This window comes from Bradyrhizobium sp. 186 (genome assembly GCF_023101685.1).
In the GTDB taxonomy this organism is placed as follows: Bacteria; Pseudomonadota; Alphaproteobacteria; order Rhizobiales; family Xanthobacteraceae; genus Bradyrhizobium.
The window spans coordinates 686,511-801,853 of record NZ_CP082164.1 but is presented as its reverse complement, the minus strand read 5'-3'; the positions used below and the strand labels follow the sequence as shown (position 1 = coordinate 801,853).

Here is a 115,343-nt window from a genome sequence, read left to right as displayed (position 1 = left end):
CGAAATTGGCCGAGACGAGCCCCTTGGCGCGGTCGATCGTGATGTGGATTACGAAATCGATCAGGGCCACAAACCAGAATCTCGGCGCGACGATCAGGATCAGTGGCAGCGCAACCGCAAGGTGAATCAGGCAATGCACCAGAAGCGGCAGCGCCCAGCCGTGCTTCTGGTCCTTGCCGTGCGCCATCCAGGCGGTCTGGAGCACGAAATCGGCGATGATGTGCTTGAAAGTGAGCAGCAACATCCAGCCAATGAGCGCTTCAACCGGAATCGCCGATGACAGGGGTGGAAACGACAAGCTGGCGCCCTCATTGACGTGACAACAAAAATTGGAGCGTTCAGCGCAACTTCTTCTTGGACCGGTCAAATCGCCGGGACCCGTGATTTATGACATCTCCCGCGGCGGAATGCAGCCGGGGGAACTGGAAAATCGCCGACTGTGGCTAAACGGTGATAGGATGACCAATCGCCGCGATATCTTGAGTAAGGTTACCTCCGGCTCGAAATTTGCATCGCCGTGCCGGCGCGTTATCATCCCCGGGTAGAGGATTATCGTTCTTTTTTCAGACGCTTACGAATTTTTCGAGCGCATCGAGCCGGCAATCCGGCGGCGCCGCGATCCTGGATTGAGGCCAGAGTGCTGCCATGAGTATTGAAGGCTCGACCTTGCCGACCGAGCAGCCGCCGCGCCGCCCAAAGGTCATCAAGACCAATCAACAGCAAGTCTTGCTGTACGTCGTGCTGACCCTGCTCCTGTCGCTTGCCACCGTCTGGGCCGGCCGCACGCTGGTGCACAGTTCAGAGACGCTGACCTTTGCCGTCGGGGCGCCCAACAGCGACGAGGCGCTGTTCGCGGCGAAGCTCGCCACCGTGCTGAAGAACAACGCCTCGCGCTTCCGGATCAAGGTCGTCAACAACCCCGACAACACCAAAGCACTCGCACAGTTCGACCGCAGGCAAGCCGACCTCGCCATCCTGCGCACCGACGCCAAGGTGCCGCCACGGGCGCGCACGGTTGCGATCCTGGAGCACGATCTCGTGCTCTTGCTCGTTCCCGGCAACAAGAAGATCAAGTCGCTTGCCGAGTTGAAGAAGAAGAAGGTCGCGGTCGTCGCCGAGAACGAATCCTCGCTCGCCTTTGTCCACAGCATTCTCGACGTTCCCGACGGATCAGAAGCCGCAGCAAGAATCCAGATGGCGCCGCAGGGCGCAACGCTCGACAAGCTGTTTGCGCCGGCCAGCGGCTTTGGCGCGGTGATCGCCGTCGTCCACGGCTCCAGAGCGGTGCGGGACAAGGCCTATGAGCAGGTCGCCAGGCGCGGCGGCTTCACGCTGAACGCGATCGACGAAGCCAAGGCGCTGGCGCGCAAATTCCCGGGCATTTCCGCCGAGACGCTGACGGCGGGCACGCTATCCGCGTCCCCCGAAATCCCCGACGACGATCTCGACACGATCGGGCTCGAATGGCTGCTGGTCACGCAATCCAGGATGTCCGTGAGCACGGCCGGAGACCTCGCGCGCATCGTCTACGAGAACAAGTCCGCGCTCGGGCTCGACGGCGGCTTCGCCACCAGGATCGAGCCGGCCTCCGTCGAGAAGGACGCCTACGTGATGGCGCATCAGGGGGCAGCCGACTACATCAACGACGACACCAAGTCATTCATGGATAAGTACAGCGACCTGATGTATCTGGGCGCCGCCGCGCTCAGCGTCATCGGCTCGATCTTCGCCGCGATCTACGCCAAGATCACCCGGATCGCGCCGGAGAAGGCCAGCGAGCTCTCCACTGCCATCCTCGACATCGGCGAACGCATCGAGCACGCCCATTCGCTGGATCAGCTCGAATGTCTTCAGGACGAGTTGGAAGGCATCTTGCGCGGCGCCGTCATCGGCCTCAGAGACGGAACGATCAGTACCGACGGGCTCGACACCTTCAAGCTCGGCTACGAATTCGTCCGCGACGATATCGGTATGCGTCGCGACTACCTCAAGCGTCATGCCGGAGAGGCCGAGAAGACCGTCCCTCCCCAGCACGACGACAGCAATGTCGTGGTGGTGAAGACTGCGCAGAGCGCCTGAGCCGCCTTTCATGGCGTCGGGAACCTGCGGCGAGGGTCCTCGGCCGGAGCCAGGGAACCGTCCTTCCCTGCAACCGTTGGTATTGTGGATACAACCGGAGAACGCGGCATGCGTACACTCCTCATCATCCTCCTTCTGGGAATGCTGGCAGCCGTTGGCTACTTCGCCTACTCCGCGATGGCGATCGAGGGGGAGCCGATCCCGACGGAAGGCTATGTGGCACTGGCGCTGGGGGCCGGTTTCTCAGTGGTTGTCGGCGTTGGCCTGATAATCCTGCTCTTCTTCAGCAGTCGCCGCGGCTACGACGAGCCACCACATTTCAAGTAGCGCTTCAGCCCGCCAGCACGTCCGTCGCCCCCGGCGTTCGCGCCCTGATCCGGGCAATGGCGCGCTTTAGCGCCGCCTGCCGGCGATCAGGCTCGGCTGCGGCGCGCGCCTCAGCCATCGCGCCGGCGAGATCGCCAAGCGGGAGCGCACCGTCGAAGGTCGGCTTCGCCAGACCGTCGATGATGGCGTGCCAGTCGGCCAGCCCATGGCGATAGTCGTCGCCATGGCCCGCGATCATGTTGGCGCTGTCGATGATCGCCGGCACCGCCGCGGGCTGTTTGACCAGCGCGCGCGAGATCATGTGCAGCCAGCGCTCGACCCAGGCGCGCTCCTCGGCGTAGCGGAGCGAGAACAGCCGCCAGCGCTTCAGTGCAGCCTCCAGCTTGAGGCGCCGGATCCCGATCCGGCTCGCGTTCGAGAAGCGGATCGAGACCCGCCGGTGGCGCCATCCGATCATATCGAGCGCATCGAGCATTGGCTCACCGGCAATCGCCGGCAGCGCCCCGATCAACTCGTCGAAGCGGAACTTCCTGACCTCGACCGATGGCGGCTTGCCGTCGGCAAGCTCCATCAGCTTCAACTGCGCGATCCGGATCGGATCCTCATAGGCCATCCGCGTTGCCATCAGATGCGCGATGTCGCAGAGCGCGCGGCCGTCGTCACCGAGGCGGCCGACGAAGCGGCAGACCCGGTCGACATAGAGCTGGGCATAGCTCGTGCCCTGATATTCGGTGAGGACGTGAATGCCGTCGCTGACGACGAGCGCCGCAGCCTTCGGCAACCCCTCAGGCAGGAACGGCGGCGTGTCGTCCTCCTCTCCGATGATGTCCTCGAAGAGGTAGCGAAGCGAAGCCAGGATGCCGTCGTCATTCGACACGCGATCAATTCCTCAGGCAACGCGAGGCGTCACGCCGGCTTCGGTGCCGTCGTCGCGATCGCCGCGGTCTGCTGCGCCAGCCGCTGCTCCAGCGTGTTGAGGTTCTGGAACAGGCGCGCACTGGCAAGCCGCAGGAAGTAGAAGCCGAAGGCCGGATTCTGCACGTAGAGCTCCTCGACCTTGTTGTAGCCGACGCTGAGGATGCTTCCGGGCTCGACGCATTCCAGCGTCTGGGTGCGGGTGTTCGACGGCGACAGCATGCCGAGCTCGCCGACGATGGCGCCGACCGGCAACTCGATGCCGGATTCGACCAGGCGAAAGCGGCCGCTGACGATATAGGCCATGTCCTCGGCCTTCTCGTCCTTGTAGAACAGCACCTCGCCGGCCTTGCATTTGCGCTCGATCATGAACGGCTTCAGCCAGTCCATCGAGAGGTCGGAGTTCACCGACTTGCGGACATCGCGCACGAGCTGCAGCATCTGGTGCAGGCGGTAGGCATTGAGGCCGAGCACCACGGTCTGCACGCCAATCACCAGATAATTGTGCGCGGGGATGGCGGTCGCGATCAGGACGAGGTTGGTGAGGATGCCGAACACGCGGAGCGGGATCATCGTCCGCATGGTGGTGGTGGCCACCACGAACACCGACGCGAACAGGGCGGCTGCCGTTCCTGCATGCTGTGCAATATGTGACGTATCCATCGGGCCAACCAATCTTGCAATGAATGGTACGGGCTCGCCGGGGCGAGAAGGCCCCAAGCAACGGCCGCGTAGGTCCCATATATGGGAAAATCGGATGGCTTGTCTGTGATTTAGCCCATTTGTTGCGCGGATTTCCGTCCCCTTAAGGCGGTCCGATAAAGCGGCCCGCGGCCGTCGTTGACGGCCTCCGCCCAGGCGGGCACTTTGGCGCCGAGGTCCCGGCCGGGACCTCTGAAACCTATTCCAAAGACCGGGCCACCTTCCCGCATGTCCAAGCCGTTGATCTCCGCTCTGGCCCAGTTCGTGGCCGCCACGGCCGGCCGCAACATGACCAAGGCGGCCTATGTGGCGGTGGCCATCGGCGTGTTCAGCATGGTGCTGCTGACGGTCAACCCGGCCTATGAGGCGGCGCACGGCTGGGTCGATGTCCTGCTCTGGGTCTGCCTCGCCTACTTCGTATTCGAATGGCTGGTACGGCTCCGCCATATGGCGCGGCAGGAGCGCCTCTCGCTCTACCTGTCCTCCTCCGCCGGGCTGGTCGATGCGGTCGGGGCGCTGGCTGTGCCGGTCGCACTGGTTCTCGGCGCCGAGCCCAGGACGGCCTGGCTGCTCAGCGTGCTCTGGGTCTTGAAGGTGGTGCCGGGCATTCCCGGCCTGCGGCAGCTCCGCCGCGTGCTGGTACTGGAATCGGGCCCGCTGCTCAGCGTGCTCGTGATCTTCCTGATGGTGGTCTTCCTCGCCTCCGTCGCCGAATATTTCCTGGAGCGGGACGTGCAGCCGCAAACGTTCGGCAGCGTGCCCGCCGCGCTATGGTGGGCGGTGGTGACCTTGACCACCACCGGCTATGGCGACGTCGTGCCCGTCACCCCTCTCGGACGCATGGTGGCGGCTCTGGTGATGATCTCCGGCCTCGGCGTGTTCGGGCTCTGGACCGGCATTCTGGCGACCGGCTTTGCCGCCGAGACCCGCCGCGACAATTTCCTGAAGACCTGGGAATCCGTCAGCAAGGTGCCGTTCTTCGCAGCGCTCGGCCCGGCTGCCATCGCCGACGTCACCCACATGCTGCGGACCATGGAGCTGCCGGCGCGCACCATGATCATCCGGAAGGGCGCGCAGGGCGACTGCATGTATTTCATCGCCGCCGGCGAGGTCGAGGTCGATCTGCCCGGCAAGAAGGTGCAGCTCGGCGATGGCGCCTTCTTCGGCGAGATGGCGCTGCTCGGCAACAACATGCGCGGCGCCAACGTCTCGACCACGAAGGTGTCGCGGCTTTTGGTGCTCGACCTCGTCGACTTCCGCGTGCTGATGGCGCGACACCCCGAGCTCGCCGAGACGATCGATGCCGAGGCGAAACGGCGCGCGCTCGAAAACAGGTAATGGAGACAAGAATGTCGGACATAGCCGACGCGGCCAGCAGCCCCGTGCTCGAAATCACCGGCGCACGCGCCACCATCCGCCTCAACCGTCCCAAGCATCTCAACCGGCTCCAGGCGGAAGACCTCGGCGACCTGATGAAGCTGTTCGACCGGGTCGAAGCCGACCCGGCGATCCGCGTGCTGGTGTTGACCGGCACGGGGCGCGCCTTCTCCGCGGGCTATGACCTCAACTCGGTGGCCGAGCGGGCGGTGAGCGCCGGCGAGCAGCAGAGCGCGGGCTCGGCGTTCGAGGTGGTCGTCAACCGGCTGGAGGATCTCGGCGTGCCGACGATCTGCCGGCTCAACGGCGGCGTCTATGGCGGCTCGACCGATCTCGCGCTCGCCTGCGATTTCCGCATCGGCGTCGATACTGCGGAGATGTTCATGCCCGCCGCGCGGCTTGGGCTGCATTACTACAGGAGCGGCATCAAACGCTACGTGACGCGGCTCGGCGTCGACAACGCGAAGAAACTGTTCCTGACCGCGCAGAAGATCACCGCGCCGGAAATGCTGCGGATCGGTTATCTCACCGCCATGGTGCCGGAGGAAGCTCTCGACGAGGAAGTCGACAAGCTCGCCAACATCCTCGCCGGCAACGCACCGAACGCGATGCGCGGCATGAAGCGCGCGATCAACGAATTCGCCCGCGGCGAGCTCGACGAGCAAGCCGCCGACCAGCGCCACCGCGACAGCATGCGCGGCGACGAGATCAAGGAAGGCATCAAGGCTTTTGCGGAAAAGCGGCCGCCAAAATTCTGATCACGCCCGCTTCGATCGCATCGCACGTACCTGCGTGAGCTTCGGGTCTCGCGCCAACGCCTGGTAGCGTTTGCTGTCGATGGCGTAGATCGCGATCCGGCCCTCGCTATCGGCATGAACGCCCCAGCCGAAGCGCTTGCCCAGGCTAGACGCCCTCATGCACGCTTGCCCCCGGGAGAAGAACGCTTCACGGGCCGCATGCTTCTCCGTTTTCGTCGCCTTCACATCGAGCTCGCGTCCCGGCGCAGACGTCGCGAAGATCACGTCGTCGGACGTGTATTTGTAGGGTGCCTTGGCGATCATCACGTATTGCAGGCACGCCACCGTCGGTTGTCCCGCGCGCGGTGGCGGCTCCTCGCCGGTACGCGCGGGACAGTCTTCGGCAACCCGGATGAAGGTGTTGAAGCAGTTGGTCGTGTGCATCGGTTTCGTCATCTGCAACCTTGGATCATTCAACCACCGACAGCCGCGGCATGCTGCGCCGCCATCTCGTCATCCGCCGCATTGATCCGCTGAAACGCAGGCCGCGAGGTCATGCGCTCGGAATAACGGACGAAGACGTCCTTTTTCGGCACGATGCCGAACATCATCGTCCAGCTGAACGCGACACCCCACAAGATATCCGCGGCCGTCATGCGCTCGCCGAGCAGATATGGCCCCTTCGACAGTTGCGTCTCGAGCGCGCCCAGCATGGTGTTATAATCGGCATAGGGCGACTGCGTAATCGGCGCGGGCTCGCGCTGCATGAATTTGTCGATCAGCGCCGGCTCGAACGACGAGCCGTAATAGGCAATCCAGCGCAGATAGGGGCCGCGCAGCGGATCGCCAAGCGCGGGCGTCAGGCCGGCCTGCGGAAACAGGTCGGCAAGATAGATGGTGATCGCGACCTGCTCAGTGACGAGGGCCTCGCCATGGCGGATCGCCGGCACCTTGCCGAGCGGATTGATGGCGAGGTAGGCGGCCTGGCGCTGCTCGCCCGCCTTCATGTTGAGGACATGGAGACCGTAGGGCGCCCCCAACTCCTCCAGCAGCACCCGCGTGCCGGTGGCACGGCTTTGCGGCGAATAATACAGCGTGATGCGGTTCGGATCGGTCATGGTAGGTCTCCCTTGGGCCGTCTGGCGGTGATGCTTCTAGCTGAACATACCTGACATCCTATGTCAGGTATGGTTTAAGAAGCGATGCGCGCGAGCCGGATGCTGTCGATCCTCACCACCCTCCAGGCGCGGGGGCAGGTCACCGCGCCTGAACTGGCCGAGGCCTGCGAGGTGTCGGTGCGCACGATATATCGCGACATCGACGCGCTCGCGGCGTCCGGCGTTCCCGTCTATGCCGATCGCGGCGCGGAGGGCGGCTATCGCCTGCTCGACGGCTACCGCGTGCGGCTGAACGGATTGTCGCAGAACGAGGCGGAGGCGCTGTTTCTCACCGGACTGCCCGGCCCGGCTGCGGCGCTTGGGTTTGATACGGCGATGATCGCGGCGCGGAACAAGCTGATGGCGGCGCTGCCCGCTCATTTGCGTCAGGATGCCGGCCGGATGCAGGAGCGTTTTCACCTGGACGCGCCCGGCTGGTTCGGCGAAGCCGAGGAGCCGAAACATCTGCGCGCCATTGCCGGCGCGGCTCTACGGGGAACGCTGATCAAAATCCGCTACCGGAGCTGGCGCGCGGAGAAGCAGCGCCGCGTCGCGCCGCTCGGCCTCGTGTTGAAGGGCGGAAGCTGGTATCTCGCCGGCCAGGTCGATGGCAGCGTGCGCACCTATCGCGTCGCGCGTGTGCTCGACTGCACGGCGCTCGACGATCGCTTCGATCGTCCCGCCGGTTTCGATCTCGCCGCCTATTGGCAGGCCGCAACGCTCCGCCTCGAGGCCGAGATGCATCCCAATGTCGCGATCGTGCGGCTGTCACCGTTCGGGGTAAAACTGCTCGACGCGCTGAGCCAGCCGTACGTCAAGGCACGCGCGCAGCTTGAAGAGACCGCCGACGCCGACGGCTGGCGTATTGCCAGAGTGCCGACCGGCAAGACGTCGTGGCACGCCGCAGCCGAATTGTTGCGGCTCGGGCCCGAGGCCGAAGTGCTGGAGCCCACCGATCTGCGCGAGAAGATGGCGGAGCTGACGCAGGCGATGGCCGCGCGCTATCGCGCATCGTCGCAGGCCGCGAAACCGGTGTCGCGGAAGGCCTGACGGCAGCACTTTGCCGCAGCCGACGAAACAATCCTGAAACACGATTCCCGCCTCGCGCCATGAACGCATTCGCGTCCCGGCTCGACGGAGATGCAGGGACGCAACAACGGCTTCGCGCCACACTGGAGAATGAAGATGTTTTCGTAAGCTTGCACTTGGTCTGATCGCTGCCGGTTCGCTCGGCGTTGCCGCTCTCGCGCCCGCCGCAGCCTCGGCCCACGGCTTCCACCACCACTGGGGTCCCGGCTGGGGCTTTGGCGGCCTCTACGTCAACACCGGTGTCAACAATTGCTACCAGGAGCGCGTCATCCAGACCCGCCGCGGCCTGCGCGTGCGCGTGGTGAATGTCTGCGCGTACGGGATCTACTGATATCGGGCATCCACGACAAAGCCCCGATCGCTCCACGATCGGGGCTTTGCGCACTGAACTCGCATTTGGCTAGCCCGGCAGCCGCTGCCGACGAAACCAGGCCCAGGTCTCGCGCGTCGTCGCGAGGTAACCGCGGCCACGATAGACGATCTCGCCGTCGACGATCTCGTTCAGCTTCGGCAGCGCGTGAAAAGGGATCGAGGGATAGGCGTGGTGCTCGACATGATAGGGCATGTTCCACGCGAACCATTTGACGATCGCCCCGGTGTAGGTCGTGCGGGTGTTTTCGAAGGCGCTGCGGGTCCGCTCGCAGCCGGTGTGCTCGGCATAGAGGTAGGGCCGCAGGAAGAATTGCCCGATGATCAGCGGAACGATCCAGACCCAGAGCAGCAGCGCCGAAGAGAACCACAGCGAGAGCCCAAGTAGCGCGACATAGAATCCGGCATAGACGCGCGCCTCGGTCACGATGACCGCACGCTTGTTTTCGGGGATCCAGGGCACGGTGACCTTGCCGGTGACGGCATGGCCGAGCATCAGCCAGAGACGGCCGGCGACTTGGAGCAGGCCGCTATAGGCGATCGCGAGCTGCGTGTCGGATTTCGGCTTCACGCCGACGATCAACTCCGGGTCCTTGTTCGGATCCTGGGTGTAGCGATGATGATCCCAGTGATACAGGCAGTAATATTCGTATGGCAATCCGATGATGAAGCCCGAGAGATAGCCGACCGCGAGATTGAGCGCGCGGCTCTTGAACGCGGTCTTGTGCGCGGTCTCGTGCACCGCCATGAACAGGAAGGCGACGAAATAGCCCTGTACCGCCACCAGCGGCAGCGCCCATAACACGCCGTAGCTTGAGGTGATCTTCCAGATCATCGCACCGACCAGCACGATCACGCCGAAATGGCAGAGGCTGCGCGCGGCGCCCTTGAGATTGGAACGGGCCGACAATTCACGCAGCATCGCCGGCGTCAGCGGCTTCAAGCGATGGCCGGACTCTGAAATCGTTGCGTCGCTCATGATCGAATGCCTGCCCTACTTGCCGAGGAGTTCTGCGATCTCGGCCTTGAGGAAGGCCTGATCGTGCGGATTGTTGACGGGATTGCCGGCGCGATGGCCGTGCACCGACGGGATCGGATGCAGCGCGGCGGACTTCGCGTTGACCAGCCGGCCGAGCTCGTCCTCGTTGTCGCGGACGTCGAAGTAACGGTCGGTCGCGCCCGGCATCAGCAACATATGCGCCTTGATCGCCGCAAGTGCGCGATCGAAATCGCCGCCGAATGCGGCACAGCGGCTGATGTCGCCGTTTTGCCAGATGCCGATCTGTGCCAGCAGATCGTTGGCGTCGCGCCGTGCAAAGGCGGCGTCCCACGCACGGACGAGATAGTCCTCGAGCGAGGTGAATCCGGCCTCGCGCCAGACCTCGTCGCGATAAAATCCGTGCGACATCGCCCAGCCGGCATAGACGCGCCCCATGGCGCGGATGCCTGCGACGGGCTTTTCGACGGAGCGGCCGTCGCGAAAGGCTGGATCAGCGGTCAGCGCGGCCTTCACACCTTCCAGGAAGACGTGGTTGTAAGGCGCGCAGCGCGCGCTGCCGCACACCACTGCGGCGCGCTCGACCATATCGGGGTAGCAGGCGGCCCAGTGATAGGCCTGCATGCCTCCCATCGACCAGCCATAGACCAGCGCGAGCTTTGAGATGCCCAAACGTTCGGTGAGCAGACGATGCTGGACGGCGATGGCGTCGTGATAAGTGACTTTCGGAAACGACCCGCTCGAATTGGATGGCGAGGACGACAGACCGTTGCCGAACAGGTTCGGGACGATGATAAAGTAGCGCGTGGGGTCGAGCACACCATCGGGCCGGATCAGCCATTCAGTGTCGTAATGCTGCGCGCTGAACGAGGTCGGATAGAGGATGACATTGTCCTTGGCCGGGCTCAGCGTGCCGTAGGTCTGGTAGGCGAGCTTCAGTGCGGGGAAGACGGCGCCGGACTGAAGCGTAACGTCGCCCGCCTCGAAACTCCCGTAATCGCGCTGCGCCGCCATGTGCCCAATTCTAACTCACGCGGCCCGCAAATCGCACCGCTGAAACGACGATGCAGGGATCATGCCGAACCAGCAGACGCACCGTTGCGTCGCGCTCTATAACTGTACAAATAGTACAATTATTTAATGAGGGCAAGCCAAACCTGAATCAGCTCACGCAATAGCCGTCAAATAGCGCGCAACAGACGCTGCGAACGCGGCCTTGGCACCCGCGGCGATGTTGCGGCCCCACCAGGCGCCATAGAGGCGGTCGAAGGCGAGGGGCGCGACCGCGTCAGCGATGCGCCGCACCGCGGCGGCATTGAGCGGCATGTAGTTCGGATAGGAGTACATGAAACTGACGAAGCGGCGGTCCATCGTCACCTGCGCGATGTCTCCGGTGAGCAGTGCGCCCTTGCCCTCTGCACCGCGCGTCCAGTGCAGCATGGCGGCGCCGGCGAAGTGACCGCCGGTGCGTAAGAGCAGCACATCGTCCGAAATACGGCAGGTGTCGCCAGTCCAGTGCACGATCGAGGAGTGCTGCCGCGTCACCCATGCGCGATCGTCGGCATGAAGATAGACCGGCACGTTGCCAAAGGCTTCGCTCCAGTCGGCGAGCGCGCCATAATAATGCGGATGCGAGATCGCGATCGCTTTCAATCCGCCGAGCGACCTGACATGCGCCACGGCCTCCGGCGTCGCCAGCGGCACGCAATCCCACATCACGCAGCCCTCCGCCTGGGGCACCAGCAACGCGCGTTGGCCGATGGCGAAGCTCGGCTCGAGCGCAACGCCGGTCAGGCCGAGATCGTCGCGCCACACCACGCGATGGCGCTGTGCCAGCGTCTCGGGCGTGAGAAAGGTTTGTCCCTTCCAGTTCACGAACTGCCGTTCGTCCTCGCAGATGGGACAGGACGCCGGCGGTTTCTCGCTTGCCGGAAATTGCGCGCCGCAGGTTTCGCAAGTCCAGAAAGGCATGGCTCTCCTCCATGACGAGACGATTTAATAAAGACTGAGCGGCAGGGACTGCAAGGGTCGCCAGGCCGCGAGACGCTGGAACCAACGCGATCGGCGCCGGTTACACTTTCATCCACGCCAGAACGATTGGCTGAAAGGATCACAATAGGCCCCGCCAATCCGATTGAGACCACGGTTGACGTATCGATGACATCGCGGTCCCCCTCCTCGCCCCGTCTCTGGCCTCTGTTTGGACTCAACTTCTTCATGGCCGATATGCAGTCGGGAATCGGGCCCTTCGTCGGCGTATTTCTTCAGGAGCGCGGCTGGGCGAGCGGGCTGATCGGCACGGCGATGACGATCGGAAATGTCGCTGGCATGCTTGTCACCACGCCGATCGGCGGCTTCATCGATGCGAGCCGCAACAAGCGCATGTGGGTCGTGATCCCCGGCGTCTGCGTGGTGCTCGCGTCCGCAATCATCCTGCTGTCGCAGAACTTCTGGGCGGTGACGTTCTCCCAGGTCGCGCAATCGCTGGCAAGCGCCGCGATCGTTCCGGCGGTGACCGGAATTACGCTCGGAATCGCCAGGCAGAAGGGTTTCAATGCGCTGAACGGCCGCAACCAGGCATTCAACCACGCCGGCAACATGGTCGGGGCGGCGCTGTCGGGCTATCTCGGCTTTAGATACGGCTACGTCGCCGTGTTCCTGCTGGCGGCAGCATTCGGCGGCATCGCGATCGCCTGCGTGCTGCTGATCCCGGCCAAGGCGATTGACGATCGCGCCGCGCGCGGCAGCAAGGAGGATGATCCCGACAGCCCGCCGGACGCGCTCACGATGCTGCTCAAGCACAAGCCGCTGCTCGTGCTGGCGCTGGCCCTTGCCCTCTTTCATCTCGGCAATGCCGCGATCGTTCCCCTCTATGGTCTCGCTGCCGTCACCGAAACCCAGGCCAACGGACCAAGCTTCGTCGCGACCACGGTGGTGATTGCACAGGGCGTGATGGTCGTGACCTCGCTGATCGCGATGCGGGTCGCGAGCAAGCGCAACTACTGGCCGGTGATCCTGGCCTCCTTCCTGTTCTTACCCGTCCGCGGCGTGCTCGCCTTTTTCCTGACGGGGTGGTGGGGCGTCGTGCCCGTGCAGGTGCTCGACGGCATCGGCACGGGACTTCAGACGGTCGCCGTGCCCGGCATGGTCGCCCGCTCACTGAACGGCACCGGGCGCATCAACCTCGGGCAAGGCGCTGTCATCACCGTGCAGGGCGTGGGCGCCTCGCTCAGCCCGGCGCTCGGCGGCTGGATCGCGGAATGGATCGGCTATGGCCCGACCTTCCTGCTGCTTGGCGGTTTCGGGCTAGCGTCAGCGGCGCTGTGGTTCGCATTTGGCGCGGCGGTGAAGAAGTATTGAGAGGCTCCACGCGTCACGTGCCAAAATTCTTCTGGATCGCCTTGTCGAGCGTCTCGCCGCCGACGAAGCGCTGGCGCAGCTCGCGCTTGAGCAGCTTGCCGCTCGGGTTCTTCGGCAGGCTGTCGACGAAGATCACGCGCTTGGGCACCTTGAAATGCGCCATCTGGCGGGCGCAGTGCTTGATGACGGAATCTTCGTCGAGCTTCTCGCCGGTCTTGACCACGACGATCGCAGTCACCGCCTCGATCCAGCGCGGATCGGGCAGGCCGACGACGGCAACCTCGGAGACCGCGGGGATGCGATAGACCATCTCCTCGACCTCGCGGCTCGCGACATTCTCGCCACCGGTCTTGATCATGTCCTTGACGCGGTCGACCACGGTGATGTGGCCTTCGGCATCGACGACGGCAAGGTCGCCGGAGTGAAACCAGCCGCCGGAGAACGCCGCCGCGGTCTTCACGGGGTCGTTGTAGTAGCCCGACAACAGATGCGGCGAGCGGTGCACGATCTCGCCGACCTCACCGACCTCGACGTCCTCCATCGACGTGTTGACCACGCGCGTCTCGACATTGAGCACGGGCTTGCCGGCCGAGCCGGCCTTGCGGAGCTGGTCCTCGGGGCGCAGCACGGTCGCGAGCGGCGCGATCTCGGTCTGGCCGTAGAAATTCCAGAGTTTGACGTTGGGCAGGCGGCGCTGGAGCTCGAGCAACACTTCCACCGGCATGATCGAGGCGCCGTAATAGCCTTTCTGAAGGGTCGACAAATCGGTCTTGTCGAAATTCGGCGAGCGCAACATCGCGATCCAGATCGTCGGCGGCGCGAAGAAGGACGTGATCTTGTGGGCCTGGATCAGTGCCAGGATGTTATCGGCGGTCGGCTTGCCCGTGATCACGCCGGAGGCGCCGAGATAGATTTGCGGCCCCAGGAACACATCGAGCTGGGCGCAGTGATAGAGCGGCAGCGCGTGCAGATACTTGTCCTCGACGCTCATGCCGCCGTCGATGATACAGCTGACATACTGCCACATCACGGCCTCATGGGTCAGCATCGCGCCCTTGGGCAGGGATTCCGTGCCGCTGGTGTAGACGATCTGCGCGAGATCGCGGCTGTCGACGGAGGCCTCGAGGAACGAGCCGTCGGCATGCAGGAGATCGTCGAAGGTGGTCAGGCCCGCGGGCGGCGTTGCGGGATCCTCGCCCGGCAGCCAGATCAGCTTTTCGACCGCGCTGTCCTTGGCGCTTGCGGCACGCGCAGACTCCACGAAATCAGGACCGGCCGCGAGCAGCTTTGCTCCGGAGCTCTTCAGGATGAAATTGATCTCGTCCGGATTGAGCATGAAGTTGATCGGCACCAGCACCGCGCCGATCCGCGCCACGGCGAACCGAAGCGCCGCGAAGGCGTGCGAGTTGCGCGAGAGCACCGCGAGACGGTCGCCCCTCTTGACGCCGAGGCCGAGCAGGCCGCGGCCAAGCCGGTTGCAGATCGCGTCCAGCTCGGCAAAGGTCCAGCTCACGCCGCCGCAGCTCACCGCGAGCTTGTCCGGCTCGCGGCCCGCCGAGCGGCGCAGCAGGTCGCCGATGGAATGCTCGCGGGCTTTCGAGATGGTGGCTGCGATGTCGCCGGTCATGTATCCTCCTTGATGTCTTTATTCGTTGAATTTGTTAGACGTTTTGGGACGCTATCTGCGCCGGGCTGCCTGCGCGTGCTCCATGTACATGTGCTCGACGGAGCGATCGAGCGAGGCGATCTTCTCGAACCCGCGCCGCCAGTCCTGCAAATGCCGACGCGTCCACAGCACGCCCGCCTCGCGGTCGCGGCGGCGGATCGCATCGATGAGATGGCGATGCGCGGCGACCAGGCGCGGCCCACCCTGGGCGACATTGGTGACGATCATCTCCGTGGTCGGATAGAACAGCTGCGCCGCCGGCTCGCGCGCCAGCTGGAGCACGCGATTCTGCGAGGCCTTGGCAACGAGGACGTGGAATTCGGCATCGCATTCAGCAAGCGCCGCGGGATCGCCGACCACCGCCGCACTGCGCGCAAGATTGTCGGTCAGCTCGGCTATGTTCTCGTCCGTCGCACGCTCCACCGCGCCCTCGATGCTCGCGACTTCCAGCGTCATCGAGGCCTCGTAGAGCTCGCGAAAGGTCACCTCGTGCAAAACCAGCGCACGGCTGAGGCGGCTCGCAAGCTTGGTGTAGCGCGGCAGGCAGGCGTGCAGGCGGCGTGAGGAATCGCGGCGGATCAACCCGCCCTCCTCCAGCACGCGAATGCCTTCGCGAATGGTCGAGCGGTTGACGCCGAACTGCCGCACCAATTCGTGCTCGGTGCCGATGGGATCGCCGGGCTTGATGCGGCCATTGACGATCTCGCGCTCGATGGCGTCGGCGACCTTCTGATAGGCTGGCGCCACATCGATCGGGCGGAACAACGGCGCGAGGGGCAAATTCGTCTCCGATGGCGTTTGTCGGACAAACTATAGAGCGCCTTGGGAATGCGTCAAACTGCATCATTCGTGCTGCAGTCGCAACAAATTGACTCCTGAGGAACCCGGCTCTAGCTTTGTCGGACAAAGGGACAGCATAGTCCCTCATAAGAGGAAACCTACCTATGAAACCTATCGCAGCACTCGTGTCTGCGGCCGGCCTGCTGTCGGCTGCCCTGATCACTCCCGCTTCCGCCCAGCAGGCGCCGCTCAAGATCGGCGTGCTGTCCGACTTCTCCTCCGTCTATTCCGACATCGGCGGCATGGGGAATGTGGAGGCCACCAAGATGGCTATCGAGGATTTTGGCGGGCAGATGTTCGGCAAGCCGATCGACATGGTCTCGGCCGACGTGCTCAACAAGCCCGACGTCGCCTCCACCATCGCGCGCAAATGGTGGGAGACCGAAGGCGTCGACATGATCATCGACCTGCCGACTTCGGCCACCGCGCTCGCGGTGATGGAGTTGTCGAAGCAGTACGAGAAGGTCATGATCGTGACGGACGCGGCAAGCTCCGACATTACCGGAAAGTCCTGCGCGCCCTACACCGCGCACTGGACCTACGACACCTATGCCAACGCCCACACCGTCGGCAGCGCCATCGTCAAGAACGGCGGCGACAGCTGGTTCTTCCTCACCGCCGACTATGTGTTCGGCCATTCGGTCGAGCGCGACACCGGTGATGTGGTGAAGGCGGCCGGCGGAAAAGTGCTCGGCAGCGTCAAGCATCCGCTCAACACGGCGGACTTCTCCTCCTTCCTGCTCCAGGCCCAGGCCTCCAAGGCCAAGATCATCGGGCTTGCGAACGGCGGCGGCGACACCATCAACGCCATCAAGCAGGCCGGCGAGTTCGGCATCGTCGCCGGCGGGCAGAATCTCGCGGCGATCGTGATGTTCATCTCCGACGTGCACAGCCTGGGGCTGAAGCTTGCGCAGGGGCTGATCATCACCGAGGCCTATTACTGGGATCTCAACGACAACACCCGCGCCTTCGGCAAGCGTTTCATGGAGCGCGTCAAGCGCATGCCGACGATGAACCAGGCCGCGACCTACAGCGCGACGCTGCACTATCTGAAGGCGGTGCAGGCCGCGGCTACCCGGGACACCAAGACGGTGATGGCGAAGATGCGCGAGCTGCCGGTGCGTGATGCCTTCACCGACAACGGCAGCTTGCGCGAAGACGGCCGCATGGTGCACAGCATGTACCTGTTCCAGGTCAAGAAGCCTGAGGAATCGAAGGGCCCCTGGGACTATTACAAGCTGCTCGCCGAGGTCCCGGCCGACCAGGCCTTCCGGCCGCTGAAGGACGGCGGCTGCCCGCTGGTGAAGTGAGGATTGCACCTGTCACGGACCTGCCTCCCGTCACGGGGCAGGTCCATGACATTGCATGCCGCGGAAAAAGCGAGCGAGCGCTCTCTCAGAAAATCTGCTCCGCCCCCTTTCCCGACAGCCACGCTCTGCGCTAGGAATGACGACAAGGGCGCAAAGCTCAGGACCAACAACAACGCCAAGAGGTCCGGGAAGAAATTTGGGGAGGCAGCGTGAATCTCGCGCGCCGACGAGCGTGGACGAATACGTTCTCGACAGAAGCGCTGTGCACGCGCATTCTGGAACGTCATCGCGCCTCCATCCGCGTGCAGAAGCAGCGCCTCGCCGTCGCAAATCTCGCACGCATCATCGACGCCACCCTCACGCTCTCCAACAAGCAGGGTTTTCACGCCACGACGCTACGCCAGCTTGCGGAGGCCTCCGGCCTCAGCATGGGCGGCCTCTATACGTATATCGACAGCAAGCCCAGGCTGCTGTCGATGATCCTCGGTGAGGTCGCGGCAACGGCGACCGAGGTGCTCACCGCGCCACCCGACGACGTCAAGCATGATGCCCACAGGCACCTCGACTGGATCATCGCGACCCACATCCGCATGAGCGAGGCGATGCAGCCCTGGTTCGTGTTCGCCTTCATGGAGGCGAAGTCCTTTCCGCCGACGGAACGTCAGCGTGCGATCGACATGGAGGCCATGACCGAGAAGATCATCGCTGACGTCCTCAAGCAGGGTGTCGCCAGCGGCGCCTTCACGATCGACTATGTCAGGCTCACGGCCTCATTGATCAAGCCGCTGCTGCAAGACTGGTACGTCAAGCGCGCCAAGTACCGCAAACGCGGCACGTCGATCGACGGATACATCGATGGCGTCGGAAACTTCGTCAGCGCCGCATTGTCGAGCGGCAGCCGGATCAACCGACGCGCGGCCGCCGAGGTCCGCTCGAAGCCAAAGCAGACGGCGCACCCATAGCCCGCGGGAAGGACCAAGCGATGAAGCGCTTCCGATTCAGCCAGCAGGAGATCGTCTTCGCCGTCTTCACGCTGCTGTTCCTTGTGTTTTCGATCTTCCTGCGCGGTTTTCTGACGCCGGACAACATGCTGACGCTGCTCCAGAACGTGGCGGTGCTCGGCATCCTCGGTCTTGCCATGGCGATCGTCGTGATCGGACGCGGCATCGACATCTCGCTGATCGCCGCGCTCGCGGTGCCCCCGGGACTCGCGCTCCAGATGGTGCAGAACGGTCATTCACTGCCGACCTCGCTCCTGACCGCCGTGCTGCTCACGATTGCCTTTGGCCTCGTCAATGGCTGGCTGATCGCCTATGCCGAAGTCCCTTCGCTGTTTGCGACGCTGGCAACAGGCCTGTTGCTGGCCGGGCTCGGGCAGACCGCACTGTTCCAGCTCGACGTCGTGCAGTGGAGCCCGGGCATGAACGGCTTCGAGCGGCTCGGACAGGGCACTATTCTCGGCATTCCGACGTCGATCGTGATGTTCGCCATCGCTTGCGTGGTGGTGGCCTTTCTGCTGCGCTGGACGCGGTGGGGTGCCTATATCTACGCCATCGGCGACAATCCTTACGCCGCCCGTGTCACCGGCATCCCTTCGCGCCCCATCATCGTCCTGCAATATGTCGTGGCCGCACTGATTGGCTGCTTCGCGGGCCTCGTGATGGCCGCATCCGTCAATTCGATGCCGACCCGCGTCTTCAACTCGACGCTCATCTACGATGTCATCCTGGTCGTCGTGTTGGGCGGCATTGGCCTGTCCGGCGGGCGCGGCGGCGTGTTGAACGTCGTCATCGGCACGCTCCTGATCGGCACGATGCTCAACGGCATGACCATCATGGATATCTCCTACGCCGGCCAAAATCTCATCAAGGGCGTGGTCCTGCTGCTCGCCGTCATCACCGACTCCTTCCTGAATCCGCGCAACGAAGAAACGGCACAGCAGGGCGACATCTGAACGACCCAAAAGAACGACAACCACAACCAAGGAGGATGCAATGAAACATTTTGGCAGTTCGACAAGAGCGACCGTGGCCGCACTGGCTCTCGCGGCAATGATCGCGCCGGCCATCGCCCAGCAGGGCCTGGACGAGCCGTTCCAGAAACCGTTCAAAGAGGCGCTGGCCGGCAAGACCGTGGCCTATGTGCCGGTGGCGATGAACTTCGACCTCACCGAAGGCTGGTACGCCGGCCTGAAGAAGGAGCTCGAGCCGTTCGGCGTCAAGTTCGTGATCCGCGATGCCAACTGGAACACCAATGCCGGCGCGCAAGCGGTCACCTCGCTGATCTCAGAGAAACCGGCGGTGATGGTGGTTCACAATCCGGACGTGCAGACCTACGCCAAGCTGCTGCAGCGAGCCGAGAACGAAGGCATCTACGTCATCCAAATCAACATGGGCTCTGCCTATCGCAGCTCCGCCTTCGTCGGCGCCAACTGGGTCGAGATCGGCGAACGCCAGACCGAAGCGGTGGTCAAGGCTTGCGAGGGCAAGTCGAATAAGATCGCGATCGTGCAAGGCGCGCTCTCCGCCGCCGCCAGCGCCTATACGCTGAAGGGCGTCGAGAACGTCCTCGCCAAGCATCCCGAGATCAAGGTGGTGTCGAGCCAGGCCGCCGATTGGGACGCGGCCAAGGCCAAGGCGATCACGCAAACGGTGCTGAAGCAGAATCCCGATCTCTGTGGCATCGTCGGCTTCTGGGACGGCATGGATATCGGCACGGCTGCAGCGGTCAAGGAAGCGGGCCTCACCGGCAAGGTGTTCGTCGCAACCTCGGGCGGCGGCGAGCGCAAGGGCGCCTGCGAACTGGTGAAGTCCGGCGCGTTCGACCTCAACATGAGCTACGACGTACCGACCCAGGCGGCGCAGATGGCGGGCACGATCAAATGGCTGCTGTCGTCGAGCGTCAAGCCCGGCTCGATCAAGGGCTCGGAATACACGACGCTGATTCCGATCACCAAGGAGAACGCCGACAGCCAGATGTCCTGCTGGAATCTCAGCGACCTGAAGAAATAGTTGTCGCGACGCAAGACTCAAGCGTCCCGGACGATCTCACGTCCGGGACGTGGTCCCGAAACTTGCAAGGTCCTGGAATGCCGATGCGCGACACCCTGACAAGCCTGCGTTACCGCTACTGGCCCGATCATCTGCTCGGCGAAATTCTGTCCAAGCGATGGACCGAGACCGCAATTCCGGTCATCCTTCTTCTCATCATTGGCCTCGCGCTCAGCCGATCGATCGATAACTTCCTGTCGCCGGCGAGCCTCGCCGATACCGCGCGCCAGGCCGGAGAGATTGGCTTCATCGCGCTCGGGCTGGCGTTGGTCGTCATCGTCGGCGGCATCGATCTGTCGGTCGGCTCGATGTTTGCGTTGACGGATTTCTGCGCGCTTTATCTTCTCGACGTGCTGGGCTGGCCGGTGCCGGCGGTGGTGGCCGCCACGCTGCTTTGCGGCGCGCTGCTCGGAGCCGTCAATGGCATCCTGGTCGGGTATCTGCAGCTACGCGCCTTCATCACCACGCTGATCACGCTGATCGTCTACCGCTCGGCATACGATCTCCTGATCCAGCGCCACTCCAACTCGATCGCGGCGGCCTTTCCCGACATCCCATCCTGGGATTTCATCGGCGGCGGCAGTGTCTTCGGCATTCCGAGCGTGGCGCTGGTGTATATCGTCATCGCCATCTTCGGCCATATTTTCATGACGCGGCTGCGCCCGGGCTGGCACATCACCGCAATCGGCGGCTCACGCCGCTCGGCCTACAATTCCGGCATTCCCGTCCGTCGCACGATTGCACTCTGCTACGTCGCTAGCGGCGTTCTCACCAGTATCGGCGCACTGTTCTTCGCCGCCCGTCTCGGGACCGTCGGTGGCGACATCGGTGTCGGCCTGGAGGTGATCGTGCTGACCGCGACCGTGTTGGGCGGCATCACGCTCGGCGGCGGCAAAGGCTCGGTCGCCAAATCGTTGGTCGGAGTGCTGATCGTGCTCCTGATCACCAACGGCCTGACAACCCTCAACGCGCGCGGCGGCGTCAACCGCATGGCGCTCGCCGGCATCCTGCTCATCGCTGCGATGGTCGATATCCGCTGGCAGAAGAACCGCACCCGCATCATCAGCAAGGTCTACGTTGCGCCGACCTATCACGCGTTGCCGCCACCGCCGTCCACCGAGATCGGGCAAGGCGGCCCGTTCGAACAGAACGACAAGCTCCGTGATGTCGAGCTGATCGGCCTCGGCCGCATCGAGGCGCCGGAGGACGTCATCCTCGATCGCCATGACAATCTCTACGCGGGCTCGCGTCACGGCGACATCATCCGCTTTCTCGCACCCGACTATCGGAAGATGGAAGTGTTCGCCCATATCGGCGGCCAGCCGCTCGGCATGGCCTTCGACCGCCAGGACAATCTCTACATCTGCATCGGCGGCATGGGGCTCTATCGCATCAAGCCGGACGGCACGGTGGAAAAGGCCACCGACGAGACCAACCGCAGCATGCGTTCGGTCAACGACGACAGCCGGCTGAGGCTCGCCGACGACCTCGACATCACCGACGACGGCCTCATCTTCTTCTCCGAAGCCACCGTGCGCTACGAGATGGACGAGTGGCCGATCGATGGACTGGAGGCGCGCGGCAACGGCCGCATCATCTCTTACGACATCAAGACCGGCGCGACGCGTACGGAATTGCGCGGCCTCAAATTCCCCAACGGCATCTGCGTCGCCAGCGACGGCCAGTCGATCCTGTTCGCCGAAACTTTCGGTTGCTCGATCAAGCGCTATTGGTTCGCGGGACCGAAGAAAGGCGCGGTCGAAGTCGTGATGGACAATTTGCCGGGCTATCCCGACAACATCAACCTCGCCTCCGACGGCAATTACTGGCTGGCGCTGGTCGGCATGCGCAGCCCCTCGCTCGACCTCGCCTGGAAGATGCCCGGCTTCCGACGCCGCATGGCCAAGCGCGTGCCGGTCGACGAATGGCTATTCCCGAACATCAACACGGGCTGCGTGGTCAAGTTCAACGAGCAGGGCAAGATCGTCGAATCGTTCTGGGATCTGCACGGTGAAAATCATCCGATGATTACCTCGATGCGCGAGCATCGCGGCTATCTCTATCTGGGCGGCATCCTCAACAACCGGATCGGCCGTTACAAGCTGGAAAACGCCGATCCGAACTTCGTCCAATACGACAAGAGGTGGGGGAAGCTGTCGTGATCGCAGCCGTCAGGGAGTTCGCCAACCGCTTTCTCGGGCGCGGCGACGCCACCATCACCGTGCCGTCCTTTGACGGCGCGCTGAAGCCCAACCAGAAGCTGGAATCCGTCGAGACCTTGTTGACGTGCGAGGCGCCGGAAGACCTCGCCACTGACGGTCGCAACCTCTTCATCGCGGACGGGCAGCGGCTGATGTGTCTGAAAGGCGACTCCGCATCGGTGGTGCGCACCTTCGAGCGACCGATCTCGGCTTTATGCGCCCTTCCCGGCGGCGGTCTCGCCGTCGCGCTCGGGGGACGCGAGGTGCGTCTCTACACAAGTCCCTCGGTCGACGTGCCAGGCGTGACCTTCGCTGACGCGAGGTTCAATGCGATCAACGCGCTCGCGCTGGCGGATGACAACACCCTGATCGCCACAGACGGCTCAGTGACGTGTGGCGTCGACGACTGGGCGCGCGACCTGATGGAGCTCAACCGCACCGGCCGCGTGTTCAGACTGGATCCCGGCAGCAAGACGGCGACGCTGCTGGCCCAAGGGCTCGGCCACGCCTTCGGTGCCTGCGCGCATGGCAACGGCATGCTGGTCAGCGAGAGCTGGCGTCACCGCCTCGCCTTTGTTGCGCCGGGTGCCCCGCCGCGGATCGTTCTTGGTCATCTTCCCGTCTATCCGTCGCGGCTATCGAAGGCGGCGGACGGCGGCTACTGGCTCACCGCCTTCACGGCGCGCACCCAGCTCATCGAGTTCGTATTGCGCGAGCCCGCTTATCGGCGTCGCATGATGGCCGAGATCGATCCGGAGTACTGGGTCGCGCCGCGCCTGCGCTCCGGCATCTCATTCAAGGAGCCGATGCAGGGCGCGCACATCAAGACCATGGGCGTCATCAAGCCGTGGGCCCCGCCGCGCTCCTACGGCCTCGTCATCCGCCTCGATGCGGATGGCAAGCCGCTCTATTCGCTGCACAGCCGGGTCGACGGCGCCAATCACGGCATCGTTGCGGCGATCGAGATGGGCAACGACCTCGTCCTGATCGCCAAGGGGCCAGGCCGCGTCCTGAAACTGCCGCTGACCGGACTTGCCGAGGAGTTTCGCCCATGAGCGACGTCATGCTCTCGCTGCGCAAAGCCACCAAGCTCTACGCCGGCGTACCTGCGATCGACGGGGTCGACTTCGACCTCCGCCGCGGCGAAATCCACGCGCTGGTCGGCGAGAACGGCGCCGGCAAGTCGACCCTGACCAAGGTGATGGCAGGCGTGGTGACGTTGACCTCGGGCGCCATGACGGTCGACGGCGCGGACGTCGCGCCGAAGACGCCGCTGGAGGCGCGCAATCTCGGCATCGCCATGGTGTTCCAGGAGAACAGCCTCGTGCCGACCATGACGGTGGCGCAGAATCTGTTTCTCGGGCAGGAGAAGTTTTATAACCGCCTGCGCGGCATCTACATCGCTGCGCAGCAGTTCCTGCAATCGCTCAATTTCGACGTCACGCCGACCGCCACCGTCAGCGGCCTCGGCGCCGCCAAGAAGCAGATGGTGGAGATCGCGCGCGCGGTTCTGCACCGCGCCAAGGTGATCATCTTCGACGAACCGACGGCGTCGTTGACGCCGGAAGAGAAGAAATACTTCTTCGACCTGGTCCGCGATCTCAAGAGGCGCGGCGTCTCCATCGTCTTCATCTCGCACGCCCTGGAGGAAGCCTTGCTACTCGCCGACCGCATCACGGTCCTGCGCGACGGCAAGCATGTCGTGACCGACGATGCCGCTAAATTCGATCGCGCGGCGATCGTGCAGGCCATGGTCGGGCGCGACCTCTCCAACACGCTCTACGGCGCGCGGAAGAGCAGCGTGCGGCCGGCCGGCGCGCGCGTGCTCACAGTGCAGAACTTGAAGATGGCGCCGATGGTGAAGAATAATTCCCTGTCGGTATTCGCGGGACAGATCACCGGCGTATTCGGCCTCGTCGGGGCCGGCCGCACCGAAACGTTCAAGATCGTCTCCGGCGTGCTCAAGCGCGACTTCTTCCATGGCGGCGAGATCCTGCTGCACGACAAGCCGGTGCGCTACCGGGTGCCGGCGCCGGCGGTGAAGGCCGGCATCGCCTATGTGACCGAAGACCGCAAGGTCGAGGGCTTCTTCGAGACGTCCTCGATCGCACGCAACATCTATCTCGGCTTGCTCTCGAAATTTCCCAAGGGCCGCTTGATGATGTCACGGCGAGAAACCGAGGCGATCGGCAAGACCTGGATCGAACGGCTCAAGGTTCGCGCGATCGGCAACGACGGCAAGGTGGTCGAGCTTTCCGGCGGCAATCAGCAGAAGGTCGTGATCGCCAAATCGCTGGTGCAGGAACCCGACTTGATCATCTTCGACGAACCCACTCGCGGCGTCGACGTCGGCGCCATCGTCGAGATCCACGAGTTGATCAACCAGCTCGCCGACGAGGGCAAGGCGGTCGTGGTCATCTCATCCTACCTGCCCGAGATCATGGCGCTCTCCGACCGCATCCTGGTCTCGCGCCAGGGCAAGGTCGTGGAGGAATTCTCCGCATTGGAGGCGACGGAGGAGAGGATCATGTACGCCGCTATTCACTGAAGGCGGAAGTCTACAGCTTGTGTCCCTTCTGGCGCAGCGCCTCGATCAGGCGCTGCTTCAGCTCGTCGGCAGCCTTCTGGCTGACGTCCTGGCCGATCTGCGCGCTCGCTCGCGCCAGCGCGTCGGACTTCTCCAGAAACTTCCGCCCGGCCGGCTGGGCATAGAACCCCTCGATCTGGCGCAGCTCGTCCACGGTGAAGCTCGCAGCATAGACGGTGGCGATCTGATCGATCATCGCGGCGACGAACGGAGCATAGATCTCGGATCCGGGCGCCGTCATCGCATCATAGTCGCGCTCGATCTCCGACCTGTCCTGGGCGACGACCGGCCTGAGCTGGAGGAGGAGCTGCGGCAGCAGCGCGCGATATTGATCCGTGATCTTCAGCGTGACCACGAGCTTGCGCGCCGCATTCATCGCCTCGGGCGATGGCGTTTGCGCCGACGCCCCGCAGACGAGGAACAGGAGAGCGCCGGCGATCGTCAACAAACGTCTGGACATGGACCTCTCCGTGAGAAGGCGGGCTGCACGGCGACTTCAAGGGCTCGCAGGCGCCGCCGCGGCAGTTGCCGCCGGAGCGCTCTCCACCGCGGCTTCGGTGTCCTCGGCCTCCGTCACCTTCACGAACAGGTTCGGCACCCGCTTGGCACGATCGAGCAGCCACGCGGCCCCGACCATGATGACGATGCCGACGACGGAGACGGCGAGCTGCTCCCACATGCCCTTGGTGTACTGGGTCAGGATCCAGTGCGCCGAGAACGACAGGAAGACGCCGAGGCAGAAGATCGGCAGCGAATGCTGGCCGCAGAGGATCACGGGGCGCAGCCAGGCCGTATGCAACGCCCGCCATTTGCGCGAGATGAAATGGGTCACCCATAGTGCCAGCGCCAGGAAGTGCGTGAAGCGCAGCATGTCGAGATCGGTCTTGTCGATCGGGTAGATCGCCTTGATCATCCATTTCGGGATCAGCGCCTCGAGCGCGGGGACGTGCCAGGTCATCACGATCAGAAGCGCGAAGGCGAGCCAGGCTGCGGCCAGTCCCATCGTCGCCTTCGACCAGGCCCATTTAGCGACCTTGTCGATCTGGCCGATGCCGCACCAAGCCGCGAACACGAACATCAGCTGCCAGCAGAACGGGTTGAAATACCAGGTCGTGCCGGGCGGATAGGAGGCGATGTTCCAGTTGAACCAGCGCGACAGCAGATAGAGCACCACGGACGCGGCGAGCGTCAGGTTCGGCCGGCGCACCAGGCACCACACGATGAAGGGCGAGGCGAACACCAGCGTGATGTAGAGCGGCAGCACGTCGAGATTGACCGGCTTGTATTTCAGCAAGATCGCCTGCCCGATCAGCTCGTCCGGATGCGACAGGAAATTGAACACGTTGAATTCGTGCTCGTACATCGGATTGTCGAAACGGCGCGCGGTGCGGGCGATCTGCGCCGTGAACAATAGGAACAGCATGATGTGGGCGACATACATCTCGGCGGCGCGCCGCCACAGCCGCTTGAGCGCCGCGAGAAACCAGCCGCCCGCGACGATCGGCCCGTAGATCCAGCCGACGAGATATCCGGAGATGAAGACGAAGAACTCGGCGGCGTCGCTGAAACCGTAATTGCGCAAGGTGAGCCAGGCCACGACGTCGTGCGGGATGTGATCGAGGAAGATCATCCACAGCCCGATGCCGCGGAACAGATCGAGCCGCAGGTCGCGTTCGACCGGAGACGACAGAGCTTGCTGGTCCCGTGTGATCATGGCCCCGCCTCTTCCGGTGGGCGTCGCGCCGTCGCGGCGCCGATGAAATCGGATGCTAAAAAATGTGAATCAAAAGGTCATCTAACCCTGCGGCTAGCTGCCCAACGGTAGCCGACCTTGGCGGCCGCGCAAGGGACTTTGTCATCGCAGTAGAGGCCAGCTCTTCGCGCCGCACAAACGGCGCACCTCAAAGGTCAGGTGAGCTCGTCGCCCCGGGCGAGCATCTCGTTCAGCATCGCCTCGGCCTTTTGCCTGAGCGGCAGCGCGCCGCTCTCGGATGCGATCGCGATCGTTCCGCGCAGGGCGGCAAGGATAGCCGCCTTGTTCTCCTCGCTAGAGGCCGGCGTCACGACGGCTTCGCCGAACAGGGCCTCGGCCTCGAGGCCGGAAAATCCCTGCTGGCGCGCGGTGTTGCGCGCCTCGCGCAGCATGTTCTGCGCGGCCTGGACATCGCCGAGCCGGCTGGTGGCAAGCGCAAGGTAGATCGAGCTGCGCAGCACCGCCGAGGTATAGCCGACCGCCTTCGCCTCCTCGCGCGCCTCGCCCAGCATGCCGCGCGCCCGGTCGAACAGCCCCTGCTCCAGGTAGGCCATGCCGAGATGGCAGCCGAGTACCGGCACGAACAGCCGGATGCCGTGCTTCTGCGCCAGCACGAAACCTTCCTCGAGGATGGCGGCGGCGGCCGCCGGGTCGTTCCGGCCCAGCATCAGCCAGCCCCCGCTATAGGCGGCGGCGACGCGGTCATAGGGCCGGTTGGTTTCCTCCGCGATCGCGACGGCTTGCTGCTGGAGCTGTTCGGCGGCATCGAGCTCGCCCATGACGGTGTGGGTGAAGCTCTTCATCATGCAGCAGAGGAGGAGGGTGTATTTTGGGGGAGTGCCGATTGGGGCGCTAGCATCCGGACCCTGCAGTTGCGAATGGACTCGACCAAACGCCTGCTCGGCCTGCCGGTAGCGCCCGGCAAGAAAATACGCCTGACCGAGACCGTATTCGGCAGCATTTAGCCAACCCAGATTGCCCCACTCCTCCGCGAGACGAACAACCTCCTTGCCGATAGCTACGGCCTCAATCGGCGTACCGTAAAAATTCTGCGCCGCTGCCGAGACAGTCATGGCGGCAACCTTGCGCTCAATGTCGTCAATCGCACTCGCGCGCCGCTCAGCCTCCTTTCCATGATCCAACCAGTCGGAGACTTGACCAGACGCCATAAATGCCAAGCGCGCTTCCAGCCGCAGATCGATCGCATTCGCCTCGCGGGAGCGAGTAAGGCCCGCCTTGTCCAGTGAGTTCATCGCAACTACGAAATAGCTGGCAGCATCGGCAAAAGCCGAGCGTGTCATAGATTTTCGCGCGGCCCCCCTGCCGTAAGTGTAGGCTTTATCCCAGTCCTTTGCTCTTGTAGCGTGATAGCAGAGCTTGTCTGGCTCCTCGAACGCACTTCCGTCGCTTTCCATACTCGCGAGGATGCGCGCGTGAACATTGTCTCGCACTTTTTCGACCATCGAGTCATAGGTAACCTGGCGAACCATCTCGTGCGGAAACTCGAACGATCGATCCAATTCACTGTCGACGTTGACAAGCAACTCGGCCCTGTCGAGAGCTGAGAGGCAATCCTGCAGAACGTCCTCCGACAGCGCTGCGGCCTTGCGCAACATTGCCTCACTCGACCGCTGTCCAAGTGCGGCCGCGATCTGCAAGACCAAGCGTTCCTGTCGTGATACGCGATCCAGCCGCGCTGCAATCACCCCTTGGATGCTAGAGGGAATGCCGAGCTCCTCGACGGGCCGCATAAGGGCAAGGTCGCCCCATTGACCGCGAAGCATCCCACTGTCTTTCAAACTGCGGCAGACCTCCTCGATGAACAGCGGTACGTTGGCTGTATGAGAGATAATCCGGTCTTTCAGATCTGCGTTCGTGTCGGACGGGCCGAGCATATCGGCGAGCATGGCTCGTCCGGAATCGTCGTCGAGAGGCCGCATCGCGACAATTTCCGCGTGACAGCGCGCTATCCACACCGGCATTCCGTTAGGCCGGGTCGTGAAGAGCACCAACAGATTTGGCGTCTGGAGTCCCGCGAGGGCGGCCACGATAGTGTCGCTTGCCCGATCGATCCAGTGCAAATCCTCGATGAGAAGAACAGTGCGCTGATCTCGAGCCACCCTTTCCACGATCGCGCAGCTCGCGTCGCAAATCGCGCGGCCGCGCGCGTGGGGCTCCAACTCGTCCCATTGCGGGTCCGCAATCGGCAGATCCAAGACCGCATCGACGGCACGCTGCTGCACCACTGGCAGTTCAGTTCTGAGATCTCCTGCTTGGCCTGGATCCTTCGCAGCCGCGCCCAGGATCGAAAGCAGCAGGCGCTTAAGGGTGCTGAACGGTGCACCCTGGAGATTTGGACTGCACTCGGCGTCCACAAGCCGCCAACCGCCGGCCCTGAGACCCTGGGCAAACTCGTGCGCGAGCCGCGACTTTCCAATACCAGCGTCACCCAACAGCAGGACGGTCTGCCGGCTTGCACCAGCCCGTTCCGCGGCGCGCCCCAACAACGCACGTTCGATGGTGCGATCGACGAACCGCGACATGCTGCGCGCTCGTCGCACCCGCCAACTCGATAGGTCGCTCGCACCCAAGAGCCGATAGACCGGCAGTGGTTCGCTGAAGCCGCGCAGCGCCTTGCGCCCTAGAGATTCAAATCGGACGTGCCCCTCCGCCAGGTTCTGACAGGCTTCGGACACATAGATCTGGTTCGCCTCGGCCGCCGACTCCAGCCGGGCTGCTAGATGCTGGGCGACGCCGCCGATCTCGTAGACTTTGGAAAATTCGCTGGCGACCATGTAAGCGATGACGTGGCCGGAGTGGAGACCGACCCGGACCTGAAGTCCGGGATCGCCCAGGCTCCCAACGCGCCGGACGAGTTCGATGGCCGCATGGCAGGCCAGCGGTGCATGATTGTCGTCCGCAATCGGGGCACCGAACACTGCTGCCAGCCCGTCGCCCAGCTCCTTGCTGACGATGCCTCCAAACTGGCGCACCGCGCCTCTCATGGCCGCCAGTGCCGGCTCCAGGCGGGAGACGGCCTCCTCCGGCTCCAGTTCGGCAACGAGCCCGGTGGAGTCTATGACATCGGCACGGAGAATTGTGACGAATCGGCGCTCGCTTTCAGGATCCTCCCTCCGGAGCACCGCAGCACCGCATTTCGTACACCGACTTTCGCCTATATCGATCGTCGACTGACACGCAAAACAGTGCATCCCAGCGCTTTCAATGTCTCGGGACAATGGCAGGCCATCCCCAGCGGGCGATTAGACCCTAAGATTACCAGCCGAAGGCTTCTTGGCAATCGGCCTTGAGGCATTCTGAATCTGCTGCCTCGCTGGACGAAGCACAGCCCTCGGTGGTACTTTGTTAGAGTCGATCAGTACTGGAGTATGAGTTCTCGCTGCGCCAGAGTCACCGTTGGGGCAGCAAATTGTTGTTGCAGAGTTACGCAATTTCGCGGGGCGGCCTAGTCATAACAGGAATGGGGCGATGGGCACTAGAACCTACACGGGCAATTCATTCAGAGATTTGATGAACGACAATTATTTCCCTCTGGAGAACATGCAGAGGAGCGTGGACATCCTCAAGGCGTCTCCGGACATTCACCTGCCGACCCTGGAGTACGGCCAGTACCACCTGATCCTGACGCCGACAGACAAGTGGCCGGACGGTAGCGCAGCGTACTGGCACAAGGAAAAGGGCCGGGCTCGCGTCGATCTCACCACCCAGCCGAACACGATCCCGCTGTCCAACGACGAGCCGGGTGTTATCCCGCTGACGCGGTGCGCGCTGCTCGATGCCTGCGTCCGGAAATGCTTCAATTCCGAGCCGCCGATCCCGATGAAGACGAACATCATCACCCACGAGCCCAGTGACGCCTATGCCCACCGGCACGAGATCCGGCTGAAGTGGGAATATGCCAACGGCGAGGAGAAGGCTCCGACGCTGCTCTATTTGACGATGGTCTGCCCGCACAGGTCGTAATCGCAAGCGGGATCAAACGCGGAAGCTTTCGCATCGATCGAAGATGGTCCGTCGTCGCCACAGCAGACGCTGCACGACGGACCGATCCTGCCCTCGCCAATCGGATTGTGGGCTCCTCAACCACCGACCATTTGCATCGCCTCGCGAGAGGCTGGCCGTCAATTTCGCGCAAGGCCCAAGTTTGGAGCAGGGCCCGCACTAACTCGCGTTCTCTCCGCCCCCCCGTCATGGGCCTGTCGCACGAAGATGATCCGCTCCCTCCATTTGTACGCGCGAGTCGCCTCTTTGACGCGATCGCCGTGCCCGTTTGACAGGAGCGGCCGATGCCCGTTGGACTGCTGGAGGTCGAAGGCACGATCGATGTCAGCCAGTTCTGGCCGGAAGGGCGGTCGGACGCTGACACCACCAAGGTCGTGGTGAACGTCGCGCCTGATGCGATCCGCTTCCGCAAGAACGACTCTTCGCCATTCCAGCCGACCCGTGTCTTCGACAACGCCAAGGTCAAAGGGCGAACCAACGCGGCGCCGATCAAGAACGGCAAGCTCACCGTTCGCCTCCAAGGCATCGACGCGCCGGAGTTGCACTATCGGCCGTCGCCGCTCTCGACCGCCGAGAAGAAGGGGCTGACAGACGCCAAGCGCGCGGCCTATCACGAGGTCACGCATCCCTATCGGCAATTCCTCGGTGCGACGTCGAGCAAGGCGCTGCGTGATTTCCTCGCCGGCGCCGGCGAGGCGACGCTCGCCTGCCGGGTGTTCACCCATGTCGATGCACCGAACGAGGTGTTCGACACTTATGGGAGGCTGGTCGGCGACATCGAGGTGACGGTGGCGGGCAAGACGGTCGACATCAACCACTGGCTTGTCGAGCAGGGCCTTGCCTACCCGACGTTCTACTCCTCGATGAACGACGACGAGATCAAGGCCTTCCTCGCGCTCGCCAAGACCGCGCGAACGAAGAAGCTGCTGGTCTGGAAGCATCTCGCCAAAACTATTGCGGCCTTCGACTTCGACCTGCGCGAGCCCAAAAAGAACGAGACCGACGTGCTCGCGACCGACAAGGGCCCAGTGATCCTGCCAAAGCTCTACCGCCGCACCACCAACTGGTCGGCGCGCAAGAAGGCGAAGGTGACGAGCCAGAATTTTCGGAACTTTTTGGCGCAAGGATCCGGCGGCAAGCCCGACACGTGTTACGCGATCGACGACTTCCTGACCAACGGCGTGTACTCGGCCACACCGCGCAATTTTGCCGACTTCGTCGAGGGCGGGAAGACGATCAAGTTTCAGCCGGACGGGCTGGTCTTCGGCGAGGCGCCCTCGAGCCTGGTCGGAGCGGACGGGAAGACGATTACGAAGTTCTGAGAGGCGCTCATCTCACCAAACAAAAATGGCCCGCTTGATGCGGGCTATTTTCTCATTGGGACCGGTAAAGTCCGAACTTGGTTGCGGGGAGGCGCAACCACCGACACTCGCTAAAGCGCGATTAGATGAGGGTGAATCATCATCGCGCTTTAGGTTGTTGTTTGACCATGATCTTTTCGGAAAACCGCCTCGCACTTTTCGGGATCATGCTCTAATGATTCAGATCTAGCCGAGTTACGCGCCGCTAACCGATCGAAAAAGCTCCGCTCTTGGTTCGATCCATCAGGGGCCGACGAAGATTTCGGGCTTGTCCTCTATGTCGCTATCCCGGTTCCGCCGGCCTCTCTCATCGAAGAACGTCTTCGGCGAACGCATGTGACGGATGACGTGCGTCGCCACGCCGGTTTTGTGGGCGTACGTACATGATGACGGCTTCCGGAAACTCTGCCTTCACCTTCAGCGCGGCGGCGAGCGCGTCCTGCGCGTCCAAGACGACATGGTCTGCTTTTTCTTTTAACTTCAGCCCAACGGTAAATTGCATCCACAAACCTCCACGCCTTACGCCGTCCCCCGCGAACTTCTTCCGGTCGGCACCGTCCCCGAGTCGACTAAAGCGCGATGAGATGATGATGAATCATCATCGCGCTTCAGGTTGTTGTTTGAGCATGATCTTTTCGGAAAACCGCTTCGCACTTTTTCGGATCATGCTCTAGCCCAGCGAGTTGATGATTTCCCGATAGGCGGCTTCGGGAAACGCCTTCAACGTGCGCGTCCGGACGTTTCCCTGCATCCCCAGTTGCAGGCTAAAGCGCGCCGCAACAGCGTCGTCCGGAGCTTCGAAGATCACGACCATGTCAAAGTCACCCAAGGTCAGGTAGAAGGATTTGATCTCGCCGCTCATATCCGTGAGAGCTTTCTTCGCAGCGTCCAGACGGCGTGGCGAGTCCTTCGCCTTCAGGATGCCTTGCTCGGTCCAATTTGCAAGCATGACGTAGGTGGTCATAACCGTCCTCCTCCTGGTACGAAGCAATGGTAACTACGCCGTCGGGGCAAAAAACATGACCCGGAGCAGATGCGTGTAGTCGGCTTCGAACACCATGATCGCCACGAATACCAACACCAGGACCGGCGGCAGCAGGATCGCGTAGGCCAAAGCCAGCCGCTCCCAGGCCATGTGCATGAAGACCGCAACGATCAGGCCAGCCTTCAACACCATGAACAGCAGGATCAGCGACCATCGGAGATGGCCATGGAGGCCAAAATAGTCGACGAGATAGGAGCAGGTGCTGAGAACGAACAACCATCCCCAGACCACGAGATAAAGCTTGATCGGATGCTGCTGGCCCTTTGTGTGTGTGGTTCCTGATGCGAGTGCGTCATGCACGTGGGCTTGCAGCGAGTGTTGCTGCGCTTCCAGATGTACCGCGACGTTTGTCATGCTGCGACCTCACCAGAGATAAAAAAGCGCAAAGATGAACACCCACACGAGATCGACGAAGTGCCAGTACAGGCCGGTGATCTCGACGATCTCGTAATGCCCTTTCCGACTTGTGAAAAAACCGCGCCTCTCGACATCGAAGTCTCCCCGCCAGACCTTTCGCGCAATGGCGATCAGGAAAATCACGCCGATCGTCACGTGAGTGCCGTGGAAGCCGGTGATCATGAAAAAGCTTGAACCAAACTGCGCCGCACCCCAGGGGTTGCCCCAGGGCCGGACGCCTTCCATGATCAGCTTGGTCCATTCGAATGCTTGCATTCCGACGAACGTTGCGCCGAATGCCGCAGTGGCCAACATCAGGGCTGCAGTCTTCACGCGATCGCGGCGATAACCGAAGTTGACGGCCATCGCCATCGTGCCGCTGCTGCTGATCAAGATGAAGGTCATGATAGCGATCAGGATGAGCGGGATTTTCTTGTCCCCGATCGTAAGGGCGAAGACCTCGCTGGGATTGGGCCACGGCACGGTCGTGGACATTCGCGCCGTCATGTACGCCAGCAGAAAACAACTGAAGATGAAGGTGTCGCTGAGAAGGAAGATCCACATCATGGCCTTCCCCCAGGAAACGTTCTTGAAGGCGCGCTGATCCGAGGACCAATCGGCGGCGATGCCTCGCCAACCTGCAGGCCGCGCCGGCGGCTCTACGTTGTTTATCAGCGTCGTTTCTGCCATCTGGTCCTTGCCTTCCCTAGCTCAGCAACTGGCGACAGATGTCGACGAAATTGTCTGTCCAGCCCGTCAGCAGGCCGAGCAGGACCAGCCAGACCAACAGCAGGAAGTGCCAGTAGATGGCGCAGAGTTCCACGCTCAGGCGAATTTGGCTCGCCTCGGCGCCATGCAATACCTTGGCCGTCGTTCTGCCCAAGGCCACCAGGCCGCCCATCAGATGTAGCCCGTGCACCGCGGTGATCAGGTAGAAGAACGAATTGGCTGGATTGGACGCCAGGAAGTACCCGGCACCACTCAGCTGGCGCCACGCCAGCAGTTGCCCGACAAGGAATATAATGGCGGATGCTCCACCGGCGCACAGGCCGACGCTTATGCCGTCGATGTCGTCGCGGCGCGCGGCCATATACGCCCATTGCAGTGCCACACTGCTCAAGACCAGGACGCCGGTGTTGAACCACAACAGCGCTGGCACCGGCAGCGTCCGCCAGTCCACCAGGTTCATGCGCATGGAGTAAGCGCTGATGAAGAGTGCGAACAACGAACCGACGACCGCAAGAAACACGCCCAACCCGATTTTCGCCGGCGGCAGGGACGACGTACTCTGTTCGCGAAGATCAACGATCAGCCCTTCCTCCAGCCAGGGCTTGGCTGTCAGCCGCTGCTGTGAGAGCCACCAGCCCGCAATTGCGGCTATTCCGGCCATGAACAGAATGATGGCGCTCATGGGTGCGACCCGCGCGCCGACAATCCAGCCGGCGGTTCATTTTGCGGCACGAAATCCGTGGCGGCGCCGGGGACGCTGTAATCGTAGGCCCAGCGATAGACGATCGGAAGATCCTTGCCCCAATTGCCATGCCCCGGCGGGGTCTCTGGCGTTTGCCATTCCAGCGACGCGGCTCCCCAGGGATTGCCACCGGCCTCTTTTCCTTTGAACAGGCTCCAGATCAGATTGAACAGGAACACGAGCTGGGCGAAGCCGACGATCAGGGCCGCCACGCTCATGAACGCATTGAGGTCATGGGCGGATGCCGGAACGAAGGCCGTTTCGCCGATGTCATGATAGCGGCGGGGCATCCCCAACAGACCCAGATAGTGCATGGGGAAGAAAATCGCGTAGGCTCCGAGGAACGAGACCCAGAAGTGGAATCGTCCAAGCGCCTCATTGAGCATTCGTCCGGTGACTTTCGGGTACCAATGATAGAGTCCGCCGAACACGGCCATGATCGGCGCAATACCCATCACCATGTGAAAATGGGCGACAACGAACATCGTGTCCGACAACGGAACGTCTACGACCACGTTGCCGAGAAACAGACCGGTCAGGCCGCCGTTTACGAAGGTGATGATGAACGCCAACGCGAACAGCATCGGGATGGTGAGATGAATGTCGCCTCGCCAAAGGGTCAGCACCCAGTTGTAAACCTTGATCGCGGTCGGGATGGCGATGATGAGCGTCGTGGTGGCGAAGAAGAACCCGAAATACGGGTGCATGCCGCTCACATACATGTGGTGCGCCCATACGACGAAGCTGAGGGCGCCGATTGCCACGATCGCCCAGACCATCATGCGATAGCCGAAGATGTTCTTCCGCGCGTGGACGCTGATCAGATCGGAAATGATGCCGAAGGCCGGCAACGCCACGATGTAGACTTCTGGATGTCCGAAGAACCAGAACAGGTGCTGGAACAGGATCGGGCTGCCGCCGCCATATTTCGTCAACGTGCCCATCTCGACCAGCGTGGGCATGAAGAAGCTGGTTCCCAGCAGGCGGTCGAGCAGCAACATCACCGAGGCGACGAGCAGCGCCGGGAAGGCCAGCAGCGCCATGACGGTGGCCGTGAAGATGCCCCACACCGTCAAGGGCAAACGCATCAACGTCATGCCGCGTGTGCGCGCCTGCAGCACCGTCACCACGTAATTCAGCCCGCCCATGGTGAAGCCGATTATGAACAGGATCAGGGAGGCCAGCATGAGCACGATGCCCCAATCCTGCCCGGGAGTACCGGAGAGAATCGCTTGCGGCGGGTACAGCGTCCAGCCGGCGCCGGTGGGCCCGCCGGGCACGAAAAAGGTCGAGGCCAGCACCACGACCGCGAGCAGGTAGACCCAGTAGCTCAGCATGTTCACATAGGGGAACACCATGTCCCGGGCGCCGACCATCAGCGGGATAAGGTAGTTGCCGAAGCCGCCTAGAAACAGCGCGGTGAGAAGATAGATCACCATGATCATGCCGTGCATGGTGATGAACTGGAGATACTGGTTCGGATCGATGAACGAAAACGTGCCGGGAAATCCGAGTTGCAGCCGCATCAGCCATGACAGCACCAGCGCAACCATTCCAATGGACATCGCCGTGATCGAGTACTGGATGGCGATGACCTTGGCGTCCTGCGAAAAGACGTACCTCGTCCACCAGCTTCTCGGATGATAAAGCTCGACCTCGCCCACTTCGGCGGGCGGGACGCCTGCGACGGTGTCAAACGGGACATCGACCATCGGAATTCCTCCTTGGTCTCTCTCTCTTCAGCGAAGAGTTCGCCGTCTGCTATGCAGCGCTCCTCGCCGATATTTTCATTCGCTTCCTGACTTGTACGCCGCTTTCGCGACGTTGCGCTGCTGTGACAACTCGGCGAACGTCCGCTGCTTCTCCAGCCACGCGTGATAGTCTTTCTCTTCGTCTACGATGACCTTGCTCCGCATCTGCGCGTGCGCGGCACCGCAGAGTTCCGCGCAGAGAACTTCGAATGTTCCGGTGCGCGTGGGCGTGAACCAGTAATATGTGACCGAGCCCGGTATCATATCCATCTTCGCCCGAAACTCCGGCACATAGAAATCATGCAGGACGTCAATCGAGCGGAGCAATAGCTTCACCGGTTTCCCAAGCGGCAGGTGCAAATCGTCATTTTGAATGACGACATCGTCTTGTCCGGCGGGATCGTCGGGACTCAACCCCATGGGATTGTCGGAACCGACATTGCGGGCATCGGAAGTCCCGAGCCGGCCATCCTTTCCGGGGAGCCGATAGCTCCATTGCCACTGCTGTCCCATGACCTCGACCTCGGTCGCATCGGCCGGAACAGTGACGAACTGGTGCCAGACAACCAGGCCGGGTGCCAGCATGGCTGCGACGCCGATTGCAGTCCCCACGCTGAGCCACCATTCGAGCTTCTTGTTTTCGGGATTGTAGTCTGCCCGCCTTCCCTCCGTGTGTCGAAAGCGGAAGACGCAATAGGCCATGAATGCGACGACCGCGAAGAAAACCGCCCCGGTGATCCAGAATGTCAGGGTGATCGTGTCGTCGATGTAGCGCCAGTTTGAGGCGAGCGGGGTCCACCACCACGGGCTGAAAATGTGAAACAGCACCGAGGCGATCGCTACCAAAAGCAGTATGATCGCTACAGTCATCCTTTATGCATCCTTGCCACCAAAGGCTGCGGATACGAGTTAAAGGGCGGAGCTCACGTCTGTCGCGATGGCGAATTTCATCTTCGCCATCATCGTGCCGCTTGCCTCGCCCATTCGACCGGTCGCGACGTAAAGGGTTGACACGAACTGCACGCCACGACCGCTCATTTCACGGGAGCTTGGGACGTTCAGAACTTTAAGATGGCCCCCGCTGAGCCTACCGTCAATAGCTCAATAAACGGCCATGTCACGCCCTGGTTTCGCGAGTCTGACGCGCAATCCGATGAGCATCCATTGGCACCGGGCGTTTGGTGATGCAGCGCAATAATCGATGTGTGCAGATGCACAAATCACCCAACCGCGAGCGCTATATCTTGCTTCTATCGTGTATCGGACTAATTTCACTGTACCGGTCGCGACAAGTGTCGTCCGGCAAAGCTTCTTCTTGTTGAACCTGATTTGCCGGGGTCGATCGCGATTTTCGCGGATGAGGCGGATGCGTGCGTTTTGGGTGCGCTCCGTTCCCCTGCGGTCACAAGCAAGGAGACCGGAGCCATGGCCACAGTATTCGCAAGACCCAAACTAGACGTATTTGGCGTCTCTACCGCCTTTGTCGTTCGCAAGATCAGCCTTTCCGACCTGGGCAACGCGTTGCGCCTGGGCTGGGAAGACTTCAAGGCCATCCCAACTCACGCCGTCGTCCTGTGCGTGATTTATCCCGTCCTCGGACTTGTCCTGTTCAGACTTGTGATCGGCTATTCGGTGCTGCCGCTGCTCTTTCCGCTCGCCGCCGGCTTTACCTTGATCGGTCCTTTCGCCGCGCTCGGCCTCTACGAACTCAGCCGGCGCCGCGAGCGCGGAGAGGAAGCAGCAGCATGGGATGCCATGCACGTGTTGCGCGCACCGTCCTTCGGCGCCATGCTCGAACTCGGCATCCTCTTGCTGGTTCTGTTCGGGGTCTGGATCGCCGCCGCGGACGCGATCTACATTGCAACTTTCGGCCACGCCCCTGCTGCAAGCATCCCTGACTTCGCAACGCGTGTTTTGACGACGCCGGAAGGATGGTCGCTCATCATCGTCGGCTGCGGCGTTGGCTTCCTGTTCGCCGTCGCGGCCCTGTGCGTCAGTGTAGTGTCGTTTCCGCTGATGCTCGACCGGCACGCGACTGCGATCGACGCAATCCGGACGTCGCTGCGGGCCGTGAGGGAGAATCCAGTTCCGATGGCGGTATGGGGTCTGGTTGTTGCGGCACTGCTGGCGATCGGTTCGCTACCGTTCTTCGTCGGTCTTGCCGTCGTGCTGCCGGTGCTCGGTCATGCCACCTGGCATCTTTATCGGAAGGTGGTCGAGCCTGACCCGAATCCACCGGAAGAACAGCCCCGCCCACCGATAGGTCACCGCTATGCGGCGGATTTCCCGGCCTCACTCTTCCCATGGAGCCGCGAACGCTAGCCAAAGCAGCAACGAGCGGTCGCACCATCACCGTGTTCGGCGGAACGGGCTTTCTCGGCAACCGCATCGTTCGCCATCTGCGCCATCGCGAATTTTCCGTCCGGATCGCATCAAGGCATCCGGACGGGGGATACAGCCAGTCTTGTCCCGAGAATCCGCAACTTCAATCCGTAGAGGCCAACATTCACGACGAGCGATCGGTCGCGGATGCGCTGGTTGGCGCCTACGGCGTCATAAACGCGGTCAGCCTTTATCGCGAGCGCGGACTGGAGACTTTTCACTCCGTTCACGTCGAGTCGGCTCAACGGGTAGCAGCCCAGGCCCACCGGGCTGGAGTCGAACGGCTTGTTCACGTTTCGGGGATCGGTGCCGACGCCGCCTCGCCATCCTGCTACATCCGAAAGCGCGGCGAAGGTGAACAGGCAGTCCGCGCGGAATTCGCCGATGCATTTGTCGTCCGCCCGGCTGTGATGTTCGGACCGGACGACGCGTTTCTCAACACCATCCTCAAGCTCCTTCGGCTTCCGATCTATCCGATGTTCGGCCGCGGCCGGACCAGATTGCAACCGGCCTATGTCGAAGACGTTGCGGAGGCGGTTGCCCGAATCATGGAGCGAGCCGAGACTTACCCGACGGTCTTTGAATTCGGCGGCCCGACCCCCTACTCTTACGAGCAACTGCTCAGAGCGATCGCGCATCAAGCTGGCCTCGCGCCTCTCCTGATTCCAATGCCGTTTGCCATCTGGCACGCGCTGGCATCGGCCTCCGAAATACTCCCTCGTTCACCCCTTACTCGTAATCAGGTGGAGCTGATGCGGATCGACTCCGTGCCATCACCGGAGATGCCAGGATTTGCCGAGCTAGGCATTTCGCCACATTCGATCGAGGAAATCCTCCAGAGGATGTTATCGAATCGAGGATGAAAGAAGCGTCCCGGCTAATCCGCTTTAACGGCCGCCGGTTGCGGGGAGGCGCAACCACCGATACCGACATTCGTTGATGGTGACCTTTGAAGCGTCATCTGGTCCTCGTTCACCGGTCTTTGAGAAGGCTAGAGTATTTCCTGCTGATCTGAGCCCAGGCCTGCAATCAGCGGCCTTGGTCTGAACGAAATAGCAGGCACCCTCTCGCCCTCCAACCAGCCCTGAGAAACTCTGGGGCACGCCCGTTTGCTGCGCGGGCAGAATGTCTCGCTCAAGCCGCGCGGTGATCGATATACCCGGCCCCCGCAAACCCGCAGCCCAGCGCTTCAAATGCATCCGTTAGAATAGATATCCTAGATATCATTTATTGACAATATTACATCATTAGTTAGGATACAAAAATCATGTTTGATATTGGCCGGGATCCCGACGGTGACGCAGATTTCGATGATCACGGCAGCTCAATTGCGGGCTGCCAGGCTGCTTCTCGGCATCGATCAGCGCCGGCTAGCAGCACTCTCCAAACTCTCCGTGCCTACAATCCAGCGAATGGAGGCAAGCCATACGATAGTCCGAGGCAATGTCGATTCGCTGGTCAAGTTAATTGCCGCATTCGACGCCGCCGGGATCGAGATGATCGACGAAGGAGCCGTCAGCAATTCGCAGGGACGAGGCGTGCGACTGAAGATGAATTCGGGTTCAGCTAAAGCCGATTTGGACAATCAGCCAGAACACAAAGCATCGAATCGAACGAGGGGCGGCGCTTGATGGCTCCCGTCGTTTTGCAGATGTCATGTGCCGCGGGATTGTTGGGGATCGCCGGGCTTGCGATCGTTCTGAGCCGCGCAAAGAGTTCCACGGCAATCGTTTACAGCGTCACTATGGCTGTTTCCCTGGTCGCATTGTTCGGGTCGATTCGCTATCTGGTCGGTGACGTTCTGAATGTCTCCGACCTGATCCTGCCGATCGGGCTGCCGTGGCTTGGCGCCCATTTCCGCCTGGATGCGCTGGCGGCGTTCTTCCTTGTCGTCGTCAATCTGGGAGGCGCATCGGCCAGCCTTTACGGTCTTGGCTATGGCCACCACGATCCGGCGCCGCACCGCGTCCTTCCCTTCTTCCCTGCCTTTCTGGCCGGGATGAATCTTGTGGTCCTGGCGGATGACGCGTTTTCCTATCTGCTTTGCTGGGAATTCATGTCGCTCGCCTCCTGGGCGCTGGTCATATCGCACCATCGTGAACCGGGCAACGCGAAGGCGGGTTATGTTTACCTGGTGATGGCAAGCTTCGGCACGCTCGCATTGCTGCTGGCTTTCGGCCTGCTGGCGGGACCGACGGGTGACTACGGATTCGCGGCCATCCGCGCCGCCCAACACACACCGTACGCCGCGGCATTGGTATTGATCCTGATGGTGCTCGGAGCCGGTTCAAAGGCCGGCCTTGTGCCGTTGCATGTGTGGCTGCCGCTCGCACATCCCGCCGCGCCAAGCCACGTTTCAGCGCTGATGAGCGGCGTCATGACCAAAGTCGCGATCTACGGCTTTATTCGCGTCATCTTCGACCTGCTGGGACAACCGATCTGGTGGGCAAGTGTGATCGTGCTGATCCTCGGTGGCATCACCGCCGTCATGGGAATCCTCTACGCCATGATGGAAAAGGATCTGAAGCGCCTGCTCGCGTATAGTACGATTGAAAACGTTGGGGTCATCTTTGCCAGCCTCGGCCTCGCCCTGGCTTTCCAGGCCAACGGGCTGAAGCTCGAGGCGGCGTTGGCCTTCACGGCGGCGCTGTTTCACGTTCTCAATCATTCCTTTTTCAAGAGCCTGCTGTTTTTCGGAGCCGGCGCGGTCCTGACCTCGACGGGCGAGCGGGACATGGACAGGCTGGGTGGTCTCATTCATCGCATGCCGCTCACCAGCTTCGTCGTTCTCGTTGGCTGCGTCGCGATCTCGGCATTGCCGCCCTTCAACGGCTTCGTTTCGGAATGGCTCATGTTCCAGGCCGTGCTGCAAAGTCCGGAGTTGCCGCAATGGGCGCTGAAGATCACGGTACCCGCTGTCGGCGCGCTATTGGCGCTGGCGGCTGCGTTGGCCGCGGCATGCTTCGTCAAGATGTTTGGCGTGACGTTTCTCGGGCGACCGCGCAGCACGGCCGCGCAAACCGCCCACGAGGTCGACCGTTACTCGCTCACTGCCATGTTCGTCCTCGCCGCCATCTGCTTACTGGCCGGAATCCTGCCGGGACTGGTGATCGATGCGCTTTCGCGGATCATGATCGAGATCCTCGGTGGCCGCATGCCGATCCAGGCCAATGAACCCTGGCTTTCAATCGTGCCGATTGCGGAGAGCCGCAGTTCGTACAACGGATTGCTGGTGATGCTATTCATCACGATATCGGCTTCCTTGGCCGTCTTCGTTATCCATCGCTTCGCCTCGCATGCGCTGCGGCGGGGACCCGCCTGGGGCTGCGGTTTCTCCGACCCGACGCCTGCGGCCCAATATTCGGCCGGAAGCTTCGCACAGCCGATCCGCCGTGTTTTCGGCACACTCGTGTTCCACGCCCGCGACCATGTCGACATGCCGGCACCCGGAGAAACCAGGCCGGCGCGGCTGCGGATCGAACTGCATGATCTGGTCTGGGAGGGAATGTATCAACCAATCGCGGGCGCGGTCAGCGTTTCAGCCGATCGGCTCAACCGCGTCCAGTTCCTGACCATCCGGCGATATCTCAGTCTCGTGTTTGCCACCCTCGTCACCTTGCTCCTGGTGCTCGCGATATGGTCGTGATCTCGGACATCGTGGTGCAGGGTGTGCAGATGCTGCTGGTGCTCGTGCTCGCGCCGCTGCTGACCGGCTTCGTGCGCAAGATCAAGGCGCGGTTGGTGCTGCGGCAGGGCGCGTCGGTCTTTCAGCCGTATCGCGACCTCCTGCGCTTGCTCCGCAAGGAGGTGGTGCTGGCCGACAACGCCTCGTGGCTGTTCCGCGTGACACCCTATGTGACCTTTGCCGCGATCTGGGTTGCCGCCGCCCTGGTGCCGACCTTTGCGACAGGGCTGCTGTTCAACTGGACCGCCGATCTGATCGCCATCGTTGCTCTGCTCGGAAGCGCGCGCTTCTTTCTGGCGCTCGCGGGAATGGACGTCGGCACCAGTTTTGGCGGCATCGGCTCCAGCCGCGAAGTCATGATCGCGGCACTGGCGGAGCCTGCGATGCTGCTGATTTTCTTTTGCATGGCGCTTGTTGCCGGCTCAACCCAGCTTTCAACGGTGGCCAATTTCATGGCGTCGTCCTATGTCGGACTACGGGTGTCACTGGGAATGGCGGTCATCGCACTGATCATGGTGGCGCTCGCCGAGAACGCGCGTATCCCGGTCGACAACCCGGCCACGCATCTGGAACTCACGATGGTGCATGAGGCGATGGTTCTCGAATATTCCGGCCGCCATCTCGCGATGATCGAATTCGGCGCGTTTCTCAAGCTCCTGCTCTACATCTCGCTGATCGCCTGCGTGTTCTTGCCCTGGAAGATCGCCCTGTTTGGCACCGGTTCATTGGCATACGCCGTTGGCGCCGGCGCCTATCTCGTCAAACTCGCTGCCGCCGGCTTCCTGCTCGCACTGTTCGAGACCGCCTCCGCCAAAATGAGAATTTTCCGCATTCCGCAATTCCTCGGGGCCGCCCTCATGCTGGGCTTGCTCGGAACCCTCCTCCTATTCGTATCGAGGAGTTTCTGATGCAGATGCACAGCCTCGCCTTCGATATCTCGCATACGCTCGCGGGCGGTCTCGTTCTGATCAGCTTCATGATGCTGTACCAGGACCGGCTTTATTCGCTGCTCAACGTCTTTGCCCTCCACGCCGTCGTGCTTGCGCTTTCCGTCGCCTGGCAAGCCTTTGTTCAGCACGCGCCTCATCTCTACATCACGGCGGCCATAGCCCTTGTGTTCAAAGCGATCGTCATTCCGGTGGCACTGCATCGCATCGTCAAGCAGCTCGGCATTCATCGCGACATCGAGTCAGCCGTGGGTATTGGCCCGACCATGCTGGCCGGGATGGCGTTGGTCGCGCTCTCCATGGTCCTGATGCTGCGCGTGACCGCCGAGGCCGATCCGCTGGCGCGCGAAGATCTCGCCTTCGCCCTGTCGGTCGTACTGCTCGGACTTCTGGTCATGGTGACGCGCCGCAACGCCGTCAGTCAGGTCGTGGGATTCATGTCGCTCGAGAACGGACTGGTGTTGGCGGCGACCGGTGCCAAAGGTATGCCGCTCGTCGTCGAGATCAGCGTGGCGTTCTCGATCCTGATCGCTTTCATCGTCATCGGCATCTTCCTGTTCCGAATCCGCGAACGCTTCGATTCTGTCGACGTTTCCACCCTGGATGACTACCGGGGCGAGCGCCGATGAACTTGCCCTCCTTCGATCCTGTGACGGCGGTGCTGCTGACTCCGATCGGCTCGGCGGCACTGCTGGCGATCCTGCCCGGCTACCGGCTGACGGCGCGGCTGAACGTCATTGCAAGCCTCGCGACCTTTCTATCGGCGCTTTCCCTCTTCGTCATCAACCGACCGCAGCCTGGGCCATACGTGCTGATCGACGATCTCAATATCGTTTTCATCGTGCTCAACACCTTCGTCGGATCGACGACCAGCATCTTCAGCGCGAGCTATATCGCGCACGAACTTGAGACAGGCCGGTTGACGCCGGTGTACCTGCGTTTCTATCATGCCATGTTCCAGACCATGATGTTCGGCATGAATCTGGCTTTCGTGTCGAACAATATCGGCCTGATGTGGGTCGCGGTCGAAATCGCGACGCTAACTACGGTGCTGATGGTCGGTATCTATCGCACGCACGCCGCCCTAGAAGCGGCGTGGAAATATTTTATCCTGGGCAGCGTCGGAATTGCGTTCGCCCTGTTCGGCACGATCCTCGTCTATATGGCGGCACGGCCGATCGTCGGCGAAGGTCAGGACGGCATGGTCTGGACGCTGTTGATGCAGCACGCTGCCGACTTCGATCCCGCCCTCCTCAATGTCGCTTTCATATTCCTGTTTCTTGGCTACGGAACCAAGGTTGGTGTTGCGCCGCTGCACGCCTGGCTGCCCGATGCCCACGCCGAAGGTCCGACCCCGATATCGGCCGTGCTATCGGGCCTGCTCCTGAACGTCGCGCTCTACGCGCTGCTACGCTTCAAGATCATGCTCGCCGCCAATCCCAACGCGATCGCCCCGGGGCCGCTGATGGTGACGATGGGACTCGTCTCGCTGGTTTTCGCGGCGTTCATGCTCTACCGCCGTCGCGACATCAAACGGCTGTTTGCCTACTCCTCGATCGAACACATGGGCATCATCGTGTTTGCGTTCGGAATGGGCGGCCCGCTCGCTAATTTCGCCGGACTCTTGCACATGGTGATGCACAGCCTGACCAAGTCGGCGATCTTCTACGCCGTCGGCCATATCTCGCAGATCAAGGGCACGCAGCGGATCAACAGGATCCGCGGTTTGACGGTCACCCACCCGGCGCTTGGCTGGGGTTTCGTAGTGGGCGTGGTCGCGATCGCCGGGCTGCCGCCGCTAGGCATCTTCATGAGCGAATTTCTCGTCGTGAGTTCGACCTTCGCGCGGCAGCCGCTGCTGGCGATCGTGCTGGTGTTCGGGCTTCTGCTGGCGTTTGGCGCATTGACGTTGCGCCTGACCAGCGTCGCCTTCGGCGCGCCTCGCGGCAGCACGGCGTCGGCGGAAGCTTCCTACCTGCCGATGTTTGCGCATCTTTCACTGGTTCTGGGCGCGGGAATCTATCTGCCGGCGCCGCTCGTCGTCTGGTTCCAGAACGTGGCTCGTCTCCTTGGATAGCGAAGGAATAACGCGACATGCCATCGCTGATTGACCTGATGCTGGAAGGCCGCAAGATCCAGCAGCATCATCCATGGCCGCGCGTCGTGGTCGATGCTGCCGTCTGGCAATTTGCAGCGAGCGAACTGGCACAGGGGCGCTGGACCCTCATTGGCCTCTGGGGTGAACCCTCGACCGTACACATGGCGATCATGGACCGGGATACGACTGATATCGCGGTCGTCAGCCTGGATTGCCCCAATCTCGTTTACCCTTCCGTCGGCAAATACCATCCGCCGGCGCTTCGGCTGGAGCGCACGGTCAGCGATCTGTTCGGATTGTCGGCGCAAGGCTTGCCCGACACCCGCCCCTGGCTCGATCACAACCGCTGGGGCGTGCGCTCCCCGCTGGGAAATCGAATCGACGGGCTGGCGACGACTTCGCCCTACCGCTTCCTGCCGGCGGAAGGCGATGGCCTGCACCAGATTGCGGTCGGTCCGGTGCACGCCGGCATTATCGAACCCGGACATTTCCGGTTCACCGCCAGCGGCGAAACCGTGGTCCGGCTGGAACAGCGGCTGGGATACACCCACAAGGGTATCGAAGGGCTGATGCGAGGTGCCAGCATCGAGCGCGCCGCGCAACTCGCCGGACGTGTATCGGGCGATAGCACCGTCGCCTATGCCTATGCGTTTTCGAAAGCCGCCGAGGCCGCCCTGCAATTGGAGGTGCCAGATCGCGCGGTCTGGCTGCGGGTGCTGCTGGCCGAACTTGAGCGGCTTGCAAATCACCTCGGCGACATCGGCGCGATCTGCAACGACGCGTCGTTCGGCTTGATGCAGGCCCACTGCAACGTGCTGCGCGAGGACATTCTCCGCGCAGCCAACACAGCCTTCGGTCACCGCCTGATGCGGGACGTCATCGTTCCCGGAGGGGTGGTTCGCGATCTCGACGAAAAGGGGCAGGCAAGCATCCGTGCGGCGCTCGATAATGTCCATGTTCGCTTTCCCGTCTTGGTCGAACTCTACGACAACACCGCTTCGCTCCAGGATCGTACCGTCGACACCGGCATCGTCACGGCGGTGCTGGCAAAACAATACGGTGCGGGAGGCTATGTGGGTCGCGCGTCCGGGAGGACGTTCGATGCCCGTCGCGCTCCCGGCTATCCGCCGTATGGCGAGCTGCGTTTCGAGGTGCCGGTGCTCGACGAGGGTGACGTCAATGCCCGCATCTGGATCCGGATTCGGGAAGTCGAGCAGAGTCTTTCCTTGGTAAATCAGGTTCTGGAGCGGCTTCCCGGCGGCCCGCTGAGCGTACCGATCGCCTCCGTGGCGGGGCCACGCGAGGGCATGGCGCTGGTCGAAGGTTTCAGGGGCGACATCCTGGTCTGGCTCCGGATCGACGGTGGCCGGACCGACCGCTGCCATCTTCGCGATCCATCCTGGTTTCAATGGCCGCTGCTCGAAGCGGCCATCGAAAACAACATCGTCGCCGACTTCCCGCTCTGCAACAAATCGTTCAACTGTTCCTATTCCGGGCAGGACCAGTAGGAGAGACGATGCGCAAACTTCTCTTTCAAAGTTTGTTCCGGGGCCCGCTCACGGAGCAGGCTCCCGCGCTCGACGAGGCCGCCGTCGAAGAACTCGCCACGGCCTTGCAGCGTGCCGCACGGCGACGGCTCGGTAGAAGCCTCTCGATTCGCGAAATCGATGCCGGGTCATGCAATGGTTGCGAGCTGGAGATCCATGCGCTGAGCAATGCCTATTACGATGTCGAACGTTTTGGTATCCGCTTCGTCGCCTCGCCACGCCACGCCGACGTTCTCTTGGTCACGGGGCCCGTGACCAAAAACATGCGCGATGCACTGGAGCGAACCTATCATGCGACCCCGGACCCGAAATGGGTCATTGCCCTCGGAGACTGCGCACGAGATGGCGGGTGTTTTGCCGGCAGCTACGCGGTGGTCGGAGGGGTCTCGCAAATCGTTCCCGTCGATCTTCATATTCCGGGCTGTCCGCCACCGCCCGTTACGATTTTGCAGGGACTTCTTTCCCTGCTCGATCGAACGGCAAAAAGCGCCACTTCCGCTTGAGGGCTCTGCAGACGACTTCGGCTATTCCAAGCCGGCTTGATCGCGGGGTGCGTTCATGCCGCAATAGTCCTTATGATCACTCCGTTGGTGGCCCTTTTCGTACAATATCGGGATAATGATTCCAGCGTATCCGGTCGCACCCCGGTGGTCTCATTGATCTCGTTGCTGCCATTGATCTACGTGGTGTTCGCCGCAGGGGAGCCTGACAAAGCACCGCTATGTTACATTGACGACTACGCGAATCCGCCACGCTTCGCACCCGATGTCGTCTTCCGAGCCGGATCGTTCAGCCGGCATGCTCGCCATCTGTCTCTTTCTTGCATCTCTCGGATGCGCGTCGTTTGCCCTGTAGCTGCCTCCCGACATCCTTGTGGCGCTGAACGGGCATCTCGGCCCCTGCGCTGCCGCGCCCATATTGTGGTCGGCGCTGATGAGCGTCTGCGTGGCCAGTTTCGAAGCAAACGCACATGCCGCGACCGGCGCCGCGTATTGATTTTGATTATGCAGTCTGAGCGTCTTAGGGCGCCAAAGTCCGCTTGCGAGAATATTTTCTTTGAGCGCTTTTCATCGTCTTCGATCCGGAAATCCGTTGTTCGAGAACCACGTTATTTATCGAGTCCGCTCCAAAGTCCGCCGCGGCGAGGGCTTGGACTGCTTCACGTTCTTCATCTTTGGCTTTGTAACGTGTTCCCTGAGGCGAACGCCGCGGCCACCGGCTGAGCTCGTAACGCCCGGATTGATCAATTCGATCCCCGCATTCTCCAGCGCGGAAACCAGCTTCATCAGAGAATCGACGTTCCCGCGGATAACGCCGTCGCTCGCTTCCATGCGCTGGATGGTAGGGACTGAAAGATCTGCAAGATCGGCAGTTTGCCGCTGATCTATATTCAGGAGCGCACGGGCCGCCCTGAGTTGGTTGGCCGTAATCATGAAATGGCCGCCTCCAGTGGGATTTGCATTCGATACATCTATGCTATCCAAATTATTGTTTCAAGCATCAGTTTAGATGCAAAATATATCAACTGAAAATTTGATTCATTAGAACGAACCGAGGGTGTCGAGCCCGTGCACCCGATTTTCTCTCAAGGATACGGAAACATTATGTGCAATTCCCGAAACAATTGGCGTACCGCGCATCACATGATAATAGATGTTTGGTGCATGTATTATAATGCTCAACTCTTACCGTGGTTGTCTGCCGTGAAATTGCTGGGACGTTATCAAGGCAGGAACGGGCAGATCGAAATCGTTGAGTGTTCCTGGGACGGAACACGCGTGTACTTCGAGGAAGGCGTCAGGCAAAGCCAGGCAACGCCCGATGGCGAAAGCGTATTCACCTACGTCAAGCTCATGGATGAACTACTGTCGTGCTCCGAACAAATCCTCGTTTTGGGCTGCGGCGGAGGAAATCTTGCGACAAGACTGTCGCGTCTTGGGAAGAGGTTGACCATCGTCGACAACAACCCGATCAGCTTCGTACTTGCACACAAGTTTTTCGACCTGCCGGACGAATTGCCCTGCATTGTCTCCGACTTTCGGAAATTCGTGCTCGATGATCGCACCTACTACGACGGCATTGCGGTCGACGTCGGTGGACCGGGATTTCGGTTTACGGATGAGTTCGATGCCGAGACCTGCGACGCAATCCGCTCGCGCTTGGCACCGGGCGGCCGGATAGTGATGAACGTGATGGTGTCAAACGACATTGATCCGACGCCTGACCGGATCGCCGCTCGGCTTGCCGGTGAGGAACTGCGGACATGGATCGTTGATGAGCAAGGCATCGAGGACCGGAATGCTGTCATCGCCTGCATGCCCGGGAAAACGCTGGGTTCGCGGGCGGCGCTCGATCGTGTCATGCGCTATAGTCATGAACGGTGGGCTATCCGCCGAGGAAGATTGCGGAACCGCGATCTCTCCTTTGGATCGTGCTAATGTTGTAGCATCCGGCAGACCGACGCGACGAAGGTAAGTGCGCCGTGGATGATGATCCGTCTGGCGGCGTCGGCCGGCCCCGTGTGAGCGAAGCGGTCCCCGGATACAACGGCAAGTCGCGGCGTATGCCTTGCGGTGCCGAACCAACCGGAGGCACACCCACATCCGGACACGTCGCCTGCCGACTGCGCTTGGTTGCGGGTGATTTGAACCTGTGAGCCAAGTGATTGATGTCATTGCGATTGGACACTGGGCCAAAAGACAAACCCGGCAATCTATTGAGATTGCCGGGTTTCTTTTACCAACTTGGTTGCGGGGATAGGATTTGAACCTATGACCTTCAGGTTATGAGCCTGACGAGCTACCGGGCTGCTCCACCCCGCGTTAAACCGTTGCGCGCCTTCGCCAAAATGCCGGGGACGATGGATGAGGGCCGGCGCTGCTCGCGTGGCTTGCTCTCGCGTCCCAAAGGCTTCCTTGGAAGGCAACCCCGGGGCAAAGCCCGTCGGGTGCGGGCGGTATGTACCAACCCGGGCTGCCTTTGGAAAGGGCTGCGGGGACGTTTTTTTCGACTTTATGACAGGCAGATGGGCCGAATTTCGGCCCGTTCGGCGCGCTCTTGCCAGAAGTTCCACAAAGGGCCAGCCTGCGGCAGCAAAACAGCGGAAAAACATCATTTTAGGGAGCAACGCCTTGGAGCCATCCTTGGACCGATCCCTGACCAGCGCCCCGCTGCGGGCGCTCGAGGACGCCTTCCATGCCATGGTCGCGCGGTCGCGGGCCGAACCGGCCGCGACGATGGCCGAGCGGCTCGACCGGCTGGCGCGGCTGCGCGCGGTGGTCGCCGATAACGAGGAACGCTTCCGGCAGGCGATCTCGGCCGATTTCGGCCACCGCTCGGCTGTGGAGACGACCATCGCCGAGACGATGCTGGTATTCTCCGAAATCCGGGATGCGACCAAACATTTGAAAACCTGGATGGCGCCGCGGCGGGTGGCGACCGCGCTGCAATTCCTGCCCGCGCGCAACCGGCTGATCCCGCAGCCGCTCGGCGTGGTTGGCATCATCGCGCCCTGGAATTATCCGCTCCAGCTCACGCTCGCGCCCGCGATCGGCGCGCTCGCCGCCGGCAACCTCGTCATCATCAAGCCGAGCGAGCTGGTCCCTCACTTCTCGGCGCTGCTGAAGGAGATGGTCGCCCAGAGGTTCGATGCCACGGAGATACTCGTCACTGGTGTCGAGGACGAGATCGCAAAGGCCGTTGCGAGCCTGCCGTTCGATCATTTGGTGTTCACCGGATCGACCCGGGTCGGGCGGCTGGTCGCGGAGGCCGCGGGGCGCAATCTCACGCCGGTGACGCTCGAGCTTGGCGGCAAGTCGCCGGCAATCATCGATGCGTCCGCCGATCTCGACGAGGCGGCCGAGCGCATCGCCTACGGCAAGCTGCTCAATGCCGGGCAGACCTGCATCGCGCCGGATTATTTGCTGGTGCCGGAGCGCTCGTTGCAGGCCATCGCCGAGAAGGTGCGCGCGCAGATGCGGCGCATGTTCGGCACCGATCCCGCCAACAAGGATTACACCTCGATCATCTCCGACCGGCATTATGCCCGGCTCGAAGGCCTCGTCGCGGACGCGGCACAGCGCGGCGCCAAGATCCTGCAACCGGCAAAGCCCGACGATCCCAACTGGAAGGCGCATCGCAAATTCCCGCCGACGCTGATCGTCGGCGCGACCGAAGCGATGGCGGTGATGCAGGAGGAGATCTTTGGGCCCGTGCTGCCGGTGCTGGGCTATCGTGAGCCGGCTGAGGCGATCGCCTTCGTCAACCGGCGCGACCGGCCGCTGGCGCTGTACTGGTTCGGCAAGGACCGCACCGCGCGCGACGAGGTGCTGTCGCGCACCGTCTCCGGCGGCGTCACGGTCAACGACTGCCTGTTCCACTTCACGCAAATCAACCAGCCGATGGGCGGCGTCGGCGCCTCCGGCACCGGCGCCTATCACGGCGAGTGGGGTTTTCGCACGTTCAGCAAGCTGAAGCCGGTGTTCTACCGCTCGAAATTCAACCGCCTCGCCGACCTCTATCCGCCCTATGGCGGCAAGATCGCGCGGTTGGAGAAGCTGATGCGGTTCATGTCGTAGCCACCCGTCATTCCGGGGCGCGCGCCAGCGCGAACCCGGAATCCATCTCGCCACCAATCATGCGGATGGATGGATTCCGGGTTCGCGCTGCGCGCGCCCCGGAATGACGAGAAGAGGAAAATTGCAGGGGGAAACATAAGTGACCAATACATTCGATTTCGTCGTCGTGGGCGCGGGCTCGGGCGGCTGTGCTGTGGCGGGACGTCTGTCGGAGGACGTGGGAACATCGGTGGCGCTGCTCGATGCCGGCGGTGCTTGCGACAACTGGGTCGTGACCACGCCGGGCGCGCTGGTGCTGATGGTGGCGGGCACCGTCAACAACTGGGCCTTCAACACCGTGCCGCAGAAGGGGCTGAACGGCCGCATTGGCTACCAGCCGCGCGGAAAAGGGCTCGGCGGCTCCTCGGCGATCAACGCCATGGTCTATATTCGCGGCCACCGCTCCGACTACGACCACTGGGCTTCGCTCGGCAACACCGGCTGGGCCTATACGGACGTGCTGCCGTATTTCAAGCGCGCCGAGAATAATTCCGATTTCGACGGCGCATATCACGGCAAGGACGGCCCCCTCGCCGTCAACAAGCTGCGCTCCGGCAATTCGGTGCAGCAGATCTTCCTGCAGGCAGCGCAAGAAGGACAGTTCCGCCTCCGCGAGGATTTCAACGGCGACGACCATGAAGGCCTCGGCATCTACCAGGTGACGCAGAAGAACGGCGAGCGCTGGAGCGCGGCGCGCGCCTATGTCCATCCGCACATCGGCAAGCGCGCCAATTTGCGCGTCGAGACGCAGGCGCATGCCACGCGCATCCTGTTCGAGGGCAGGCGCGCGGTCGGCGTCGAGTACCGGCAGGGCAAGGAATTGAAACAGCTTCGCGCGCGACGCGAGGTGATCTTGGCCGCCGGCGCGTTCCAGTCGCCGCAGCTGCTGATGCTGTCAGGCGCCGGCGATGCGGCCACGCTCGGTGAACACGGCATTGAGAGCTTGCATCATCTGCCAGGCGTCGGACAGAATTTGCAGGATCATCCCGACTTCATCTTCGGCTACATGTCCGACAATCCCAATTTCGCGGGCATCTCGCTCAAGGGCATGCCGCGGCTGATCCGCGCCATCCTGCAATACCGCAGGGAACGGCGCGGCCCCCTCACCTCCAACTTCGCCGAATGCGGCGGCTTCCTGAAGACGCAGCGCAACCTCGCCATTCCCGATATCTAGTTGCATTTCGGCATGGCCATGGTCGACGACCACGGCCGCAAGCGCCATGGCGGCACCGGCTTCTCCTGTCACGTCTGCCTGCTCAGGCCGAAGAGCCGCGGCAACGTTTCGCTTGCAAGCCGCGATGCGATGCAAGCGCCGCTGATTGACCCGAATTTCCTTGGCGAAGCGGATGATCTGGAGACCATGGTCGCGGGCTTCAAGACCACGCGCCGCCTGATGGAGACGCCTTCGCTACGCGCGCTCCAGACCAAGGACATGTTCACCGCCAACGTGCGTACCGACGACGACATCCGCGCACTGCTGCGCGAGCGCGTCGACACCGTCTATCACCCCGTCGGCAGCTGCAAGATGGGCACCGACGCGATGGCCGTGGTCGATCCGGCGTTGAAGGTGCACGGCGTCGAAGGCTTACGCGTTGTGGACGCTTCGATCATGCCGACGCTGATCGGCGGCAACACCAATGCGCCGACCATCATGATCGGCGAGAAGGCGGCGGATATGATCCGGGCGGAGATGCGGTAGTTCTTCTCCCTCTCCCCGTTCTTACGGGGAGAGGGTTGGGGTGAGGGGCCTCTATCCGCGAAAACGGTGAGAGGCGGACTCGCGGAGAGTCCCCCTCACCCGCATCGCATCTTCGATGCGATGCGATCTCTCCCCGCAAGCGGGGCGAGGTGAAGAAAGAGTTCAATTCAACAAGAACCCGCCATCCACCGTCACCACACTCCCCGTCATGTACCGCGATGCCTTCGACGCCAGCAGCAGGATGGCGCCGTCGAGATCGGACTCGGCGCCGACGCGGCGCTGCGGGATGCGCTTGGTCAGACGCTCGCCGGGCGGTGTCGACCAGAACGCGTGGTTCATCTCGGTGTCGATATAGCCGGGCGCGAGTGCGTTGATGCGGATGTTTTGCCCTGCAAGCTCCAGTGCCATTGCCTTGGTCGCCTGGAGGATGCCGGCCTTGGAGATCGCGTAGGGTGAGACCGCCTTCAGGACGCCGGTGCCGAGCACGGAGGCGATGTTGACGATGTTGCCTTCCTGCTGGCGCGCGATCATGCGCCGCGCGACTTCGGTCGCGAGGAAATAGGCGCCCTTGAGATTGGCGCCGATCACCGCGTCCCAATCAGCTTCGGTCTGCTCGGTCGCAAGCTTCTCGATGGCGATGCCGGCATTGTTGATCAGAACCGTGACGGGGCCGAGCGCGGCTTCCGTTGCATCAACCGCCCTGGCGATCGAGGCGGTGTCGGTGACATCGAGCGCGACCGCCGCCGCACGGCCGCCCTTGCCGCGGATCTCCTCTTCGAGACTCTTCAGCTTGTCCGTTTGCCGCGCCGCGAGCGCGACGGCTGCGCCATGTGCCGCCAAAACCCGGGCAAACTGCCGCCCCAGCCCCTGGCTCGCGCCGGTCACGAGGACGGTTTCTTGACTGACGTCGAATAAGTCTGACATTGGCGCAACCCTTGAGCTTTTGGAGCCCATCAATACAGACGATTTTAGCGATCTGAAACCGGAATGATCGGTTCGGCGTTCATTCGTTCCATGGCAGGCTCCCGCTCATGAACAGCTTCGATCTCGCGGTCTATGCGGCGCTCGCGATCGCGGTCGGTTTCGGTTTCAGGACCGGCCTGCTCCGCAGCGCCATGACCATCCTCGCCTATCTCCTCGCCGCGCCCATCGCGGTTGCGCTGATGCCGCTCATTGCACCGCAGATTACCAGCAATCCGAACTCGCCGCTGCTGCAGAACTGGATATGGTTCTTCGGCATCTTCGTGGTGGTCGGCATGCTGTTCGGGCATATCGGCCGCATCGCGCTGAACGACACCATCGGCGAGGCCGGTATCGGCGACCGCCTCGGCGGCGCCGCGCTCGGTGCCATCAGGGTCGGCCTTGTCGCGACCACGCTGGTGCTGGTGTTCGACCGGATCGTGCCGGCCAACCACCAGCCGCCCTTCCTCGCCGGCTCGCATCTGCGGCCGCTGTTCTCGACGGTCGGCCAGATGGGCTTCAAGTCGCTGCCGCCGGAGGCTGCGGCCACGATCGACCGCCTCAAGCAGGAACGGCGCATCTGATCAGGCGCATTTGCATCGCCGCGCAAGCGCGCATGCATTTTGATGCGAGCCCGTCCCTTATCAGCGGCGCCAAGGTTCGATAGAGTGGCGGCATCGAAAACCTGCCTGACATTACGGGAGTGAAACAGTGGATCTTGGGATCAAAGGTCGCCGCGCCATCGTCTGCGCATCCAGCAAGGGCTTGGGGCGCGCCTGCGCCATCTCGCTTGCCGAAGCGGGCGTTCATGTCACGCTGACTGCGCGCGGCGCCGAGGCCTTGAAGAAGACGGCCGACGACATCCGCAAAGCCTATCCGGACGTGACAGTCACCGAGATCGTCGGCGACATCACGACGCCGGCGGGCCGCGAGGCCGTGCTGAAGGCCTGCCCCGAGCCGGACATCCTGATCAACAACGCCGGCGGGCCGCCGCCCGGCGACTTCCGCAACTGGACCCGCGACGACTGGATCAAGGCGATCGACGCCAACATGCTGACGCCGATCGAGCTGATCAAGGCGACCGTGGACGGCATGATGGCGCGCAAGTTCGGCCGCATCGTCAACATCACCTCGGCCGCGGTGAAAGCGCCGATCGACATCCTCGGCCTCTCCAACGGCGCACGCGCCGGCCTCACCGGCTTCATCGCTGGCCTCTCGCGCAAAACGGTGATCAACAACGTGACCATCAACGGCCTGCTGCCGGGCCCGTTCGAGACCGATCGTCTGCGCGGCACCGCAAAGGCCGAAGCCGAGAAGCGCGGCATCACGCCGGATCAGATCCTGGCCGAGCGCGCCAAGCTCAACCCCGCGGGCCGCTTCGGCGATCCCGACGAGTTCGGCTATGCCTGCGCCTTCCTGTGCGGCTCCCGGGCCGGCTTCATCACGGGCCAGAACATTTTGCTCGATGGCGGCGCCTTCCCCGGGACGCTGTAACCGCGATTGCAGGTGCTCTCCCTCGCCCCTGCAAGCGGGGCGAGGTGAACAATGACGATCACCGCTGTTTCGTCAGCTCATCCTCGTCCCGTTCGCTGGGACCGGAGGAATCAGCGGTGGTCCGCTCGTCGGTCCAGTCGATGCCGAGTTCGTCGAGCCCGTCGGCCAGCAGATCGCCCAGCATCGGCTCGCCCAGCAGATATTGCACCGCTTCGCGACGAGGAGCCTTGTATTCGGCGCGCGCCTCGAGCGCGCGGGCGCGCAAATCGTCCCACTCATCGACGGAGCCATCGCCGCGGCCAAGCCACATCAGCGTAATGAGGTCGAGCTGCTCGTCCTCGTTCATCGCGCTGATGAAGCCGGCCAACTCGCGTGCGACCGGATCCGAATTGGTGTCCTCGAGAACGTCGATCTCATCATCGTCGGGGGGATTCGAGCCCGAGTCCGGATCGGACGCCGCTTCCTTGACGTCGAATTCGCGGGCCTTTTCGATGATGAAGGCGACCTTTTCGGCGGAAATCGCAAGCTCTGGCATCGTCTCGCTCCTGGGTTCCCGCGACAACGCGGCACGCCGTCAGATGATCCATTGCGATCAGGCGCGGAAAACCGCATCTTTCGGCGCCAAAGCAAGAACATGGGGATACGCCGCATGCAGTGGAAGGTCGGCAGGGTCAAAATCACCAGGGTGGTGGAATTGGAGACGGTCGGCTCGACCCGCTTCATCCTGCCGTTGGCGAGCAACGAAGAAATCCAGAAGCTGCCTGGCTGATTCCGGATTTCGCCACCGAAGAGGGCCGGCTGAAAATGTCGATCCACTCGCTGGTGGTGGAAACCCCTCACCGGCGCATCGTGGTCGATACCGGCCTCGGCAACGACAAGCAGGGCCGCAATGTCCCGACCTGGAATAACCGCACCACGCCGTTCCTGGAGACGATGATGGCGGCAGGCTTTGCTCCCGACAGCATCGACACCGTGCTGTGCACGCATCTTCACGTCGACCATGTCGGCTGGAACACGAAGCTCGTCGACGGCAAATGGGTGCCGACCTTCCCGAAGGCGCGCTACGTCTTCGGCAGGACCGAATACGAGCATTGGCGCGACCATTCGACCGAGCCGGACAAGCAGGCCGTGTTCAACGATTCCGTGAAACCGATCGTTGCTGCCGATCGGGCCGAGCTGATCCCGGGCGACCATCGGCTCTGCGAGGAGATCCGCATGATCCCAACGCCGGGTCACAGCCCGGGCCACATGAGCATCCTGATCCAATCGGACGGCGAGCAGGGGCTGCTCACCGGCGACGTCGCACACCACCCCTGCCAGATGGCGCATCTCGGCTGGTCCTCGACCGCGGATTCCGACCAGACACAATCGGCCGTGACGCGGCGCGAATTGTTCGGTCGGTTTGCCGACACGCCGACGCTGGTGATCGGCGGGCATTTTTCCGCCGGGCACATCAGGCGGGACGGGGACGCGTTCAGGTTTGTGGCGCTGCAATCGTAGGGTGGGCAAAACGAAGCGTGCCTACCATCCCCAGACGACCAAGAGAATTGGTGGGCACGTCGCTTCGCTCCTTTGCCCACCCTACAAAGGAGGGGCTGCAATGCGGCACGCTTTGAGCGGTTGAATTTCCCGCCGCCCTGTTCCATGAAGCTATTCAACCGATCGGTCCATCCCAGGGAGAAACGAGAATGAAGCTTGTTCGTTACGGCGAAAAGGGTGCGGAAAAGCCCGGCCTGATCGACAAATCCGGCCAGGTGCGCGACCTGTCGGCGCATGTGAAGGACCTGACCGGCGAGGCCTATTCGCCTGATACCCTGAAGAAGCTGGCCGCCATCGACCCGGCCTCGCTGCCCGCCGTCTCCGGCAAGCCGCGGTTCGGCGCGCCCGTCACCGGTATCTCGAAATTCGTCGCGATCGGCCTCAACTACAGCGACCACGCCAAGGAAACCGGCGCTGCGATCCCGACCGAGCCGATCATCTTCATGAAGGCGAACACGTCCCTCTCTGGCCCGAACGACGCGGTCGAGAAGCCGCGCGGCTCGACCAAGCTCGACTGGGAAGTCGAGATCGCCGCGATCATCGGCACCCGCGCCAAATATGTCTCGGAAGCTGACGCGCTGAATTACGTCGCCGGCTATTGCGTCTGCAACGACGTGTCCGAGCGCAACTTCCAGACCGAACGCCTGGGTCAGTGGACCAAGGGCAAGTCGCACGACACGTTCGGCCCGGTTGGACCGTGGCTCGCCACCAAGGACGAGATTAAGGACGTGCAGAACCTGTCGATGTGGCTCGACGTCAACGGCCAGCGCCGCCAGACCGGCTCGACCAAGACCATGATCTTCTCGATGGCCAAGTGCATCTCCTACGTCTCGCAGTTCATGACGCTGCTGCCCGGCGACATCATCACCACGGGCACCCCGCCCGGTGTCGGTCTCGGCATGAAGCCGCCGACCTTCCTCAATGTCGGCGACATCGTGACGCTCGGCATCGAGGGCCTCGGCGAGCAGCGCCAGGAGATCGTTGCGGCGTAGGCGATCACCACCACCGCCACACCGTCATTGCGAGCGAAGCGAAGCAATCCAGAATCCCTCCGCGGCGACAGCCTGGATTGCTCACATGGGGAATGTGTGTGTCAAGGATGAGCAGTCACCTTTTTGTTCGACTGCAGCCACCTCTTCGTCCCGACCGCGGGTTCTGCAGGATGGCGCGCGCAGATCAAGTCAAGGCCGGCCTGTTAGGGCCGCCGCGAAGCGGCTTGGCCTTGAGTTGAGCGAGCACGCCATCATGCTTGGTGCGTTGGGCCGATAGGAGCTCCTCGCGTTGGCGGTTCTGTCAGGGCATCTGCCATCCTCGCATTTGCGATCCAAGGGTCGAGCCGGTTCGACGATCTGGGTTGCTTGCCAGATCAAACTCACATTCGGTCGTCGCACAAGGCGACTGCACCACGATTCCGCTTGCGGCGGGCAGGCTCGAGAGGACGAGGCCATTCTTCGTTGCGGCGTTTGAAGCCATGCAATCCATCGGTTCGTCCACCCGGATCTTCCGAGACTGATCGGGCCTCGGCAGATGGGTTATGGTTCTTTCGTTGCGCGCGGGCGGCGAAGCACGCCGCTTGGTGCGGTCCGGATCAGGCGGCGGGCTTCATCACGGCCCCCTCGATGGTCTCGCCCGCGGTGACATACTTCCACAAGGTCACGAGAAGCTTGCGCGCCAGCGCCACGATCGCGCGCTTGCGGCCTTGCGGGCTTCGCTCCTTGAACCAGCGCGTCAGGGCCGACTGCGGCTGGTGACGTATCCACAGCCAGGCGAGCTGGATCATTGTGGTCCGCAGCCTGGGATTGCCGGCCTTCGACACGCCCTGCTCGTGCCGGATGCCTCCGCTTTGCCACGGCGTCGCCGCAAGCCCCGCATAGGCGGCGACCTGGCGGCGGTTGGAGAACTGCCGGTAGAACGCCTCCGACCAGAGCACGGCCGCAAAGTTGGCGCCGAGCCCTTTCAAGGCCAGCAGCATCGCCACCGGATCCGGCGCGACCTTGTCTGCAGCGTTCTTGTCTGCAGGCTTCCGGGCTGCGGCCAGCAGAGCATCTCGCGCGGCCTCGACCGCCTTGATCTGTTCCAGAAGCAGTTCGACCCGATCGAGCTCGCGGCCGATCTGCGCCTTCAAATGCGAAGGCAGCTCCCGCCCGTCGCCCGTGCGCAAGGCCTCAAGCCGCGCCCGCCGATTGCGCCGCAGCGGCACGTAGTCGGATATCCCCTGCGCGAACAGAAGACCCTTGATCCGGTTCACATGCGTGATGCGCTCGGCGATCAGCGTCGCTCGTTCGCGACACAGCCTGCGCCGGTCCTCCTCTTCAGGCGAGGGCGCAACCACCATCGCACAGACCCGCGGCTCGCCGCGCTTGTAGGCCAGAAGCGCCCGCAACAGCGCCTCGCCATCGAGCCTGTCAGTCTTGGCCCGCCGCCGCCGTCGCGACGTCGCAATCGAGGCGGGATCGACCACGTGGCTCTCAATGCCGTTCTGTTGCAGAACACGGTGCAGCCAGAACCCGTCCAGCCCAGCTTCCTGGATCGTGATGATCGGATAGCTCTCGCGGGTCCTGGCCTCCGCCTTGCGCCTGAGTTCCGCAAACAGCTTCATCAGCTCAGCCGTATCGCCGGCCGTGACGCTGTGCCTGGACATCTTCTCGCCCGTACCAGGCGAAAGTGACGTAATCACCCACGTCGAACGGCTCAGTTCCAAAGACACAAAAATTGCGCCAAACTGCGTCCGGATAGCGGTCGGTCCGTCGGAAGGATGATCGAGCAACATCGTCGTCTCCAGGTTGAGGGGGTCAGCAACCTCAGTCTGGCCTCAGACCTGGTCGCTATCCACTCCCCATGGAATCTTCGTCGCTTTGCTCCTCGCAATGACGAGACAAATCGGTTCATTGACGGATACTTGAAATGAAACTCACCTTCTCCGCCGCCTCACCCTTCGCGCGCAAGGTGCGCATCGCTGCGATCGAGCTCGGGCTGATCGACAAGATCGAATTCACGCCCGCGACCGTTGCACCGGGGCAGGCCAACGAGGACTATTCGCGCATCACGCCGTTGAAGAAGCTGCCGGTGCTGATCACCAATGACGGTGACGTGATCCTCGATTCCTACGTCATCGTCGAATATCTCAACGAGATGGTCGGCGGCAGCCTGATCCCGGATTACGGTCCGCGGCGCTGGAAGGCCAAGACCAACCACTCCCTGATCAACGGCATGCTCGATTCCATGCTGCTCTGCCGCTACGAGAAGATGGTGCGGCCGCAAGGCCTGCAATGGCAGGCGTGGTCGGACGACCACTGGAACCGGGCCTGGACCGGAATGGCGCGCTTCGAGAGCATGCCTGATGTCCTCAACGGGCCGTTCGACATCTCGCAAATCGGCCTCGTCTGCGTGCTCGGCTATGCCGATTTCCGCTTCGCCGACTGCGGCTGGCGCAAGGCCTATCCGAAGCTCGACGCCTTCCACCAGAAGATGCTGGAGCGGCCCTCCGTGAAAATCTCGGTGCCGCCGGCTGCGTAAATCGCGGGAGTTCTCATGAGCCTCAAATTCTCGGTCGGCGATCTTACCATTCATCGCGTCATCGAGCAGGAGACAACCTTCCTGCCGGCGCTGGAGATGTTGCCCGGGCTGACACCGGAGGTGCTGGCCGAGAACCGCGCATGGATGCGTAAGGCGAAAGCGCTGGACGAGCAGGATACGCTGATCCTCTGCTTCCAATCCTATGTGATCAAGACGCCGCACCACACCATCCTGGTCGACAGCTGCATCGGCAACGACAAGCCGCGGCCGCAGCGGCCGAAATGGAACATGAAGACGGACGACACCTATCTGCGCGGGCTCGCCGGCGCCGGCTTTTCCGTTGACGACATCGACTTCGTGATGTGCACGCATCTCCACGTCGATCACGTCGGCTGGAACACGCGGCTCGAGAACGGCCGCTGGGTGCCGACCTTCCCGAAGGCGCGCTACGTCTTCGCCAAGCAGGAGTTTGACCATTGGTCGGCTCAGAACGCGAAGGCGGAAGTGCCGCCTTTCGTGGACAGCGTGCTGCCGGTGGTCGAAGCCAAGCGGCACGAGATCGTCGGCAACGATCATCAGATCGGCGATCACGTCCGCATCCTGCCGACACCGGGCCACACGCCCGGCCACGTCGCCTTCACCTTCGGCCGCGGCAAGGATGACGCTGTCTTCAGTGGCGATCTCATGCATTCGCCGATCCAGACGCTCTATCCGGAGATGTCAGTGAAGTTCGACGTCGACCAGGCGCGGGCGGCGACCACGCGCCGCAGCTTCCTGGAGCGCTATTGCGACACCGACACACTGTGCTGCACCGCGCATTTCCCGTCACCGTCGGTGGGGAAGATCAAGCGCAAGGGCAACGGGTTTGTCTGCGCTGCGGCGTAGCGCCGGGATTTCCTGTTTCTTCACGTCATGGCCGGGCTTGTCCCGGCCATCCACGTTCTTACAATCCGACGGCAACGAAGAACATGGATGGCCGGAACTTTGTGAAGACGCGCTTCGCGCTTTTGTCCGGCCACGACGAGGAAACATTATGTCCGATCTCCCCGACATCCCCCTGCCCGCCGGTATTCGCTCGCGCTACGTCGATGGCATCAATGGCTTGTGCATGCATGTGCTGGAGGCCGGCTTCGAGACCAAGGGCCGCCCTTGCGTCCTGCTGTTGCATGGTTTTCCGGAGCTCGCTTTCTCCTGGCGCAAGGTGATGCCGGCACTGGCCGCCGCCGGCTATCACGTGATCGCGCCGGACCAGCGCGGCTATGGCCGCACCACCGGATGGGACGCCGATTACGACGGTGATCTTGCGCCGTTCCGCCTCTTCAACCTGGTCCGCGATGCGCTCGGGCTGGTGTCGGCGTTCGGCTACAAGCAGGTCGACGTGGTCGGGCATGATTTCGGAAGCCCGGTCGCGGCGTGGTGCGCGCTGATGCGGCCCGACGTGTTCCGTTCGGTGGTGATGATGAGCGCGCCGTTCGGCGGATCGCCGCCGCTGCCGTTCGATACCGCCGACGCGATAGCGAAGCCGCAGGCCGTGGATCCCGTGCATCGCGAGCTCGCCGCGCTGCCGCGGCCGCGCAAGCATTACCAATGGTACTATTCGACGTTCGACGCCAACGCCGACATGCATCGTGCGCCGCAGGGGCTGCACGCTTTCCTGCGCGCCTACTACCATCACAAGAGCGCGGACTGGGCTGACAACAAGCCCTATCCGCTCAAGTCATGGTCGGCGGGAGAGCTGGCAAAGCTGCCGACCTATTATGTGATGGACCTCCACGAGACCATGGCGGAGACAGTCGCGAAGGAGATGCCCTCGCCGGCCGATATCGCCGCCAATGGCTGGCTGCCGGACAGCGAGCTCGCGTACTACAGCGCCGAATATAGCCGCACCGGATTCCAGGGCGGGCTGCAATGGTATCGATGCGGCACTTCAGGCGATTTCAACAACGAGCTTCAGCTGTTCAGCGGCCGGACCATCGACGTGCCCTCCTGCTTCATCGCCGGCCGGCAAGACTGGGGCATCTATCAACGCCCTGGCGTGATCGAGGCGATGCAGGCCAGCGCCTCCACCAACATGCTCGGCTGCCATCTCGTCGACCGTGCCGGCCATTGGGTGCAGCAGGAGCAGCCGGCCGAGGTGAGCCGGTTGCTGCTCGACTTTCTGGCCAAGGCCCGCACCGCGTGATTTGACCTGGGAACAAGGGCGCCTTATATAGTTTAGAATTATTCTAAACTAGTGGGACAGGTCCATCCGTGAAGAACTTTGCCGATTTGACCGAGCGCGAGGTGCTTGCGGTCGCGATTTCCTCCGAGGAGCAGGACAGCCGCATCTACATGACCTTCGCCGAAGATTTGAGGGAACGCTACCCGGACACGGCAAAGATCTTCGAAGAGATGGCCGAGGAAGAGCGCGGTCACCGGCATCGCCTGCTAAAACTCTACGAAGAACGCTTCGGCCCGCATCTGCCGCCGATCCGCCGCGATGACGTCAAAGGCTTTTTGCGGCGGCGCCCGATCTGGCTGACCAAGAACCTGCCGCTCGACACGATCCGGAAAGAAGTCGAGACCATGGAGCTCGAGGCCGAGCGCTTTTACGTGAAGGCCGCCGAGCGGGCAGAGGATGTCGGCGTACGCCGCCTGCTCGGCGATCTCGCCGAGGAAGAGAAACACCACGAGAATCGCGCCGTCGCGCTCACCGACGAGTTCCTGAAGCCCGACGTGCGCGCCGAAGAAGACCGCACGCGTCGGCGGATGTTCGTGCTGCAATATGTCCAGCCGGGTCTCGCCGGCCTGATGGACGGCTCGGTCTCGACGCTGGCGCCGCTGTTCGCCGCCGCCTTCGCCACCCACCAGAACTGGCAGACGTTTCTGGTCGGCCTCGCCGCCTCGATCGGCGCCGGCATCAGCATGGGGTTTGCGGAAGCACTGTCTGATGACGGCTCGCTGACCGGCCGCGGCTCGCCCTGGCTTCGCGGCATCACCTGCGGGGCGATGACAACGCTCGGCGGGCTCGGCCACACCCTGCCTTATCTCGTGCCGGACAGCTGGCCGAACGCATTCTGGATCGCGACGGGAATCGCCGGCGTCGTCGTGTTCTTCGAATTGTGGGCGATCGCCTTCATCCGCGCGCGCTACATGGACACGCCATTCCTCCAGGCGGTGTTCCAGATCGTGCTCGGCGGCGCCATCGTGCTGGCGGTGGGGATATTGATCGGGGCGGCGTAAGCCTCCACATCGGTTCGCATGGCAATCGCGATCAAACGGCGGTTGCGGCGTTTGGCCAAACTGCGCATCATCTCGTCAATGAAGCGCAGGAGCACGTCGTGGCCAACTCGGAATGGAGTTTCAAGAGCGCGGTCGAGCTGTCGGCCGCGTTGATCGCGAAGAAGGTCTCCGCGGTCGAGCTCACGCAGGACGCGATCGATCGCATCGAACGTCACGACGGCAAGGTCAACGCAATCTGCGTCCGCGATTTCGACCGCGCGCTCGGCGCGGCTCGCGAAGCAGATGCGGCGCTGGCGCGTGGCGAGCGGAAGCCGCTGCTCGGCCTCCCCATCACCGTGAAGGAATCCTTCAATCTCGCAGGCCTGCCGACGACTTGGGGCTGGACGCCGCAGAAGGACTTCATGCCGGCGGAGGACGCGCTCTCGATCGCCCGGGTGAAGAACGCAGGCGGCGTTATCCTCGGCAAGACCAACGTTCCCGTTGGGTTGGCGGACTGGCAGAGCTACAACGACATCTACGGCACGACGAACAACCCGTTCGATCTCGGCCGCACGCCCGGCGGCTCATCGGGCGGCTCGTCTGCGGCGCTCGCGGCAGGTTACGGACCACTCTCGCTCGGGTCCGACATCGGCGGCTCGTTGCGTGTGCCCGCCTTCCATTGCGGCGTCTATGCTCACAAGCCGACCTACAATCTTTGTCCAACGCGTGGCCATACGCCGCCGCCATTTCCAGCGATCCCGATGGAGCGCGATATGGCGGTGATCGGTCCGATGGCACGGAGTGCGGCCGATCTGACCCTGCTCCTGGACGTGATGGCGGGCCCCGATCCGTTGGACCAGGGCATCGGATACAAACTCGCGCTGCCGGATGCGCGACACCGCAAGCTGGGGGATTTTCGCCTGCTGGTGATCGACAGCCACCCGTTGCTGCCTGCGAATGCCGATGTTCGTGGCGCGATCGAGACGCTCGCGGGACAAGTGTCGAGCGCAGGCGCGAGCATAGCGCGCGAAAGCCCGCTGTTTCCCGACTTTACGGAAGCCTCTCGCCTCTACATGCGCATGCTGATGAGCTTTCTCGGCGCCTTCCTTCCGCCGGACATTCTCGCCAGCGCGCGTGCCGGCGCGGCGCAGCTCTCACCTGACGACAAGAGCCTTTCTGCCGAGCGGCTGCGCGGCATGACCAGCACACACCAGGCCTGGGTATTCGACGAGGGGGCGCGTGCCGGGCTGCGCGCGCAATGGCGGCAATTGTTCAAGACATTCGATGCGGTGATTTGCCCGATCATGCCGACCCCGGCCTATCCCCATGATCATTCACCGCAGCAGGAGATGCGCCGGATCAATATCGATGGCAAGGACCATGTCTATCCGGATCAGCTTGCCTGGCCCGGCATCGCCACGCTGACGGGCCTGCCGGCAACCGCCGTTCCGCTCGGTCTATCGAAGGAAGGCCTGCCGGTCGGCGTCCAGATCATCGGCCCATTCCTCGAGGACCGCACGCCGTTGAAGCTCGCCGAACTGATGGAGCGCGAGTTCGGCGGGTTCGTGCCGCCGAAGATGTTTGATGATTGATGTCATGCCCCGCGAAGGCGGGGCATCCAGTACTCCGCGGCAGTAGTTGGTTCACACAACAGCCGCCGCGGCGTACTGGATCGCCCGGTCAAGCCGGGCGATGACACCTAGGTTGGTTCAACTATCAAACATGATCACGCTGCGCAGCGTCTTGCCGGCTTTCATGTTGGCAAAGCCTTCGTTGATCTCGGACAGCTTCAGCTTGGCCGAGATCCAGTCCTCCAGATGCAGTCGGCCACGCAGGTAGAAATCAATCAGGCGCGGCATGTCGACGCGAAAATGGTTCGAGCCCATCGAGGAGCCCTGGATCCTGCGTTCGCGCAGGAAGTCGAAGCCGTGCAGCTCGATCTTCTGGCCGAACGGGATCATGCCGACGATGGTGGCGGTGCCGCCCGCGGCGAGCATGGCGAAGGCCTGCTCCGCGGTTTCCTTGCGGCCAAGCACCTCGAAGGAATGCTGCACGCCGCCATTGGTGAGATCGCGCACCTGCTTGACGATGTCGCCGTCGGCGGGATTGATGATGTCGGTGGCACCCAGCTTGGTCGCGAGCTGGAGTTTTGCGAGATTGGTGTCGATGGCGATGATGCGGCCGGCGCCGGCGATCTGCGCGCCGTTGATCGCGGCCATGCCGACGCCGCCGCAGCCGATCACGGCCACGGTTTCGCCAGCCGTCACCTTCGCGGTGTTCACCACCGCGCCGTAGCCGGTGATGACACCGCAGCCGATCAGCGCGGCAAGATCGAGCGGCATGTCCTTGCGGATCTTCACGATAGCGTTCTCGTGCACCAGCATCTGCTCGGCGAAGGACGAGAGGTTGAGGAACTGGTGCAGCTTCTCGGAGCGAGACCATTGCATCCGGTCGGAAGCGCCCGGCAGCATCTTCACCGTGGTGTCGGTGCAGAGCACGGTGCGGCCCGTGGCGCAGTTGTCGCAAGTGCCGCAGAACACCGAGAGACAAGTGACGACGTGATCGCCCGGCTTTACATAGGTGACGTCGGAGCCGACCTGCTCGACCACACCGGCGGACTCATGGCCGAGCACCGCGGGCAGCGGATGCGGATAGAGGCCTTCCATGAAATGCAGATCGGAATGGCAGAGGCCCGCGACCGCCGTGCGGATCAGGACCTCGCGCGGGCCGGGCTTCGGCAGGCTGACATCCTCGATGACCAGCGGCTGGTTGACTTCATAGAGGACGGCGGCCTTCATCGAGCACTCCCTATCGCTTTTTTTGCTTTGAACGCGAGCGCAGCCTACGCCGCCAGAACCAGTTCGCCAACCTCGCTCATGCCGGCCGCGCGATCGCCGAGCAGTAGGGCGGCGATCTTCTGCTGCGCGGCATTTTCCGTGAGCCGGAACGGGTCGCTCGGCGACACGCCATGATCGATCACCAGCCGCGACAGCAGCAGCCTGCGCGCATCGCCACGCATGTCGTGGATGCGGTGCGCTTCCCAGGCGAGCGCGACCGCGCTCGCGACGTGATAGAGCAAGCTCGTGGCGCGCCGCGCATCGGCCTCGTTGTCGGCCTTGCCCGCGACCTCGCGTGCGAACCCGATCGCGCGATCGGTTAGCCCGCCGAGATGATCGCGCCAAGCCTGCGGCACGGAGGCGCTGTCGTCGAGTCGGGCATGCAGATCGGCGGCGAGCGCGGATTCGGCGCCGTGGCGGCCGACCGCGCGCTTGAGTGCATCGATCGCGACGATGTTGCCGGTGCCTTCCCAGATCGAGCCGAGATGGGCATCGCGCAGCAGGCGGGCCGTTGCAAACTCCTCGATATAGCCGATGCCACCGCGCATCTCGAGCGCATCGCCGCAGACCTTTCGCGCATCGCGCGTGGCCCGGAATTTCAGCGCCGGCGTGAGGATACGCAGCAGCGCTGCGGCATCCTGACTGCCGGCCTCGGCGCGGTCGAGCGCGTCGGCAGTGAGAAAACTCATCGACAGCGCCTGCTCGACCGGCAGCATGATCTTCAGCATCTGCCGCCGGCCCAGTGGCAGGTCGATGATACGGTTGCCGAACACCACGCGGTTCTTCGCCACCGTCATCGCATCATGATAGGCGCGGCGCATCAGCGCCGTCGACTTGACGCCGTTGGAGAGCCGGGACGAATTCACCATCTCGGCCATCTGCACGAAGCCGCGGTCGAGTTTGCCGACGGCATAGGCGATCGCGCCCTCCAGCTTGATCTCGCCCGACGCCATCGAGCGCGTGCCGAGCTTGTCCTTCAGCCGCACGATCCGGTAGTGGTTCTGCGAGCCGTCGTCGAGGAAGCGCGGCATCAGGAACAGGCCGACGCCGCGCGTGCCGGGGCCGGCGCCTTCGGGCCGCGCGAGCAGCATCACAACCTTGGCGTCCGCATTCGAGCAGAACCATTTTTCGCCGGTGAGACGCCAATGCTCGCCCTCCGGCACGGCCGTGGTGGTCAGCGTGCCGACGTCGGAGCCACCCTCCTTCTCGGTCATGAACTGGCCGCCCTGCGTCAGCTTGCTCATGTCGGTCTGGGTCAGGCCGTCAAGATATTTCGTCTTGAGCGCTTCGCTGCCGAAATTCGCCAGCAGCTTGGCGCAGCCGTCTGTGACGTTGATCGGGCACCCCATGCCGAACTCGGTCTGGTTGAACAGGAAGGTGAAGGCGTGTTTTGCCACGACCGGATATTTGTCCGGCCAGCCCATGATGCCCTTGCGGATCGAGAGCGCATGAATGCCGAACTCGCCGAACGCGGCCTTCTCCAATTCGCGATAGGCCGGATGATATTCGATATATTGCGTATCGCGGCCAAACTTGTCGCGCTGGTGCAGCACCGGCGTGTGCCGGTCGGCAAGCCGCGCGTAGTCATCGAGGATGCCGCCGGCGAGCTCGCCGAGTCGGTCGAGATGCGGCTCGATATGGCGGAACAGAACCTCCGGCAGGTGGATGCGCAGCAAATCCGTCAACGCCGGATCGGCGCGGTAGAAATTCATGCCGGTGGTATCGGGCGCAAGCAGGCCGGCCTGGCTTGCCGCGACATTTTTCTGCTGCGCTGTGCCCGACTTGTGCATGATCGTCCTCTTCCGTTTCCGCCCGGCGGTCATTCTGCGCTGCTTTAGCGCTTGCCGCTTTGGATGATGTCGATCATGCTCCAGCCGACAGATTGGATAAAGCCGCAAATTGTCAGGGCGGCATGATCGCCGTGTAGGAGCAATTCGCTCTGCGGAATTGTGATCAACTGGGCCGCTACTCCGACTGGTCGTTCGCGCGGCCCGTGCATAGATCAGCGGCTCCTTATCTCTTGGGAATCACGCCATGGAACACCCGAAATACAAGATCGCGCTCATCGTCGGCGCCGGCGAAGGCTTGAGCGCCTCGCTGGCGCGGCTGCTCTCCGCGCAGGGCATTCGCGTGGCGCTCGCCGCACGAAAGATCGAAAAACTCGGCGCGCTCTGTACCGAGACCGGTGCCAAAGCCTATGCCTGCAGCGCCACCGAGCCGGAGGAAGTCGAGCGCCTGTTTGGCCTCGTCGAGCGCGAGATCGGCACGCCCGACCTCGTCGTCTACAACGCCAGCGGCCGCGCGCGCGGTCCGTTCGTTGATCTCGTGCCCGCCGACGTCGCACAGGCGATCGCGGTCAGCGCCTATGGCGGCTTCCTGGTGGCGCAGCAGGCGGCGAAGCGCATGATGCCGAACAAGCACGGCGCGATCCTGTTCACCGGTGCCTCCGCCAGCGTCAAGGGCTATGCGCAATCCGCGCCGTTCGCGATGGGCAAGTTCGCGCTGCGCGGGCTGGCGCAGAGCATGGCACGCGAACTCTCGCCGCAGGGCATCCATGTCGCGCATTTCGTCATCGACGGCGGCATCCGCAGCGCCGCGCGTACCGAGCCCGCGGACAAGCCGGATTCGATGCTCGATCCCGATGCGATCGCAGAGAGCTATTGGAACGTGTTGCAGCAGCCGCGCAGCGCCTGGAGCTGGGAGCTGGAGCTGCGGCCCTGGGTGGAGAAGTTTTGAGGCAATGTTTTGAGGCGATAACGTAACCGCAATCGTCATTGCGAGCGAAGCGAAGCAATCCAGTGGCGGAGAAATTTCTGGGTTGCTTCGCTTCGCTCGCAATGACGAAAGAGAGGAAGCCCAATGACCACGGAAACCACCATCGACACCGGCACGAATGAACTCCTCTGCGTCATCCGCGATCGCGTCGCGGTGATCACGCTGAACCGGCCGGAGGCACGCAACTCGCTGTCCGACACGCTGACGCCGGCGTTGCGCACGATAATCCGGACCTGCGGCGAGGACGCAGGTGTCGGCGCGCTGCTCATCACCGGCACCGGCGAAGCCTTTTGCGCCGGCGGCAACGTCAAGGGCATGGGCGCGCATCGCGAGCAGAAGAAGCTCGAAATGTCCTTCGACGACAGGGTCGCCGATCTCCAGGAGCGGCAGCGGCTGCTCACCGGCGCGCTCGTGTCGGTCCGCAAGCCAACGATCGCCGCACTGCCGGGACCTGCGGTCGGCGCGGGGCTTGCGATCGCCATGGCCTGCGATATCCGCATTGCCGCGCAATCGGCCTTCATCGCCACCGGCTATGCCCGCATCGCGCTGAGCGGCGACTACGGCATCGCCTGGCTATTGACCCGGCTGGTCGGCACGGCGCGGGCGCGCGAATTGATGTTCACCGGTGACAAAGTCGATGCGGCGAGGTGCGAGGCGATCGGCCTCGTCAACCGAGTCGTGCCCGACGACAGACTGCAAGCCGAAGCCTTTGCGCTGGCAAAGTCGCTCGCCGAAGGCCCGCGCCTCGCGTTGCGCTACATGAAGGACAATCTCGACGAGGCCCTGCTGTTCGAGTTCGAGACCGCCCGCGACCACGAAGCCGAACGGCTGATCCGCCTGACCACGACCGCCGATCACAAGGAAGCCGTGCAGGCATTCATCGACAAGCGCAAGGCAGTGTTCACGGGGAAGTAACCGCCGCCGTTGATGCGAGAGCTGTTAGTAGCCCGGATGGAGCGAAGCGAAATCCGGGACACCTGCCAACGTGGCGAGACTCCCGGATTGCGCTTCGCTCCATCCAGGCTACGGAGCAGCCGCGCGAAGTTGGTCGGGCAAAAAAAGCCCGGCTCTGGATCACCAGGGCCGGGCTTGGAGTGGTGTCAGACCGAGGCTGAGGGGCTGTCGGCCTGACGGGAAAGGGCGGCGAGACGCCAGCTGGCGCACGGAATATCCTTCGGCGCGACCGCGATTTCCTTGTCGAAGCGCACCAGCTTCCAGTCGTCCGGATGGTTGGTGAAGGCGAAGCCGGATTTGCGTGCGAGCGAGATCATGGTGTCGTTGGCGCGCAGCGTATCACCAAAGATGTGTTCCGCGCCGAGCGCGGCGGCGCGGCATTCGAGATTCCCAAGCAGCGCGGTGGCAATGCCGTGGCCCTGCCAGCGGTCGCCGACCGACAGCCCGAATTCGAGCGTCGCGCTCTCCTCGTGAAGGGCGTAGCGCGCTTCGGCGACGATTGTCTCGAAGCCGTCAACCGTCATCGTGGCAATGATTGTGAAGCGCTCGCGCTCGCCGACCTGGAGGAAATCGTGCAGCAGGCCCTTTGGCAATTCGCTGATCGCGCCGAAGAAGCGGTTGTAGCGGGAGCGGGTCGAGAGCGAACGGAAATAGTGCTGCAGCTCGTCGGTGTCGCGCGGCTCGACGAAGCGGACGTTGATCGCCTCACCCTGCCGGGTGCGCAGCGTATCCGAATATTGCTTCAGATCTTCCGGGCGAAGAGTGCTCATCACACGAGCCTTAAGAAATTTGCCTTGCGAAAAAGAGACCGCCGGCGCCCCTGTGATCAGGCGGCGCCGGCCTGGCGGCCAATCAGGCCCGCCAGAAGGGTTTGTCGGCCTCAAAGGCGATGTCGCTCCAGGACAGTCCGACATCCTGGAGATCGCGGGCGGTCCAATTGGTGAGCTCGCGCCGGGTCCGGTAGCGCTCATGCCAGATGTGGAGGGTTTCTCCGACCTGGTAGAGCAGGCTTGGCGCATGATGATTTGTCATTGAATTCTGGGTCAAAGTAGACATTTCCAGCTCCTGGAGCTAAGTTCGAAGCTAATATCAGCCTAGCTATGCACTTCGACAAACGACAATTTGTACCCCTTCGCATGAAATAATATCATGTATCCTGCTGCCAAATGACTGCCAGATTGCCGTCCCTGAACGGATTGCGGGCGTTCGAGGCGGCCGCGCGCCACCTCAGCTTCACGCTGGCCGGAGCCGAGCTGAACGTGACGCAGACCGCGATCAGCCATCAGATTCGGAGGCTCGAGGAGGAGCTCGGCATCCGCCTGTTCATCCGGCGGAACCGCGCGCTGGCGCTGACGCCGGAGGCGCGCGACTACCTGCCGGGCGTCCGCGCCGCCTTCAACGACCTCAGGCTTGCGACCGACCGGCTGCTGCGCAGGGACGACGACAAGGTGCTGACGGTCTCGACGCTGGCCTCTCTCGCCGCAAAATGGCTGCTGCCGCGGCTGACCGATTTCCAGGAAGCCCATCCCGGCATCGACGTCCGCATCACCACCTCGACCAGCCTGGTCGACTTCCAGCGCGACAATGTCGATGCCGCGATCCGCTATGGCAGAGGCCAATGGCCGGGTCTCCGCTCCGACTGGCTGATGGCGGACGAGTTGTTTCCGGTGTGCAGCCCCTCGCTGTTGCGCGGCGACAAGCCGCTGCGCCGGCCCGAGGATCTGAGAAGCCATCCGCTGCTGCACACATCCAACGCCAACAGCGACGATTGGCGGCTGTGGTTGACCGCGGCCGGCCTGCCGGCCGACATCGCCAAGCAGCCCGGCATCACCTTCGACATGATCTTCATGACCATCCAGGCCGCGATCGACGGCATTGGCGTGGCGATGGGCCGGACCTCCTACGTCCAGGACGACATCGCCAAGGGGCGCCTCGTGGTCCCCTTCAAGATCGCGCTGCCGGCCGACGCCGGCTTTTACGTTGTCTCTCCCGATGGCCACCGGGAAGCGCCGAAGCTGGCCGCGTTCCGCCAATGGGTGGTCGCTGCAGCGCAAAATAAAGCCTGAAAAATCATCAGCTTCCGCGGCAAAATCGGTTGACTCGCAACGCCCCGCACGAGAAGGGGGTATGACAGATTGTCGCAGCTACAATCTGCCGCCTTGCCGTGAATTGAGTTCCGGTCCGGGCACGTCTTCAAGGGGAGCAACGTCAATGGCTGGACCGTCAGCATCAACCAATCCGCCCGAGATCAAGTCGCGCGTCGGCGCGATCCTGCGCGCCACATCCGGCAACTTCCTCGAACAGTTCGACTTCTTCCTGTTTGGCTTCTATGCCGCGGCCATCGGCAAGGCGTTCTTCCCATCGACCAACGAGACCGCGTCGCTGCTCAACACCTTCGGCGTGTTCTGGCTCGGCGCGCTGATGCGGCCCGTGGGCGCGATCGTGCTCGGCGCGTATATCGACCGCATCGGCCGCCGCCAGGGCCTGATCGTTACGCTCGCGATCATGGCCATCGGCACCGTGGTGATCGCGTTCTGCCCGACCTACGCGACCATCGGCATCGCCGCGCCGATAATCGTGCTGCTCGGCCGCCTGCTGCAGGGCTTCTCGGCCGGCGTCGAGCTCGGCGGCGTCTCGGTCTACCTGTCGGAGATTTCGACGCCGGGTAACCGCGGCTTCTACACCTCGTTCCAGTCATCGAGCCAGCAGGTCGCGATCTTCGTCGCATCGATCCTCGGCTTCATCCTCTCCGAGGTGATGCCGGCCGACACCGTCGCCGCCTGGGGCTGGCGCATTCCGTTCTTCGTCGGCTGCCTGATCATCCCGCTGATCTTCTTCCTGCGGCGGACGCTCGAGGAAACGCCGGCCTTCCTCGCCATGAAGAAGCATCCGACGGCAAACGAAGTGTTCGCCTCCGCACTCGCGAACTGGCGCATCGTCATCCTCGGCATGATGATTGCGGTCCTGACCACGACGACGTTTTACTTCGTCACCGTGTACACGCCGACCTTCGGCAAGAACGTGCTGAAGCTGTCGACGCAGGACGCGCTGCTCGTCACGCTGCTCGTGGCCGTGACCAATTTCTTCTGGAATCCGGTCGGCGGCGCATTGTCCGACCGCATCGGCCGCAAGCCAGTGCTGCTGACCATCGCCGGCCTGGCGCTCGTCACCGCCTATCCGGCGCTGCACTGGCTCGTCGCGGCGCCGACCTTCGGCAAGCTGCTCGCGGTCGAGATGATGTTCTCGTTCTATTTCGGCGTCTACAGCGGCACCATGCTCGGCGCGCTGGTCGAGATCGTGCCGGCGCACGTCCGCACCACCTGCTTCTCGCTCGCCTTCGCGCTCGCAGCCGCGCTGTTCGGCACCTTCACGCCGTTCGCCTCGACCCTGTTGATCGAGCACACCGGCGACAAGGCCTCGCCCGGCTATTGGCTGATGTTGGCAGCCTTTCTCGGCATCATCGCGGCCTCTGTCGTTTATCGCGGCGGCGGCAAGGCGGTGCCGACGTATGATCCGGTCGCGGAGCCGATCGGCGGTCACTCTACACAACAGGCGTAAGCGGCCGGGCCGAGCACGATGTCGGCCTGGTCGGCATTGAAGCTGCGTCGGTGATGATGGCCGGCGCCACACCTCGTGCAATAAAAAACACCCGGCGGTTTCCCGCCGGGTGTTCGTTCACGTGTTTCGACAGATCTTACCAGTTGCGCTGAGCACGGAGGATCAGAGCGAGCGTGTCCTGGTCCTTCAGCTCGTAGACCGCGGTCGGCTTGGCGGTCACACCGGAGGGGGTAACGCCAACCGTACCAGAGTACTTCTGGTCCAGATGGGTCCACGTGAGGTCAGCCGAGAACGTCAGGTTCTTGACCGGAGTCCAGCGGGTGACGATACCCGCCTGGCCGATGGCGAAGTCAGGATTACAACCCGTCACACCCGCCAGGCCTCCGAACACGCCGCCGGTGCCGGCGGCGCCGCAGAGAGTGGTCTTGGCCAGCGTGCCGAACTGCGCCTGAGCGTAAGCGCCGTAGATCGCCGTGTTCCAGTAGGGATCCCAGTTGTGGGTGTAAGCGCCACGGAAGCCCCAGGTCTTGACGGTTTCCTGCGAGCTGCCGGTCACGAACACGGTGTCCGGAGCATTGGCGAAGCCGATGCTCTGGTAGGCCGTACCCGAGCTGCCGAACAGCGAGTAGCTGCTGCCCGACAAGTTCTGGAAGTTATAGCGGGTCGCACCGTCCGTGTAGACGCCCTGGATGTTGATCGTGTCACCCGCGCCGGTCGGGATGTTCTTGATCGACAGAGCGAGCTGAACCGCCCAGCCCCACTTGTCGTCGGGGTGGCCAGTCGGCTCGGTCGCGCCGTAGTAGGCAACGTGGTTGTCATGCGCAGCCACCGACGCCTGGAAGAGACCCCAAGCCTGGTCGACACGCACCTGACCGACGAGGTTCGGAGAACGCGAACCGCCGATGGCGTTGGTGCCGTACGCGCCGCCGATCATGCCACCCGCGGTCGCGCCGGTCATGTTCAGGTTACCAGCCTGATAGTACTGGGTCGCATCCTCCGCCGAGAACGCCGCCGTCACGCCCTGGCCGAAGTCGGCCGTGTAGGTGAACTGGGTGACGCCGGTAACGGTGCCGCTGCCGCCGACGAGGTTGTCGGTGATGTTGCCGGGATAGTTGGTCCAGGGCGCGTCGAACTGCGACACAGCCTTACCCATCGTGAAGCCGGCGAACTGAATGAAGGCGTAGTACACGCCCAGCGAACCGGCAGAAGTGTTGCCGTCCGTGCCGTTGATCGAAGAACCAACGAGCGCCGGGGTCGCACCAGAGGTGTTGAGACCCAGCGTGCCGCTGTAGACCGTCCCGCCGGTGGCGCTGCCGCTACCGGAATAGTTGCCGGTCGTCCACGTAAAGACGCCATCGAAGAACGTGCGGACCACGCCGTACTCGGTCGCGGTGCGGGTGTCGATGTTGAGGTCTTCACGAGCGCGGAAGGTGTAGTAGTTCATCAGACGGTTGCGGGCACCGGCAACGCCGCTCTGATTCGGGCTGAAGTCCGAGTTGGCGCCCAGCACAGCGTCGGCACGCAGGTAACCACCCAGCTTGATGCAGGTGTCGGTGCCCGGGATGTAGTAGAATCCGGCGCCGTACAGCGAGCAGATCTTCACGTATTCGACCGCTTTGGCCTTCACGGGGAGATCGGCTGCGAACGCCCCGGAGACAGCCATCAGGCCGGCAGCCGAGCCGAGAAAGAGCGTCTTCGTCAACTTCATTAGTACCTCCAAGTCGGTTCAGGGAGCTCGGCTCCTCGGTGGAGGCGGCTTTGCCCTCGTCAATTTCCGTTCAACTCAGGTCCGCACTGAAGGTCCGGACCGAAACGACAGTGAGGTGCCCCCCCTCCGTCGTGGCTTCACATATAGTTTATAAAAACAATCGCCTCAATTTATTGATTTAGTGAATCGTAAGTTCCGCGACGGATGTTGCTTGAGAGCAACAGGGAGGCCTGAGCGTCAAGTAAGCCCGCAGATTTAAAACGAAAAAGCCCTCAGGGGGCATCCCGAGGGCTTTCTTGGAGGTCTCACATCGCTGTCCAGCGACAAGGTCAAGAGCAGCAAGATTGAGTGCGATAAGACATAATTTAATTAATTGTTTTTTGCAAGCATTAAACAACGGGACAGTTTCCGCCATGCGGCGTCCGCCACTATCGTCAGTGCGCGATATCCGAGACGCCTCCCAAATATCCCATTAAAAGACTGATCTAAGCCAAACGGGGGAAGCCACATGATCGAGAAGAAACTCGACAGGGCGATTACGGACTTCATCTGGAATGTCGTCGAAATCCACTCTCAGCTGGAGGACATCCACACCAGTTGGGCCGAACTGCTGGGCATTACCGAGCCGCAGTGGCTGATCTTGATGGCAATCACTGAACTGGACGAGGGGCGGGGCGTCGCTGGAATCGACATTGCCAACAAGTTGCGGGTCCACCCAGCCTTCGTGACCAACCAGACCAAGAGCCTCGAAAAGGGCGGCCTTCTAACGCGGCGACCGGGAGCAGACGACGCGCGCTATGTCCTGATGTCGCTTACGGCAAAGGCGACAACGGAAATCGAAAAACTGTCCAAGAGAAGGCTCGCCTTGAATTCGACCATGTTCAACGAGCTCGACGAGAAGACCTTGGCTGATCTGAATACCGCGCTCGCAATGATCGCAAAGAACGCCCGGTTGGCTGCACGATTGCTGGCGATCGACGTTTCGTGATCCGCCAATCCCCGGCTCAGAATGAGCGCCCGAGCCGGACGCGATTGTCGCCATACCGCGCCAGGATCGGCCTGCTCCCTGTCGCGGTTAGAGGTAGACTATGGGATCGAGCTGACGGGCGGCTCCAAGCTTGCTGTCGAACCATTCGAAGACGAAATCGTCCGCAGCGATGAAATTCTCGACCTCGCCCCGAGGGTGCGGGATGCGGTTCGGCACGACGATCGAGCAATCGGCTCCGGCCTGCCGATAGCCGGCTTGGAGCTCGAGTGCTTCCTGTTCCCGGACCATCGATCGATTCCCGACGACGATGAGAAGCGGACAAGGAATTCGACGGGACGGCGGCAACGAACCCGTCGAGGTTCCGTCATGGACGGCCTGCTCAACGCCGGTCATCCAGCGAACTGATGCTCGACGTATGGCCGACGTCAAAAGGCCACCGTCGCACACGGCGGCAGTTATCCTGCGATCAGAGACCGCAAGGCGGGACGCAAGACTGGCGCCAGCCCCTTCGCCATAGATCGCGATCCGCCGCGGGTCGACATCCGGGCGAGCCTCTAGATAGTCCAACCAGCATTGAAGCATGTGCTCCGGCTTGAAGGGGCGACGAGCAGATAAATTGCAAGCGTCGATGAGCAGGAGTGACGTGTTCCGGCGGAGCGAGGCTGGCAACAGCCGGCTCATCATCGAGCCCAGCGTGATGTCCTCGTCGGCGATGCAGATGACCGCGGGTGCGGAAGGCCCATGACGGAACGCCGGCAGAAAGAAGCCAGTCAACGACCTTTGATCGAAGCAATCGATCTTCACGCGCTCGATCGCTGGACCAGTGTCGTCCTCGAAGCCCCTCAGGCCGATACTGACTTTGTCTGCGAGGTCGGTACTCGCGAAATCTCCTGGACAAGACAAACTTCTCGCGACTTCGAGGGACGTCAGCGAGCACAGCCCCGCTTCGCGCGCAATCTGAACGGAACTATCTTCGCGCGCGGATTCGGCGAATATCCGGTAGTCGTCTGCGACCCTCAACCAGTCCGAAACCCAAAAATGCCTGTGCGCCTCACGCACGAGTTCTGCGACGGACAGGTTTTCGAAAAAATCGGATGCGCGGTTGCGCAGGCGTGTCAGGCTTCCACCGGCGCCGCCGCAGGAGCCGTGAGGCCAATGATCACCTTCCATCTATGTCTCTGAACGCGCTGTCAGTGGTTGCCCGGACTTGCCGGCTTCGCTTTCAGCGCAACGCCCTACATGCCTGCTCGATGCGATCGCAGGCGTGCTTCGCTTCGCGTGGCGAAGGCACTGGGCGAAACGGTCTGCAGTCCAAACGAGCCGGCTTCGATACAAAATCCACGCCGGCTCAACTCAATCGTCACGTCTCAGCTCCGTTGCTGATCACAGTTATGCGCCCACTCTGCCACTTTTGTGGGTCCTGGCTTTGTAGTTTTTTGTTGCGGCGACGATTAAAATATAGATCTCATTTGATGACAGAAGAGGCATGACGAAGTCGGCCCTCATCGTAAATTCTTATGGCCAGGGGGACACGCAAAACGCGAACCATGACGGTGGGCTACAGCTCGACCACCACGTAGTCGCTCTCGACCCGCACTGGGATCGTCTCGGCGACGTACGGTCCCTTCACCACGCTCGTCCCTGGCTCGACATGGGCCGGATATGCCTTCACGCGGAAGCGGCGAGGATCGCAGTAGGACTGGCCGGTGCGGACGTCGAACTCCCAGCCGTGCCAGGGGCAACGGATGATTTCACCTAACTTGGTGTATTCGATCTCACCGGGATCGCTGGATTGCGCGAGCCCGATCAGCGGGCCCTCGCACAGCGCCGCGCCCTGATGCGGGCAGCGGTTCATCAGGCCGAAATATTCGCCCTTGATGTTGAAGACCGCGATCGGCCGTCCCTCGATCTCCAGGAATTTTCGCGTACCCGGCGGCAGCTCGTCGACCGGCGCAATCACGTGCCGCGCCATGCTTATATCCGTCGCATGATCTGACCGGAAAACCGCTCTACACTTTTCCGGATCATGCGATGATCCCGTACAGTGCGCGCGCATTGCCGAGGTAAAACGCGTCGCGATTGGCCTCGCTCACGCCTGCCGGCAGCACGCGCGACGGCTCGTCATAGTCCCAATGCGGATAGTCGGTCGCGAACAAGAGCCGGTCCCAGCCGATCCATTTGATGACGTCGAGCAGATCCTCGCGCCGCTCCGGGTCTTCCATCGGCTGCGTCGTCCACCACACCTGCTCGCGGATATATTCCGACGGCGGCCGTTTGACATGCGGCACTTCGCTCCTGAGCCGTTGCCAGACCTTATCCAGCCGCCAGGCGAGCGACGGCGCCCAGCCGAAACCTGCCTCGATCATCACCATCTTCAATTTCGGGAAACGCTCGAACACGCCTTCGAGCACGAGGCTCGCGAGCGCCGATTGCTGGCACTGCGAATGCCCAACCATCTCCTCGATGTAGTAGCTCGGCCAGCCCGATGGCGTGATCGGATTGCCGCCGAAGCCGAAGGCGTGGACGCCGATGGGCAGACCCGCTTCTTCCGCGGCCTGGTAGATCGGCCAGTAGCGGCGCTGTCCGAGCGGCTCGACATTGCGGCTAAGCAAAAGCACCTGAACAAAATTCTTGTCGCCGGCGCGCTCGCGGATTTCGGCGGCGGCCGACAGCGCGTCCTCATTGCTGACGACAATGGACGCTTTCAGGCGCTTGTCCTTGCTGGTCCATTTGTCGATCTGCCAGTCATTGATCGCCGAGCACAGCGCCGCCGAGAGCTCGTGATTGCGAATGCCCTGCCCGGTGTTGAGCGGATTGAGCACCCCCAGCTGTACGTTGTTTGGATCGAGCAGCTGCTCCTGCATGAAGGACAGCGAGGAGCCCTGCGGACCGCCCTCCGGCGGATAGGCATCGCGGCGCGAGGCGTTGGGCTGAGCCTTCGGATAGGGCGGGCCTTCCATCATGCCCTGATAGGCATGGATGCCGTAGACTTCGAGATGATGCTGCCAGCGTTTGGCGAGATAAGGATAGAGCTCGGTGCGGGTGGCGCGTGCCGGATGAATGTCGCAGTCCGCGATCGCGGTTTTGACGGTCAGGGGGGAAGCGGCTTCGGTGCTCTCGCGGAATTGGACATTCATCGCCTTGCCTCCTTTGGCAACGGGCTAAGTCAGGCGGGGATAGGTGGCATGCGGATTATCGATCATGATCTTGCGCACGAGATCGGGGGTGAGCCCTTCGGGCAGCGCGTCCTGGCCGTCGAACTGCCAGTGCGGATAGTCCGTGGAGAATAGGACCAATTCGTCCGACTGCATATGATCAAACAGGCGAATTAATGTCGCTTCGTCCGGCGGCGCATCAAAGGGCTGTAACGAGAAACGGATGTTGCTGCGCACAATTTCCAGCGGCGCGCGATCGACCCAGGGCGTCTCCATCCGCACCCCGCGCCAGAATTTGTGCAGGCGCCAGAGATAGGGCGACAGCCAGGAGATGCCGGATTCCAGCATAACCATCTTCAGCCGCGGATGGCGGGTGAACACGCCCTCGACAATCAGGCTGGTGAGCTGAGCCTGGAACGCCTGGGCCTGACCGACATAATCCTCGATGTGGTAGGAACCCCAGCCCACTGCGGTCGGCGGATTGTGATATGCGGAACCGGCGTGGATGCCGACCGGCAGTTCCAGGCGTTCTGCCGCTTCATAGATCGGCCACAGCGCGCGCTTGCCGAGCGGCGTGTCGCCCATCACCAGCATCAGCACCTGCACGAAGCGCCGGTCCTGCGCGCAGCGCTCGATCTCGGCGACGGCTTTCTCGACGCTTTGCGTGGGTATCACGATCGAGCCGCGCAGCCGCGGATCGCGATCCAGCCATTCCTTCGCCAGCCACTCGTTCAGCGCGCGGCAGAACGCGGCTTGCAGGTCCTCGGAAAACACCATCTGCACGCCATAGATTGGATTGCAGATGGCGTGGCTGACCTGGAAGGGATCGAGCACATGGCGCTGCATGTCCTCCAGGCTCTCGCCCGGCTTGCCGATTTCGGGCCGCCAGTCCGGCCGCGCCGTGATCGGTGAGTTCTGCGGATAGGATTGCGAGATGAGATCGACCATGCCGCGCGTCGTCACCTGATCGCGCCAATAGTCGTTCAGGTACGGCAGCAGGCTGGTCAGATGCGGCACGGCCGGATGCACGTCGCAATCCACCCCGCCGGCGATCAGGGACGCCATCACGTCTCCCTTCTCACGTTTCCATTTGTCGTTTCTCAGCGCAGCGCTTCGCCGCGCCGTCTTGCGCCTGCCATTCAAGCAGGCCTGCCCGTCGTCCGCAACTCGGCCAACGGCGCTGTCATATGCTAGGAAGGCACAGCTCGGTTGCGAGGATCAGAGGTGCAGGACATGAAAGAACTCGTAGGCATTGCGGAACAGGTCGCGACCAAGCTGATCGCGCGCAAACAAACCATCGCGGTCGCGGAATCCTCGACCGGCGGCCTGATCTCGGCCAGCCTGCTCGCGGTGCCCGGCGCCTCGGCCTACTTCCTCGGCGGCGCAGTGGTCTACACCCGTGACGCGCGGCGCGTGCTGATGGATATTTCGGATGACGGCATGAAAGGCTTTCGCTCGTCATCGGAGCCTTATGCGAAACTGCTGGCCGAGCAGATGCGCGGCCGCTTCGGCTGCGACTGGGGCCTGTCCGAGACCGGCGCCGCCGGCCCCACCGGCAACCGCTACGGCGATGCGGCCGGCCATAGCTGCATGGCGGTCGCGGGGCCCGCGGCGGAGGTGATGACACTGGAGACGGGGAGCAACGACCGTTTTGCGAACATGCAGGTGTTTGCGGCAACGGCGCTGAAGTTGTTGCTGAAGAAGTTGGAGGGGTGATCTGCTTCCGCCGGCAGCGATCACGCCTTCAGTACCGTCATCCTGATGTGCGAGACAGGTGGCGCACCGGCGCCACGTGGGGAGCCTCGAAGGATGAACGGCCGAGATGCCGCCGGGCCGTCGCCCTTCGAGGCTCGTCCTGCGTCGCAGGACGAGCCTCGAAGGGCGACGGCGATAGATTTGTGCCCGCGGCGACGATCGACGTCACCGCCTCAAATGCCTCATGAAAATCCGCACCACATAGCCCTTGAACCGCGGCGCCTCGTCGTAGATGTCCGACGCAATCTGCTCGACGGTCTCGCGCAACGACAAGAACTGCGCCTGCCGCGCGCTGCTTTCGGTACCCTGCATGCCCGCGAGTTCGTCCAACGCGGCATCGCTGATCTGGCAATCCACGACGTCGCCGTCGCTCAGCATGGTAAAGCGGAAAGCCAGCCGTTCAAGGTCATGGCCGATGATCCTGTCGCGCGTCAGCGGCATCCAAAGCAGTCCGGTCGGCCCCGCGCCGACAATGCTGAAAATCTCCGCCCCTGTCAGCAGCAAAGAGACGAGAGCTCCACTCTACTGAAACGCGACTTCGGCGAAACTGCGGAGTTTGCGCGAATGCAACCGCTCCGACTCCTGCTGCTTGAGCCGCTCCAGTGCCTTCAGGCCGATCTCAAGGTGCTGGCCGACGCGGCGGCGGTAGAACTCGCTGGCCATGCCCGCGAGCTTGATCTCGCCGTGCAGCGGCTTGTCGGAGACGCATAGCAGCGTGCCATAGGGGACGCGGAAGCGGTAGCCGTTGGCGGCGATCGCTGCCGATTCCATATCGAGCGCGACGGCGCGCGATTGCGACAGGCGGCGAATGACCTCAGGCCCGCTGATCTCCCAATTGCGATTGTCGACGCTCGCGACGGTTCCCGTGCGCATCAGGCGCTTGAGCTCGAAGCCTTCAAGGCCCGTGACGTCCTCGACCGCCTCCTCGAGCGCGACCTGCATCTCGGCCAGCGCTGGGATCGGCACCCATAGCGGCAGCTCGCGGTCGAGCACGTGATCCTCGCGCACATAGCCGTGGGCGAGCACGTAGTCGCCAAGCCGCTGCGTGTTTCGAAGGCCGGCGCAATGTCCGAGCATCAGCCAGGCATGCGGCCGCAACACCGCGACGTGGTCGGTGACGTTCCGCCCATTTGACGGACCGGTGCCGATGTTGATCAGGGTGATGCCGCGATAGCCGGGCATGACCAGATGGAAGGCCGGCATCTGCGGCGCGCGCGCGGGCGCAACGCCCGTCGTTGCGCCGCCGGAGCGCGTGATCATATTGCCGGGCGCGACGAAGGCCTCGAGGCCGGCCTCGCCGGACTGGAGGCGCTGCTGGCAGAGCTGCGCGAAGGCATCGACATAGAACTGGTAGTTGGTGAAGATCACGAAATTCTGGAAGTGCTCGGGGTCGGTGCCGGTGTAGTGGTAGAGCCGGCGCAGCGAGTAATCGACGCGTGCCGCGCGGAACAGGGACAGCGGCTCGGGCGCGCCCGGCTGGAGCTCGAACGTGCCGTCGGCGATCGCATCGTCCATGGTGGCGAGATCGGGCACGTCGAACGCGTCACGCAGTGATCGCGTGGCGGCCAAGTTCTCGCTGGTGGTGATGACAGCCTCATTGATGTCGCGGCGATAGGCGAAGTGAATCGGGATCGGCTCGCTGGACTCGCCGATCTCGACCGGCACGCCGTGGTTCTGGATCAACAGTCCGATCTGCTCGGTCAGATAACTCCGGAACAGGTCCGGCCGCGTCACGCTGGTCTCGTGCACGCCAGGCCCGGCGACGAAGCCGTAGGCGAGGCGCGAATCCAGCCGCGCATGCGTCGCGGTGGTGACGCGGACGAAGGGATAATAGGCCCGCACGCGCGTCGTGATCGCTTCGCCGTTGATATAGGCCTCGAACCGGTCACGCAGGAATTTGGTGTTGCGTTCGTAGATATCTTCGAGACGGACGACGGCTGCGGCCGCATCGGAGAAGGCTTCGGTGGCGATGGACGGTGGGGATTGGATGGATTGCATTTGTTCGGCGCCAAGTTGCGGGGCTTGGTTCGGACTATAGCAAGAACAAGGAAGCGTAGGGTGGGCAAAGCGAAGCGTGCCCACCATCTTGATTGCCGTACGAAGAATGGTGGGCACGGCGCCGCGCGCCTTTGCCCACCCTACACGAGCGAGCCTATGGCCCGAGATCCCGGATGCGCGCTAAGCGCGCTCCGGGATGACGCGCTTTCGCGCGTCACTTCTCGCGGAACGCCCGCATGAACTGGTCGTGCAGCGGCTTCATCAGGTAGGACAGCATGGTGCGGTCGCCGGTCTGGACGAAGGCTTCAACCGGCATGCCGGGGATCATCCTGACGTCGCCGAGACGGGCGATCTCTTCCGGCGGCATCGAGACCCGGATGGTGTAGTAGCTCTGCCCGGTGCGCTGGTCGGTGGTGACGTCGGGCGAGACGCGGCTGACGAGGCCGCTGAGCTCGGGCGTGGTGCGCTGGTTGAAGGCGGAGAGGCGCAGCAGCGTCTTCTGGCCGATCTGGAGCTTGTCGATATCGACCGGGTTGACCTTGGCCTCGACCTGGAGATCGTCGGCTTGCGGCACGATCAGCATGAGGGCGTCGCCGGCGGTGACGACGCCGCCGACGGTATGCACGGTCGATTGCAGCACCATGCCGTCCTGCGGCGCGCGGATGTCGACGCGGCGAAGCTGATCCTCGGCCGCGACCTTGCGTTCGATCAGCTCGCCGATCTTGTCGTTGGTCTCGCGCAGATCCTTGGAGACCTCGCTCACCATGTCCTTGTCGACCTGGATGATCTGGAGCTCGGTCTCGGTGATCTTGCCCTTGGCCTGCGCCCGCGAGGCGATGTACTGCGCGCGCTCGCCGTTGAGGCGGGCCGAGTCGCGCTCGAGCGTGGTCAGGCGGGAGATTTGCACCAGGTGCTTCTCATAGAGATCGCGCACGCCGATGAGCTCCTGCTGCACCAGGGAAATTTCCTTGTCCTTGGCTCTCTCCTGCGCGGAGAGACCCTCGATCTCCTCGTTGAGCTGCTGGATGCGCTCGCGAAGCTGCGCCTTCTGGCCAGCGCGGCCGTTGACGCGGACGTCGAACAGCTTGGTTTCGGCGGAGAGCAGCGTCTTGACGTCGAAATCGCTGCCGCGGTCGAGCAGCGATTGCGGGAAGTCGATCTTGTCGATCCCGCGCTGCTCGGCCTGGAGTCGCGCCGCGCGCACCTGTGCCGCGTCGAGATTCTTGGTGACGATGGCGAGGTTGGCTTTGGTGACGGTGTCGTCGAGCCGCACCACGATGTCGCCGGCCTTGACCAGGTCGCCGTCGTGGGCGCGCACCTCGCCGACCACGCCGCCGGTCGGATGCTGCACCTTCTTGACGTTGGATTCGACCACGATCTGGCCCGGCGCGATCAGCGCGCCGGAGATCAGCACGGTGGAGGACCAGCCGCCGAGACCGACGGCCAGGACGAGCACGATCGCGAGGCCGAGGATCAGGTGAAACCGGATCGACTGCCGCACGGTACGCTTCGCGGCAGGCTTCCCGCCGCCAATCGCCATTGAGCTCATGGTTTGGCCACTCCGCCTTCGCTGACGATCTTGATCGGCGCTACCGGCGCGACGCGGGGCTGGAGCACCTGGGCGAGCACCTGCTCCTTCGGCCCGAAGGTCTGCATGCGGCCATCGCGCAGCACCAGTATCTGGTCGACCGCCTCGACGCCGATCGGCCGGTGCGCCACCACAATGACGATGGCGCCGCGCTCCCGTGCGGCACGGATGGCGCGGGTCAGCGCCTCGTCGCCTTCGGTGTCGAGATTGGAATTGGGCTCGTCGAGCACGATCAGGAACGGATTGCCGTAGAGCGCGCGCGCCAGCGCCACACGCTGCGCCTGGCCCGCGGAGAGCGAGGTGCCCTGCTCGCCGACCTGGGTGTTGTAGCCCTCGCGCATCTTGATGATCATCTCGTGCACGCCGGCTTCCTTGGCGGCGGCGATGATCCCGTCAGATGTGGCCTCGGGATCGAAGCGGCTGATGTTCTGCGCGATGGTGCCGCCGAACAATTCGACGTCCTGCGGCAGATAGCCGATGTGCCGGCCGAGCATGTCGGACGACCATTGGTCGAGCGCCGCGCCGTCGAGCCGCACCTTGCCGCGCACCGGCTGCCAGACGCCGACGAGCGCGCGGATCAGCGACGATTTTCCGGAACCGCTCGGCCCGATCACACCGAGGCCGTTGCCGGCTTCGAGCGCGAAGGCGACATCCTGCACGATGAGGCGCTGATCGCCGGGCGCCACCATGGCGACGCCTTCGACCGCGAGTCGGCTGGTGGGCGCCTGCAACTGCGTCGGCATCGCCTGCGCCGGGATCTGCTCCAGCAGCCGGCTGAGGCGCTGCCAGCTCTGGCGGGCGGCAACAAAGGACTTCCAGTGCGCGATCGCAAGATCGACCGGCGCGAGCGCACGTGCCGAGAGGATCGAACCCGCGATGATGATACCGGCGGTCGCTTCCTGATGGATGACGAGATAGGCGCCGACCGCGAGCACGGCCGATTGCAGCATCATGCGCAGCACCTTTGCGACCGCGCCCAGACCGCCGGCGACGTCGCTGGCGCGCTGATTGCCGGCGAGATATTTTTCGTTGGCTTCGCTCCAGCGCTGGTTCAGCCGGCCGGCCATGCCCATCGACACCAGCACTTCCGCGTTGCGGCGGCTGGACTGGGCGAGATCGTTGCGCTGCGCGGCAAGGCCCATCGCCTCGCGCGCCGGCTGGCGGGACATGAACTCGGTGACCAGCGTCAGTCCGACCAGGATGATGGCGCCGATCAGCGCGGTCACCCCGATCATGACGTGGAAGGCGAAGCAGATGGCGAGATAGAGCGGCAGCCAAGGCAGGTCGAAGAATGCACTCGGTCCCATGCCGCCGAGGAAGGAGCGGACATTGTCGAGGTCGCGCAGCGGCTGAAGGCCCTCGTTGCGGTTGCCGATCAGCAGCGGCAGGCGCACGATGGTGTCGAACACGCGCTTGTTCAGGGCTTCGTCGAGCGCGGTGCCGATCCGCCCAAGGATGCGGCCGCGGATCATGTCGAGCACGCCCTGCGCCATATAGAGGCCGCTGGCCAGGATGATCAGTCCGACCAGCGTCGGAATGCTGCGGCTCGGCAGCACCCGGTCATAGACCTCCAGCATGAAAATCGACCCGGTCAGATAGAGCAGGTTGATCATGCAGCTCATCAAGGCGAGGCCGACGAACGCCGTGCGACAAGCGCGCAACGCGTCACCGAGCTCTGAACGGCGGAGGCCGGGAACGGCTGCCATCAGTCTGATCTCTTTCGGGTGGGGGCCAAGGCCCCTGATTTCAAAGGCGAATTCAGGAGTAATTGACCCGGATTAACATCGCGTTTGCGCTTCACGCCCAACGCAGTCGAATAATCCGGGATCCCTATGGCCCACATCTACCCCGACCGGCCTCGCACGCAAGTCCGGATTCTCACAGTCTTGCGGCTTTTTCTTGCAGACATGTCACCTCTCCCCGGGCGGGGAGAGGTCGAAAGTTGGGTCAACTGAACCCGGGTGCCGCTAGAACCGGCCGCCGCCGCGCACCAGCCGCACCACCAGCAGCAGGATGACCGCGCCGATCGCGGAATAGACGATCTCGGATACCAGCCCGGTGCCGATGTGAATGCCGAGTTTTGGGAACAAGAAGCTCGCCACCAGCGCGCCGGCGATGCCGACCACGATGTCGCCGATGATGCCGAACCCGGTTCCGCGCACCACCTTGCCGGCCAGCCAGCCGGCAACCAGGCCGACGAACAGGATGACAAGCAGGCCTTCATTGGAAATGTACATAAGTGAGGTCCCTCTCTGAACAGCCCCATGGAACTGGAACCGGGATGAATAGGATCTGAATGCCCATCTTCCCCGCCGGCTCCAACAAAAAAGTCGAAAACAACCCCATGCACAGTAGAACGGCCTTCGCCGGGATGTTCCCGGTGACCCGCGACAACTCTATGCTGGCGTAGAAGATTTGCGAAAAGAGGAGCGCGCTGCGGGAGCGCAGCGGCAGCTGCCCGGATATTACGACAGCGCGATGAGCGGCTCCGCGTTCACGCACCTTGCCGCCCTGCCCGGTCCCACATCGACGTTCGGCGGCAGCTGCTCCAGGCAGCGCGGCTGCGCGACTGTGCAGCGGGGGGCGAAGGAGCAATTGTGCGGCTTGTCGGCCAGCGAGGGCGGGGTGCCGGGAATGGTCTCGAGCCGTGCGCCGCGCTTGGCGCCGTGGATGGTGGAGGCGAGCAGGCCCTTGGCGTAGGGATGCACGGGCGAGCGGACGATGTCGCGAAGCGTGCCCTGCTCCACAATCTGGCCGGCATACATCACCGCGACGCGGTCGCAGATCTCGATGGCGACGCCGATGTCGTGGGTGACGAAGATGACGGACATGCCGAACTCGCGCTGCAATTCGCGCAGCAGCAGCAGGATCTGGATCTGCACGGTGGCATCGAGCGCCGTGGTCGGCTCATCCGCGAGCAAGATCTTGGGCCGGCAGGCGAGCGCAAGCGCGATCATCGCGCGCTGGCGCATGCCGCCGGACATTTCGTGCGGATAGGCATCGAGCCGGCGCTTTGCGGAGGGAATGCGCACGACATCGAGCATTTCCAGCGCTCTCGCGCGGCCCTCCGCATAACTCTTGCCTTCGTGGCGCACCACGCTCTCGGCGATCTGCGCGCCGATGGTGTAGACCGGATCGAGCGCGAGCGCGGGCTCCTGAAAAATCATCGACACGGTCTGGCCGCGGAAGGACGAGAGCTGCTCGTCGTTCATGGCGAGCACGTCGCGGCCCATGACGTTGACGGTGCCCGAGATCTGCGTGCGCTTCTTCGGCAATAGCCGCATCAGCGCGCGCAAGGTCACGCTCTTGCCCGAACCGGATTCGCCGAGCAGGCCCAGCACCTCTCCATCGCCGAGCGAGAGACTGAGATCGTTCACGGCAAAGACCGTGCGCTCCCCGGTGAAGCGGATGTTGAGGCCTGAGATCTCGACGAGCTTTGTCATGACGGTAGTTTCGGTATCCGGTCGTGATAGTCGGTCGCGCGCTGCAACGCGGCGCCGATGGTGAGCAAGGTTGCCTCGTCGAAGGAACGGCCGATCAGCTGCATGCCGATCGGCAGGCCACTCTTGGTGAAGCCGGACGGCACGGTGAGCGATGGCAGGCCGAGATAGTTCACCGGACGCGTGAACAGCGTCAGCCGCTGCAACAGCGCCGGCGCGTTCGGTCCGCCGCCGACGTCGCTTTCCGCAATCGTCGGCGCCGGCACCGGCGAGGCCGGAGCGATCACCGCATCGACGCCGGCGGTGGCGGCATTGTGCGCGGCGAGCGCAGGCCCACGCCAGCGCATCGCCTCGAGATAGGTGATGGCGGGAACGGCGAGCCCGTTCTGAAGCCGCATCAGCACCTGCGGGCCGTAATCCTGCGGGCGCTCGATCATCCAGCGCTTGTGGAAGGCGGCAGCTTCGGCGGCGAGCACGAGCTGGCTTGCCGCGGACAATTGGCGCTGATCCGGCAGCTCGACCGTGACAATGTCGGCGCCCTCGCGCTTGAGCACCGCGATGGTCTCGTCCAGCACGCGCGCGACCTCGCCGTCGAGATCGTCGACATAGAACGAGGCGGGCACGCCGATCTTCAGACCCTTCAGCGAGCCCTTGGTCGCAGCGACGTAGTCCGACAGCGGCTCGTGGCTACAGGTCGAATCCGCAGGGTCAGGGCCGGCCATCAGCGCCAGCAGCAGCGCGCAATCCTCGGCAGTACGGGCGAGCGGGCCGACCGTGTCGAGCGATTGCGACAACGGCATCGCGCCGGCGCGGCTGATACGGCCCCAGGTGGTCTTCAGTCCCGTAACGCCGCAGAAATGCGCGGGCATGCGGATCGAGCCGCCGGTGTCGGAGCCGAGCGCCGCATAGGTCAATCGCGCCGCGACCGACGAGCCCGAGCCCGACGACGAGCCGCCGGTGATGTGCGCGACATTCCAGGGGTTGCACACCGGACCGTAATGGGCGTTGTGGCCGGTCGGACCATAGGCGAACTCGGCCAGATGCAGCGTGCCGAGACGGATCTGGCCAGCGTCCTTCAGCCGCTGCAAGGCGGTCGAGGTCGTGGTCGCGACGAAATCGCGGCGGATCAGCGAGCCGCAGGTCGCGACCTTGCCCGCGTCGTAATACATGTCCTTGTGCGCGAGCGGCACGCCATGCAGCGGACCGCGCACCTCGCCCTTGGCGAGCTCGGCGTCGGCGGCATCGGCAGCCTCCAGCGCCGCCTCCGACTCGATCGACATGAAGGCATTGAGGTGCGGCTGCCACTGCGCGATGCGATGCAGCAGTGCGCGCGTCACCTCATGCGAGGACACCTGCTTCATCGCGATCGCACGCGCGACCTCGGTGAGTGTCATCAATGCGGGTTCGGTGCTCATTTCAAGACCTTTGCAGTCTGGGCGATCGGATAGAGCGCCGGTTCGAGGTCGAACGGCAGCGTGCCGGCGATGGCCGCAAAGCCCTCGAAGGCAGGTCCGATGGAATTGGAGATGCGCGTCGCGATCTCGTCGTCGACGGGGACGCCGGCAACCTGGGCCGTCGCCTTGATCTCTTTTGCCGTTGGTCTCGTCATGCGGTTTCCTCCCTCGGCGCGCGGCTGTGGCCCGAACCCGGAATCGCCATGTAGCACGCGGCTTCGTGACCCATTCTATCGAGCGCGGTGAGTTTTGGTGTCGCATTTGCGCAGAGCGGCTCCGCAAACGGGCAACGGGTGTGAAAGCGGCAACCCGGGGGCGGATCGATCGGATTGGGCGGATCGCCGGTGATCGGCGGCTTCTCGGTGCGGCGGTCCGGATCGGAGGACGGCATCGCAGCCAGCAGCGCACGCGTATAGGGATGTGCCGGCTGGTCCCAGACCTGGTCGACCGGGCCGAGCTCGACGACCTCGCCGAGGTACATCACCAGCACGCGATCACTGATGTAGCGGACGACGTTGAGGTCGTGGCTGATGAAGAGATAGGTCAGGCCGAATTCGCGTTTGAGATCGGCGAGCAGGTTGAGCACCTGCGCCTCGACCGACTTGTCGAGCGCGGAGACCGCTTCATCGAGGATCACCAGCCGCGGCGACAGCGCCAGCGCACGCGCGATGTTGACGCGCTGGCGCTGGCCGCCGGAAATCTCGTGCGGATAGCGGTTAGCAAAGTTTTCGGGGCGCAAGCCCACCTTACCCAGCAGCTCGCGCGCCAGCACCCGCGCCGCGCCATCCGCCATGCCGTGGACCTTCGGGCCGAAGGCGATCGATTCCTCGATTGTGAGGCGCGGATTGAGCGAAGCGTAGGAATCCTGGAACACCATCTGCATGCCGCGGCGCAATTCGCGCAGCGACAAGGACTGGCCAACGCTCATGCCGTCATAGATGATGTCGCCGGTATCGCGCGGCATCAGGTGCATCAGGAGCCGGGCGGTGGTCGACTTGCCGCAGCCGGATTCGCCGACGATGCCGACGGTCTCGCCCTTGGCGACGGAGAAGGAGACGTCGTCGACGGCGCGCACGGTGCGTTTCGCGCTGAACAGCCCGCCACGCACAGGGAAGTGCTTTGTCAGGCCGTTGACCTGGAGCAGCGGCTGCGCGACGCCGCCGCGGTCCTCGACCGGCTCCAGCATTGTGACGGAGGGATTGCTCTCACTCATGGCCTAGTTCCTGATGTCCATGGCGCTGCGCAGGCCGTCCGAGAGCAGATTGAAGCAGATCGAGACCGCGAAGATCATCGCGCCGGGCAATGCCGCAACCCAGGGATTGACGTAGATCGCCGTGCGCAGCGTGTTCAGCATCAATCCCCATTCCGGCTCCGGCGGCTTGGTGCCGAGGCCGAGGAAGGAGAGACCGGCAGCAAGGATCATCGAGACCGAGATCAGGCTGGTTGCATAGACGAAGATCGAACCGAGCACATTGCCGAGGATATGCACGCGCATGATTGTGAAGGGGCCGGCGCCGGAGGCGCGCGCGGCCTCGACGAAATCCATGTTGCGCACGCCGGTGGTGACGCTCTCGGCGACGCGAGTGATCTGCGGCACGAACACGACGGTCAACGACACGATGGAATTGAGGATGCCGGCGCCGAGCGCGCCGGAGATCGCGATCGCCAGCAGCACGGACGGAAAGGCGTAGAAGACGTCGATCGTACGCATGATCGCGGTGTTGAGCTTGCCACCGACATAGCCCGCGACGAGGCCGAGCGAGGTGCCGATACCGAATGCGAGGATCACGGGCAAGATGCCGATGAGGAGCGACAGCCGCCCGCCATAGATCAGCCGCGCCAGCATATCGCGACCGAGCTCGTCGGTGCCAAGCGGGTAGCCAGTTGTGCCGATGTGCCGAAGGCGGCGGATCATCGAGCCCTTGTAGGGATCCTCCAGCCCGAGCCAGGGCGCGAGGATCGCGGATACGAAGATCAACAGCAGCACCAGCGCGCAGGCCATGCTGACCTTGTCGCGCCGGATGCGGCGGCCGACAGTCGCCCAATAGCCGCGCGCCTTGGTCGCGGGCGCGGCCTGAAGCGCCGCATCGCTGATCGCGGACAACGGAAGCTCGCTCATCGCTTGAACCCGGACGAGAATTGGTTGGATCGATGCAAGCCAAGTAAACGGTGCACCTCTCCCGCTTGCGGGAGAGGTCGGCGCGAAGCGCCGGGTGAGGGTTCTCTCCACACAGGGGTTCTCGATTGCGGCGACACCCCCACCCCAGCCCTCCCCCGCAAGCGAGGGAGGGAGCGCACATTCTTTCCGGCTGCAGCCAGACTCGATCTCATCGGCTAGCCCCGCTTGATGCGCGGATCGATCGCGGCTTGCGCGATATCGACCAGCAGATTGAGGAAGACGAAGAATAGCGCCAGCACCAGGATCGTGCCCTGCAACAACGGCAGGTCGCGCTGGAAGATCGCCGAATTGAGCAGGAAGCCCGAGCCCGGCCAGGAGAACACGGTTTCGATCAGGATCGAGCCGCCGAGCATGTAGCCGAGTTGGAGGCCCATCACCGCCAGCGCGGTGGGCGCGGCGTTCTTGATGACGTGGCGGAACACGCCGGTTTCGTGCAGGCCTTTTGCACGCAGCGCCTCGACGAAGTCCTGGCTGAGGATGTCACCGGTGAGCGCGCGCACCGTGCGGGTGACGATGCCCATGGGAATCACCGACGTCGTGATCGCCGGCAGCACGAGATATCTAAGGTGCGCCCAATCCCAGGCCCAGGCGGCGGAGCCGCCGGAACCGGCGCCGACCGCGGGAAGCCAGTTGAGCTCGACCGAGAAGATGATGACGAGCACCATGCCGAGCCAGTAGTGCGGCACCGAGACGCCCGCGATGGCAAACGACGTTGCGACCTTGTCGATCCAGGTTTCGCGGAAATAGCCGGCGATCAGGCCGAGCAGGATACCCATCGTGAAGCCGATGATGGCCGCGGCAATCGCGAGGGTCACGGTATTGCTGACCGCACGCATGACTTCGGCGAGCACGGGACGCCCCGTCGCGATGGAATTGCCGAGGTCGCCATGAAGGGCACGGAGCAGCCAAAGCCCGAACTGCACCGGCAGCGGCCGGTCGAAACCGTAGGCGGCGCGAAGCTGCGCCGCGAGTTCCTGCGAGGCATCGGCCGGCAGCACGGCGACCAGCGGGTCGCCCGGCGTGATGTGCACGAGCAGAAAGCACACCAGCGCCACGCTGATGACGATCGGGATGACGTAGACGATACGTCTGGCGATATAGGCGAGCACGTTGTCTTTCTTCTTCCTTCTCCCCTTGTGGGAGAAGGTGGCGCGAAGCGCCGGATGAGGGGTTCTATCCGCGAGTACGATCATTCAAGAGAGAGGGTCTCTCGCGGAGAGAAACCCCTCACCCGGCTTCGCTGTCGCGAAGCCACCCTCTCCCACAAGGGGAGAGGGTGCACTGCGCAAGCCGAAAGAGTTACTGCGCGATCGACACCAGCGAGAAGTCGATGAACCAGCTCTTCGGCTGCACGACGCCGGTCACCTTCGGGCTGATGGCGCGGGGGCCGACGTCGTGGGCGACGTAGAGGAAGGCGGCATCGTCGACGGAAGCCGCATGCAGTTCGGCGAGCGCGGCGTCGCGCGCGGCGGGATCAAACGTCTGCCGCGCCTTCTTCACGAGCTCGTCGAACTTTGGATTGTTGATGAAACCCCAATTATTCGAGACCGGCGGCGCCATGCTCGATTGCAGGAAGCGCACCAGCGCGAAGAACGGGTCCATCGCCGCATAGGTGACGTTGGTCGCATTCGAACCGTTGGCCGAAGCATCCTTGGCGCCGCGGCGCCAGTTGGTGAACAGCGTATTCCATTCGATGACGTCGAGCTGCACATCGAAATAGCATTCGGCCAGTGCCTGCTGAAGATATTCGTTCATCGGCAGCGGTTGCATCTGGCCCGAGCCGGAGGCCGAGGTCTGGATCTTCACCGTCAGCTTCTTGCTCGGACCGAAGCCAGCCTCCTGCATCAGCTTTTGTGCAGCCGGCTTGTCATACTTGATCTCGAAGGTCGGCTTTCCCCGCCAGGGATGGCCGGACTCGAAGGTACCGCTCGCGGGCACCATAAGTCCTGCGAGCAGGCCGTCCTTGAGGCCTTCGCGATCGACGCAGAGGTTGGCCGCCTTGCGCACGCGAATGTCGTTCCAGGGCGAGCCCTCGACGCGCGAGAACTGCCACGGCCAGACATGGGGCTGCTCGTTGGCGTAGAGCTTGAAGCCGCGCTGCTTGAGCTCGGGCAGCGCGTCCGGCGCGGGCGCTTCGACCCAATCGACCTGTCCGGAGAGCAGCGCCGCGGTGCGCGCGTTCGCCTCCGGCATCGGCAACAGCACCATCTTGTCGACCTTGGGCACGCGCGCCTTGTCCCAATAGCTCGCGTTCTTGACCAGCTCGAGCCGCTCGCGCGGCGTGAAGCCCGCCATCTTCCACGGGCCGGTGCCGGAGGCGTCCTTGGCGAACGCGGTCCACGTGGCCTGCGACTTCGCCTTAGCGTCGGCGCCTTCCGCCTTGTCATAGAAGGCCTGCCACTTCGCCGGGCTCGCCATGAAAAGGTTGGTGAGGTTGATCGGCAGGAAGCTGTCGGGCTCCTTGGTGGTGAGCTCGACCGTCATGTCGTCGATCTTCCTGGCGGAGGCGAGCGTCGGCATGCGCGACGCCGTGACGCCGACCTGGCTGGCGTCGAACTGCGGCGCGTCCTGCTTCAGCACCTTCTCGACGTTCCACACCACCGCATCGGCGTTGAACGGAGAGCCGTCGTGGAAGGTGACGCCGGGGCGCAGCTTGAAGGTCCATTTGGTCTTGTCGGCATCGTCGACCTTCCACTCGGTCGCAAGGCCGGGGACCACCACGCTCGGCTTGTCGGCCGAGGACAGGTCCCACCCGGTCAACGCGTCATACATGGTGAGGCCGGTGAAGCGGTTGCCTTCAAAACCCTGATCGGGCTGGCCCAGCGTGCGCGGAATATCGGCAGCGGTCATGCCGATGCGCAGCACCGTTTCGGCACTGGCCACGCGCGGACATGCGGCCGCGCTGCCGAGCGCCAGCAACGCGATTAGCGCCGCGCGGGTCTTGTTTTTCTTGATGAGCATCGTCTCAGTCCTCTTCCGGCTTTCAGTGACTAATTTTGATGCAAACGTATGCAATGGCTATGCCAATGGGGAAACTTTTTCTGCAAATTGCCCCTGCGACGACAAGTCCTTGTGATCGGACGTCCGCGAACGCACCCCACTGCCTATTCTGGCATCAAGATTGCAAGTTTGGCCCCGATTTCTCCCTTGAATTCTCCCCTGGAGCTCTGGGCCATGCGTATCCGACTGTCGACCTGTCTCGCCGTGCTTGTGCTGGCGGTCTGCGCAATCTCAGCGCGCGCCGAAACGGTGGTGCGCTACGGCATCTCGATGGCGGACATTCCCCTGACGACCGGCCAGCCCGACCGCGGCGCCGGCGCCTATCAGTTCACGGCCTACACTATCTACGATCCCTTGGTCGCCTGGGAGATGGACGTCGCCGACCGGCCGGGCAAGCTGGTGCCGGGCCTCGCCACCGAATGGAAGGTCGACGACGCCGACAAGACTAAGTGGCGCTTCACCTTGCGCAAGGGCGTGAAGTTTCACGACGGCAGCGAGTTCAACGCCGACGCGGTGATCTGGAATCTCGACAAGGTGCTCAACGACAAGGCGCCGCAATTCGACAAGCGCCAGAGCGCGCAGGTGAAGACCCGCCTGCCTTCGGTTGCGAGCTACGCCAAGATCGACGACTCCACGGTGGAGATCACCACCAAGACGGTCGATTCCTTCTTTCCCTATCAGATGCTGTGGTTCCTGGTCTCGAGCCCGACGCAATACGAAAAGCTGGGCAAGGATTGGGACAAGTTCGCAAGCCAGCCCTCCGGCACCGGCCCGTTCAAGCTGACCAAGCTGGTGCCGCGCGAGCTTGCGGAGCTCACCAAGAACCCGGACTACTGGAACAAGAAGCGTATTCCCAAGGTCGACAAGCTGGTGCTGGTACCGATGCCGGAAGCGCTGACGCGCACCAATGCGCTGCTCGCCGGACAGGTTGACCTGATTGAGACGCCGGCGCCCGACGCCGTGCCGCAGCTCAAGGCCGCCGGCATGAAGCTCGTCGACAACATCACGCCGCATGTCTGGAATTATCATCTGAGCGTGCTGCCGGGCTCGCCCTGGACCGACATCCGCCTGCGCAAGGCGCTCAACCTCGCGATCGACCGCGAGGCGGTGGTGGGCCTGATGAACGGGCTGGCAAAAACCGCCAAGGGTCAGGTCGACCCGTCCAGCCCGTGGTTCGGCAAGCCGAGCTTCGAGCTGAAATACGATCTCGTTGCGGCGAAGAAGCTGGTCGAGGAAGCCGGCTACTCCAAGGCAAAACCGCTGAAGGCGACCTTCATCATCGCGCAGGGCGGCACCGGCCAGATGCTGTCGCTGCCGATGAACGAATTCTTGCAGCAAAGCTTCAAGGAGATCGGCATCGACATCGACTTCAAGGTGGTCGAACTCGAGACTCTATACACGCATTGGCGCAAGGGCGCGGCCGACGAGATGAACGCCGGCATCACCGCCAACAACATTGCCTACGTCACCTCGGACCCGCTCTACGCTATCGTCCGCTTCTTCCATTCGGGCCAGATCGCGCCGGTCGGCGTCAACTGGGGCGGCTACAAGAACCCGAAGGTCGACGCGCTGATCGACGAGGCCAAGCAGACCTTCGATGCCTTCAAGCAGGACGAACTTTTGGCCCAGGCGCATGCGCTGATCGTCGACGACGCCACGCTGGTGTGGGTGGTGCACGACACCAACCCGCACGCGCTGTCACCCAAGGTCAAGCAGTTCGTCCAGGCGCAGCACTGGTTTCAGGATCTGACGACGATCGGGGTGGAGTGAGGTAGCCTGCCGCGTCAAATCACACTGTCGTCCCGGGCAAGCGTCAGCGCAGACCCGGGACCCATAACCACAGGCAATAGTTGCTGCACTCGCAGGTAACTGCGAGTCTTCGCCAAAGCGCTTCCTGTGGTTATGGGTCCCGGATCTGCGCTCCACTACGCTGCGCTTGTCCGGGACGACGGCGAGTGTGTGGCGGCCGTCAAACCACACCTACAGCGCTACTTCGTCAGCAGCGCGTACGCGCCCGTCCAACCCTCAGCCGGCGGGTTGATCTGGAAATCCTTGATCCGGGCTTCGTAGAGCTTGAACAATTTTTCCAGCGTGTCGGCATCTTCGCTGCGACGGCCGCGCTCGATCGCGTCGAGCGCGCCCGGCCAGTCGCGGTTGCGATAGCAGCCGAGCATCTCGATGGTGATGTTGCGAAGGCGCTGGAATGCTCCCGAATGCATCACGTCCTCGCGGCCGGCGACGGCGTAGATTACCTCCGGCTCGGTCTTGCCCTTGACCATGACGAAGTCGAGCTCGATGATCGCGAACTTGTCCTTGGCGGCGAGCGCGGTCCCGGAGCCGACGATGATCGGGAAACCGTATTCCTTCGACTGCCCTTCCAGGCGCGAGGCGAGGTTCACGCTGTCGCCGAGCACCGAATAGTTCTTCTTCAGATCGGAGCCCATGTTGCCGACCACGCCGATGCCGGTGTTGAGGCCGATGCCGACATTGAGCGGAATGTAGATATGACCGCCGTCGGCGGCTTCCTGCTCGCGCTCCTTGTTGACCGCGTCGATCTGCTCGAGCATCTGGATCGCGGCTTCGCAGGCGTTGAGCTCATGCTCCTTGTCGTCGAGCGGCGCGTTCCAGAACGCCATGATGGCGTCGCCCATGTATTTGTCGATATAGCCCTTCTGCTCGATGATCACGTCGGTCAGCGGCGTCAGGAAGCGGTTCATCAGCGCGATCAGGCCCTGCGGATCGTGCTTGTAGCTCTCCGAGATCGTGGTGAAGCCGCGCACGTCGGAGAACATGATCGTCATCTCGCGCTCCTCGCCGCCGAGCACCAGCTTTTCCGGCGACTGCGCGAGCTGCTCGACCAGAACGGGCGACATGTATTGCGCGAACATGCCGCGGATCTGCACACGCTGCCGCTGCTCGCGCACGAAGCTGGCGAAGATCAGCGTCAAATAAATCGCGGTGGTCGACAGCAGCGGATAGGTGAAGTCGATGAGGTAGCGGTACTGTGCATAGAAGAACCAGGACACGCCAATCAGGATCGCCGCGAACGTCGCGCCCGCGAGCACCAGACGCACGGGCCCGAGATTCGGCGTGAAGATGATGACGAGAAGGCCGATGATCAGCGCTGCGAGCAGCTCGACGCCGAGCGCATAGTTCGGCTGGGAGATCACCGCCCCGCTCAGCACGCTTTCGAGCACCTGGGCATGGATCTCGACACCTGGCATGGTCGAGGACACCGGCGTGGTCTTGATGTCGTTGAGCCCGACGGCCGAAGTGCCGATCAGCACCAGCTTGCCGGCGATCTTGCTCCGCGGCACGCTGTTGTCGAGCACGTCGGCCGCGGAGACGTAGATCGAAGGGTCCTGGCGGGCATAGTGTACCCAGAGCTGGCCGTTCTGGTCGGTCGGAATCTCCACGCCCTTAAGGCGGACCGCCCTCACGCCGGTCTTGTCGGTCCTGATCAGGAGCGTCGGCGTGCCCGTGACGACCCGCAGGATCTCGAGGCTGAGCGAGGGCATGATATTGCCTTGGGCGCGCATCACCATCGGCACGCGGCGGATCAGGCCGTCGCGTTCGGTCGGTATCGAGAACAGGCCGCGGCCGGCGGCGACCTTCTCGATCTCGGGCACGTTGCGCAACAGCCCCGGAAATTCGAACAGGAAGCGCTCGGCGCCCCCCTCCCCGACCGTCGCGACGCCGGTGAAGGGCAGCGTCTTGTCGACCTCGGAGGGGATCGCCCGCTGACCTGTTTCGCCCAGCACCACCCGTGAGCGCTTGATCGCTTCCGAGAGGATCTGGTCGTTGCTCGGCAGCTCGCGCAGCTTGGCGCGGGTGGCGTCGTCGAGAGAGCGCATCTGGCTCGCGACGAGATCGGGGTTGAGCCGGTCGGCCTCGGAGAACACCACGTCGAACCCGATCGTGACCGCGCCGAGATTGGTGAGGTTGACGATCAGGTCGGCGATCCGCGTGCGCGGCCACGGCCACTGGCCGAGCTTGGCGAGGCTCTTGTCGTCGATGTCGATGATGGTGACGGGCCGCACCGTCTTGTGGCGCGGATCGATCAGCTGGAACATGTCGAAGGTACGCAGCCGCAATTCCTGGATCGGCGGCGGATCCCAGAGGCGAAACCCGGCGAATACGATCAGCAGCGCAAGGCACATCAGCCGCGCAAAACCGAACTTCCGCGCGAACCACCGCCGCAGGATTTTGAGACGCTTCATGCTGGTCGGACTTCCTGCCACCCACTTTGAGCTTGATCATGGATCGCCATGACGCAAATGGCCAATGGTTCGGCGACAGAAGATAGGGGTTTTTTGTCGCGATCAAAGCGGAATGAAGGGCCACTTCCCCGGAAGGGGTTGCCTCTAACTCACATGAAGAATGAAGTCGCCGGCGTGGAGATTATTGGCAACGGTGTTCTTCAGGAGGATCTTGTCGTTGTTATCGAGCGTCAGCAGGGTATCGTCGCCTTGCTGCGCCGCGAGCGAGGATACCTGCGTCCATGACGTGATACTGGTGAACTGCCGCAGATCGATCTTGTCGAGGCCGATCTCGAAATCGTTCACGGTGTGCTGGACGGTATCCTGCGACGACGCCGGCGCGAACACGAACTGGTCCTTGGCGCCACCGCCGATCAGCGTGTCGCTCGACTCGGTGGCGAAGATGACGTCCTTGCCCGTCGTGCCGGTCAGTGTCACCGGACCCTCGCCGCTTTCGTTGAAGATGAAGTTGACGGTATCCTTGATGCCGAGACTGTCGGTCACGGAGAAGGTGATCATGTCATTGACCGGCGGCGTGGCTCCGGGCGTGTAGGTCACGCTGGCAAGGTCTGCATTGACCTGGTCAAGCGAGACGCCGTCGTGCTGGGAGGGGCAGACGCTGCTGCCATCGGTCGCGCCGGCCGTCACAGCGCTCAGGTTGTAGGTCTCGGTCGACGGCCCCGAGACGGACAGGCCCGTCACCGTCTCGCTGTTGTCCTCGTTGTGGGTGTGGACAAAATGCGTGGTGTCGATCACCGGAGATTGGTCGACGGCGAAGGACACGGTCGCGGTCGAAGTCTTGACGCCGTCGGAGATCGTATAGGTAAAGCTGTCGGCGCCGAAATAGTCTGTCGCCGGCGCATAGGTGATGACGTTGCCGTTGAGCGCAACTGTGCCGCCATGGGCGCTATGACCGGAGAGATCGCCGACCGACGTGACGGTGATGGGGTTGCCCGCGGAATCGGTATCGTTGGCCAGCAATTGCGCGGTCGTCAGCGTGGTCCCGGTATTTTCCCGGAACGCTACCTGGTCCTGCTGCCCGCCCCACTCCTCGACATAAGCGCGGTTATCGAAATACCGCGGCACATCGTTCCAGTCGGCGCCTCTGTCCTCTACCACCATATAGCCGACAGTATCGCTGCCCCAGCCGTTCGGCTCGCCATCCCGCCATGCCGTATAGGTGAAATCGGAGCCAGCCTCAGGCCCCGTGACCCATGTCCAGTGACTTGACGTTTGCAGATTGTCGTCGAGGCTCTGGCCTCCGCTCCACACACCGTAGCGGACGTCGTCCCAGCCCGGCAGGTTGGCGATGAAACCGCTCTCGTGCTGGCTCGTGACGGTCGCGAGATAGGCGCCGTCCCCGATCGCATTGGCATTCGCCTGATCCCAGGTCACTTCCGAAACGACAATGCGGTAGTAGTGACCGTTCTCCGTGTCGAGCATCCAGCCAGCGTCCGGCGAAGGCGGCGTGGCGTTGTCAAGCGTATCGTCGTTCGCGACCAGCACGTCCGGCGGCACCGTCACGTCGACGCCGACCGATGCGGCCTGATCGGACACCGGCGTGTTGCCGCCGTGGCCGATGCCGGAGTCCGTGATGTCAATCGCGGCAGGAGATGTCGTGGTGGTGATGGCGCCGGCATACGTATCGTCGAGAGCGTGCATCTCGAGCGCGCCGGGCGCCCCGGTGAAACCCTCGGTCGGGACGAACCGGATCAGCGTGTCGGTGCTCAGCACGAGCGCGCTGGTGTCGCTCACACCGGTGATATCAACCCACCGATCGGTGCCGGTGATTTCGTATTGCCATACTCCTTGATCGGAGCAGGCATTATCGGCGCTGATCGCGACAGCCTTGAAGCTCGCGCCATCGTCGACGTCGTGAACCTTGCCGGCAAATAGGTCGCCGACGCTCGTCCCGTCCGGATTGGCATCATCTCCGCTGACCGAAGCCAGCGTCGCCGCCTGGATCGTCGGCGCGTCATTGCTGCCGGCGATATTGATGGTAACGACGCCGTTGCCGGTGCCTGTTGCGGTGTGCCCGTCGTCCGGAACGATCGTATATTGCAGCGACAGCGTCTGGCCGGCGGCAAGGAAGTCGAAGGCCTGGGTGCCCGAATTGAAGTCCCACGTGAGATGGGCATGGGTGGCGGCGCCGTTCAGGATGTCGCCGGACTGCACGGTCAGATAGTTCAACAGATCGGCTTCCGTGAGACAGCCGATCCCGTCCGTCTGCAACACGCCGTTGAGATGAACGACGACGTCGTCATCACGTGCGACGCTCACGTGATCGGTAGCGTCGGCGTCGGACACGGTCAGCTTGCCCGAGGTGGCCAGCCCCGCATTCGTCTCGAGCAGGCTCGCGGCGTTGCTGTCGCTCGTTTCAACTGTGATCGCTGGCGCGTCGTTCTTGCCGGTGATCGTGACCGTGACTTCAGCCGTATCGCTCCGGCCCTGGCCGTCGTTGAGCGTGATGGTGGACACTATCTTCGCGGTCTGGTCCTCGCCGAGGAAATCCAGCGCGTCGTCGGCGATGGAATAGCTCCAGCCGACCGCGCCGTTGTTCTTGTTGCCGGTCTGCTGAAGGGTCAGGGCGTGTTCGAGCGCGTTGATCTCGTCCGTCGTAAGCAACCCAGAGAGGTTGGTGGTGTGATCGGCGTCTGTCCAGCTCACCGTCTGAGTCGTGATGGATGCGGACGGCCGGTCGGTGAGATCGACGTCCTTGAAATGAATCGCACCGGTTCCGCCCGATGCCGGGTCGAGCGCGGAGGCGCCAGTGGTGCTCGCAAGCTCGGAGAAGCTCACGCTCGGCGACGCCTCGGCCGCGGTGAAGACCGGCGCGTCGTCGTCCGCATTGAGCGTGATCAGCGTGCCGCCATGGCCGTCGCTGCTGCCCGCGAAATGCGCGTTACTGTAGTCGCTGCCGATGAGATGCAGCGTAATGGTGTGGCCGTAGGCGTCGCTCACGGCGAGATTGCCGGTGATGGGATCGTAGGTCGCAGAGGTGCCGCCATCATATTTGATGGTCGACAGGTCGAGCTTGTCGGTCGCGGCGAAGCCCGCGATCGAACCGCCGAAGCTGCCGGTGTCGATCTGGAGCTCGGCACCGCCGCCACCGAAGGTGATGGTTTGCGACACCGTGGCATTGACCTCGAGCGTCGCGCCAGCGTCGATCGTGACCGAGCCGGAGCCGGACAGCGAGCCGAACAGCGCCAGGGTTCCGGTGTGAACCTCGATGGTGCCAGTGTTGGCGATGGTGCCTGAGATCGACGCCGTGCCCCAGCTTTCGATCTCGTGGGAGTTTGCGATGCTCAGGCCGGTCCCGGAAACCGAGGCGCCATTGAGCAGATCGATTTCGCCGGCGTTGCCGATCGAGGACAGATTACCGAAGACGCTGGTGCCGGCGACCGTCCAGGTGCCGCCCAGCTCGTTGTTGAAGGTCGCGGTTGCGACCGAGATATTGCCGTTGATGTGGCCGGTGTTGTTGATCGTGATGGCGCCGCCGGTCTCGACGATGGCGTAGGTCATCGAGGTCACAGTGGAGGCGACGGCGGGCCCGATCGTTCCGGAATTGTCGATCAGCGCCGAGCCGGTCGCATTCTCCTGGATGAAGATCGCGGCGTGAGCGGTCGGAGCCACGATCGAGCCGGTATTGGTGATGTGGGTCGAGCCAGTCGCGCCGGCCTCGTTCTGCGTGACGCTGATGCCGGCCAGGCTTGTGCTGGTAATATCGCCGTGATTGACGATGGTGATAGCGCCGCTGCCGTTGGCGATGGCGGAGACGCCGACCGCGCCGGTGGCGGAGCCATTGTTGGTGACGCTGACATTGCCGCCGCCGTGATCGAAGGCGCCGATCGCGGTGCCCGCGGCAGTGATCGACGCCGTCGCGCCGGTCGTGACCGCGACATTGCCGACGCCCCAGGTGAACGCTTCGATACCGTAGCCGGCAGCCGCGGTGATCGTCGCATCGCTGTTGGCGGTGACGTCCCCGTTGACCGCGTTGGAGAACACGCCGTTCCCGCCCGGCTTGTAGCCGGCGATGATCGCCCCCGGCGTGGTGCCGTCGTTGTTCAGCGTGGAGCCGGAATGGATGGTGCCATGCGCCTCGACCGAGATCGTGCTGCCCAGGCTGCTTGCAATCGCGGTCGCAAAATTCACCGCCACGATGCCGGAGCTGCTGGACGTGATGCTGTCGCCGTTCGCCAGGGTGACGCTGATGTCGCCCGCATCGATGCTGTAGGCCCTGACGCCGTAGCTCGTCGCGCCCGAGATCGTGACATCCTTGCCGAGCGCGATCGTCACGTCGCCGGTGCCGCCGCTCAACGCGGAGGCGTTGATGCCGATACCCTGGGAGCCGGAGACGGAAATCGCCGTCCCGTTGGCGCTGTTCACCGTGACATCGCCATTGCCGTAATTATAGGCGTCGATGCCGAAGCCCGCCGCGGCGGTGATGTCAGCATGGTTGTTGACGACGACCGTGCCGTTGACGCCGGTATTGGCATTGGTCCCGGTCGTGGCGCCGGTGTAGCCGGCCTGGATGCCGGCCGGCGAATTGCCGCTCAGGTTCGGGCTGCTGCCCGAGTTGATCGTGCCGTAGGCGTTCACGGTGATGGTGCTATTGGATGCTGCGCCGAGGGAAATCGCTCGGTTGACGGCGATGATGCCGGAGCTGCCCGAGGTGACGACGCTGCCGGCCTCGGTCGTGACGGTCTGGTCGCCAGCGCCGTAGCTGCGCGACCGGATGCCGTAGATCGAGCTACCCGTAATGGTGCCACCGGCGTCGATGATGATGTCGCCGCCGCCCTCGGTGTGCGCATCGATGCCGTAAGCGTCGCCCACGGCGCCGCCGAGCTGGGTGATCGAGATGTCGCCGTTATTGGCGGCATTCAAATTCTCGACGAGGACACCGACCGAGTTCGCGCCGGTGCCGGTTGCCTTGCCGGTGACGTTGCCGACGGTGATGCCGCCGACGCCGGTTGCGCTGTCGCGCAGCGTGATACCATTGCCGTTCAGGCCGGTGACGTCCTTTGTCGCCGTCAGCGAAATGCCGCCGGTGCCGTTCTGGGTGACGACGATGCCATTGGCCGCGCCAGTCAGTGCGCCGGTGGGGGTGAGCACGACGTCGGCGTGGCTACCGCTCGTGCCGCCCGACGCTGTGAAGTCGAGCGCATCGCCGCTCGCGCTGGTGATGTCGGCCGCACCCGTGATCGTGAACGTGCCGCCGTTGGTCGACTGGCCGGCGATGGTGCCGGTAAAGCTCAGGCCGGCGACCTTGTCGAGGAGAAGCGTATCGGCGCCGCCCGCGAAGGTAATCGTCTGCGCGGTCGCCCCCGCAAGCTCGAGCGTCGCGCCGTTGTCGATGATCAGCGAGCCGACGCCGCTGAGGCCGCCGGAGAGGTTCAGCGTGCCGGCCTGCACCTCGATGGTGCCGGTGTTGGTGACCGCGGCCGAGATCGCGTTGGACCCGGACACACCGTAGAGATTGCCGGAATTGCTCAGGCTGCCGCCATTGATCGAAACGTCGGACAGATAGAGTTTCGATGTACCGTCGACCGTGATCGTCCCGCCGGTGTTGGCAACGATGGCGGTCGTCAGCTTCAGCGTACCGCCGGTGACCACCTTGATCAGATTGTGATTGGTGATGGCTTGAAGGACGCCCGGATCGATCGTCAACGTGCCGCTGGTGACGGCGATCGTGCCGCTGTTGGTGATGTCAGCGTTGTCGATCGCACTCGTGCCGGCCGATTCCAGCGTGCCTGATATCGTCACCGTGCCGCCGGTCACCGTGGTCGAGATCAGCTTCAGCGTGCCGCCATTGATCGCGGCCAGCGTGCCGGTGTTGGTGAGGACGTCATTGAGCAGCGTCGCAGCACCCGCGATCTCGAGCGTGCCGGTGTTGGTGATTGCGCCCTTGGCGGCCGCGGAGGCGCCCTGGATCTTGGCGCCATCCTTGAGCTTGACGACGTTGTCGAGCTCGATGCTGGACTTGTCGGTGATGACGCTTCCGGACACCGTGACGCCGTCCAACGTCAGCTTGGCATCGGCCGTGACCGCGGTAACGCTGAGCGTGGCCCCGCCGTCGATCTTGCTGGCGCCGGTAACGTCGATGGTGCCGGCTCCCTTGATGGCGCCGCCGCTGATCGTCGCGTCATCCAGGGTCAGCGCAGCGGTGGCATCGACGATGACGTTGCCGCTCGAATTGTCGATCGTCGCGCCCTGGTCGATAGCCAGCGCGCCGATGGCAAGCACCTCGATGGTGCCCGCATTGGTCACAGTCTCGTGGTCCAGCGCGTTGCCGCTGCCGCTGACCTTGAACGTCGCATTGTTGTTCAGGATGCCGCCGCTCAGCACGGCGCTGCCCGTCAGGTCGATCTCGCCGTTGCCGGTGACCGTGCCTGCGCCGCTGATCGTCGCGCCGTTCACCGTCAGCTTGCCAGTGGCATCAACCGTGACGTTGCCGGCATTGGCGACCGTCGAGCCCTGGTCGATGGTCAGCGCGCCGTTCGCCAGCACCTTGATCGTGCCGCTGGACGTGTTGGAAACGGTCTCATGGGCGAATTCCGCAGCGCCCTTGACGTTGACCGTGCCGGAATTATTCAGCGTGCCGTTCTCGATGAGGCTGGTGCCGTCAAGCTCCAGCGTGCCGATAATGGTGACTGTGCCGCCTTCGATGGTGGCGGTGTCCACGATCAGCGTGGTGCCGGCGTCGGCCTTCAGCGTACCGCCGGCATTGGCGATGTCGGCCAGGGTCTTGAGCGTGCCCCCGGACAGTTCGAGCGTGCCGGAATTGGTGATCGTGATGCCGGCAGCGAAATCGCCACCGCCCGCGAACGTGAGATGGCCGGCATTGGTGAGCACGGCCGTGTCCAGGATCTCGGCCTTGCCGCCGACGGACATCGTGCCGGTCACCGCGTTGGTGAGGATCGAATCCGCGCTCATGTTGAGCGCGCCGGCGATCGTCAGCGAGCTCTGGTTGATCAGCTTCGGCGGCGGGCCGCCGAAATCATTCATCGTGATGGACTTGGCGTAGGCCGCCGCGTCGATCGTCACCGGATAGGACGGCGTCAGGCCGTGCAGCTGATCGGTGATGACGATGACGTCGTCATCGATGGTCGGGACGGTGCCGGTTTCCCAGTTCGCCGCGTCCTTCCAGAAGCCGCCGGAGGGGGCGCCGGCCTTGTCGGTCGCGATCCACACCACCGCAGGCGCGTCGGTGCCCGTAATCGTGACGGTGATGGTCTGCTGCGCGGTTGCGCCTTGCGAGTCCCTGACCGTCACCGTGTAGGTCAGCGTCAGCACCTCGCCCCGGGGGATGAAGTCGGCGAGATAGACGGGCAGATCGGCCAGCGACCAGTTGATAGTGCCGGTACCATCTCCTGTGCTGTCGGAGCCCGCCGCGATCGCGACCGACATCGCATTCTGGAACAGCGCGAGCGGGCCCGGCGGCACGGTGCGGCCCTGCAGGCTGGCGCCAGTCAGCTGCACCGAGACTGTGTGCGTGTCGGTGAGATCGACGTCGTCGAAGGTCAGCGTACCCGAAGTCGGCACGTCGCTGGTGAGCGGGCCGCCCGGCACGCTGGTGCCGCCTTCGAAGGCGATGGTTGCCGGAACGCTGCTGGTGATCACCGGCTTATCGTTGGTGCCCGTGATCGTGATGGTGATGGGGATGAACTTGGTTTCGGGACTTACCGCGAAATTGGTGTCGATGCGGACCATGTAGGTCAGCGTCAGCGTTTCGCCGGCCGCGAGGAAGTCGAAGACGTTGTCGGGGATCGTGTAAGTCCAGACCGCCGAGCCGTTGTTGTTGTTGCCGCCGTCGGCAACGACGTTGATCTGGATCTGCGTCGCCGCGATGTCCTGCTTCTGGAGCGCCGTGAGCGATGCGGTGACATCGTGCAGGCCGGCGTCCTTGTAGACGTAGTTCGGCGCATCGGCGAGATTCACCCCCACCGTCGGCCGGTCGCCCAGGTTGCCGTCAACGAAAGTGATCCGGCCGGAGACCGTATCGGTATCCGCGGTGTCGCCGGTCTTGTCCGCGCGCTCGGTCACCGTGAACGCCGTCTTCACGTTGCCACTGGAATCGAGGCTTTGCGCCAGCGGTTGGCCGGGAAGACGGGTGGCGGTCGGCGTGGAATTGCCCGGCCCGTGCGAATCCTGCGTATTCAGGTTCGTGAAGGTCGCGATCACGACGGGACCGGCTCCCGACTTGAACACCAGGTCTTGGCTGGTCTGCGTGATCGAATCGGTGAAGTTCGAGGTCAGCTTGGTATTGGAATTGTTGTCCGTGAACTTCAGCGTGAACACGTCCGTGATCAGCTTCTGGATGTCCGGCGACAGCAGCGCATTGCTGATCGAGACGTTGCCGCCGCTGATCTGGATCATCTGGCCGGCCTGGTTGACCGTCGCGATCGGCAGCAGCGTGACCTTGTCGAACAGGATGTAGGAGCCGGTGGTGCCATTCGGCTCGACCAGCACCTGGAAGCTCGCCTCCGGCTGCGGGTCGCCGCCGCTGGGCGGAACGACGAAATGGATCTGGCTCAGCACGGCCGTGCCACGGATGCCCATGGTGGCGACCGGTGTGTCGATCTTCATGTCGCCGTGCTTGGCGGTCTCACCTGCGACGAAAGTGATGGTGCCCGCGACGAGACTGAGCAGCGAGGAATTGTTCGACCCGTTGGGGTCATAGACCATCTCGTTCAGCACCATCCGCGCATTGGAGGACAGGCCGAACACCGTGCCGTCGATGAAAGTGATGCCGAGCGTCGAGTCCCCGCCGGTCGAGACCACATCGCCCTTCTCGACGTTGTCGCCATTGTTCAGGACGATCGAGACACCGTTGCGGACCGCGGTCGCGCTGCCGGAAAGCTTGGTGACGTGACCGATGACCTGCGCGGCGGCGGCGCCGGGCGCGGCCTGCGCATACTGGACATGGCCCGTGAGCGCACTGACGACGTCGCCGGTGAGGTGCGCGCCATCCGGCGATGAGATCGCCGCGCGCTTGTCGCCCCTGAAATAATCGTGAACGACAAATTCGCGATCGTCGTGGGACAGCACGAGGTCGACACCGGCGCGCTTGAACTCGCCGTGGAAGATCAGGTTGGGATCGGGAACAACGAACGCGCCCTCGGGCACGTGACCGTGCGCCTTGGCCGTAAAGGGCTTGGCGGTAAAGGAATCGACATGGACGGAGGCGGGCGAGGGGGAACCCTGGCCATCCAAGGAGATCGCGGCGTCAAACTTGCCAGCGTAATTCAACGGGGCACCGTAAAAGGGTTAATATTTAAATAAGTATGGACCGCTTAAGCTTGCATATCATTAGCAAGTCCTTAGTGAAACCCTCTATTGCTTGTGTGATTTAGCGTGACGCGCTCACAGAAGCCTCTTTGGGACGATTGGATCCAGTGAAAGCCAAGTCATTCCTGCGATATTTGTAAGTAGAGTTTGGCTTATTCGCGCGCATTTCTCGTCACCCCATGTATTCCGCTGTATAAAATCGACGGCAGATACTTCTGTCGCCTTTTCTTCGCAGTGCCCTGCAACATACTGCGGTAAATACGGAACAAAAACTGTGACCCAGCTAACAGAACCCGTGAAATTGCGGGCCGTTAGCCATGGACACGGAATCGGCGACCGCACAACTTGTGCCTGCAATTGGCGCCATTTCGCGGCGGCTACCGTCCTCCTAGCCGCAGATTCGTAAAATTTTACGCAACTTGGCGAGGCCCATTTCAGCCTGTCCCTCGGTTTTGGGAGCTCTGCCGGGCACGTTAAGCAGAACAAAACGGCCCATCTCGCACTATCTCCGCGAAAGCAACAAAGCCCGGCACGTACAGGTCGAGGGGGACTTGGCGAAGCCGGAAGGGGATGTCAGATGGAGACCGCTGCTCATACGCGCGCCTGGCGCGCGATCCTTGTCCTGTGCGGATTGATCCTGCTCGGATCGGCCGCCGAGCTTCGCGCCGGCACGCTGCTGTCGCCGGGCGCCGGCGTTCTCGTGCGCAAATCCGCCGAACCCTTCGGCGTGTTCGCCTTCGCCATCTCCACGGGCAGCCTGCAACAGAAATGGTTCGCGCTGAAGGACAAGCTCGACGAGGACATGGTGCAACTCGCGCTGTGCGACGGCGATCGCGAGGGTTGCGTGTCGCCGGCTGCACTGAAGCTGCTCGCCATCGTCGATCAGGCCCGTACCCGTGACGGACGGGCGCGGCTCGGCGAGACCAACCGCGCCATCAATCTCGCCATCCGGGCAGCCAATGACGGCGCCGACGACGTCTGGAGCTCGCCGCTTGCGACTTTCCAGCGCGGCGCCGGCGATTGCGAGGACTACGCCATCGCCAAGCTGGCCGCGCTGCGGCTTGCGGGCGTCGCCGCCGACGACCTCCGCATCGTCGTGGTGCGCGACACCCATGCCGGCGAAGAGCATGCCGTTGCCGCAGCAAAGCTCGACGGCCATTGGCTGATGCTCGACAACCGCCGCATGGCGATGGTCGAAGACGACGATGCAGGGAGCTACCAGCCGCTGTTCGTGCTCTATCGATCCGCCGTGATGAAATATGTCGACGAGCCGGTGCGGTTCTCCGGGCTGGACAGCCAGCGCATGTCGCTGGTCGCTTCCAATGCCGAGGTGCGCTGATCTTCCAACCTGTAGCCTGGATGGAGCGCAGCGAAATCCGGGACCAGCGCCAACCTGAGAGCCCCGGATTACGCTTCGCTCCATCAGGGCTACGCCACAAAGTCATTTCGCCGCGCGATCCGGGACGCTAGCATGGCTTCGACCATGCTGGGGGGCGATCGGAATGCGGTTCATCGTGCTGACTGTGCTTGCGCTGCTGGCCTCGCTGGCGGCACCGGCCTCCGCGCAATCCGGCACGTCCGATCGCTCCATCGCCGACAAGCTGCCGTTGTTCGCCAAGAACAACTGCCAGCAGAACCGCGATCCCGCCAATCAACTGTTTTGCGGCGATGCCGGGCTCGCCTCTGCCGCCGAGAAGCTGAGCGCGGCGATCGAAGCACGCCTCGCCCGGCTGCCCGATCGCCTGCCGGCGATCGAGGAGAACGCGATCTGGATCCGGCAGCGCAGCCTCGGTTGCGGAATCATCGCCCAGGCCACGATCCGCTACGAGGATTTCGACCGGGTGAAGGCGTGCCTTCTCAAGCTGACCGACGAGCGCGCCGCGATCTTGCGCGATCCGGATTTCGACTGTCTCGCAGCCAACACCGCGGCCGGCGCACTGATCTGTGCAGATCCATCGCTGGCGCTCGCCGAAACGGAGCTCAACGGCCAGGTGCTCGGCCTGATCGGCAAGCTGGACCAGACGGCGGCACGCTTTGCCTTCGCCGAATATGGCCGGTGGACCAGGGAGCGCGATCGCAAATGCAATCTCGTCGGCAAGGAGAACGTGCCGCTTCAGGAGCTTGAGTCCGCCGAAGACTGTCTTGCCGACTACCTGAAGCACAAGTCCGATGATATCCGCACTGCCAAGGGCGATCCGAAGAAGGTATTCGGCCGGCAGGTCGCGGCGCGGCTGCCCGACACCGACGCCGTCGACTTCTGCGCCGCGCGAATCCATGCAGCCAACTCGTGCGGCAATTTCGTCCGCATCAACCGCGTCTTCGCCATCGACAGCCAGGTGACCGAGCAGGAGGCGCAGGTCACGGGCGAGATCGAAATGGTCGTGCTGGCGCCCTTCACCGCCTGTAGCAAGGTTGCTTCCACTTGCACGGGCACCTGCTGGGACCCCAGGACGGGCCGTCCACAGCCGGGAGCAGGCAACAGGGAGCGCTCCGGAGAGGCCTTCAACGTCACGCGCCGGCTCAGGATCCAGCGCACCTTCGCCTTCGTGAAAGCCGGCGACGGCTGGCGATGCCGGGAGGACGAGCTGGCGCCGGTGAATTCCGGCACCGCGGGCGGGGGGTCGTAGGCTCTCTCTCTCTCCCTCTCCCCGCTCTTAGCGGGGAGAGGGTTGGGGTGAGGGGCCGCCTCCACGATCACGGTGAGAGCTGGACTCGCGGAGAGTCCCCTCACCCGCATCACATCTTCGATGCGATGCGGCCTCTCCCCGCAAGCGGGGAGAGGCGAAGATCAAAACATCAGATTGTCCTTCACCAGCACCCAGCGGCCGCCCTTGACCTGTTGCACCTGGGTGATGGTGCTGGCGAGATGGTCGGTCTTGGAGAACTTCGTCGGAGGCGAGTTGAAGATGTCGAGGAACTTGTCGCCCGATTCCAGCGCGTCCAGCATCTTCTGGCCGGTCAGGTCCTTGCCCGCCTTCTGTGCATAGAAGGCGAAAGTCATGACCGCGTTGTAGCCGATGATGGCCTGGGTGTTGGCGTCGGTGCCGAACATCTTCTTGTAGTTGGCGAGCCAATCCTTGACCTTGCCCTTGGCCGTGTCCTCGTAAGGAATCTCGAAGAGGGCAGCGGCGTAGAGGCCTTCGACGGCTTCCTTGCCGAGCATGGGCACCTCCATCACATTGGTGGGCGTCGCGCCGAGGAAAGTAACCTCCCAGCCGAGCTTCCTGGCCTCGGTCATGGCGCCGATGGGCTCGCGGAGGACCGCGCCGAGCACGACGAGGTCGCAGCCGTCGGACTTCATCTTGGCAATCTGCGCGCTGAAATCGGAGGCGCCGCGCTTATAGCTCGTGATCGAGGCCGGCTGCACCTTCATGGCGGTGAGCTGCTGGTTGAAGCCGTCGAGAACGTTTTTGCCGTACTCGTCATCCTGATGCATGATGCAAGGCTTCTTGAAGCTCTTCCACTCCATCATGTATTTCAGCGCCGCGCGCGTGCTCTCGACGTAAGGCAAGAGGTTGTTGAACTTCAGCCGCTCCTGCGGCTTGGCCGGATCGAACTTGAAGGTGAACTCGGCCGCCGTCAGCGGGAAGAGCTGAAGAACGCCGGCATCGAGCAGGATGTCCTGCGCGGCGAGCACGGTCGGCGATCCCATCGGTCCCACCATCGCGAAGATCTTGTCGCGCTCGATCAGCTTCTGCGACGCCAGCACGGCCTTCTTCGGATCGTAGCCGCTGTCCTCGACGACCAGTCGAATCTTGCGCCCCTGGACGCCGCCGGCGGCGTTGATCTCCTCGACCGCCATCTTCATCCCGTTGGAGACCGGCACGCCCCAGCCCTTGATCGGGCCCGACAGATCCTGATGAGTGCCGATGACGATCTCGCTTGCCGAGATGCCTTCATTGGTGATCTTGGTTTGCGCTGCGGCCGGCAGACAGGTGAGCACCACCGCGCCTACCGCAAGGCCGAACGCTATCAACGATCTCGACATTGACGTCTCCTCTCCTTGGGGCCCGTATTACGCGAAGGGCGGGGCCATCGCTCCTTCGCTCTCGCGAACTGGCAGGCGCGTCACGCGACCGCACGCGCGCGATACATCGCGTCGATCTCGGCGGCATAGCGCTTGTTCACGAAACCGCGCTTCAGCTTCATGGTCGGCGTCAGCTCCTCGTCCTCCGGGGTAAGCTGGCGCTCGATCAGATAAAACTTCTTGATGGTCTCGACGCGGGCGAAATTGCCGTTGACCTGCTCGATCTCGCGCCAGATCAGGTCCTGGATCTCGGTCGCCCGGCACAGGCTCGCGTAATTGGTGAAGGGGATGTCGTGGTCCTGCGCGAACTTCTCGACATTCTCCTGGTCGATCATGACGAGGCAGGTCAGAAACGGCCGCTTGTCGCCGATCACGACGGCGTCGGAGATGTAGGGCGAGAATTTGAGCTGGTTCTCGATCTCGGACGGCGTGATGTTCTTGCCGCCGGCGGTGATGATGATGTCCTTCATCCGGTCGGTGATCCGGACGAAACCCTCGTTGTCGATGGTGCCGACATCGCCGGTGTGCAGCCAGCCGCTGGAATCGATGGTCTCCGCAGACTTCTCCGGCTGGTTCAGGTAGCCCATGAACAGGAAGTCGCCCTTGATCAGGATCTCGCCGTCGGGCGACAGCGCGACTTCGCCCCAGGGCACGGCCGTGCCGACCGAGCCGAGCTTGATCCGCTCCGCCGGCATCATGGTCGCGACCCCGCAATTCTCGGTCTGGCCATAGACCTCGTGGATGTCGATGCCGAGCGCGAGGTACCAGCGGATCAGCTCCGGCGCGATCGGCGCCGCGCCCGTGAACGCGGTGCGACAACGGTCGAGCCCGATCATGCGGCGGATGTTGCGGAACGCGAGCCGGTAGGCAAGGCCGTTGGCGATACGCAGCGACAGCGGCGGCGTTTTGCCCTCGATCCGGCAGTCGACCATGCGATAGCCGATATCGATGGCGCGCCGGTAGACCCATTGCTGGAACGGCGTCGCATCCTTCAGCGCGATGGTGATGGCGGAATAGAATTTTTCCCAGATGCGCGGCACCGCGAGGAAGACGGTCGGCTGCACCTCGCGCAGATTGTCCGGCACCGTCTCCGGGCTCTCGGCGAAATTCATCACCGAGCCGAGCGCAACGGAGATGTAGTAGCCGCCGATCCGTTCGGCGACGTGGCAGAGCGGCAGGAAGATCAGGCGGTCTTCGTCTTCCCGCGCCGGAATGAAATCGCTGGCGTGCCGCATCTGATGCGTGACGCTGCGGTTGGCGTGCATGGCACCCTTCGGCGGGCCGGTGGTGCCTGAGGTGTAGACGAGAACCGCGAGGTCACCCGCGCTGCGGCTGTCGATCATGTCCTGCCACAGCGCCTCGCGGCCGAGCATGTGGTTGCGGCCGAGCGCGCGGAATTCGTCGAGCGACATCACCATGTCGTCGAAGAAGCCGCTGAGGCCCTCCATGTCGAACACGATGATCTTTTGCACGGTCGGGCAGCGCGCGCGGCAGGCCAGGATCTTGTCGAGCTGCTCCTCGTCCTCGGCGAAAATCACCTTCGTCCGGGAATCGTTGACGAGATATTCGACCTGGGATGACGCGTCGGTCGGATAGATGCCGGAGGAGACGCCGCCGGCGCACAGGATACCCATGTCGGCATAGACCCACTCCGGCACGGCGTTGGCGATGATGGAGGCGACGTCGCCGGGCATGAAGCCGGACGCGTGCAGGGCGTAAGCGATCTCTTTCGATATCTCCAGCCACTCGCGCCAGCTGGTCGGCTGCCAGATGCCGAACTTCTTCTCGCGGATCGCGGGCCTGTCGCCACGCGTCTCCGCCGCACTCAAAAAGCTCTTCGCGATCGTGTCAGCGACCGTCAGCACCGCCGGTCGGGCCATGCACGTTCCCTCCTTGTCGCCTTTCCCTTCCGCTGCCTGCCTTGCCGGCGGTCTGTGTTTGCGGATGGGCAACCCATTTAACGCCAAGTCTTCCTTTAACGCCAAGTCTTCCTCTAACGCCAAGTTTTCTTCTTTTTCCAGCGCCGCTCGCCTCGCGCGCCTTCTTCCTTGGCACCAAGGTAGAATTCCTGGATGTCCTGGGAATGCATCAAGCGGTCGCAGGTGTCGTTCATGACGATACGGCCGATCTCCA

The 115,343-nt window shown here is 63.1% G+C and carries 94 protein-coding genes, 1 tRNA gene and 2 pseudogenes (2 of these 97 cut by a window edge); 46 read left to right on the top strand and 51 right to left on the bottom strand.

Annotation, left to right across the window (positions count from 1 at the left end):
- A protein-coding gene (locus tag IVB18_RS03615; RefSeq protein ID WP_247991952.1) for a DUF3307 domain-containing protein crosses the window boundary here: on the bottom strand, positions 1–244 show its 5' portion. It extends 104 nt beyond the left edge of the window; 244 of the gene's 348 nt are visible here — the first part of the coding sequence; it begins with the start codon at positions 242–244; the stop codon falls past the left edge of the window.
- Between the two features lie 401 nt (positions 245–645).
- On the opposite strand from IVB18_RS03615, the gene IVB18_RS03610 reads away from it, so the two are divergent.
- Together IVB18_RS03610 and IVB18_RS03605 are read left to right on the top strand one after the other, a co-directional pair.
- Positions 646–2,079, top strand: coding sequence for a TAXI family TRAP transporter solute-binding subunit (locus tag IVB18_RS03610; protein ID WP_247987969.1), 1,434 nt, complete (start codon positions 646–648; stop codon positions 2,077–2,079).
- A 108-nt stretch (positions 2,080–2,187) separates the two neighbouring features.
- Positions 2,188–2,406: a hypothetical protein gene (locus IVB18_RS03605; protein ID WP_247987968.1), complete on the top strand. Its 219-nt coding sequence runs from the start codon at positions 2,188–2,190 to the stop codon at positions 2,404–2,406.
- Between the two features lie 4 nt (positions 2,407–2,410).
- Here the strand turns inward: IVB18_RS03605 and IVB18_RS03600 are convergent, their stop codons facing one another.
- Positions 2,411–3,283 (bottom strand): DUF6537 domain-containing protein, encoded by an 873-nt coding sequence (locus IVB18_RS03600; RefSeq protein ID WP_247987967.1) that lies wholly within the window; start codon positions 3,281–3,283, stop codon positions 2,411–2,413.
- A 29-nt stretch (positions 3,284–3,312) separates the two neighbouring features.
- Positions 3,313–3,984: a cyclic nucleotide-binding domain-containing protein gene (locus IVB18_RS03595; protein ID WP_247987966.1), complete on the bottom strand. Its 672-nt coding sequence runs from the start codon at positions 3,982–3,984 to the stop codon at positions 3,313–3,315.
- A gap of 267 nt (positions 3,985–4,251) precedes the next feature.
- Here IVB18_RS03595 and IVB18_RS03590 point away from each other — a divergent pair, with 267 nt between their 5' ends.
- On the top strand, positions 4,252–5,361 hold the full coding sequence (locus IVB18_RS03590) for a cyclic nucleotide-gated ion channel (RefSeq protein WP_247987965.1): 1,110 nt from the start codon (positions 4,252–4,254) through the stop codon (positions 5,359–5,361).
- An 11-nt stretch (positions 5,362–5,372) separates the two neighbouring features.
- The gene (locus IVB18_RS03585) at positions 5,373–6,158 is read left to right on the top strand and encodes an enoyl-CoA hydratase/isomerase family protein (RefSeq protein ID WP_247987964.1); all 786 of its coding nucleotides are present in this window, start codon (positions 5,373–5,375) and stop codon (positions 6,156–6,158) included.
- Here the strand turns inward: IVB18_RS03585 and IVB18_RS03580 are convergent, their stop codons facing one another.
- Entirely contained in the window at positions 6,159–6,593 is a 435-nt protein-coding gene (locus IVB18_RS03580) for a DUF6157 family protein (RefSeq protein WP_247987963.1), read from the bottom strand.
- A gap of 17 nt (positions 6,594–6,610) precedes the next feature.
- Positions 6,611–7,255: a glutathione S-transferase family protein gene (locus IVB18_RS03575; RefSeq protein ID WP_247987962.1), complete on the bottom strand. Its 645-nt coding sequence runs from the start codon at positions 7,253–7,255 to the stop codon at positions 6,611–6,613.
- Between the two features lie 84 nt (positions 7,256–7,339).
- Here IVB18_RS03575 and IVB18_RS03570 point away from each other — a divergent pair, with 84 nt between their 5' ends.
- Together IVB18_RS03570 and IVB18_RS03565 are read left to right on the top strand one after the other, a co-directional pair.
- Positions 7,340–8,344: a YafY family protein gene (locus tag IVB18_RS03570; protein WP_247987961.1), complete on the top strand. Its 1,005-nt coding sequence runs from the start codon at positions 7,340–7,342 to the stop codon at positions 8,342–8,344.
- Between the two features lie 160 nt (positions 8,345–8,504).
- On the top strand, positions 8,505–8,714 hold the full coding sequence (locus IVB18_RS03565; protein ID WP_247991951.1) for a hypothetical protein: 210 nt from the start codon (positions 8,505–8,507) through the stop codon (positions 8,712–8,714).
- A 69-nt stretch (positions 8,715–8,783) separates the two neighbouring features.
- Here IVB18_RS03565 and IVB18_RS03560 read toward each other — a convergent pair whose 3' ends face one another.
- The 3 genes from IVB18_RS03560 to IVB18_RS03550 all read right to left on the bottom strand — a co-directional run bounded on the left by IVB18_RS03560 (position 8,784) and on the right by IVB18_RS03550 (position 11,720).
- On the bottom strand, positions 8,784–9,731 hold the full coding sequence (locus IVB18_RS03560; RefSeq protein ID WP_247987960.1) for a fatty acid desaturase: 948 nt from the start codon (positions 9,729–9,731) through the stop codon (positions 8,784–8,786).
- A gap of 15 nt (positions 9,732–9,746) precedes the next feature.
- Positions 9,747–10,763: an alpha/beta fold hydrolase gene (locus IVB18_RS03555; protein ID WP_247987959.1), complete on the bottom strand. Its 1,017-nt coding sequence runs from the start codon at positions 10,761–10,763 to the stop codon at positions 9,747–9,749.
- 153 nt (positions 10,764–10,916) lie between these two features.
- Entirely contained in the window at positions 10,917–11,720 is an 804-nt protein-coding gene (locus IVB18_RS03550; RefSeq protein WP_247987958.1) for an MBL fold metallo-hydrolase, read from the bottom strand.
- Positions 11,721–11,906: 186 nt separating this feature from the next.
- Here IVB18_RS03550 and IVB18_RS03545 point away from each other — a divergent pair, with 186 nt between their 5' ends.
- The gene (locus IVB18_RS03545; RefSeq protein WP_247987957.1) at positions 11,907–13,109 is read left to right on the top strand and encodes an MFS transporter; all 1,203 of its coding nucleotides are present in this window, start codon (positions 11,907–11,909) and stop codon (positions 13,107–13,109) included.
- Positions 13,110–13,122: 13 nt separating this feature from the next.
- Here the strand turns inward: IVB18_RS03545 and IVB18_RS03540 are convergent, their stop codons facing one another.
- On the bottom strand, positions 13,123–14,736 hold the full coding sequence (locus tag IVB18_RS03540) for an acyl-CoA synthetase (RefSeq protein ID WP_247987956.1): 1,614 nt from the start codon (positions 14,734–14,736) through the stop codon (positions 13,123–13,125).
- Positions 14,737–14,787: 51 nt separating this feature from the next.
- Positions 14,788–15,555 carry an FCD domain-containing protein gene (locus tag IVB18_RS03535; RefSeq protein WP_247987955.1) on the bottom strand — a complete coding sequence of 256 codons (768 nt, stop codon included), beginning with the start codon at positions 15,553–15,555 and terminating at the stop codon, positions 14,788–14,790.
- A gap of 164 nt (positions 15,556–15,719) precedes the next feature.
- On the opposite strand from IVB18_RS03535, the gene IVB18_RS03530 reads away from it, so the two are divergent.
- The 7 genes from IVB18_RS03530 to IVB18_RS03500 all read left to right on the top strand — a co-directional run bounded on the left by IVB18_RS03530 (position 15,720) and on the right by IVB18_RS03500 (position 24,724).
- On the top strand, positions 15,720–16,925 hold the full coding sequence (locus IVB18_RS03530) for an ABC transporter substrate-binding protein (protein WP_247987954.1): 1,206 nt from the start codon (positions 15,720–15,722) through the stop codon (positions 16,923–16,925).
- Positions 16,926–17,134: 209 nt separating this feature from the next.
- Positions 17,135–17,887 (top strand): TetR/AcrR family transcriptional regulator, encoded by a 753-nt coding sequence (locus IVB18_RS03525; protein WP_247987953.1) that lies wholly within the window; start codon positions 17,135–17,137, stop codon positions 17,885–17,887.
- Positions 17,888–17,907: 20 nt separating this feature from the next.
- A complete protein-coding gene (locus IVB18_RS03520) occupies positions 17,908–18,879 on the top strand; it encodes an ABC transporter permease (RefSeq protein ID WP_247987952.1) in 972 nt (323 codons plus the stop codon).
- Positions 18,880–18,919: 40 nt separating this feature from the next.
- Positions 18,920–19,936, top strand: coding sequence for a sugar ABC transporter substrate-binding protein (locus IVB18_RS03515; RefSeq protein ID WP_247987951.1), 1,017 nt, complete (start codon positions 18,920–18,922; stop codon positions 19,934–19,936).
- A gap of 77 nt (positions 19,937–20,013) precedes the next feature.
- Entirely contained in the window at positions 20,014–22,137 is a 2,124-nt protein-coding gene (locus IVB18_RS03510; protein ID WP_247987950.1) for an SMP-30/gluconolactonase/LRE family protein, read from the top strand.
- On the top strand, positions 22,134–23,231 hold the full coding sequence (locus IVB18_RS03505) for a hypothetical protein (protein ID WP_247987949.1): 1,098 nt from the start codon (positions 22,134–22,136) through the stop codon (positions 23,229–23,231). The genes IVB18_RS03510 and IVB18_RS03505 overlap by 4 nt, the downstream gene beginning before the upstream one ends.
- Positions 23,228–24,724 carry a sugar ABC transporter ATP-binding protein gene (locus IVB18_RS03500; RefSeq protein ID WP_247987948.1) on the top strand — a complete coding sequence of 499 codons (1,497 nt, stop codon included), beginning with the start codon at positions 23,228–23,230 and terminating at the stop codon, positions 24,722–24,724. The genes IVB18_RS03505 and IVB18_RS03500 overlap by 4 nt, the downstream gene beginning before the upstream one ends.
- 10 nt (positions 24,725–24,734) lie before the next feature.
- On the opposite strand, the gene IVB18_RS03495 is transcribed toward IVB18_RS03500, so the two are convergent.
- From IVB18_RS03495 to IVB18_RS03485, 3 genes are all read right to left on the bottom strand, one after another.
- Complete coding sequence (locus IVB18_RS03495; RefSeq protein ID WP_247987947.1) at positions 24,735–25,223, bottom strand: DUF2059 domain-containing protein; 489 nt, start codon at positions 25,221–25,223, stop codon at positions 24,735–24,737.
- 36 nt (positions 25,224–25,259) lie between these two features.
- On the bottom strand, positions 25,260–26,477 hold the full coding sequence (locus IVB18_RS03490) for an OpgC domain-containing protein (protein WP_247987946.1): 1,218 nt from the start codon (positions 26,475–26,477) through the stop codon (positions 25,260–25,262).
- A 194-nt stretch (positions 26,478–26,671) separates the two neighbouring features.
- Positions 26,672–29,728: an adenylate/guanylate cyclase domain-containing protein gene (locus tag IVB18_RS03485; protein ID WP_247991950.1), complete on the bottom strand. Its 3,057-nt coding sequence runs from the start codon at positions 29,726–29,728 to the stop codon at positions 26,672–26,674.
- Positions 29,729–30,005: 277 nt separating this feature from the next.
- Between IVB18_RS03485 and IVB18_RS03480 the strand changes: the two genes are divergently transcribed.
- Positions 30,006–30,500 carry a hypothetical protein gene (locus tag IVB18_RS03480; protein ID WP_247987945.1) on the top strand — a complete coding sequence of 165 codons (495 nt, stop codon included), beginning with the start codon at positions 30,006–30,008 and terminating at the stop codon, positions 30,498–30,500.
- Between the two features lie 323 nt (positions 30,501–30,823).
- A complete protein-coding gene (locus IVB18_RS03475) occupies positions 30,824–31,861 on the top strand; it encodes a thermonuclease family protein (protein WP_247987944.1) in 1,038 nt (345 codons plus the stop codon).
- Between the two features lie 346 nt (positions 31,862–32,207).
- On the opposite strand, the gene IVB18_RS03470 is transcribed toward IVB18_RS03475, so the two are convergent.
- The 7 genes from IVB18_RS03470 to coxB all read right to left on the bottom strand — a co-directional run bounded on the left by IVB18_RS03470 (position 32,208) and on the right by coxB (position 37,433).
- Entirely contained in the window at positions 32,208–32,402 is a 195-nt protein-coding gene (locus IVB18_RS03470) for a hypothetical protein (protein ID WP_247987943.1), read from the bottom strand.
- Between the two features lie 168 nt (positions 32,403–32,570).
- The gene (locus tag IVB18_RS03465; protein WP_247987942.1) at positions 32,571–32,864 is read right to left on the bottom strand and encodes a GYD domain-containing protein; all 294 of its coding nucleotides are present in this window, start codon (positions 32,862–32,864) and stop codon (positions 32,571–32,573) included.
- Between the two features lie 33 nt (positions 32,865–32,897).
- Complete coding sequence (locus IVB18_RS03460) at positions 32,898–33,299, bottom strand: cytochrome C oxidase subunit IV family protein (protein WP_247987941.1); 402 nt, start codon at positions 33,297–33,299, stop codon at positions 32,898–32,900.
- 9 nt (positions 33,300–33,308) lie between these two features.
- Positions 33,309–34,031, bottom strand: a complete 723-nt coding sequence (locus IVB18_RS03455; RefSeq protein WP_247987940.1) for a heme-copper oxidase subunit III family protein — start codon at positions 34,029–34,031, stop codon at positions 33,309–33,311.
- Between the two features lie 16 nt (positions 34,032–34,047).
- Positions 34,048–34,752 carry a cytochrome c oxidase subunit 3 gene (locus IVB18_RS03450; RefSeq protein WP_247987939.1) on the bottom strand — a complete coding sequence of 235 codons (705 nt, stop codon included), beginning with the start codon at positions 34,750–34,752 and terminating at the stop codon, positions 34,048–34,050.
- Positions 34,749–36,524: a cbb3-type cytochrome c oxidase subunit I gene (locus IVB18_RS03445; RefSeq protein ID WP_247987938.1), complete on the bottom strand. Its 1,776-nt coding sequence runs from the start codon at positions 36,522–36,524 to the stop codon at positions 34,749–34,751. The genes IVB18_RS03450 and IVB18_RS03445 overlap by 4 nt, the downstream gene beginning before the upstream one ends.
- Before the next feature lie 75 nt (positions 36,525–36,599).
- On the bottom strand, positions 36,600–37,433 hold the full coding sequence (gene coxB / locus IVB18_RS03440; protein WP_247987937.1) for a cytochrome c oxidase subunit II: 834 nt from the start codon (positions 37,431–37,433) through the stop codon (positions 36,600–36,602).
- A 555-nt stretch (positions 37,434–37,988) separates the two neighbouring features.
- Between coxB and IVB18_RS03435 the strand changes: the two genes are divergently transcribed.
- From IVB18_RS03435 to IVB18_RS03395, 9 genes are all read left to right on the top strand, one after another.
- A complete protein-coding gene (locus tag IVB18_RS03435) occupies positions 37,989–38,885 on the top strand; it encodes a DUF2189 domain-containing protein (RefSeq protein WP_247987936.1) in 897 nt (298 codons plus the stop codon).
- Positions 38,867–39,808: a complex I NDUFA9 subunit family protein gene (locus IVB18_RS03430; RefSeq protein ID WP_247987935.1), complete on the top strand. Its 942-nt coding sequence runs from the start codon at positions 38,867–38,869 to the stop codon at positions 39,806–39,808. The genes IVB18_RS03435 and IVB18_RS03430 overlap by 19 nt, the downstream gene beginning before the upstream one ends.
- Before the next feature lie 447 nt (positions 39,809–40,255).
- Entirely contained in the window at positions 40,256–40,576 is a 321-nt protein-coding gene (locus IVB18_RS03425; protein ID WP_247991949.1) for a helix-turn-helix transcriptional regulator, read from the top strand.
- The gene (gene hyfB, locus IVB18_RS03420) at positions 40,576–42,591 is read left to right on the top strand and encodes a hydrogenase 4 subunit B (protein ID WP_247987934.1); all 2,016 of its coding nucleotides are present in this window, start codon (positions 40,576–40,578) and stop codon (positions 42,589–42,591) included. Before IVB18_RS03425 ends, hyfB begins: the two co-directional genes overlap by 1 nt.
- The gene (locus tag IVB18_RS03415) at positions 42,582–43,538 is read left to right on the top strand and encodes an NADH-quinone oxidoreductase subunit H (protein WP_247987933.1); all 957 of its coding nucleotides are present in this window, start codon (positions 42,582–42,584) and stop codon (positions 43,536–43,538) included. Before hyfB ends, IVB18_RS03415 begins: the two co-directional genes overlap by 10 nt.
- Before the next feature lie 5 nt (positions 43,539–43,543).
- A complete protein-coding gene (locus tag IVB18_RS03410; RefSeq protein ID WP_247991948.1) occupies positions 43,544–44,206 on the top strand; it encodes a hydrogenase-4 component E in 663 nt (220 codons plus the stop codon).
- Entirely contained in the window at positions 44,203–45,654 is a 1,452-nt protein-coding gene (locus IVB18_RS03405; protein ID WP_247987932.1) for a hydrogenase 4 subunit F, read from the top strand. The genes IVB18_RS03410 and IVB18_RS03405 overlap by 4 nt, the downstream gene beginning before the upstream one ends.
- A gap of 17 nt (positions 45,655–45,671) precedes the next feature.
- On the top strand, positions 45,672–47,183 hold the full coding sequence (locus IVB18_RS03400) for an NADH-quinone oxidoreductase subunit C (RefSeq protein ID WP_247987931.1): 1,512 nt from the start codon (positions 45,672–45,674) through the stop codon (positions 47,181–47,183).
- Between the two features lie 8 nt (positions 47,184–47,191).
- Positions 47,192–47,725 (top strand): NADH-quinone oxidoreductase subunit B family protein, encoded by a 534-nt coding sequence (locus tag IVB18_RS03395; RefSeq protein WP_247987930.1) that lies wholly within the window; start codon positions 47,192–47,194, stop codon positions 47,723–47,725.
- A 609-nt stretch (positions 47,726–48,334) separates the two neighbouring features.
- Here IVB18_RS03395 and IVB18_RS03390 read toward each other — a convergent pair.
- On the bottom strand, positions 48,335–48,655 hold the full coding sequence (locus IVB18_RS03390; RefSeq protein ID WP_247987929.1) for a helix-turn-helix transcriptional regulator: 321 nt from the start codon (positions 48,653–48,655) through the stop codon (positions 48,335–48,337).
- A gap of 231 nt (positions 48,656–48,886) precedes the next feature.
- Here IVB18_RS03390 and IVB18_RS03385 point away from each other — a divergent pair, with 231 nt between their 5' ends.
- Positions 48,887–49,660, top strand: coding sequence for a class I SAM-dependent methyltransferase (locus tag IVB18_RS03385; protein ID WP_247987928.1), 774 nt, complete (start codon positions 48,887–48,889; stop codon positions 49,658–49,660).
- Between the two features lie 307 nt (positions 49,661–49,967).
- Here IVB18_RS03385 and IVB18_RS03380 read toward each other — a convergent pair.
- A tRNA-Met gene (locus IVB18_RS03380) sits at positions 49,968–50,044 on the bottom strand.
- Between the two features lie 321 nt (positions 50,045–50,365).
- Between IVB18_RS03380 and IVB18_RS03375 the strand changes: the two genes are divergently transcribed.
- The gene (locus IVB18_RS03375) at positions 50,366–51,799 is read left to right on the top strand and encodes a coniferyl aldehyde dehydrogenase (protein WP_247987927.1); all 1,434 of its coding nucleotides are present in this window, start codon (positions 50,366–50,368) and stop codon (positions 51,797–51,799) included.
- A gap of 139 nt (positions 51,800–51,938) precedes the next feature.
- Positions 51,939–53,537 (top strand): annotated as a pseudogene (locus tag IVB18_RS03370) (GMC family oxidoreductase N-terminal domain-containing protein).
- Positions 53,538–53,699: 162 nt separating this feature from the next.
- On the opposite strand, the gene IVB18_RS03365 reads toward IVB18_RS03370, so the two are convergent.
- Entirely contained in the window at positions 53,700–54,461 is a 762-nt protein-coding gene (locus tag IVB18_RS03365; protein WP_247987926.1) for an SDR family oxidoreductase, read from the bottom strand.
- A 107-nt stretch (positions 54,462–54,568) separates the two neighbouring features.
- Between IVB18_RS03365 and IVB18_RS03360 the strand changes: the two genes are divergently transcribed.
- A complete protein-coding gene (locus tag IVB18_RS03360; protein WP_247987925.1) occupies positions 54,569–55,081 on the top strand; it encodes a CvpA family protein in 513 nt (170 codons plus the stop codon).
- A 127-nt stretch (positions 55,082–55,208) separates the two neighbouring features.
- Entirely contained in the window at positions 55,209–55,991 is a 783-nt protein-coding gene (locus IVB18_RS03355) for an SDR family oxidoreductase (RefSeq protein ID WP_247987924.1), read from the top strand.
- Between the two features lie 58 nt (positions 55,992–56,049).
- On the opposite strand, the gene IVB18_RS03350 is transcribed toward IVB18_RS03355, so the two are convergent.
- On the bottom strand, positions 56,050–56,526 hold the full coding sequence (locus IVB18_RS03350) for a DUF3775 domain-containing protein (protein WP_247987923.1): 477 nt from the start codon (positions 56,524–56,526) through the stop codon (positions 56,050–56,052).
- Positions 56,527–56,640: 114 nt separating this feature from the next.
- Between IVB18_RS03350 and IVB18_RS03345 the strand changes: the two are divergent.
- Together IVB18_RS03345 and IVB18_RS03340 are read left to right on the top strand one after the other, a co-directional pair.
- Positions 56,641–57,491 (top strand): annotated as a pseudogene (locus IVB18_RS03345) (MBL fold metallo-hydrolase).
- Positions 57,492–57,679: 188 nt separating this feature from the next.
- The gene (locus tag IVB18_RS03340) at positions 57,680–58,522 is read left to right on the top strand and encodes a fumarylacetoacetate hydrolase family protein (protein WP_247987922.1); all 843 of its coding nucleotides are present in this window, start codon (positions 57,680–57,682) and stop codon (positions 58,520–58,522) included.
- Between the two features lie 596 nt (positions 58,523–59,118).
- Here IVB18_RS03340 and IVB18_RS03335 read toward each other — a convergent pair.
- Complete coding sequence (locus tag IVB18_RS03335; RefSeq protein ID WP_247983422.1) at positions 59,119–60,300, bottom strand: IS110 family transposase; 1,182 nt, start codon at positions 60,298–60,300, stop codon at positions 59,119–59,121.
- A 134-nt stretch (positions 60,301–60,434) separates the two neighbouring features.
- On the opposite strand from IVB18_RS03335, the gene IVB18_RS03330 reads away from it, so the two are divergent.
- From IVB18_RS03330 to IVB18_RS03310, 5 genes are all read left to right on the top strand, one after another.
- Positions 60,435–61,046 carry a glutathione S-transferase family protein gene (locus IVB18_RS03330; RefSeq protein WP_247987921.1) on the top strand — a complete coding sequence of 204 codons (612 nt, stop codon included), beginning with the start codon at positions 60,435–60,437 and terminating at the stop codon, positions 61,044–61,046.
- A 15-nt stretch (positions 61,047–61,061) separates the two neighbouring features.
- Positions 61,062–61,931, top strand: a complete 870-nt coding sequence (locus tag IVB18_RS03325) for an MBL fold metallo-hydrolase (RefSeq protein ID WP_247987920.1) — start codon at positions 61,062–61,064, stop codon at positions 61,929–61,931.
- Between the two features lie 148 nt (positions 61,932–62,079).
- Entirely contained in the window at positions 62,080–63,228 is a 1,149-nt protein-coding gene (locus IVB18_RS03320; RefSeq protein WP_247987919.1) for an alpha/beta hydrolase, read from the top strand.
- Between the two features lie 68 nt (positions 63,229–63,296).
- Positions 63,297–64,268: an iron exporter MbfA gene (gene mbfA / locus IVB18_RS03315; protein WP_247987918.1), complete on the top strand. Its 972-nt coding sequence runs from the start codon at positions 63,297–63,299 to the stop codon at positions 64,266–64,268.
- A 98-nt stretch (positions 64,269–64,366) separates the two neighbouring features.
- The gene (locus IVB18_RS03310) at positions 64,367–65,839 is read left to right on the top strand and encodes an amidase (RefSeq protein ID WP_247987917.1); all 1,473 of its coding nucleotides are present in this window, start codon (positions 64,367–64,369) and stop codon (positions 65,837–65,839) included.
- Positions 65,840–65,956: 117 nt separating this feature from the next.
- Here IVB18_RS03310 and IVB18_RS03305 read toward each other — a convergent pair whose 3' ends face one another.
- Together IVB18_RS03305 and IVB18_RS03300 are read right to left on the bottom strand one after the other, a co-directional pair.
- A complete protein-coding gene (locus IVB18_RS03305) occupies positions 65,957–67,045 on the bottom strand; it encodes a Zn-dependent alcohol dehydrogenase (RefSeq protein WP_247987916.1) in 1,089 nt (362 codons plus the stop codon).
- Positions 67,046–67,089: 44 nt separating this feature from the next.
- Positions 67,090–68,874 (bottom strand): acyl-CoA dehydrogenase family protein, encoded by a 1,785-nt coding sequence (locus tag IVB18_RS03300; protein WP_247987915.1) that lies wholly within the window; start codon positions 68,872–68,874, stop codon positions 67,090–67,092.
- A gap of 244 nt (positions 68,875–69,118) precedes the next feature.
- On the opposite strand from IVB18_RS03300, the gene IVB18_RS03295 reads away from it, so the two are divergent.
- Complete coding sequence (locus IVB18_RS03295) at positions 69,119–69,820, top strand: SDR family NAD(P)-dependent oxidoreductase (protein ID WP_247987914.1); 702 nt, start codon at positions 69,119–69,121, stop codon at positions 69,818–69,820.
- A gap of 123 nt (positions 69,821–69,943) precedes the next feature.
- The gene (locus IVB18_RS03290) at positions 69,944–70,774 is read left to right on the top strand and encodes an enoyl-CoA hydratase (protein ID WP_247987913.1); all 831 of its coding nucleotides are present in this window, start codon (positions 69,944–69,946) and stop codon (positions 70,772–70,774) included.
- A gap of 185 nt (positions 70,775–70,959) precedes the next feature.
- Here the strand turns inward: IVB18_RS03290 and IVB18_RS03285 are convergent, their stop codons facing one another.
- Entirely contained in the window at positions 70,960–71,583 is a 624-nt protein-coding gene (locus IVB18_RS03285) for a GNAT family N-acetyltransferase (RefSeq protein WP_247987912.1), read from the bottom strand.
- An 82-nt stretch (positions 71,584–71,665) separates the two neighbouring features.
- On the bottom strand, positions 71,666–71,869 hold the full coding sequence (locus IVB18_RS03280; RefSeq protein WP_247987911.1) for a DUF1127 domain-containing protein: 204 nt from the start codon (positions 71,867–71,869) through the stop codon (positions 71,666–71,668).
- A 110-nt stretch (positions 71,870–71,979) separates the two neighbouring features.
- On the opposite strand from IVB18_RS03280, the gene IVB18_RS03275 reads away from it, so the two are divergent.
- Both IVB18_RS03275 and IVB18_RS03270 read left to right on the top strand, forming a co-directional pair.
- A complete protein-coding gene (locus IVB18_RS03275; RefSeq protein ID WP_247987910.1) occupies positions 71,980–72,879 on the top strand; it encodes a transcriptional regulator GcvA in 900 nt (299 codons plus the stop codon).
- Positions 72,880–73,024: 145 nt separating this feature from the next.
- Entirely contained in the window at positions 73,025–74,371 is a 1,347-nt protein-coding gene (locus IVB18_RS03270; RefSeq protein WP_247987909.1) for an MFS transporter, read from the top strand.
- A gap of 136 nt (positions 74,372–74,507) precedes the next feature.
- On the opposite strand, the gene IVB18_RS03265 is transcribed toward IVB18_RS03270, so the two are convergent.
- Positions 74,508–76,079, bottom strand: coding sequence for a porin (locus tag IVB18_RS03265; RefSeq protein WP_247987908.1), 1,572 nt, complete (start codon positions 76,077–76,079; stop codon positions 74,508–74,510).
- 508 nt (positions 76,080–76,587) lie between these two features.
- Here IVB18_RS03265 and IVB18_RS03260 point away from each other — a divergent pair.
- On the top strand, positions 76,588–77,067 hold the full coding sequence (locus IVB18_RS03260) for a MarR family transcriptional regulator (protein WP_247987907.1): 480 nt from the start codon (positions 76,588–76,590) through the stop codon (positions 77,065–77,067).
- Positions 77,068–77,154: 87 nt separating this feature from the next.
- Here IVB18_RS03260 and IVB18_RS03255 read toward each other — a convergent pair whose 3' ends face one another.
- The 4 genes from IVB18_RS03255 to IVB18_RS03240 form a co-directional block, all read right to left on the bottom strand.
- On the bottom strand, positions 77,155–78,237 hold the full coding sequence (locus IVB18_RS03255; protein ID WP_247987906.1) for an alpha/beta hydrolase: 1,083 nt from the start codon (positions 78,235–78,237) through the stop codon (positions 77,155–77,157).
- A 388-nt stretch (positions 78,238–78,625) separates the two neighbouring features.
- Entirely contained in the window at positions 78,626–79,039 is a 414-nt protein-coding gene (locus IVB18_RS03250) for a Rieske (2Fe-2S) protein (protein ID WP_247987905.1), read from the bottom strand.
- A 52-nt stretch (positions 79,040–79,091) separates the two neighbouring features.
- Positions 79,092–80,204, bottom strand: a complete 1,113-nt coding sequence (locus tag IVB18_RS03245; protein ID WP_247987904.1) for an amidohydrolase family protein — start codon at positions 80,202–80,204, stop codon at positions 79,092–79,094.
- A 24-nt stretch (positions 80,205–80,228) separates the two neighbouring features.
- Entirely contained in the window at positions 80,229–81,287 is a 1,059-nt protein-coding gene (locus IVB18_RS03240; RefSeq protein ID WP_247987903.1) for an amidohydrolase family protein, read from the bottom strand.
- A gap of 168 nt (positions 81,288–81,455) precedes the next feature.
- Between IVB18_RS03240 and IVB18_RS03235 the strand changes: the two genes are divergently transcribed.
- Entirely contained in the window at positions 81,456–81,938 is a 483-nt protein-coding gene (locus tag IVB18_RS03235; protein WP_247987902.1) for a CinA family protein, read from the top strand.
- Positions 81,939–82,142: 204 nt separating this feature from the next.
- Here the strand turns inward: IVB18_RS03235 and IVB18_RS03230 are convergent, their stop codons facing one another.
- From IVB18_RS03230 to IVB18_RS03175, 12 genes are all read right to left on the bottom strand, one after another.
- Entirely contained in the window at positions 82,143–82,418 is a 276-nt protein-coding gene (locus IVB18_RS03230) for a DUF1488 family protein (RefSeq protein ID WP_247987901.1), read from the bottom strand.
- Positions 82,419–82,499: 81 nt separating this feature from the next.
- On the bottom strand, positions 82,500–83,975 hold the full coding sequence (locus tag IVB18_RS03225) for an AMP nucleosidase (protein ID WP_247987900.1): 1,476 nt from the start codon (positions 83,973–83,975) through the stop codon (positions 82,500–82,502).
- 214 nt (positions 83,976–84,189) lie between these two features.
- Entirely contained in the window at positions 84,190–85,524 is a 1,335-nt protein-coding gene (locus tag IVB18_RS03220) for an HlyD family type I secretion periplasmic adaptor subunit (protein ID WP_247987899.1), read from the bottom strand.
- Positions 85,521–87,269 carry a type I secretion system permease/ATPase gene (locus tag IVB18_RS03215; RefSeq protein WP_247987898.1) on the bottom strand — a complete coding sequence of 583 codons (1,749 nt, stop codon included), beginning with the start codon at positions 87,267–87,269 and terminating at the stop codon, positions 85,521–85,523. The genes IVB18_RS03220 and IVB18_RS03215 overlap by 4 nt, the downstream gene beginning before the upstream one ends.
- 261 nt (positions 87,270–87,530) lie before the next feature.
- A complete protein-coding gene (locus IVB18_RS03210) occupies positions 87,531–87,800 on the bottom strand; it encodes a GlsB/YeaQ/YmgE family stress response membrane protein (protein WP_247987897.1) in 270 nt (89 codons plus the stop codon).
- Positions 87,801–88,028: 228 nt separating this feature from the next.
- Positions 88,029–89,006, bottom strand: a complete 978-nt coding sequence (locus IVB18_RS03205) for an ABC transporter ATP-binding protein (protein ID WP_247987896.1) — start codon at positions 89,004–89,006, stop codon at positions 88,029–88,031.
- Positions 89,003–90,418, bottom strand: coding sequence for an amidase (locus tag IVB18_RS03200; protein ID WP_247987895.1), 1,416 nt, complete (start codon positions 90,416–90,418; stop codon positions 89,003–89,005). The genes IVB18_RS03205 and IVB18_RS03200 overlap by 4 nt, the downstream gene beginning before the upstream one ends.
- A complete protein-coding gene (locus IVB18_RS03195; RefSeq protein ID WP_247987894.1) occupies positions 90,415–90,612 on the bottom strand; it encodes a hypothetical protein in 198 nt (65 codons plus the stop codon). Before IVB18_RS03195 ends, IVB18_RS03200 begins: the two co-directional genes overlap by 4 nt.
- Entirely contained in the window at positions 90,609–91,670 is a 1,062-nt protein-coding gene (locus IVB18_RS03190) for an oligopeptide/dipeptide ABC transporter ATP-binding protein (protein ID WP_247987893.1), read from the bottom strand. The genes IVB18_RS03195 and IVB18_RS03190 overlap by 4 nt, the downstream gene beginning before the upstream one ends.
- Before the next feature lie 3 nt (positions 91,671–91,673).
- A complete protein-coding gene (locus IVB18_RS03185; RefSeq protein ID WP_247987892.1) occupies positions 91,674–92,576 on the bottom strand; it encodes an ABC transporter permease in 903 nt (300 codons plus the stop codon).
- A gap of 215 nt (positions 92,577–92,791) precedes the next feature.
- Positions 92,792–93,745, bottom strand: coding sequence for an ABC transporter permease (locus IVB18_RS03180; RefSeq protein ID WP_247987891.1), 954 nt, complete (start codon positions 93,743–93,745; stop codon positions 92,792–92,794).
- A 190-nt stretch (positions 93,746–93,935) separates the two neighbouring features.
- Complete coding sequence (locus IVB18_RS03175; RefSeq protein WP_247987890.1) at positions 93,936–95,597, bottom strand: ABC transporter substrate-binding protein; 1,662 nt, start codon at positions 95,595–95,597, stop codon at positions 93,936–93,938.
- Between the two features lie 213 nt (positions 95,598–95,810).
- On the opposite strand from IVB18_RS03175, the gene IVB18_RS03170 reads away from it, so the two are divergent.
- Positions 95,811–97,406, top strand: a complete 1,596-nt coding sequence (locus tag IVB18_RS03170; protein ID WP_247987889.1) for an ABC transporter substrate-binding protein — start codon at positions 95,811–95,813, stop codon at positions 97,404–97,406.
- A 218-nt stretch (positions 97,407–97,624) separates the two neighbouring features.
- Here the strand turns inward: IVB18_RS03170 and IVB18_RS03165 are convergent, their stop codons facing one another.
- Positions 97,625–99,856 carry an adenylate/guanylate cyclase domain-containing protein gene (locus tag IVB18_RS03165; protein WP_247987888.1) on the bottom strand — a complete coding sequence of 744 codons (2,232 nt, stop codon included), beginning with the start codon at positions 99,854–99,856 and terminating at the stop codon, positions 97,625–97,627.
- Between the two features lie 144 nt (positions 99,857–100,000).
- Positions 100,001–109,144, bottom strand: coding sequence for a cadherin-like domain-containing protein (locus tag IVB18_RS03160; RefSeq protein WP_247987887.1), 9,144 nt, complete (start codon positions 109,142–109,144; stop codon positions 100,001–100,003).
- Positions 109,145–109,760: 616 nt separating this feature from the next.
- Here IVB18_RS03160 and IVB18_RS03155 point away from each other — a divergent pair.
- Both IVB18_RS03155 and IVB18_RS03150 read left to right on the top strand, forming a co-directional pair.
- On the top strand, positions 109,761–110,522 hold the full coding sequence (locus tag IVB18_RS03155; RefSeq protein ID WP_247987886.1) for a transglutaminase-like cysteine peptidase: 762 nt from the start codon (positions 109,761–109,763) through the stop codon (positions 110,520–110,522).
- Positions 110,523–110,685: 163 nt separating this feature from the next.
- Positions 110,686–111,810: a hypothetical protein gene (locus IVB18_RS03150; RefSeq protein WP_247987885.1), complete on the top strand. Its 1,125-nt coding sequence runs from the start codon at positions 110,686–110,688 to the stop codon at positions 111,808–111,810.
- Between the two features lie 161 nt (positions 111,811–111,971).
- Here the strand turns inward: IVB18_RS03150 and IVB18_RS03145 are convergent, their stop codons facing one another.
- The 3 genes from IVB18_RS03145 to IVB18_RS03135 form a co-directional block, all read right to left on the bottom strand.
- Positions 111,972–113,171, bottom strand: coding sequence for an ABC transporter substrate-binding protein (locus tag IVB18_RS03145; RefSeq protein ID WP_247987884.1), 1,200 nt, complete (start codon positions 113,169–113,171; stop codon positions 111,972–111,974).
- 80 nt (positions 113,172–113,251) lie between these two features.
- A complete protein-coding gene (locus IVB18_RS03140; protein ID WP_247987883.1) occupies positions 113,252–115,090 on the bottom strand; it encodes an AMP-dependent synthetase/ligase in 1,839 nt (612 codons plus the stop codon).
- A gap of 113 nt (positions 115,091–115,203) precedes the next feature.
- A protein-coding gene (locus IVB18_RS03135) for an ABC transporter ATP-binding protein (RefSeq protein ID WP_247987882.1) crosses the window boundary here: on the bottom strand, positions 115,204–115,343 show its 3' end. 649 nt of this gene lie beyond the right edge of the window; only the last 140 of its 789 coding nucleotides appear in the window; the start codon falls outside the window, past its right edge; it ends in the stop codon at positions 115,204–115,206.

Excerpts from the sequence above, each read along its gene's own strand:
- IVB18_RS03290 (WP_247987913.1), top strand. The coding sequence starts at position 69,944 with ATGACCACGGAAACCACCATCGACACCGGCACGAATGAACTCCTCTGC.
- IVB18_RS03250 (WP_247987905.1), bottom strand. The coding sequence starts at position 79,039 with ATGGCGCGGCACGTGATTGCGCCGGTCGACGAGCTGCCGCCGGGTACG.
- IVB18_RS03340 (WP_247987922.1), top strand. The coding sequence starts at position 57,680 with ATGAAGCTTGTTCGTTACGGCGAAAAGGGTGCGGAAAAGCCCGGCCTG.
- IVB18_RS03465 (WP_247987942.1), bottom strand. The coding sequence starts at position 32,864 with ATGACCACCTACGTCATGCTTGCAAATTGGACCGAGCAAGGCATCCTG.
- IVB18_RS03410 (WP_247991948.1), top strand. The coding sequence starts at position 43,544 with ATGCACAGCCTCGCCTTCGATATCTCGCATACGCTCGCGGGCGGTCTC.
- IVB18_RS03365 (WP_247987926.1), bottom strand. The coding sequence starts at position 54,461 with ATGTCAGACTTATTCGACGTCAGTCAAGAAACCGTCCTCGTGACCGGC.
- IVB18_RS03520 (WP_247987952.1), top strand. The coding sequence starts at position 17,908 with ATGAAGCGCTTCCGATTCAGCCAGCAGGAGATCGTCTTCGCCGTCTTC.
- IVB18_RS03475 (WP_247987944.1), top strand. The coding sequence starts at position 30,824 with ATGCCCGTTGGACTGCTGGAGGTCGAAGGCACGATCGATGTCAGCCAG.
- IVB18_RS03240 (WP_247987903.1), bottom strand. The coding sequence starts at position 81,287 with ATGGCGTCCCTGATCGCCGGCGGGGTGGATTGCGACGTGCATCCGGCC.
- IVB18_RS03150 (WP_247987885.1), top strand. The coding sequence starts at position 110,686 with ATGCGGTTCATCGTGCTGACTGTGCTTGCGCTGCTGGCCTCGCTGGCG.
- IVB18_RS03175 (WP_247987890.1), bottom strand. The coding sequence starts at position 95,597 with ATGCTCATCAAGAAAAACAAGACCCGCGCGGCGCTAATCGCGTTGCTG.
- IVB18_RS03555 (WP_247987959.1), bottom strand. The coding sequence starts at position 10,763 with ATGGCGGCGCAGCGCGATTACGGGAGTTTCGAGGCGGGCGACGTTACG.
- IVB18_RS03515 (WP_247987951.1), top strand. The coding sequence starts at position 18,920 with ATGAAACATTTTGGCAGTTCGACAAGAGCGACCGTGGCCGCACTGGCT.
- IVB18_RS03490 (WP_247987946.1), bottom strand. The coding sequence starts at position 26,477 with ATGATCACACGGGACCAGCAAGCTCTGTCGTCTCCGGTCGAACGCGAC.
- IVB18_RS03435 (WP_247987936.1), top strand. The coding sequence starts at position 37,989 with ATGGCCACAGTATTCGCAAGACCCAAACTAGACGTATTTGGCGTCTCT.
- IVB18_RS03230 (WP_247987901.1), bottom strand. The coding sequence starts at position 82,418 with ATGCCGCTGACGCGCGACAGGATCATCGGCCATGACCTTGAACGGCTG.
- IVB18_RS03550 (WP_247987958.1), bottom strand. The coding sequence starts at position 11,720 with ATGCCTTTCTGGACTTGCGAAACCTGCGGCGCGCAATTTCCGGCAAGC.
- IVB18_RS03260 (WP_247987907.1), top strand. The coding sequence starts at position 76,588 with ATGATCGAGAAGAAACTCGACAGGGCGATTACGGACTTCATCTGGAAT.
- IVB18_RS03275 (WP_247987910.1), top strand. The coding sequence starts at position 71,980 with ATGACTGCCAGATTGCCGTCCCTGAACGGATTGCGGGCGTTCGAGGCG.
- IVB18_RS03580 (WP_247987963.1), bottom strand. The coding sequence starts at position 6,593 with ATGACGAAACCGATGCACACGACCAACTGCTTCAACACCTTCATCCGG.
- IVB18_RS03265 (WP_247987908.1), bottom strand. The coding sequence starts at position 76,079 with ATGAAGTTGACGAAGACGCTCTTTCTCGGCTCGGCTGCCGGCCTGATG.
- IVB18_RS03610 (WP_247987969.1), top strand. The coding sequence starts at position 646 with ATGAGTATTGAAGGCTCGACCTTGCCGACCGAGCAGCCGCCGCGCCGC.
- IVB18_RS03470 (WP_247987943.1), bottom strand. The coding sequence starts at position 32,402 with ATGCAATTTACCGTTGGGCTGAAGTTAAAAGAAAAAGCAGACCATGTC.
- IVB18_RS03215 (WP_247987898.1), bottom strand. The coding sequence starts at position 87,269 with ATGGCAGCCGTTCCCGGCCTCCGCCGTTCAGAGCTCGGTGACGCGTTG.
- IVB18_RS03190 (WP_247987893.1), bottom strand. The coding sequence starts at position 91,670 with ATGAGTGAGAGCAATCCCTCCGTCACAATGCTGGAGCCGGTCGAGGAC.
- IVB18_RS03605 (WP_247987968.1), top strand. The coding sequence starts at position 2,188 with ATGCGTACACTCCTCATCATCCTCCTTCTGGGAATGCTGGCAGCCGTT.
- IVB18_RS03560 (WP_247987960.1), bottom strand. The coding sequence starts at position 9,731 with ATGAGCGACGCAACGATTTCAGAGTCCGGCCATCGCTTGAAGCCGCTG.
- IVB18_RS03335 (WP_247983422.1), bottom strand. The coding sequence starts at position 60,300 with ATGTTGCTCGATCATCCTTCCGACGGACCGACCGCTATCCGGACGCAG.
- IVB18_RS03140 (WP_247987883.1), bottom strand. The coding sequence starts at position 115,090 with ATGGCCCGACCGGCGGTGCTGACGGTCGCTGACACGATCGCGAAGAGC.
- IVB18_RS03430 (WP_247987935.1), top strand. The coding sequence starts at position 38,867 with ATGGAGCCGCGAACGCTAGCCAAAGCAGCAACGAGCGGTCGCACCATC.
- IVB18_RS03235 (WP_247987902.1), top strand. The coding sequence starts at position 81,456 with ATGAAAGAACTCGTAGGCATTGCGGAACAGGTCGCGACCAAGCTGATC.
- IVB18_RS03300 (WP_247987915.1), bottom strand. The coding sequence starts at position 68,874 with ATGCACAAGTCGGGCACAGCGCAGCAGAAAAATGTCGCGGCAAGCCAG.
- IVB18_RS03325 (WP_247987920.1), top strand. The coding sequence starts at position 61,062 with ATGAGCCTCAAATTCTCGGTCGGCGATCTTACCATTCATCGCGTCATC.
- IVB18_RS03500 (WP_247987948.1), top strand. The coding sequence starts at position 23,228 with ATGAGCGACGTCATGCTCTCGCTGCGCAAAGCCACCAAGCTCTACGCC.
- IVB18_RS03400 (WP_247987931.1), top strand. The coding sequence starts at position 45,672 with ATGCCATCGCTGATTGACCTGATGCTGGAAGGCCGCAAGATCCAGCAG.
- IVB18_RS03145 (WP_247987884.1), bottom strand. The coding sequence starts at position 113,171 with ATGTCGAGATCGTTGATAGCGTTCGGCCTTGCGGTAGGCGCGGTGGTG.
- IVB18_RS03575 (WP_247987962.1), bottom strand. The coding sequence starts at position 7,255 with ATGACCGATCCGAACCGCATCACGCTGTATTATTCGCCGCAAAGCCGT.
- IVB18_RS03165 (WP_247987888.1), bottom strand. The coding sequence starts at position 99,856 with ATGAAGCGTCTCAAAATCCTGCGGCGGTGGTTCGCGCGGAAGTTCGGT.
- IVB18_RS03425 (WP_247991949.1), top strand. The coding sequence starts at position 40,256 with ATGATCACGGCAGCTCAATTGCGGGCTGCCAGGCTGCTTCTCGGCATC.
- IVB18_RS03220 (WP_247987899.1), bottom strand. The coding sequence starts at position 85,524 with ATGAGCTCAATGGCGATTGGCGGCGGGAAGCCTGCCGCGAAGCGTACC.
- IVB18_RS03225 (WP_247987900.1), bottom strand. The coding sequence starts at position 83,975 with ATGCAATCCATCCAATCCCCACCGTCCATCGCCACCGAAGCCTTCTCC.
- hyfB (WP_247987934.1), top strand. The coding sequence starts at position 40,576 with ATGGCTCCCGTCGTTTTGCAGATGTCATGTGCCGCGGGATTGTTGGGG.
- IVB18_RS03205 (WP_247987896.1), bottom strand. The coding sequence starts at position 89,006 with ATGACAAAGCTCGTCGAGATCTCAGGCCTCAACATCCGCTTCACCGGG.
- IVB18_RS03570 (WP_247987961.1), top strand. The coding sequence starts at position 7,340 with ATGCGCGCGAGCCGGATGCTGTCGATCCTCACCACCCTCCAGGCGCGG.
- IVB18_RS03285 (WP_247987912.1), bottom strand. The coding sequence starts at position 71,583 with ATGAGCACTCTTCGCCCGGAAGATCTGAAGCAATATTCGGATACGCTG.
- IVB18_RS03170 (WP_247987889.1), top strand. The coding sequence starts at position 95,811 with ATGCGTATCCGACTGTCGACCTGTCTCGCCGTGCTTGTGCTGGCGGTC.
- IVB18_RS03305 (WP_247987916.1), bottom strand. The coding sequence starts at position 67,045 with ATGAAGGCCGCCGTCCTCTATGAAGTCAACCAGCCGCTGGTCATCGAG.
- IVB18_RS03545 (WP_247987957.1), top strand. The coding sequence starts at position 11,907 with ATGACATCGCGGTCCCCCTCCTCGCCCCGTCTCTGGCCTCTGTTTGGA.
- IVB18_RS03320 (WP_247987919.1), top strand. The coding sequence starts at position 62,080 with ATGTCCGATCTCCCCGACATCCCCCTGCCCGCCGGTATTCGCTCGCGC.
- IVB18_RS03595 (WP_247987966.1), bottom strand. The coding sequence starts at position 3,984 with ATGGATACGTCACATATTGCACAGCATGCAGGAACGGCAGCCGCCCTG.
- IVB18_RS03280 (WP_247987911.1), bottom strand. The coding sequence starts at position 71,869 with ATGTCTACTTTGACCCAGAATTCAATGACAAATCATCATGCGCCAAGC.
- IVB18_RS03590 (WP_247987965.1), top strand. The coding sequence starts at position 4,252 with ATGTCCAAGCCGTTGATCTCCGCTCTGGCCCAGTTCGTGGCCGCCACG.
- IVB18_RS03415 (WP_247987933.1), top strand. The coding sequence starts at position 42,582 with ATGGTCGTGATCTCGGACATCGTGGTGCAGGGTGTGCAGATGCTGCTG.
- IVB18_RS03210 (WP_247987897.1), bottom strand. The coding sequence starts at position 87,800 with ATGTACATTTCCAATGAAGGCCTGCTTGTCATCCTGTTCGTCGGCCTG.
- IVB18_RS03185 (WP_247987892.1), bottom strand. The coding sequence starts at position 92,576 with ATGAGCGAGCTTCCGTTGTCCGCGATCAGCGATGCGGCGCTTCAGGCC.
- IVB18_RS03455 (WP_247987940.1), bottom strand. The coding sequence starts at position 34,031 with ATGGCAGAAACGACGCTGATAAACAACGTAGAGCCGCCGGCGCGGCCT.
- IVB18_RS03480 (WP_247987945.1), top strand. The coding sequence starts at position 30,006 with ATGGGCACTAGAACCTACACGGGCAATTCATTCAGAGATTTGATGAAC.
- IVB18_RS03540 (WP_247987956.1), bottom strand. The coding sequence starts at position 14,736 with ATGACCGGCGACATCGCAGCCACCATCTCGAAAGCCCGCGAGCATTCC.
- IVB18_RS03485 (WP_247991950.1), bottom strand. The coding sequence starts at position 29,728 with ATGCACTGTTTTGCGTGTCAGTCGACGATCGATATAGGCGAAAGTCGG.
- IVB18_RS03585 (WP_247987964.1), top strand. The coding sequence starts at position 5,373 with ATGTCGGACATAGCCGACGCGGCCAGCAGCCCCGTGCTCGAAATCACC.
- IVB18_RS03530 (WP_247987954.1), top strand. The coding sequence starts at position 15,720 with ATGAAACCTATCGCAGCACTCGTGTCTGCGGCCGGCCTGCTGTCGGCT.
- IVB18_RS03245 (WP_247987904.1), bottom strand. The coding sequence starts at position 80,204 with ATGAATGTCCAATTCCGCGAGAGCACCGAAGCCGCTTCCCCCCTGACC.
- IVB18_RS03510 (WP_247987950.1), top strand. The coding sequence starts at position 20,014 with ATGCCGATGCGCGACACCCTGACAAGCCTGCGTTACCGCTACTGGCCC.
- coxB (WP_247987937.1), bottom strand. The coding sequence starts at position 37,433 with ATGACTGTAGCGATCATACTGCTTTTGGTAGCGATCGCCTCGGTGCTG.
- IVB18_RS03450 (WP_247987939.1), bottom strand. The coding sequence starts at position 34,752 with ATGAGCGCCATCATTCTGTTCATGGCCGGAATAGCCGCAATTGCGGGC.
- IVB18_RS03405 (WP_247987932.1), top strand. The coding sequence starts at position 44,203 with ATGAACTTGCCCTCCTTCGATCCTGTGACGGCGGTGCTGCTGACTCCG.
- IVB18_RS03390 (WP_247987929.1), bottom strand. The coding sequence starts at position 48,655 with ATGATTACGGCCAACCAACTCAGGGCGGCCCGTGCGCTCCTGAATATA.
- IVB18_RS03385 (WP_247987928.1), top strand. The coding sequence starts at position 48,887 with ATGTATTATAATGCTCAACTCTTACCGTGGTTGTCTGCCGTGAAATTG.
- IVB18_RS03330 (WP_247987921.1), top strand. The coding sequence starts at position 60,435 with ATGAAACTCACCTTCTCCGCCGCCTCACCCTTCGCGCGCAAGGTGCGC.
- IVB18_RS03270 (WP_247987909.1), top strand. The coding sequence starts at position 73,025 with ATGGCTGGACCGTCAGCATCAACCAATCCGCCCGAGATCAAGTCGCGC.
- IVB18_RS03395 (WP_247987930.1), top strand. The coding sequence starts at position 47,192 with ATGCGCAAACTTCTCTTTCAAAGTTTGTTCCGGGGCCCGCTCACGGAG.
- IVB18_RS03295 (WP_247987914.1), top strand. The coding sequence starts at position 69,119 with ATGGAACACCCGAAATACAAGATCGCGCTCATCGTCGGCGCCGGCGAA.
- IVB18_RS03255 (WP_247987906.1), bottom strand. The coding sequence starts at position 78,237 with ATGGAAGGTGATCATTGGCCTCACGGCTCCTGCGGCGGCGCCGGTGGA.
- IVB18_RS03155 (WP_247987886.1), top strand. The coding sequence starts at position 109,761 with ATGGAGACCGCTGCTCATACGCGCGCCTGGCGCGCGATCCTTGTCCTG.
- IVB18_RS03495 (WP_247987947.1), bottom strand. The coding sequence starts at position 25,223 with ATGTCCAGACGTTTGTTGACGATCGCCGGCGCTCTCCTGTTCCTCGTC.
- IVB18_RS03460 (WP_247987941.1), bottom strand. The coding sequence starts at position 33,299 with ATGACAAACGTCGCGGTACATCTGGAAGCGCAGCAACACTCGCTGCAA.
- IVB18_RS03350 (WP_247987923.1), bottom strand. The coding sequence starts at position 56,526 with ATGCCAGAGCTTGCGATTTCCGCCGAAAAGGTCGCCTTCATCATCGAA.
- IVB18_RS03360 (WP_247987925.1), top strand. The coding sequence starts at position 54,569 with ATGAACAGCTTCGATCTCGCGGTCTATGCGGCGCTCGCGATCGCGGTC.
- IVB18_RS03195 (WP_247987894.1), bottom strand. The coding sequence starts at position 90,612 with ATGACGAGACCAACGGCAAAAGAGATCAAGGCGACGGCCCAGGTTGCC.
- IVB18_RS03200 (WP_247987895.1), bottom strand. The coding sequence starts at position 90,418 with ATGAGCACCGAACCCGCATTGATGACACTCACCGAGGTCGCGCGTGCG.
- IVB18_RS03445 (WP_247987938.1), bottom strand. The coding sequence starts at position 36,524 with ATGGTCGATGTCCCGTTTGACACCGTCGCAGGCGTCCCGCCCGCCGAA.